Here is a 112,034-nt window from a genome sequence, read left to right on the forward strand (position 1 = left end):
CACGAGCGGCCTGATCGACCGTCAAGGCCGCTTCCTCGGCGGTGCCGGCGGCCTCGACCGCATCGGTGGCGGGGGCTTCGGCCTTTTCTTCAGGCGCCTTGCTGCAGGCGGCCATGACCAGGACCGCAGCCGATGCGGCGACGAGGGCTTTGATACGCATGAGGACTTCTCCGAAGGCTTGCGCGAGGCTGCGCGCCTCGCGCCGAAACGATAGGACCGCCTGACGCGCCAGGGCAAGTTACGATCCGGCAAGGCGCGATCAGGGCGGCGTCACGCCGCAGCAGCCTGGCATGCCTCTTGGCGGAATCAGTCGGCGGTGATGTTGTTCAGCGCCTCTTCCATCTCGCCGAACGAAGGCTGGGCGGACGAGGGGATGTCGCCACGCCCGATCTCGACCGAGATCTGGGCGGCGTTGCCGTGCAGGTGGGCCACCAGCACCGACTGGATGATCTTGTAGTAGGCCGCTTCCTCATTGATGATCGCGGTCAGGCGAGAGGCGAACGGGCCGACCAGGCCATAGGCCAGGAACACGCCCATGAAGGTGCCGACCAGGGCGCCGCCGATCATGCCGCCCAGGACCTCCGGCGGTTCGGTGATCGACCCCATGGTCTTGATGACGCCCAGCACGGCGGCGACGATGCCCAGGGCGGGCAGGCCGTCGGCCAGGTTCTGAAGCGCATGGGCGTTTTCCAGATGCTCGTGGTGGTGTTTTTCGAGCTGCTTTTCCATCGCATCCTCGACCTGGTGCGGATCTTCCAGGTTCATGGTCATCATCCGCAGGGTGTCGCAGATGAAGTCGACGGCGAAATGGTCCTTCAGCACCTTGGGGTACTTCTGGAAGATGGCCGATTCCTTGGGCTTTTCGATATGGCTTTCCAGGGCGACCACGCCCTTGGACTTCATCGTCTTGGTCAGTTGGAACAGCAGGGACAACAGGTCCTTGTAGTCCTGCTTCTTCCATTTCGGCCCGGCGAAGGTCTTGCCCAGACCCGCCAAGGAGCCCTTGATGACCGGCAGGGAGTTGGAAATCAGATAGGCCGCGATGCCGGCGCCGCCGATCGCCATCAGCTCGTGGGGCGCGGCGTGCAGGATCACTTCGAACTTGCCGCCAGAGATGGCGTAGCTGCCGAAGACGAGGCCGAACAGCAGCACGATGCCGATGATCTGGAACATGAAAGCGAACGATCCTGACGCGAGAGATCGGGATCATCGCCGTTAATCATTAAGACGGCGTTTCGCGAACGCCGTCTCCTGACCTCAGATGCGACCTTCGCCGTTCAGGATCGCGGTGCGCGCCGCCGCCGTCAGCTTCTGATACCCGGCCTTGCCGCCGCGCACGTAAAGCGCCGTCCCGGTCTTTTCAGGATCGAATCCGTCTGCGACCAGATCGGCCTTCCTGTATTTGAACGTGCCGGTCGTTTCCGCCGATTTGATCAATCGCAGGAAAACGGGCTGGGCATAGGCCGGCAGCTTGGCCTCGACATGGTCGGAGAAGGCCTGGGCGTCGAACTTGCCCTCGACCACCAGCGCCGCCATCCCCGCCTTGCCGTCCTGGGCCGGCACGGGCACGCCATAGACGATGGCCTCGGCGACGCCGGGCGCATCCATAAGCACCTGTTCGACCTCGGAGGTCGAGACGTTCTCGCCCTTCCAGCGGAAGGTGTCGCCCATCCGGTCCACGAAGTAGAAATAGCCCTCGGCGTCCTGTTTCATCAGGTCGCCGGTGCGGAACCAGCGGTCGCCCTTCTTGAACACGTCGGTCAGGATCTTCTTCTGCGAGGCGGCCTTGTCGGCATAGCCCGAGAAGTCGTGGCGGATGTCGTTGCCGATCAGGCCGATGGCCTCGCCCACCTCGCCGATACGGGCCAGACGGCACAGACCTTCGGGTCCGCGGACGGGCTGTTCCGTGTCGACGTCGAACTGCACCAGCCGGATGTTGATCTGCTTCTTCAGATAGCTGGGCACCCGGCCGATGGCGCCTTGTTTGCCGTCGAAGTTGAACAGCGAGACATTGCCCTCGGTCGAGCCGTAGAATTCCAGGATCTCGGGGATGCGGAACCGGCTCTGGAAATCGGGCCAGACATCGGCCCGCAGGCCGTTGCCGAACGCCAGCCGCAGCTTGTGCTTGGTCTGGTCCTCGTGCGGCGGACAGTTGACCAGATAGCGGCACAGCTCGCCGATATAGACGAACATCGTCGCCCCCGACGACCGCACGTCGGGCCAGAAGGTGGTGGCCGAAAACTTCTTGCGGATCACCAGCCGCGCGCCGTTCAGCAGCGCCGCCCCCACTCCGACCAGGCCGCCGGTCGAGTGATACAGCGGCAGGACGTTGAAGATCCGGTCCTCGGGCGTCGACCGCGTCGCCCCGGCGAAGGCGCGCATATAGGTGCGGGCGCGCGAATGCGGGATGCGCGCCGCCTTGGGCAGGCCCGTCGTGCCGGAGGTGTAGATATAGAGCGCCGTGTCGCGGTTGGTCAGACCTCCGCGCGCGGCCTTGGACGGCCGCACCGACGACCCGCCGCGCACCGGCTTGTCCAGGCCGCGACGATCGCTGGTCTCCAGATCGTCGGGCAGGCCCAGCACCCAGAGCGCCAGATTGTGATCGACCAGAGGCCGCGCCTCCTCGATCTGACGCCAGCAGTCCTCGTCAGCGACGACGTTGAAGGCGTTCGAGATGGCCAGGCAGTGCGCCAGCCCCTGCCCGCCCAGATTGGTGTTGATAAGGGCCGTGGCGATGCCGACCTTGGAAAAGCCGATCCAGGCCGCCAGATATTCGATCCGGTTCGTCATCATCAGGGCGATGGTGTCGCTGCGGCGCAGGCCCCGGTTCTTGGCCCAGTGGCCGAACCGGTTGGCCATGGCGTCCAGGTCGCGATAGGTCAGGGTGCGCTGGCCGTCGTCGATGGCGATGTTGTCGGGGAACTTGTCCACGGCCTCTTCGAAGTCGTCGCAAAGAAGGACGTCGCTGTCCAGCTGGATCGGCTTGATGCGTTTGAGCAGGCGGAACAGGCCGCGAGCGAAACGCACGTCCCGGCGGATATTCGCTACAAAACCCATGCGCGCCGTCACTCCGGTCAATGCGTGTTCCACCCTGTCCGGTGATGGACGAAGGCGGGCCGTCGGGTCAACCACGCGGTCGCGCTCCGGGCGCGTCCCTTGCGGATTGGCGTGGGCCGTGACCCATTTGTTCTGTTGACGCGGGGGAAATCCAGAGGCGGCCCGTTCTTTTTATCGCCGCATTACGCCGCATCCACGCTGAAAAAGGCGCGGTCTTCGCCGCATTGCGGGCGGGAAAGGTGTTTCTTCGGGGCTTTTGCGGCGGGGGCGGAACGGCGGCGCTGCGGGGCGGTTGGTTGATCAACGTTATGGAGGACAGATCATGTCGATGACCTACGCTGACACCGAGACCCAAGCCCGCACGGGCGACGTCGCCTTCGTGCCCCGCTACGCCCGCGCCACCAAGGCCCGCAAGCCGGTGAAGACCTGGATGATCCTGGCCCCGATCGGAGCCGTGGTCGTGCTGGGCGGTGCGGCGGCCCTGATGATGGGCGGCGGCGAACAGGCCGCTCCGGCCCAGACGGCCGCACCGGTCGCCCCGGCGATGCAGCCCGCCCCGTCGGCCATGACCGCCGTCGAGACGCCGGTCGCCGCCCCGGCGCCCGTCGAGGCGACTTCGACTGCACCGGCGCAATCGACTCCGGCCCCTGTGGCCCGTCGCGCCGAACCTGCGCCCCGCCGTGCGGAGCCCGCGGTTGAACGCCCGGCCGCCCGCGTCGAAACCCCGGCCGCGCCGACCGGACCCCAGCCCTACGCGGCCCCCGCCGCTTCCAGCACTAGCCAGCTGAACACGGCGCCGGCGACGACCCCGGCCCCGGTCATGACGACACCCGCTCAACCGACCGCGCCGACGATCTCGGTTCAACCGCTGAACTAACCGATCGCCAGAACGAGAAAGCCCCGGCCTTGGCCGGGGCTTTTTGTCTTCCGGATTAATCCGCCGTCGTCACCCGCCAGATCACGTCGCCCACGTCATCGGCGACCAGCAAACCGCCCGACCCGTCGATCAGAACCCCGACAGGTCGGCCCTGGGCACGACCTTCGGCGTCCAGGAATCCCGTCAGCACATCCTGCGGCGGACCGGCTGGCCAGCCCCCGGCGAAGGGCACGAAGATGACCTTGTAGCCGCTGCGGACGCTGCGGTTCCATGATCCATGCTGGCCGATGAAGGCGCCGTTGCGCCAAGCCGAGGGCAGCAGGGCCGCCCCGTCGCTGAACGTCAATCCCAGCGAGGCGGTATGGGCGCCCAGGGCGTAATCCGGCCGGATCGCGCGTGCGACCATGGCGGGGTTGGCCGGCGGACGGGTATCGACGTGCTGACCGTAATAGCTCCACGGCCATCCATAGAAGGCGTTTGGCGTCACCGACGTCATATAGTCGGGCACGAGGTCGTCGCCGATCTCGTCGCGCTCGTTGACCGCGACCCACAGCCGGCCGCTCTCGGGATTCCAGGCCAGACCCACAGGATTGCGCAGGCCCGAGGCGTAGATGCGCCTCGTCCCCGTCGCGGGATCGATCTCGAGGATCGCCGCGCGATCAACCTCTTCATCCAGTCCGTATTCGCCGACGTTGGAGTTGGACCCGACCCCGACATAGAGCCGGGCGCCGTCCGCGCTGGCGACCAGGCTCTTGGTCCAGTGGTGATTGCGGCCGGCCGGCAGGTCCGCGACCTTCGTCGCCGCCGCCGTGATCCGCGTCTGTCCCGTCTGATAGGGGAAGGCCACCACCGCATCGGCGTTGGCCACATAGAGCCGATCCCCGACCAGGGCCATGCCGAACGGCGAATGCAGGCCGGTCAGGAAGTCCGCCCGGGTCTCGGCGACGCCGTCCCCGTCAGCGTCGCGCAGCAGGACGATCTTGTCGGGGCTGGGCACGCCCGCTCCGGCCTTGGCCATCACCTTGCCCATCACCCATTCGCGCAGGCCGCCCTTCTTGTCTTGCGGCGGCGGCGGCGCATTGGACTCGGCGACCAGAACGTCGCCGTTGGGCAGGCGGTAGAGCCAGCGCGGATGATCGAGACCGCCGGCGTAGGCCTGGACCCGCAGGCCCGGCGCCGCAATGGGCGTCGCCCCTTGAGGCCATCCCACGGCTGGGGCGATCTTCACCAAGGGAATCAAAGCGCCGTGAGGCGGCGGCAGTTCAGGATTTGCGCCGAAGCCGGCCTCGGACGGCAGTGCGGTCTGCCCGGCGCAGGCCGCCAGCCCCAACGTCCCGATCAGCACCGCCGAAAGGAAAAAGGATTGCGACATCGGCGACATGATCTCAGAACCTCAGCGCGCGGGTTGAGCGGGGAACTCCAGCCGGCTGACATCATACCCCAGGGCGCGCGCCCGTTCTGTCAGGTCCCGCACCTGCGCCTGATCGGGCAGGTCGCGCGTGTAGATGAACAGGCGCTCGAACGTTGGGTCCGCCGAGATGAACCAGCTGTAGTCTTCCGCCCGGTCCAGAACCCAGTAATCCCAGGTCACGAAGCCCGCCAGATACTTGACCCTCAGCTTGGCATTGGTTCCAGGATCGAGGATTTCTCCGCGTCCGCCGATGGCCTTTTCCTTGCCCTGCGGCGTGCCGACCTGACAGGTGTCGCGCACGTCGACGCGTGTACCCTCGACCGGCGTATAGATGGACGCCCCCGCCACGCAGCCGTCCGTCAACCGATCCGGCAGACGCGCAATCTCGTGCCAGCGCCCGGACCACAGGCGCTGGACATCCACCGGTTTCGCCGGCTGTGGCGCGCGATATTCGGACGGGGACGGGGCCGTCACGCAGGCCGACAGGGCGGCGGCGGCGGCGACCGAGGCGGCGAGGGATTTCATGATGGACATGAGCGTTTCCGTTTGAAGACCTAAGCCGCGCTCGGCGACCCTGGTTCCTTTACGTCCCAGCGCCCGGTTCGGACGCGGGGGTGCGACACGGGGGAAATCTCTCAGGCCGTGGCAGTATCCATCGCTTGTCTTACGTCGCACATTGGCGTTGTCACGTCGGGGTTCGACGGAGACCCGCTGGTGGACACTGCCATTCTGACCGAAAGCCGAAACGCCCTGCCCGCCCATCGCCTGACCCATCTTCAGCGCCTGGAGGCAGAGAGCATCCACATCATGCGCGAGGTGGCGGCCGAGGCCGAGCGACCCGTCATGCTGTATTCGATCGGCAAGGATTCGGCCGTGATGCTGCACCTGGCGAAGAAGGCCTTCTACCCATCCAAGCCGCCCTTCCCCCTGTTGCATGTCGATACGACGTGGAAGTTCCGCGCCATGTACGAGATGCGCGAACAGGCCGCCGCCGATCTGGGCGTCGAACTGCTGGTCCACCAGAACCCTGACGCCGTCGCGCGCGGCATCAATCCCTTCGACCACGGCTCGGCCCTGCACACCGACCTGTGGAAGACCGAGGGGCTGAAACAGGCCCTGTCGCACTATGGCTTCGACGCGGCATTCGGCGGCGCTCGCCGTGACGAGGAAAAGTCCCGCGCCAAGGAGCGCATCTTCTCCTTCCGCACGGCCGAGCAGCGCTGGGATCCCAAGAACCAGCGCCCTGAACTCTGGCGGCTCTACAACACGCGTAAGCGTCCGGGCGAGAGCATCCGCGTCTTCCCCATCTCCAACTGGACCGAGTTGGACGTCTGGCAATACATTCACCTTGAGCAGATCCCCATCGTGCCCCTGTATCTGGCCGCTGAACGGCCGGTGGTCGAGCGCGACGGCGCCCTGATCATGGTCGATGACGACCGCTTCCGGCTGCGCCCCGGCGAGACGCCCCAGATGAAGTCGGTCCGGTTCCGCACCCTGGGCTGCTACCCCCTGACCGGGGCGGTCGAGAGCACGGCCGCGACCCTGCCCGAGGTCATTCAGGAAATGCTGCTGACCACCACGTCGGAGCGTCAGGGCCGGATGATCGACCACGACCAGTCCGCCTCGATGGAGAAGAAGAAGCAGGAGGGCTATTTCTGATGGCTCACCAATCCGACCTCATCGCCCGCGACATCGACGCCTATCTGGACGCTCACCAGCACAAGAGCCTGCTGCGCTTCATCACCTGCGGCAGCGTGGACGACGGCAAGTCCACCCTGATCGGCCGGCTGCTCTACGACTCCAAGATGATCTTCGAGGATCAGATGGCGGCGCTGGAGGCCGACAGCCGCCGCGTCGGCACGCAAGGGGGCGACATCGACTTCGCTCTGCTGGTCGATGGTCTCGCCGCCGAGCGCGAACAGGGCATCACCATCGACGTGGCCTATCGCTTCTTCTCGACCGAAAAGCGCAAATTCATCGTCGCCGACACGCCCGGCCACGAACAATACACCCGCAACATGGTCACCGGCGCCTCGACTGCGGACGCCGCCGTCATCCTGATCGACGCCCGTCGCGGCGTCCTGACCCAGACGCGGCGTCACGCCTATCTGGTCAGCCTGCTGGGCATTCGCCACGTCATCCTGGCGGTCAACAAGATGGACCTGATGGGCTGGTCCCAGGATGTGTTCGACGCCATCGTCGCCGACTTCTCGGTCTTCGCCGGCCAGATCGGGCTTAAGACCTTCGACGCCATTCCGATGTCCGCCCTGCGCGGCGACAACATCACTGAGGCCAGCGCCCATTCGCCCTGGTACGCCGGCCCGCCGCTGATGAGCCTGCTGGAGACGCTGGAGGTCGGGGACGACCTGCAGGCCGATCCGTTCCGCCTGCCGGTGCAGTGGGTCAACCGGCCCAACCTCGACTTCCGCGGTTTCTCCGGCCAGATCGCCGCCGGGACCGTGCGCCGCGGCGATCAAGTCCGCGTCCTGCCGTCGGGCAAGACCTCGACCGTCGCCCGCATCGTCACCGCCGACGGCGACCTGGATCAAGCCGTCGCCGGCCAGTCGATCACCCTGACCCTGGCCGACGAGATCGATGTCTCGCGCGGCGACGTCCTGGCCTCAGCCGACGCCCCGCCCGAGGCCGCCGACCAGTTCGAGGCCACCGTGGTCTGGATGGACGACGAACCCCTGCTGCCGGGCCGCCCCTATCTGCTCAAGATCGGCGCCAAACTCGTCGGGGCGACCATCACCGAGCCCAAGCACAAGGTGAACGTCAACACCCTGGAGCAGCAGCCGGCCAAGCGGCTGGAGCTGAACGAAATCGGCGTCTGCAACCTCTCGCTGGACGCCCCGGTCGCCTTCGCCCCCTATGTCGAGAACAAGGATCTGGGCGGCTTCATCCTGATCGACCGGATCTCGAACCGCACGGTCGGGGCGGGCCTGCTGAACTTCGCCCTGCGCCGCGCCCACAACATCCACTGGCAGGTGCTATCGGTGGACAAGGATGCGCGCGCCACGATCAAGAACCAGAGGGGCCGCGTCGTCTGGCTGACCGGCCTGTCCGGCGCGGGCAAATCCACCATCGCCGATCTGGTCGAAAAACGTCTCTACGCCGACGGCCGCCACACCTATCTGCTGGACGGCGACAATGTCCGCCACGGCCTGAACCGCGATCTGGGCTTCACCGAGGAGGACCGGGTCGAGAACATCCGCCGTGTCGCCGAGGTGTCGAAACTGATGGTGGACGCCGGCCTGATCGTTCTGGTCAGCTTCATCTCCCCCTTCCGCGCCGAGCGCCGCCTGGCCCGCGACCTGCTGGGACCCGGCGAGTTCGTCGAAGTCCACGTCGACACCCCCCTGGCCGTCGCCGAACAACGCGACGTCAAAGGCCTCTACAAAAAGGCCCGCGCCGGCGAACTGAAGAATTTCACCGGCATCGACAGCCCCTACGAAGCGCCCGAAGCCCCGGAAATCGTCGTGGACACCACCACCATGTCTCCCGAGGACGCGGCGGAACGCATCGTCGCCTGGCTGGACGGCCGGTTCTCGACCGAGGATTTCAGCATCTGACCCCTCGACGTTCGGCCGGTTCGGGCGCGAGGGTGGAACCTTGACCGTTCGCCAAGCGCTCTGGAGCCAATGACCAATCCGATCAAACAATTGGACCTCGCGGCCATCGAACAGTCGCAGGTCGTGCGGATCGCCGGGGCCAATCTGACGATCGGCGGCCTGACCAGCGCCGGGGTGATCCTGCTGGTCGCCTTCGCCGCCCACTGGCTGGTGACGCGGTCCCTGCGCCGACTGCGCGAACGGGCGGATCGCAGCCGCCAGGCCGTCTATCTGCTGGAACGGCTGGCGGGTTACGCCATCATCGTCGTGGGCGTCATGTCGGCGCTGTCGGCGGCGGGCCTGAACCTGTCGTCCCTGACGGTGTTCGCGGGCGCCCTGGGCATCGGCGTGGGTCTGGGCCTGCAGGGCGTGGTCAAGGAGTTCGTCTCCGGCCTGTTCCTGATCTTCGACCGGATGGTGTCGGTTGGCGACTATATCGAGATCGAGGACATCGGCATTCGCGGCGCCATCATGGAGATCGGCCCGCGCGCCACCCGCGTCCGCACCAACGACAACGTCAATGTCCTGGTGCCCAATTCGCGCTTCATCGAACAGCCGGTCACCAACTGGACGCTGAAAGGCGACACGCGCCGCATCCACGTGCCCTTCTCGGTCGCCTATGGCTCGGATCGCGGCAAGGTGCGCGATGCGGTGCTGGCGGCGGCGCGGGCCAGCCCCTTCACCCTGCCCGAGACCGAAGCCCGCAAGAGCCAGGTCTGGCTGGTGGCCTTCGGCGACAAGGGCCTGTCGTTCGAACTGCTGGTCTGGCCGACGCGCGAGGCGGTCAAGCGGCCCGCCGCCATGCACGCCGCCTATACGTGGCTGATCGCCGACGCCCTGGACGCCGCCGGCATGGAGGTGCCCTTCCCCCAGAGTGACCTGCGCATCCGCAGCGCCTTCGGCCTGGAAGGCGACGAGGCCCTGAAGCGGCTCGGCTATGGCGTGGGCTCCGCGCCGCGACCCGTCACCCCCCACCGCCGCGCCCAGACCGCCAACGACGCCGCCGACGACGTCATGGCCGACGACGAGGAAGGCCCGCTGGAACCTGCGCCCGGTCCTCCGTCGGGACGGACAAGGAGCTGACCCTCTAAACTCCCGTCACCCTCGGGCTTGTCCCGAGGGCCCACCCATCCGTCGCACGGTAAGGGCATGGATCGTCGATCTCGATCCGCCTCCAAAGCCCGCGTCTGCATCAGCCGTAGGCCCTCGGGACAAGCCCGAGGGTGACGGATTTTGCTCAGCGGGCCTTCGCCTTCAACCGCCAGGCATGAAGCAGCGGCTCGGTATAGCCGTTCGGCTGGACCACTCCCTCGAACACCAGCGCCCGCGCCGCCTGATAAGCCAAGCTGGCCTCGGGGTTCGCCGCCATAGGCCGATACAGCGGATCGCCCGCGTTCTGGCCATCGACCTTAGCGGCCATGCGCAGGAAGGCGGCCTCCACCTGATCGGCCGTGCAGACCCCGTGCAGCAACCAGTTGGCGATATGCTGCGAACTGATCCGCAGCGTCGCCCGGTCTTCCATCAGACCGATGTCGTGGATGTCCGGCACCTTGGAACAGCCCACCCCCTGATCGATCCAGCGCACCACATAGCCGAGGATGCCCTGGGCGTTGTTGTCCAGCTCGGCCGCCACCTCGTCCTCGGACCAGTTGACGCCATTAGCCAGATCGGGGGCCAAGGGCGGGGTCAGCAGGGCCTCCAGCCCCGGCGTCGGCTGCTCCGCCACCGCCTTCTGCACCGCGAACACATCGACGGCGTGATAGTGCAGCGTGTGCAGCGTCGCCGCCGTCGGCGAAGGCGTCCAGGCGGTGTTGGCGCCCGTCCTGGGGTGGGCGATCTTCTGCTCCAGCATGTCGGCCATCCGATCCGGCGCCGCCCACATGCCCTTGCCGATCTGGGCCTTGCCCGACAGGCCGCATTTCAGGCCGATGGCGACGTTGCGCGCCTCATAGGCCGCGATCCAGGCGCTGGACTTGATGTCGGCCTTTCGCACCACCGGCCCGGCCTGCATGGCGGTGTGGATCTCGTCGCCGGTGCGATCCAGGAAGCCGGTGTTGATGAAGACGATCCGGTCCTTCACCGCCTGGATACAGGCCGCCAGATTGGCGGAGGTCCGCCGCTCCTCGTCCATCACCCCGACCTTGATCGCATGGCGCGGCAGGGCCAGAAGGTCCTCGACCGCATCGAACAGCCGGTCGGTGAAGGCGGCTTCTTCCGGCCCATGCATCTTGGGTTTGACGATATAGACCGAGCCCGTCGCGCTGTTGCCGAACCCACCCAGCCCCTTGATGTCATAGAGGGCGATCAGGCTGGTCACGATCGCATCCATGATCCCCTCGGGCGCATCCGACCTGTCGGCCAGACGAATGGCCGGGGTCGTCATCAGATGCCCGACGTTGCGCACGAACAGCAGGCTGCGCCCCTTCAGGATCACCGACGATCCGTCCGGCGCCGTCCACTGGCGATCCGGCTCCATCGCGCGGGTCAGGGTCTCGCCGCCCTTCTTGAACGTCGCCGACAGGTCGCCCCGCATCAGGCCCAGCCAGTTGCGATAGGCCTCGGCCTTGTCCGCTGCATCCACGGCGGCGACGGAATCCTCCAGATCGACGATGGTCGTCAGGGCCGTTTCCAGCACCACGTCCGCCAGCCCCGCCGCATCGCCCCGCCCGACCGGATGGCTGCGGTCGATGACCAGTTCGATATGCAGACCGTTGTGGGCCAACAGGATCGACGCCGGCGCCGCCGGATCGCCCGTAAAGCCGACGAACTGCCCCGCATCCTTCAGCGCCGGCGACAGGACGCCGTTCACCACCGACCATCCGACGACATCCGCGTGCGACCCTTCCGCCAACGGCGCCGCTTCGTCCAGGAAGGCCTTGGCCCGCGCCACCACCCGCGCCCCGCGCGCCGCATCATAGCCGCCGCCGGCCGGCAGATCGCCCAGGGCGTCGGTGCCATACAGAGCGTCATAGAGACTGCCCCAGCGCGCATTGGCGGCGTTGAGCAGGAAGCGCGCGTTCAGCACCGGCACGACCAACTGCGGCCCGGCCATCTGCGCGATCTCGGCGTCCACGCCTTCGGTGCCGATGGAAAACGCCGCCGGTTCCTGAACCAGATAGCCGATCTCTCTCAGGAAGGCCTCCGACGCCCCCACGTCATAGGGCTGGCCTCGCCGCGCCCGATGCCAGTCGTCGATCTGCGCCTGCAAGGCGTCGCGTCGCTCCAGCAGCGCCCGGTTCTCCGGCGCGAACCGCTCGAAGATCGCGGCAGTCCCGGCCCAGAAGGTCGCCGCATCCAGGCCCAAGCCCGGCAGCACGTCCTGCTCGATCAGGGCGATCAACTCGCCCGCGACCTTCAGCCCGGCGCGATCTTCATGGGTCGTCATGACGGTCTTTCCCCGGCGCGACGCCGGACCTGTAACAATGCGTGATCAGGTAAGCCAAGCCCGCGCCGCTCCGCAAGGGTCACCTTGCGTCATCGCCCATGCTTTTGGTCGCGGGGAAGCGGCCGAGCGTCTGCCGCTGGTCAGAAACTCTTAACCGCGTCCGTGAACGGGACCGCAAGCGGCGGCGTCTATTGTGGGGCTACGGACGACTTCGCGTCCGGCCAGTCGAGCGTATCGCCCATGCTGTTTCTTATGAACGATGTCGTGTTCGACCTGGACGAGGCCTGCCCGGTCACGCCTGCCGACACGCGCCGGTTCGAGAAGCTGGGTCTCGACTATCTGCTGGAGCTGGGTTGCGAGCTGTTCGCCGAGGATCCGCTGCTTCATCGCAACGATCCCGAACGCGCGCGCCGTCTTGCCTGGCTGATCGCCGAGCGCAGCCCTGACGTGAATGCGGCCCTGTTCGCCGCCCCGGCCGTCGCCTGCGATCCCGACCTGGTCGAGCCGCGCTTCTGCGCCCTGCCCGAGGCGGTCATGCGCCAGCTACAAGCCAAGGGCCGTCGTCTCGACGCCGTCGCCGCCGACCGCGCCGTCTGGAACCGTCTGGCCGCCTGATTTACGGCGCAGACCTGAAGCGCGGAGGTTCAGACCACCGCGTTGAAGAGCACATGCACCAGCGTGGCCACCGCCACGATGAACCCGAACCCGACCGCCAGGCCGACGGCCGGATGAAGCGGAGCCCGCTCGCGCGGGGCGCGGGTGAACACGCGGTCTTGAGGATGGATCACTGCCATCGTCGTTTCCTTTCCCTATGATCCCGGATCGAACCGGGAGGGGAGCGTCTGGCTCTGACGGCCTGATCATCTCCTCCAGACGGGAGCATGACTCCAATATCCCCTGATGGCGAGGGGTTATTTGATAGGGCATGGACGCTGGACGAAAGCGCGTCGAAGTTGCATCGTCTCGCCACGGGACTTTCGGGAACAAGTTTATGCGTATGAGGCTTCTGGCCTGCGCCGCCGCTGCGGCGGGGATTTTCACCGTGGCGGCGACGGCTCAACCCGCCCGCGCCGATTGGTTGAAGGCCGAAAGCGAACATTTCATCGTTTACAGCGAAGGCAGCGAGAGAGCGCTGAAGGACTATGTCCAGAAGCTGGAGATGTTCGATCGCGTCATGCTGTTTCGATCAGGGCTGGACGGCGCTGCAACACCTCCCCGAAAGCTGCCCATCTATCTGGTCAGCAACAGGCGTGGGCTGCTTCGCGTTCACCCGCAAAGCGGCGAGCACGTCGCCGGAACCTATTTCCCTACCGAGGAGGATGTCTTCGCAGTCGCCATACGCGGCGACGCCGGCGGCCTGTCCGGCGACGACATTCTGATGCACGAATATGTCCACCACTTTATGCTCGGAAACTTCCCTGGCGCCTATCCCGCCTGGTTCGTGGAGGGTTTCGCCGAATACTACATGACCGCTGAGATCGACGTGCGCGATCGTGAGGTCGTTCTCGGCAACTTCAACGAGAATCGCGCTTACTGGATTGGAGCGGAGAGTTGGATTCCGCTTGAGGTTCTGCTGCGCAAACGTCCGGGCGAGGTCCAATCGACGAGCCAACGCGCGACCTATTATCCGATCGCCTGGCTGCTGACCCACTGGTTCATCAACGATCCTGAAAGATCCAAGCAACTTCAGACCTATTTGAATGAGGTCAGCCAGGGACGAGATCCCGTCGAAGCGATGCAAACCGCGACAGACATGAGCCTGACCCAACTGCGCGACAGCCTGCGCCGTTACACCCGGACCCGACTGACGGCGACGAAGATCAGCGGACAATTTCCCGCAGCCGAGATCGCTGTCACCCGCCTCTCGCCGGCGGCGAACGACCTGCTGCTGATCAACCAGCGGCTCAAGGTCGGCGTTCCGGACGAGGATCGTCAATCGCTCGGGCAGGAAGTCGCGCGTTTGGCGGCGCGGTATCCAGACGATCCGCTGGCGCTTATGGCCGCCGGTCATGCAGGGCTGCACTTCGGCGACCGTGAGGCAGGCGAGCGCGCCCTTCAACAACTGATCACCATCGACCCCAACCACGTGGAAGCGCTTCAGTATCTGGCGCAGGAACGCCTGCGTCAGGCGCGCGAAACAGACGACGACGCCGAGGCCACGATGTTGCGAAACCAGGCTCGCGCCTATCTGGCGCGCGCTTATGCTGCGGGCGACAACGATTACCAGACGCTGATGCTGCTGTCCGAACTACGTCAAGGTGAGATCGGCTACCCAAATGACAACGACCTGCTGACGATGGGGCTGGCGCTGGATCGCGCGCCTCAACTGGCGGCGGTGCGCTTCCGCTTCGCCTCCGCCCTGGCGATGACGGGGGAACAGGAAGAGGCGGTCGCCGTGCTTCGCCCTCTGGCCAACAATCCGCACGGCAGTGAAGCATCGGCCTTTGCAACAAGGATGATCGCGTCATTGGAAGCCGGCGACGCTCTGCCTGAGATGACCGACGACGCTGACGCGCCGCAGATCGACGAACCTGAGCCGCAGGAACAGCCTCCTCAAGGCACACCTGGATCAATCCTCGAACCCGCCAGCGAGTGACTTTCATCGCGCGGCGCGCTAGTCGCGCGCCATGTCCTCCTTGACCCTGCCTGAAGAAGCCGCTCGCCGCCGGACCTTCGCCATCATCGCCCACCCGGATGCGGGCAAGACGACCCTGACCGAGCATATCCTGCTGGCGGGCGGCGCCATTCGTGCCGCCGGGGCCGTGCGGGCGCGCGGCGAGAACCGGCGTACGCGTTCGGACTGGATGAAGATCGAGAAGGAGCGCGGGATTTCCGTCAGCGCCTCGGTCATGACGTTCGAGCACGACGGCAAGATGTTCAACCTGCTCGATACGCCGGGGCACGAGGACTTTTCCGAAGACACCTATCGCACCCTGACCGCCGCCGACTGCGCCATCATGGTGCTGGACGCCGCCAAGGGCATCGAGCCGCAGACGCTGAAACTGTTCGAGGTCTGCCGCCTGCGCGACATCCCGATCATCACCTTCATCAACAAGCTGGACCGCGAAGCCCAGGACCCGATGACCCTGCTGGACGACATCGCGTCGCGCCTTCAGCTGGACCCGGCCCCGATCTGGTGGCCGGCCGAGAGCGGCAATCGCCTGCGCGGCATGGTCGAGGTCGGCACCGGCCGGTTCCAACCCTATACCCGCAAGATCGCCGGCTCCGCCGAAGACCCGGATCATCCGCAGGCCCTGCCGCTGGACCAGGCGGCGCAGTATTTCGAGGCCGGCGAGCAGAACAATCTCGCCGAGGCCGTCGAACTGGTCGAGGGCGGCTATCCGGCCTTCGACCGGCAGGCCTTCCTGGAGGGCCATATGACGCCCGTGTTGTGGGGTTCGGCCCTGCGCCACTTCGGCATCGACGAACTGCTGAAGGCCATCGGCGACTGGGCCCCCGCGCCCAAGGTGATGAAGGCCAGGAAGGAATCTCCGCCCGAGACCCGCAACGCCCCCGCCCCGGTCGAGACCGTGGTCGAGCCGGGCGCGAACGAGGTCACCGGCTTCGTCTTCAAGGTCCAGGCGAACATGGACCCCAACCACCGCGACCGGATCGCCATGTTCCGCATGGCCTCAGGCGCCTTCAAGCGCGGGATGAAGCTGAAGGTTCAGAACACGGGCAAGTCGCTGTCGGTCAATGCGCCGATCATGTTCTTCGCCAGCGACCGTGAACTCGCCGACGACGCCTTCGCCGGCGACGTGATCGGAATCCCGAATCACGGGGTGCTGCGGGTGGGCGACAGCCTGTCGGAAAGCGGCGTGGTCCGCTTCGCCGGCCTGCCGAACTTCGCGCCGGAAATCCTGCAACGGGTGCGGGTCAAGGATCCGCTGAAGGCCAAACACCTGAAGAAGGCGCTGGAAGGTCTGGCCGAAGAGGGCGTGACCCAGTTGTTCCGGCCCGAGATCGGCTCGGACTTCATCGTCGGCGCCGTGGGCCAGCTTCAGTTCGAGGTCATGGCCGACCGCTTGGGCGAGGAGTACGGCCTGGATGTCATCTTCGAACCGTCCCCCTACGCCGAAGCCCGCTGGGTCACTCCAGCCTCGGGGGGAACCGACGCCGACATCGAGGACTTCAGCGGCAAATATCGCCCCCAGATGGCCCGCGACATCGACCAGGCCCCCGTCTTCCTGGCCAAGTCCAGCTGGGAGACCGGCTACGTTGGCGAACGCTTCCCCAAGATCGCCTTCACCAAGACGAAGGAACGCGGCTGACCTCCCTCATCTGACGCCTTTCCTTGGTCACGCGACTGCGCCATGGTCGCCCGATGTCGTCGCTCCTCGCCTTCTCCAGCATCGCCTTCATGCTGCAGGCCGCCCCCTCGGTCGGACTGATCCCCTATGAGGAGGCGGTGCGCTGCGCCGGCCTGACCCAGGCCGCGTCCGAGCTGGAAGGCGGCGAGAGCGCAGAGGGGCGTCGCCTGTATGACGCCGCCCTCTATTGGTCGCTGGCGGCGATGCAGGCGGGCACAGCCGCCGGAAAGCCGTCCCAGGCCGCCGAATCCGACCAGACCCGCGCGCGCATCACGGCGGTGCGTCAGCTGAACGCCGACGCCGCTGCCGCGCGAGCCGCCCTTCAACGCTGCCAGCAGAGGACGCCCAACCTGGGCTGAAGCCTGAATCTCGGGCGCATAAGGCCAAGTCGAACCGCTTTTGCGGCGCTGCGTTTGCATTGCACGCCGAGAGAGACGCACCATGCGTCCCGAAGCGGGATTACAGAGGTCCAGCGCATGTTCGAGTTCGGTCGTGATCTTCGCAAGCTGTTCGCCCAGGCGCGGGAGAGCGAAGACCTGGGCTGGGTCGAGCTGATCGGCGTGGACCTGCTGCAGACCGAGGCCCGGCGCGAAACCACGGACGCCGGACGCGTCTCCTGCGCCCGTCCCTTCGAAACCGAACACCGTGCGGCGGCCCTGTGGCGCGAGCATGCGCGTCGCGGCGGCGCGGCCGACAGCCTGGACCGGGCCGACCGCTGCGCCGACAGCCTTGTGCGGACCGCCCAGGGCGAGGATCAGATCACGCTGGCGGCGATAGACAAGGCCCTGGGCCTGATGCTGCGTTTCGACCTGTGCGGCGACCCTGTTCGACTGGACCGCGCCCTGTCCGCGCTGGAGGGCGCCCATCCGCGCAGCCGCCGCATCGCCGCCGGCCTGGCTTCGGTCCAGGCGCGGCTGAAGGTCCGCACGGCGCGCCTCAGCGGCGACGTCGAGGCTCTGAAACAGGCCGCCGCCCTGATGGACGCCGCCGTCCAGGCCGACGCGACCAACGACATGGACCTGCGCATGGACCGCGCGTCCCTGCTGCTCGAGATGGGGGTGATCCAGCGCGACGCCCGTCTGCTGGACCAGGCCGGCCGCGACCTGGGCGCCCTGGTGGAGACCGCCTCGCCCGACCATCGCCCACTGACGCGCGCCCGCGCCCTGGCCCTGTGCGGCGCCGGCCTGTCGGCCCTGGCCGCTATCGCCGGCCATGCCGAGGCTCACGCCCAGGGCCGGATCATGTTCGATGCCGCCGCCGATCAGTTCACCCCCGACCACAGCCCGCTGGACTGGGCCGCCATCCAGGTGCTGCGCGCCGGCGACGACACACCGCCGCTGATGCTGCTGACCCAGGCCGAGAGCCTGACCCAGGGGTCCGACCTGGTCATCGGCGCCTTGGCGCGCGAGCGGCGGATGGCGCGCGAGATCGCCCTGGCCGAGGCCGTCATGGATCACGCTGGCCTGACGATGCTCGAGGCCCGGCTGCGCGCCCGCATGGGCGCAGCGACGCCGCTGGACTGGGCCGCCGATCAGATCGGCATGGCCGAGGTGCAACTGGCGCGCCGCCGCATGGGCGTGGCCGGATACGCCGAACTGGGCATGATCCTGGTCGAAGCCGCCATGACCGCGCGTGAACTGGGCGTGCCGGCCCTGGCCGATCGGGCCGAGGACCTGCTGCGAAAGACGAACGCCTAAGGCGGCGGGCTCAGCCGCCCATGGCGACGAAGGCGCCGTTCAGGAACCGCGACTTGCCATAGGACAGCCGCTGACCGTCGTCGGCCAGCACACGCCCCCCTGCGGCTTCCAGCACGGCCTGTCCCGCCGCCGTGTCCCATTCCGAGGTCGGGCCGGTGCGCGGATAGGCGTCGAACCGACCCTCGGCGATCAGGCAGAATTTCAACGAGGAGTCCGTTCCCTGCCAGCGGCTGCAGCCGTGGCGGGCGGCCAGGCGCGTCGCCTCCTCGTCGGTGACGCTGTGGCTCAGCAGGGCCATGCCCTCCTGCGGACGGTCGCGCACCCGGATGGGCCGCCAGTCCTCGCCGGCGTGGGCCTCGCCGGCCTGAAGGGCGCCGAACTGACGACGGAAGGCGCCGCCCTCCGGCTTGTCGGTGCGCCAGGTCGTCGCCGTCGCCGGGGCCGTCACCACGCCGGCGACCGGGCGGTCACCGTGGATCAGGGCGATATTGACGGTGAAGGCCTCGCCGCCGCGCACGAACCCGCGCGTGCCGTCCAGCGGGTCGATCAGCCAGAACCACTCTTCGGCGCTGGCGGGCGCGCCGTTCGCCGAGACCGCTTCTTCAGCGACCGTCTGGACGCCGGGATAAAGGGCCGCCAGCCGTTCCAGGATCAGGGCCTCCGCGGCGCGGTCGGCCTGGGTCACCGGGCTGTCGTCCGCCTTGGTCTCGACGGCCGTTCCGGCGCGCCAATAGGGCAGGATCAAGTGTGCGGCTTCCTCGGCGATCTCGGCGATGGCCAGGGAAAGGGCGCCGGACTTGAGGTCGCGCGCGAGCTTGGTCGTGGAAGAGGTCGTCATCGACGGCTCGATAGACCATCCCGACGGTTCCATGAACCGCCAAATCACGTCAACTTCGCGCGCGACACGAACTGTGACCCGAGTGCTCCAGACGCCATGACCCCGACCGACGACGCAGACGCCGCTCCGCTCGACCTTCCCGTCGATGGGACCGAACTGGCCACCTATGTCGCGGCCAAGCTGTGCCATGACTTCATCAGCCCGTCCGGCGCCATTGTTTCGGGCCTGGATCTGATGCGCGATCCGACCGCCCAGGACATGCGCGAGGACGCCCTGGCCCTGATCGAACAGAGCGCCAGAAAGATGGTCGCCCTGGTGCATTTCGCCCGCGTCGCCTTCGGCGCCGCCACCACCAGCGAACGGTTCACCACGCGCGAGATCGAGGCCCTGGTCGTCGGCATGACCCAGGGTGGTCGCGCCTCGCTGGACTGGCGGATCGCGGAGGGTGAGTTTTCAAAGCCCCAGGCCCGCGCCCTGGCCAACCTGGCCTATCTGACCGTCGGTGCCCTGCCGATGGGCGGCGTCGCCGTGATCCAGTCCCGCACCGAAAACGGCGCGGTCTATCTGGAAGGCTTCGCCGAGGGGGCCCGCGCCCGTCTGAAGCCCGAGGCCGTCGTCGGCCTGGCGGGCGAGCGCCTGACCGAGGGCCTGGTCGGCCAGTGGATTCAGCCCTACTGGCTGTGGCTGACGGTCACCGAGGCGGGCGGGGCCTTGCACGTAAAGGTTGAAGACGGCAAAGTCGCCCTGGTCGCCCGAATGCCCAGCTGACGGATTTCCAAACGACTCATTAACTGGGATCTGGGATACAAGGCCCCTGCGCCTCGGGCGAAAGCCGCCGCGTCTATGAGGAGTCGACCTTGGATTTCCAAACCTGCCTGATCGTCGACGACAGCCGCATCATCCGCAAGGTCGCGCGCCGCATCGTCGAAGGTCTGGGCTATGAGGTCGATGAGGCCGCCGACGGCGCCGAGGCCCTGGCCTATTGCACCGGCGTGATGCCGGACGTGCTTCTGGTCGACTGGAACATGCCGGTGATGGACGGGATCAGCTTCCTGCGGCGCCTGCGCGCCCTGCCGGGGGGCCAGACGCCCAAGGTGCTGTTCTGCACCATCGAGACCCGCCCCGAACGCATCGCCGAGGCCCTGGCCGCCGGCGCCGACGACTATGTGATGAAGCCGTTCGACGGCGAAATCCTGCAGTCCAAGCTGACGGAGGTCGGAGCGATCGCCGCATGACGCCGGAGGACTTCGACAAGCTGCAGTCTCTTCTCGCCACCCGCGCCGGCTACCGGCTGTCGCGGGATCGCATCCACCTGGCCGAACACCGGCTGGGTCCGATCGCACGTCGCGAAGGCTACGCCAATGTCGAGGCCCTGTTGTCGAACCTGTGGTCCAATCCCGTCGCCTCCCTGGGCTGGGCCGTGATCGAGGCCCTGCTGAACGCCGAGACCTGGTTCCGCCGCGACCGCGCCCCCTTCCGCATCCTGGAAAACGAACTGCTGCCCGCCCTGTCGAAGGCGCGTCCGGACGGACGGATCAAGGTCTGGTCCGCAGGCTGTTCGACCGGCCAGGAGGCCTGGTCCATCGCCATGGCCGGCCTGGAGGTCGGCGCCACGGTCGAACTGGTCGCCACCGACCTGTCGGCGCGCGCCATCGATAAGGCGCGTTCGGGCCTCTACACCGGTTTCGAAATCCAGCGCGGCCTGACGGCCAGGACCATGCTGCGCTGGTTCGAGCCGATGGAGGACCAGTGGATCGTCAAGGCGGAGCTGGCCGACGCCGTGCGCTTCGGCCGCGCCAACCTGCTGGACGAGCCGGCGGACGACGCCCGGTTCGACGTCATCTTCTGCCGCAACGTGCTGTCGGACATGGAGCCGTCGCGGCGCGCCCGCCTGCTAGATGGGCTGGAACGCCGGCTGGTCGACGACGGCTGCCTGTTCCTGGGCGCCGACGAAAATCTTGAGGGCGAGACCGTCGCCTTCCGCGCCGTCAACGGCCGCCGGGGCCTGTATGTGAAGGCGCCGTCCGCCCTGCGCCGGGCCGCCTGACACGGCCTTTGCGCGGCGGCCTTGTCAGGCCGCGTGCAGTTCCTGCTTCACCCGTTCCGCCAGGGTCTTGATGTCCAGCGGCTTGGGCAGGAAGGACACGCCGACCTCGTCCTGCAACAGGTCCGAGAAGTCGCTCTCGGCATAGCCCGAGATGAACATCACCGGCGCATCGCCCAGATACTGCCGCGCCTTCTTCAGCAACGACGGCCCGTCCAGCCCCGGCATGATGACGTCGGAGATCATCATGTCGATCTGGCCCGCATGCTCCTCGGCCAGCAACAGGGCCTCCTCGCCGTCGGCGGCCTCGATCACCTCATAGCCGCGCTGGCGCAGCAGGCGGGCGGCGATGCCGCGCACGGCGTCCTCGTCCTCGACGAACAGGATGCGGCCGGCGCCCGAAAGGTCGCGCGGCGCCTTGACCTTGACCTCGACCGGCTGAACCTCGGCCAGCTCCGCCTCGCCTGCGGCCGGCAGGAAGATGCGGAAGGCGGCGCCCATTGTCTTGGAGTCGGGCCCCTCGATATTGCTGACGGTGATATGGCCGCCCGCCTGCTGGGCGATGCCATAGACGGTGGCCAGGCCCATGCCGGTCCCCTCATTCACCGCCTTGGTGGTGAAGAAGGGTTCGAAGATCTTGTCCAGCAGCTCGGGCGGCACGCCAGGGCCGGTGTCCGACACCTCGATCAGGGCGACCTCCTCGGTCGGCGCATCGACCCAGCCCAGCGCCCGCGCCTCGTCGCCCGTCAGGCGGCGGGTGGCGATGGTGACGATGGCGTCGCCCGGCTCGACCACCCCGCGCATGGCGTCGCGGGCGTTGACGGCCAGGTTCATCACCGCCGTCTCAAGCTGCGACTTGTCGGCCAGCACCACCGGCAGGTCGCGGCCGTAGTCGGTCTCCAGCCGCACGTCCTCGCGTAGCAGGCGTCGCAGCAGTATGGCGAACTCCCCGACCAGCTCGCCCAGGTCCAGCCGCTCGCGCCGCACCGTCGACTTGCGCGAGAAGGCCAGCAGCTTCCTGACCAGATCGGCGGCGCGAATGGCCGTCTGGCGGATTTCGTTCAGCCCCTCATATGACGGATCGCCGACGGGATGCCGCTCCAGCAGACCCGACAGCTGAAGCTGGATCGCGGTCAGCAGATTGTTGAAGTCGTGCGCCACGCCGCCCGCCAGCTGGCCCACGGCCTGCATCTTCTGGGCCTGGCTGAGCTGAAGCTCCATCGACTTCTGCGACGAGACGTCGAACAGCCACACCCGCCGCCGCTCGCCCTCTGGCGCGACATACAGGTGCAGCATCTTGTCGGGGAAGGCGCGGGCGACCAGTTCGATCGGCCCCGACGACCCGGCGTCCAGCTTCAGCTGCGCCTCGGCCACGCCGGCGGGATCGAACAGATGGCCGAAGGCGGCGTCGCGTGCGGCGGCCGGGCCGGTCAGTACGGCGAGGGCCGGATTGGCGTCCTCAGCCCGACCGGCGAACAGGTCGTCGCCCCCGATGACGGCCGAGCCGAACGGCGCGCCGGCGGCCATGGCGCGCGCCTCGCCGGTCGCGGCGGCGGGGACATGGACCGGGGCGGCGGCGAGGGGCAGGACCGCGTCGGGCGCCGCGCGCATCAGGAACCGGCCCTCCCCGACCTGGCCGATCACCACCTCGACCTCGCGTGCGCCGATCATGACGATGGCGTGGCCCTGCTCGCCCTTCCGCGCCTGGGCGAAGGCCATGTACAGGGCCTGGGCCGACTTGCCCCGCGGCAGGGCGGTGACCGAACCGTTGGCCTCGGCCCAGGCGCCGTTGAAGGCCAGGATCTGGCCGGAGTCCCACACCAGGGCGGCCGGCTCGGCCATGGCGTCCAGCACCTCGACCACCGCGTCGCCCCCGGAGGTGGCGTTCGCCGCGCGGCGGAAGCCAAACAGACCGATCAGCGCGATCGCCCCCACCGTCAGGATCAGCATCAGCCCCGGCGCCGAGGTCGGGTTGGCGCGAAACGCCGGATAGGCCAGGGCGGCGATCGCCGCCACCACGCCGAACGCCATCACGGCCGACAGAAGATCGAACGAAGGGCGTCGTGTGGGCGTCATGCAGCCTCGCGAATCAGTGGTCTGATCATACGCTCAAATCCTGACGCACTCTTACCGGCGCTTGCGCGACTGGAAGACGAAGCCGATGATCTTGGCGGCGGCGTCGAAATGCTCGCGCGGAATGACCTCGTCCACCTCGACGGTGGCGTACAGGGCGCGCGCCAGCGGCACGTTCTCGATGATCGGCACCCCGTGTTCGGTCGCCACCTCCCGGATGCGCAGCGCCAGCGCATCAACCCCCTTGGCCACGCAGATCGGCGCTCCGTCGCCCTGATCGGGCTCATAGCGAAGCGCGACCGAATAGTGGGTCGGGTTGGTGACGATCACGGTCGCATTGGGCACGTTCGCCATCATCCGCTGGCGGCTGCGCTGCATGCGGATCTGCTTCAGCTTGGCCTTGACGTGCGGGTCGCCCTCGGACTGTTTGTAGTCTTCCTTCAGCTCTTCCTTCGTCATCCGCATCCGCTTGGCGAAGCGCATCTTCTGCCAGATGAAGTCGGCCCCGGCCGTGGCCCCCAGCAGGATGATCGAGGCGGCGAACAGCGCGATCGCCATGTCGCGCGCCAGCGGCAGGATCGCCAGCGGGCTGATCGCCACCATGTTCTCGAACTCGCGCACATGCGGCTTCAGCACCATCCAGCAGACCACGCAGACGGCGACCAGCTTCAGCAGCGTCTTGACGAACTGTGCCAGGCCGTCGGGGCCGAAGATGCGCTTGAACCCCTGAAGCGGGCTGACCGCCGACCATTTCGGCTTCAGCTTCTCGCCCGTGAAGATCAGGCCGGACTGGATCAGATTGCCCCCCGCCCCGCCCAGGATGGTCGCCAGCATCACCGCCCCCAGGAAGGGGGCGATGGCCCAGACCGCGCGGGCCATGATCTGGTTGCCGGCGCCGGAGTTCAGCACCCCCAGCATCTCGTGCGGGGCGGCGATGAAGGGCAGCATCTGTTCGGCGATGGACGAGGCGAACCAGCCGCCGGTCGTCAGGATCACCGCCGCCGCCCCCGCCAGCGACAACACCTGGGCGACGTCCGGCGACTTGGCGACGTCGCCCTTCTTTCGGGCGTCCTCAAGCTTTCGCGGAGTCGCCTCTTCGGTTTTCGACTCGGGATCCGCGCCTTCAGCCATTCGGGCCTCCGAACACGAAATACTCCGCCAGGCGGCGGTAGCGGTCGATGAAGATGGTCCCCAGCGCACCCAGGCTGAGCGCGAAGATCGACAGACCCAGGATGACGCTCAACGGCGCGGCGGCGAAATAGACCTGGAAGGACGGCATGACCCGCGCCACCAGTCCCGAGGCCAGGTTGAAGATCAGGGCGAAGACCAGCACCGGCGCGGACAACTGCACCCCCAGCATGAAGCTGTCGCCCAGGGTCCGCACCGCCATCTGGCTGAAGTCGGCCATCATCAGCGGCTGGGCCGGCGCGATCAGCTTGTAGGACCCCACCATGCCGGCGATGAACAGGTGGTGGGTGTCGGTGGCGAACAGCAACGTCACCCCCAGCAACGTCAGGAAGGCGGCGATCGTCGTGCCCGGCTGGGCCTGCATCGGGTTGGCGGTCTGGGCGAAGCTGAGCGTCGTCTGCAGCGAGACGATCTCGCCGGCCGTCGACAGGGCCGTCATGAACATCCGCAGCAACAGGCCGATCATCAGGCCGACCACCACCTCGCGGATGATCCATCCCACCATCAGCCCCAGGCTGTCGGGCAGGGCCGGCAGGGCGGCACGCACCACGGGCCACAGCGCCAGGCTGATGACCAGGGCCAGCGACAGCCGCACGCGCGGCGGCACATAGGCCTCGCCGAAGCCGGGGATCAGCATCAGGATCGCCGCGATCCGGGCGAAGATCAGCCCCCCGGCCCAGACCTGATCGGCGGTGGCGTAAGCCTCCACCTACATTCCCGCGATGCGGGCCGCGATCTGACGCATGAAGCCGCCCAGCAGAGACCCCATCAGCGGCAGGAACAGCAGCAGGGACACGAAGATGGCGATGATCTTGGGCGCATAGATCAGGGTCTGTTCCTGGATCTGCGTCAGGGCCTGAAACAGGCCGATCACCACGCCGACCACCAGCCCCACCAGCAGCACCGGCAGGCACAGCTGGATCGTCAGCCAGATGGCGTCGCGCCCTATATCCAGAACTTCCGCGCCGTTCATCGGCCCACGCTCCCGCAAATCACTGGGCAGAAAATGCCGGGAGGATGGTTAACAGGCCGCTAACCACCGGCACCGAAGCGAATCAGGCGGCCGCCAGGGTCCGCGACAGCTTGCGCGCCAGTTCGGCCTGGGTGAACGGCTTGCGCACGATCAGGTCCTCGCCCACGTCCGTTAGCGCCTCGGCGTCGGCGTATCCGGTGGCGAACAGAATCGGCGCGTCGGGACGGCGCACCTTCAGTTCGCGCGCCAGTTCGCCGCCGTTCATGCCCGGCATGGCGAAGTCCAGCACCACGGCGTCGATCTTGGCGTGCCGCTCCAGCGTCTCCAGCGCCGCGCCGCCGCTGTCCGCCTCGATGACGTCATAGCCCAGGTCGCTCAGAAAGCCCGCCGTGACGTTGCGCACCGCCTCGTCGTCATCGACGACCAGCACGACCAGACCCGCGTCGCGCGCCGCGAACAGTTCGCCGCTGGGCTCGCGCTCCAGCGTCGGCGTCGCCTTAGCGCGCGGCAGGAAGATGCGGATCGTGGTGCCTCGACCCACCTGGGTGTCGATGCTGACGCCGCCGCCCGACTGTTTGGCCAGGCCGAACACCTGGCTCAGACCCAGGCCCGACCCCTTGCCGACCTCCTTGGTGGTGAAGAAGGGCTCGAACGCCCGCGACAACACCTCCTCGGTCATGCCCGAGCCCGTGTCGCTGACCGACACCACCACATAGTCGCCGGCCGGAAGATCCTCGCGCTGCCGGGGCGCCCGGATCGAGGCGTTCTCCGTGCTGATGGTCAGCGACCCGCCGACGTCCATGGCGTCGCGCGCATTGATGGCCAGGTTCAGGATCACCAGTTCGATCTGGGTCGGGTCGATCATGGCCGGCCACAGGTCGGACGCCAGGTGCGGGGGTTCGATTTGCACGCTGCCGCCGATGGCGCTCTGCAACATGTCGCCCATGCTTCGCACCGTCTCGTTCAGATCCACGGCGCGCGGCTCCAGCTTCTGCCGACGCGAGAAGGCCAGCATCTGGGCCGTCAGCCGCGCCCCCCTTTGCGAGGCCTCACGCATCATGTCCAACCGCCTAAGGACCTTCGGGTCGCTCTCGTTCTTCCTCAACTGATCGACATTGCCCAGCACCACGGTCAGCAGATTGTTGAAGTCGTGGGCCACCCCGCTGGTCAGCTGACCGACGGCCTCCAGCCGCTGCGCCTGCCTCAGGGCGATTTCGGCCTTCTCTCGCTCGGCGATCTGCGCGGCCAGCTCGCGATTGGCCGCTTCCAGCTGGGCGGTGCGTTCGACGACCCGGCGTTCCAGCAGGCTTTCCGCGCGCTGGATCTCCGCGATCCGCTCTCGCGCCTCATACTGGCGCTTGCGGCCTCTCAGCGCCGTATCGACCGCGCTGACCAGGGTGGTCGGATGAAAGGGCCGCTCCAGAAAGCTGACGTTGCCCAGGGTGACCGACAGCCGGCGCGCCATCGGGTTGCGTTCGACGCTGCCGCCGCGCCGGTTCAGCACCAGGAACGGAAAGTCCGACCACGACGGCTGGGCCTCGATCCAGGCCGACAGGGGGGCGAGGTCGCCATAGGTCAACGCCTCCTCCACGATCACCGCCAGTCCCGCCCCCTCGGCCAGGCGTTCGAGCAGGCTGTCCAGGGCGTCGCACACCAGGGCGGCTGTTCCCGCCTCCTTCAGGATGGCGGCGGCCACGGCGGCGTCGCGCCCCGCAGGCGCCAGGATCAAGGCGCGTTCCGATAACTCTCCACCGCGGCTCATGCAGAGGGGTCGCCCATCAGGCCCGCGCCATGACCGACGAAGTTGGGCACTCCGCGCAGCACGCCCTGAAAGCCGACAAGCGGATCGCCGAAGACGAGGCCGTCAGGACCCACGTCAAACTCGCGGATGGTCTTCTCATGGCCGCCGGCGCGCTTTTTGATGACGGACACGGCCCGGCGGACATTCCCTGCCGCCTCGAAATAGCGCAGCAGGATCACCGTATCGGCCAGATAGGTGACATCGACCGGCGCCTTCATGTCGCCGACCAGTCCATGCTGGGCCACCGTCAGATAGGTCGAGGCGCCCTGGCGGTTCAGATACTGCAGCAGCTCATGGATGTGCAGCACCAGGAACTGCTCCTGCGGCATGGCCGCCTGATAGCCGTTCAGACTGTCGATCACGACGGTCTTAATGTCCTGTTCCGAAACGCAGTGACGAACGCGGGCCGCGAACTCGCCAGGCGACAGCTCTGCGGCGTCCACCTGTTCGACGATCAGGGCGCCGTCGTCCTGCATGGCCTCCAGATCGATGCCGATCTGGCGCATCCGGTCGAACAGCAACCCCAGCTCCTCGTCGAAGATGAACAGGGCGGCCTTCTCGCCGCGCCGGATCGCCGCCACCGCGAAGTTGACCGCGAACAACGACTTGCCCGTGCCCGCCGGCCCCAGGATCAGGGCGCTGGACCCGCGCGCGATGCCGCCGCCCAACAGGGCGTCCAGCGCTGGAACTCCGCTCGACATCGGCTCGCGCTTGAACCGGGTGCGATGTTCGGACGCGACGATGCGGGGATAGACCTCCAGCCCGCCGGTCTTGATGGTGAAGTCGTGGTATCCGCCGCGGAATCGACGCCCGCGATATTTCATCACCCGCACGCGCCGGCGTTCGGCCCCGTATTCGGGCGCCAGCTCCTGCAATTGGATGACGCCGTGCGTCACGCTGTGGACTGTCTTGTCGTTGGCGTCGGTGGTCAGATCGTCCAGCAGCAGCACCGTCACGCCGCGCTTGGCGAAATAGTGCTTTAGCGCCAGCACCTGACGGCGATAGCGCAGCGACCCCTGGGCCAGCAGGCGGATTTCCGAAAGGCTGTCGATCACCACCCGCTGCGGCTGCAGGCGTTCGACCGCCTCCAGGATCATCCGGCTAGTCTCGCCCAGCTCCAGATCCGACGAATAGAGCAGGCTCTGCTGCTGCTGTTCGTCCAGCAGGCTCTCCGGCGGCACCAGTTCGAAAAGGTTGATGCCTTCAAGCGACCAACCGTGCGATCTCGCCGTCGCCCGCAGCTCTTCCTCGGTTTCGGACAAGGTGATGTACAGCGTCGTCTCGCCGGCCGCCGCGCCCGTCATCAGAAAGCGCATCGCGGCCGTCGTCTTGCCGGTGCCCGGATTGCCTTCCAGCAGGAACAGGCGATCGCGCTCCAACCCTCCGGCCAGGATGTTGTCCAGCCCGGCAATCCCGAACGCGGCCTCATTGTCCTTGGTCTCGACGTCCGTCATAAGGCCCTCTCTGCCCTTCCAGCTGAGCCGTAACGCGCGGAAATGGATAAGGTTACAGGCCCGACGCGGCGCAGATTCTTTTCACGGACCGCGGGTCGAATGCTCCGACCCGCCCTCGCCGTCTTGCATTCCACCGCCTGCGTCCCAATCTCCGATCCGGTCCAGAGGGGGCGTGTGGATCGGCCGATTTCAGACGATCTGCACTATTCAGACTCTCTTTTTCGCCGACAGGGTCTGAATACGGCGCCGCTTCGTAAATGGCGGGAGAAGCCCTCCCATTCCTTGAACCGCCCCGCTATGTAGGCCGCCATGACCGACGCCCCCGCATCCAAGATTTCCCAGGCCGACGCCGAAGCCGCCGTCCGCACCCTGATCGAATGGGCGGGGGACAACCCCGACCGCGAAGGTCTGCTGGAGACGCCGGCCCGGGTCGCGCGCAGCTATCGCGAACTGTTCTCCGGCTATGAGGTCGATCCCCTCTCCTATCTGGAGAAGACCTTCGAGGAGACGGGCGGCTACGACCAGCTGGTGGTGCTCAAGGACATCCGTTTCGTCAGCTTCTGCGAGCACCACATGCTGCCGGTCGTGGGCAAGGCCCACGTCGCCTATCTGCCGACTGACCGCGTCGTCGGCATCTCCAAACTGGCCCGCGTGGTGCGCGGCTTCGCGCGGCGCCTGCAGATCCAGGAGAAGATGACCTCCGAGATCGCCGAGGCCATCCAGACCGTGCTGCGCCCCCACGGCGTCGGCGTGGTCATCGAGGCCGAGCACAGCTGCATGACCCTGCGCGGCGTCAATGCGCCGGGCGCCAGCCTGTCGACCAGCCACCTGATCGGCGTGGTCCGTGACGACCCCCGCACCCGCGAGGAATTCCTGCGCCTCGTCCGGGGCTGATTTCGCCGCATTCCCGGCCCGCCTCTTGCGACCCGAAGGTCATAGGAGGCGTTTTCGATGCCGTGGAGCCTGTTTTCGACCCGGAATGAGACAGCCCAGATCGCGCGAGGCGGCTGGCTGGATGCGCTGCGTTTCATCGTGGCCTTCCTCATCATCCTGCATCACTTCCAGGCGGCGGGCCCTGCGCCGCTGGCGGACGTGCTCAATCCGATCTTCGAGCGCGGCGGCTTCCTGCTGACCAACTTCTTCCTGATCGACAGCGGCTATGTGCTGATGCGGGTTTATGGCGCGGCGGTGGACAAGGGCCGGATGTCGCCAGGCGACTTCTTCCTGAAGCGGTTCCTGCGCGTCGTCCCCGCCCACCTGATCATGGGCCTGTCGCTGGTGGGCCTGGTCCTGCTGGCCACCGCCGCCGGCGCCCCGCCCCGCAATCCCGAATGGTTCGCCTGGGACCAACTGCCGGCGCAGCTGCTGCTGTTGCAATCCTATGGCGTTCACGGCGGCCTGGGCTGGAACGCCCCGACCTGGTCGATCTCGGCCCTGATCGGCTGCTATCTGGCCTTCCCCTGGATCATTCGCGGCCTGATGCGGCTGGGCCCCTGGTCCGCCCTGGCGCTGGGCGTGGGCGTCTATCTGGCCGCCAACCAGCTGTGCTGGTGGATCGTCGACTATCCCGTCTATCAGATGCCGATGGGCTTCGGCATCGTGCGCGCCCTGCCGCTGTTCTTCCTGGGCATGTGCCTGGCCTGGTTCGCCCAGAAGGTCTGGATCGCCCCGCGTCTGGCCGGCTGGGCCGGCGTGATCGCCGCCGCCGGCTTCTTCGCCCTCGAGCTTCACGACAAGCATGCTCTGATCGCCCTGACATTGATCTCCGTCGTCATCCTGGCCGCCGGCGCCGTGCCCGTTCGCAAGCCCTCCAAACTGGTGGAGACGGCGGCCATGGTCTCCTTCTCCATGTTCATCACCAATGAGGTGGTCCGCATCGCCTGGTTCGGCGTGGTCAATGTGCTGGCCGCCAAGTTCGCCCTGTCGACAGCCGCCCAGTGGAGCCTGTGGGGTATGGGCGTGATGGCGGCCGTCGCCTTCGCCTTCGCCTTCCACTTCGCCATCGACAATCCGATGCAGACACGGATCCGCGCCTGGCTGAAGCGTCGTAGCGCGCGGCGCGGCGTCGGCCAGCCCGCGCTGGGCCCCGTCATTTCCATCGACGGCTGAACCCATGATGGACAAGGCCGAGATGTTCGACAGCCTGCCCCGTCCCTACCTCCCGCGCGCGCCGGGACTGTGGCCGATGATGGACGGATCGGCCCGCGCCTGGTCACCAGCGTTTCGCCGCGGACGCGGCTCGGCGGCCTGCAAGCGCGCGGCGGACCTGCTCCTCGCCGGCGCGGCCCTGGTGCTGCTGGCGCCGGTCCTGGTCCTGATCGCCCTGGCGATCGTGATCGAGAGCCCGGGCCCCGTGCTGTTCCGGCAGCGCCGCACCGGCCGCAGCGGTCAGGTCTTCACCATCCTGAAGTTCCGCAGCATGACGGTGGCCGAAGACGGCGACGCCGTCGTTCACGCCGTCCTGGGCGACCGCCGCGTGACCCGCGTCGGCGCCGTCATTCGGGCCGCCAGCCTAGACGAACTGCCGCAGCTGATGAACGTGATCCGGGGCGACATGTCTTTGGTCGGCCCCCGGCCGCACGCCCTGGTCCACGACCTGCATTATGGCGCGCTTCTGCCCCGCTATGTCGAGCGGTTCGCCGTGAGGCCAGGCCTCACCGGCGTGGCCCAGACGCTGGGTTTGCGCGGCGAGATCCGGCGCCTGGACTGCATGGCGCGACGTGTCGAGGCCGACCTGGCCTACGCCGCCGGCTGGTCCTTCCGCGACGACCTGAAGATCATGTGGCGCACCGTGCCGGTGCTGCTGAGCCGCATCAACGCCTACTGATCCGCGCTCTGCGCGGCCTTGAGGACCGCCGATCCTCGACCCCAAGGCCGCCTTGGCGACCGACGATCCTCGACCAAAGTCGCTCTCTCCAGCCGCGCCTCCCTGCGCCAATGTCGCCGTCCACGTGTCCGATAGGGACGCGCAGAACGGCCGACAACGGCGACTTGGGAGGAAATGAATATGGCGAGCGACGCACCAATTGCGTCCGGGGGGAAGGAACACACCGTCGATCGCAGCGATCGTCTGGTCATCCTCGCCTCATCGGTCGGCACCGTCATCGAGTGGTACGACTTCTATCTTTACGGATCGCTGGCGGCGATCATCACGGTCCAGTTCTTCTCGGGCGTGAACGAGACCACGGGCTACATCTTCGCCCTGATGGCGTTCGCGGCCGGCTTTGCTGTGCGGCCCTTCGGCGCCATCGTCTTCGGTCGGCTGGGCGACCTTTGGGGACGCAAGAACACCTTCCTGGTGACCATGCTTCTGATGGGGCTTTCGACCTTCGTCGTCGGCCTGCTGCCGCCCTATGCGGTCATCGGCATCGCAGCGCCGATCATCCTGGTGCTGATGCGCCTGATCCAGGGCCTGGCCCTGGGCGGCGAATACGGCGGCGCCGCCACCTACGTCGCCGAGCACGCCCCGCAGGGCAAGCGCGGCTTCTACACCTCCTTCATCCAGATCACGGCCACGGCCGGCCTGGTCCTCAGCCTTGCGGTCATCCTGGGCGTCCGCTTCGCGGTCGGCGAGGAAGCCTTCGCCGCCTGGGGCTGGCGCATTCCGTTCCTAGTCTCGATCCTGCTGCTGGGCGTGTCCCTCTGGATCCGCCTGAAGCTGGCCGAAAGCCCGTCGTTCAACCGCATGAAGGCCGAGGGCAAGGGCTCCAAGACCCCGCTGAAGGACAGCTTCGGCAAATGGCCGAACCTGAAACTGGTCCTGATCGCCCTGGTCGGCCTGACCGCTGGCCAGGCCGTCATCTGGTACACCGGCCAGTTCTACGCCCTGTTCTTCCTGGAGCGGGTGCTGCGGGTGGATGCGACCCTGGTCTATGTCCTTCTGGCCATCGCCCTTCTGGCGGCCTCGCCCTTCTTCGTCTTCTGGGGCTGGCTGTCGGACAAGGTGGGCAGAAAACCGATCATCCTGGCCGGCTGCCTGATCGCCGCCCTGACCTATTTCCCGCTGTTCAACGCCCTGACGCAGGCCGCCAATCCGCGCCTGGCCGCCGCCGCCGCCTCGGCGCCGGTCGTGGTCTACGCCGATCCGGCGGACTGCAACCTTCAGTTCGATCCGGTCGGCAAGACGGTGTTCAACCACTCCTGCGACCTGGCCAAGTCCTATCTGGCCAAGGCGGGCGTGACCTACACCAACGTCGCGGCGCCTGCCGGGACGGTGGCCGAGGTTCGTATCGGCGACCAGTCGGTGATCCACAGCTTCCGAGGCGAGGCCATGGTCCCGGCCGACTTCGCCGCCCAGAAGAAGACCTGGGACGCCGGTCTGGGCGAAGCCCTGGCCGCCGCCGGCTATCCCGCCAAGGCGGACAGCGCCCTGGTCAACAAGCCGATGGTGGTGCTGATCCTGTTCATCCTCGGGTTCTATGTGACTATGGTCTACGGGCCGATCGCCGCCGCCCTGGTGGAGATGTTCCCGACCAATATCCGCTACACCTCCATGTCGCTGCCCTATCACATCGGCAACGGCTGGTTCGGCGGCTTCCTGCCCACCACGGCCTTCGCCATGGTGGCGGCGACCGGCAACATCTACTTCGGCCTCTGGTATCCGATCGTCGTGGCGCTGGCGACGGTCGTGCTGGGCTTCCTGCTGGTCAAGGAAGGCAAGGACGTCGATCTGAACGCCTGATCCTGCTTTCAGGCGTGAATGAGGGGGCGGGCCGTTTTCGAACGGCCCGCCCTTTCGCTTGTGAAACCTTCACCGTCCGGGTCTGATGCGGCCATGTTCATCCTGCTGATCTTCGGCCTGGTCGTCGCCTATATGGCGGTGCTGTTCGCCGTGGCCTGGCATCAGGAACGGCCTTCGGTACGCAGCCGGGGCGGCGGCCTGGGACCGTCGATCTACGCCCTGTCCCTGGCGATCTACTGCACGTCCTGGACCTACTACGGCGCGGTCGGCACGGCCGCGCGCGACGGCTGGGAATATCTGCCCATCTATATCGGGCCGGTCATCGGCCTGACGGTCATGTTCCCCCTGTGGCGGCGCATCGCCGCCGCCGCCCGGCGCGAGAACGTCGGCTCCATCGCCGACTTCGTGGCCTCTCGCTACGGCAAGAGCCAGACGCTGGGCGCGGCGGTGACGATCCTGGCCATCCTGGGATCGCTGCCCTACATCGCCCTTCAGCTGAAATCCCTGTCCATGGCCGGCGAACTGCTGACCCGGGGGACGGTGGCGGCGGGGTCGGAGCGCCTGACGGTCCTGGCCCTGGCGGCGGTGCTGGCGGGCTTCGCCATTCTGTTCGGCGCCCGCCGTCCCGATCTGACCGAGCACAATCGCGGCCTGATCCAGGCCATCGGTCTGGAATCCATCGTCAAGCTGGGCGCGCTGGTCTTCGTGGCCGTCTTCGCCCTGTTTCTTCTGTTCGACGACGGCGCGCCGACCCGGATCGTCGACGGGCTCGGCGCCCTGGCCGCGCCGCCGCAGATCACCTCGCGCTTCACCGCCATCACCCTGGTGGCGACCCTGGCGATCTTCTGCCTGCCGCGGCAGTTCCACGTCGCCTTCGTCGAGGGCGCGGCCCCGTCGGACGTGAAGCGGGCGCGCTGGATCTTTCCCCTCTATCTGCTGCTGACCAGTCTGGCGATCGTGCCGCTAGTGGCGGCCGGCGCCCTGTTCGCCCCGGCGGTGAACCCGGACCTGCTGGTCCTGGCCCTGCCCTTTGGAAGAGGCGAGGCGACCCTGACCGCCATCGTCTTCGTCGGCGGCTTCTCGGCCGCCACCGCGATGGTCATCGTCGAGGCCGTGGCCCTGTCGGCCATGGTGTCCAACAGCCTGATCCTGCCGTTCCTGGCGCGGGATCGCTGGCGTGCGCGCGGCGACGCCTCGAACATGGCGGGGACCATCCTGCAGGTGCGGCGCGTCGCCATCGTCGCCATCCTGCTGCTGGCCTGGCTATATTACCAGGCGATGGACCAGTCGCGGGGGCTGGCGGCCATGGGGCTGGTGTCCTTCGCGGCCATGGCCCAGCTGGCCCCGGCGCTGTTCGGCGCCGTGCTGTGGCGAGGCGGGCACGCTCATGGCGCGCTGGCCGGGCTGCTGGTCGGCGGCGGCGTCTGGGTCGTCATGCTGGCCCTGCCCCAGCTGGTGCCGGACGCGCCCTGGCATCTTCACGTCATGATGGGCATCCGCGATCCGTTGGCGCTGGGCGTCTTCGTCAGCCTGTCGCTGAACCTGGCCGCCTATGTGGGTGTGTCGCGCTTCGCCCAGCCGCGCCTGATCGACCGGGTCCAGGCGCGCGCCTTCGTGGACCGGCTGGGGCCGGACTGGCTGGAGATCGGCTCGCCGCCGTCCGGCGCCTCGGTCGGAGACCTGCGCGCCCTGGTCGCCCGCTTCATCGGCGACGAGCGCGCCGAGCGCGCCTTCGCCGCTTGGTCCCGAGAGGCCGATCGCCGACTGCGCGACGCCGACCCGGCGGACGCGGCCCTGGCCCGGGCGGCGGAGCGGATGCTGGCGGGCGCCATCGGCGCGGCCTCGGCCCGGCGAGTCATCGCGGCAGCCCTGGCCGGCGTCGGTCGCGCGCCGGAGGATGTCGTGCGGATGCTGGACGAGGCGTCCCAGGCCGTCCAGTTCAACCGCGACCTGCTGCAGACCACGCTGGACAACATCGACCAGGGCGTGATCGTGGTCGACGACGACCTGCGCGTCACGGCCTGGAACCGGCGCTATGTCGCCATGTTCGACCTGCCCGTCGGTTTCGTCCACGTCGGCCTGCCCATCGCCAACATCTATCGCCTGAACGCCGAACGCGGCGAAAGCCCCGACGACATCGAGGCCTGGGTCGAGCGGCGGCTGGAGGCGCTGAGCCGCCGCATCCCGCACGATCACGAACGCCAGCAGCCTGACGGCCGGGTGCTGCGCTCATCCGGCGCGCCCATTCCCGGCGGCGGCTATGCGACCAGCTATACCGACATCACCGCCTTGCGACGCGCCGCGCGCGAGCTGGAGGAGGCCAACGAACGGCTGGAGGCCCGTGTCGCGGACCGCACCGCCCGACTGGACGAGGCCCGCCGCGTCGCCGAGGAAGCCACCGCCTCCAAGAGCCGCTTTCTGGCCGCCGCCAGCCACGACCTGCTGCAACCCCTGCACGCGGCGCGGCTGTTCATCGCCGCCCTGAAGGAGGAGCCCGCCGTTTCCGGCCCCGACGCCGACCCGACCAGCCGCACCCTGGCCGTCAACGCCGACCGGGCCATCGACAGCGCCCACCGCCTGCTGACCGCCCTGCTGAACCTGTCGAAGCTGGAGGCGGGCGGGGTGCGGACCAATGTGACGCGACTGTCGCTGGGCGGCCTGTTCGACGAGCTTCGGCGCGAGTTCGGGCCGGTGGCCCAGGCCAAGGGCCTGCGGTTGAAGATCGCGCCGACGCGACTGTGGGCGGCGTCGGACCGGGACCTGCTGCGCTCGATGCTACAGAACCTTCTGGCCAACGCCATTCGCTACACCGACACGGGCCGTGTCGTGGTGGGCGCCCGGCCGCATGGCGACACCGTGCGTCTGTTCGTCAGCGACACCGGGCGAGGCATAGCCGACGCCGACCACGAGACCGTCTTCGGCGAGTTCGTGCGCCTGCCGGGCGCGCCGGTGGACGAGCCGGGCGCGGGTCTGGGCTTGGCCATCGTTCGCCGACTGTCGGCCCTGCTGGATCATCCGCTCGAACTCAGCTCGCGCGTCGGACGCGGCGCGACCTTCCGCATCATCGCGCCCCGGACCGCGCCCGAGCCGGTGATCGAGGTCGCGCCGGTGCGCGAGCCGCGTCTGCCGCTGGCCGGTCTGCGCGTCCTGTGCGTGGACAATGAGCCGGTGATACTGGACGCGCTGAACGCCTTGCTGACCCGCTGGGGCGCCAGGCCGACCCTGGCGGCCGGGGTCGAAGCCGCCAAGGCGGCGGAGGGTCCGTTTGACGCCGCCGTGGTCGATCTTCACCTGGGCGATGGGCCCGAAGGCTTCGACGTCATCGACTGGTTGAGGCCGCGCGGCGTGCGCCGCATCGCCCTGGTGACGGCCGACACCCGCGACGGCCTGAAGGAACAGGCCTCTGCGGCGGGCGCCGTGCTGCTGCCCAAACCTCTGAAGCCGGCGACGCTGAAGGCCTTCCTGTCGAGCTAGGCGGGGTCCATCTGCGTGGCCAGGATCACCGCCTGGGTTCGGTTCTGAACGCCCAGCTTGCGAAAGACGCTGGTCAGGTGCGCCTTGATGGTCGCCTCCGACACGCCCAACTCGAAGGCAATCTGCTTGTTCAGCCGACCGGCTTTCAGCCCCTCCAGGATCCGCAGTTGCGACGGCGTCAGACTGGCGACGCGACCGGCCACGTCGTCGTCCTCGTCCGCGTCCGGCACGTCCGGCGCCCAGCCGTCCCCGGCCAGGATGGCGGCGATGGCCTCGATCATCTGCGGCAGGGACGAGGACTTGGGAATGAAACCGGCCGCGCCCAGGCCCAGCGCATGGCGCACCACCGCCGCCTCCTCGCTGGCCGAGACGACGGCGACCGGCACGGTCGGCTGTTCGGCGCGCACGGCGGCCAGGCCGGCCAGGCCTTCGACGTCCGACAGCTTCAGGTCCAGCAGCAAGAGGTCCGTCGATCCCGCCTGCATCGCGGAGCGGGCCTCGGCCAGGCTGGCGCATTCCACGACGGCCGCGCCCGGCGCCGCCTTGGCGACGGCGGACCGCAGCGCGGCCCGAAACAGCGGATGGTCGTCGGCGATGACGATGCGATCCATGGCGTCCTTCCCGTGCGTGGCGTCTGTTTCGGCCACGTCACGCGACATCATGGCCCGGTTCGACTTTGGTCGAAATTAGACCAATGGCCAATGGCCAGCGTCGGTGGGAGGCGGAAAGGTTTTCGAAGGGACGCTCGCGTTAGACGGGCGCGGGAGGATTCATCATGATCAAGACAAGTCTAATGGCGGGAGCCGCCGCCGTCGCGCTGCTGGCGTCGCCCAGCATCGCCTCGGCCCAGGACCAGGCCGCGCTCGAGGCGCGCATCGCCCAGCTCGAAGCTCAGCTGAACGCGCTGAAGTCCGAGGTCGTCGCGGCCCGGACCCAGCAGGCCGCGCAGCAGGACATCATCCGCCTGGAAACCCGCCCGGCCGCCCCGGCGCCGGTCCAGCAGGCCGCCGCCCCCGTGCCCAGCGACGGCTTCCGCATCGGCGACCACACGGTCAAGTTCGGCGGCTTCGTCAAGGTGGACGCCTCGGTCTCGAACTATTCCGGCGGCGATCCCGCGAACGGCGACGCCCTGCGTGAATTCCACATCCCCGGCTCCATCCCCATCGGCGGCGCCGACGAGGATACGGCGACCGACTTCAACGCCCGTCAGACCCGGTTCTGGCTGACCACCGACGGCGTGGTCGGCGGCCACAAGATCGGCACCCGGCTGGAAATGGATTTCCAGACCCTGCCCGGCGCCGGCGATCAGCGCACGACCAGCCCGGCCAATCCGGCCCTGCGCCGCGCCTTCGTCACCATCGACAACTGGCTGATCGGCCAGGAATGGACGAACTTCCAGAACACCGCCGTCCTGCCCGAATCCGCCGACTTCATCGGCGCGGCGGAAGGCACCGTCTTCGTCCGCCAGGCCCAGGTCCGCTACACGCGCGGCCCCCTTTCGATCTCGGTCGAGAACCCCGAGACGACCGTCAGCCCGTTCGGCGGCGGCGCTCGCGTGATCGCCGACGACAACAGCCTGCCCGACGTCACCGCCCGCTACGCCATGACGCGGCCGTGGGGCGACCTGCAGTTCGCCGGCCTGCTGCGTCAGCTGAAATACCAGAACCCGGCGACCGACATCGATTCCACCGCGACCGGCTGGGGCTTGTCGGCCTCGACCAAGATCAAGGTCGGGTCCAAGGACGACATCCGCCTGATGCTGACCGGCGGCGAGGGCATCGGCCGCTACGTCGGGCTGAACTTCTCCAACGACGCGGTGCTGGACGCCTCGGGAGAGCTGGACTCGATCGGCCTGGTCGCCGGCTTCGCCGCCTATCGCCACGTCTGGGCGCCCGGCTGGCGCTCCAGCCTGATCTGGTCGGCCCAGAAGGTGGACAACGACACCGGTTTCACCGGCCTGACGGTCAACCGTTCCGCCCAGAGCATCCATGCGAATTTGATCTGGTCGCCGGTTACTGCGTTTGATGTGGGGGCCGAGCTTATGTTCGCTGATCGCGAGATCGAGACCGGCGCCAGCGGCGACATGACCCGTCTGATCCTGTTCGCCAAATACGGATTCTGATTTCCCCAGGAGATGTCTCGCGTGCCTGATCCCGACCTCTATCCCGTCCCTGCCGACTGGTCCGCCAAGGCCCATATGAACCGGGAGACCTATGAGGCGGCGCGGATCGCGGCGCGCGAGACGCCCGACGCCTTCTGGGCCGAACAGGCCAGGCGTCTGGACTGGATCACCCCGCCGACCAGGATCAAGGACGTCTCGTTCGACAAGGAAGACTTCCGCATTCGCTGGTTCGAGGACGGCGTTCTGAACGTCTCCGTCGAGTGCATCGACCGCCACCTGCCCCACCGCAAGGACGAGGTCGCCATCATCTGGGAAGGCGACGATCCCGCCGACAGCCGCCACATCACCTTCGGCGAACTGCATGCCGAGGTCTGCCGCATGGCCAATGTGCTGAAGGCGCATGGGGCCAAGAAGGGCGACCGGATCACGCTCTATCTGCCCATGATCCCCGAGGCGGCCTACGCCATGCTGGCCTGCGCCCGCATCGGGGCCATCCACTCCGTCGTCTTCGGCGGCTTCTCGCCCGACAGCCTGTGCGGCCGGATCGAGGACTGCGGGTCCAACTTGGTCATCACCGCAGACGAAGGTCTGCGCGGCGGCAAACATGTGCCGCTGAAGGCCAATGTGGACGAGGCCCTGACCAAGGTGGAGGTCGACACCGTCCTGGTCGTGCGCCGCACCGACCGCGATGTGCCGATGATCGAGGGCCGCGACTTCGACTATGGGCTGGAGGCCGTGAAGGTCGGCGCCGACTGCCCGCCCGAGCCGATGAACGCCGAGGATCCGCTGTTCATCCTCTACACCTCGGGTTCGACCGGAAAGCCCAAGGGCGTGCTGCACACCACGGGCGGCTATCTGTTCTGGGCCGCCTGGACGCACGAGATCGTCTTCGACTATCGCCCCGGCGAGGTCTTCTGGTGCACCGCCGACGTGGGTTGGGTCACTGGCCATTCGTACATGGTCTATGGGCCGCTCGCGAATGCGGCGACGACCCTGATGTTCGAGGGGGTGCCCAACTATCCCGACGCCGGCCGGTTCTGGCAGGTGGTGGACAAGCACAAGGTGGAGATCTTCTACACGGCCCCCACGGCCCTGCGCGCCCTGATGCGCGAAGGCGATGCGCCGGTCAAAGCCTCATCGCGGGCCTCACTGCGTCTCTTGGGCACGGTGGGCGAGCCGATCAATCCCGAGGCCTGGCGCTGGTATCACGAGGTGGTCGGCGACGGTCGTTGCCCCATCGTGGACACCTGGTGGCAGACCGAAACGGGCGGCCATCTGATCACCCCCCTGCCCGGCGCCACGGACCTGAAGCCCGGATCGGCGACCCTGCCCCTGCCGGGCGTCGAGCTTGAGATCGTGGACGCCGAGGGTCAGCCCCTGGAGGGCGCCGCGTCCGGCAATCTGTGCATCACCGACAGTTGGCCGGGCCAGATGCGCACCGTCTATGGCGACGACCAGCGGTTCTTCGACACCTATTTCTCGACCTATCCGGGCCGTTACTTCACTGGCGACGGCTGCCGCCGCGACGCGGACGGCTACTACTGGATCACCGGCCGGGTGGACGACGTCATCAATGTGTCGGGCCACCGGATGGGCACGGCCGAAGTCGAGAGCGCCCTGGTCCTGCATGACGACGTCGCCGAGGCGGCGGTCGTCGGTTACCCCCACGACATCAAGGGCCAGGGCATCTACGCCTATGTCACCCTGAACAAGGGGGTCGAGGCGACCGAGGAGCTGCGCAAGGCCCTGGTCGCCCACGTCCGCCACGAGATCGGCCCCATCGCCGCGCCCGACGTGATCCAGTGGGCGCCGGGCCTGCCCAAGACCCGCTCGGGCAAGATCATGCGTCGCATCCTGCGCAAGATCGCCGAGAACGAGATCGGCGCCCTGGGCGACACCTCGACCCTGGCCGATCCCTCCGTCGTGGACGACTTGGTCGAGAACCGCGCCGGGGCCTGACCACCCGAGGGTTTGAAGCGAAGCGGCGAACGCGTATCTGTGCGCGATGCGTCGCCTCCTGTCCCGCCTGCCGATCGACGGCTATCTTCTGGCCCTGATCGGCATGGTGGTGCTGGCGGCGCTGCTGCCCGCCAGCGGACAGGCCGCCGTGGTCATGGACTGGGTGGTCAAGGCGGCCATCGCCCTGCTGTTCTTCCTGTATGGCGCGCGGATGTCGCCGGCGGCCATCGGCGCGGGCCTGCTGCACTGGCGGCTTCAGGGCACGGTCTTCCTGTCGACCTTCCTGCTGTTTCCGCTGCTGGGGCTTTGCCTCGTCTTCCTGATGCGCGGCTCGCTTCAGCCCGATCTGCTGACCGGGATGCTCTATCTGTGCCTGTTGCCGTCCACGGTGCAGTCCTCCATCGCCTTCACCTCCATCGCCGGAGGCAATGTCGCGGGCGCCCTGACCAGCGCCAGCCTGTCGAATCTGCTGGGCGTGATCGTGACGCCGCTTCTGGTCGCCCTGACGATCGGCGGCGCAAATGGCGGCATCCATCTGCAATCCATCCTCGACATCGGCCTGCAGATCCTGGCCCCGTTCGCCGTGGGCCAGCTGTGTCGCCCGCTGCTCAAGGGCTGGCTCGCCCGCCACGCCAAACTGACCGGCCTGGTGGACCGCGGCTCCATCCTGCTGATCGTCTACGCCGCCTTCAGCGAGGGCGTCGTCGCCGGCGTCTGGTCCCAGGTCGCGCCGGCGGACCTGGCCAAGGTCATCGGCCTGAACATCGTCCTGCTGGCCATAGTGCTGAGCCTGACCCTGGCTGCGGGTCGTCTGCTCCGGTTCGACCGCCCCGACCGGATCGTCATCCTGTTCTGCGGCTCCAAGAAGAGCATGGCCACCGGCATCCCCATGGCCGGCATCCTGTTCGCCGGTCACGGGGTGCCGCTGATCGTCCTGCCGATCATGCTGTTCCACCAGATCCAGCTGTTCGCCTGCACCGTGATCGCCCAGCGCTACGCCCGAGAGAATGCAGCGCGTCCGGTCGAGCCGCCGACCTGAGCGCCGACCGCGCCTCCGGTAAGAAAACGCTCATTATGCTTTAGGCCGCGTTAGGCCTGTTCGCTCGCCGGACCTTAACAGGCGCGGGCCTAGGGTTCCTCTGCAATGTGCAGATCGGAACCGCTATGACCCAAGGTATCCTACGCGCTCTCGCCGCCGCCACGCTCGGCCTCGGCCTGTTCGCCGCCGCGCCGGCCATGGCCGGATCGACCGCGGGCGGCACCTATCGCCTGCGCGCCACCGTTCCCGTCGCCTGCTGGGTGAAGCCGACCTCGACCGTGATGGCTGAAAGCGGCCGCTCCGGCGAGGTGGTCGAGGCCTGCAACAGCCCCGGCGGCTTCACCGTCTCGGCCCAGTACCGCCCCCTGTCGCCGACCGAAAAGGCGACGATGTTCTATGGCGACCGGACGTTCGATCTGGACAAGTCCGGCGGCCAGGTGCTGCGACGCTCCAGCATCGCCACCATCCGCTCGGTTTCTTACCGCTTCAACGAAGTCGAACTGGAGCAGCCGCTGATCCTGGCGCTGACGATCCAGCCGATCTGACGGCGGCGACCACAACTCAGGTTCAATAGAGGCGGGGGCGCGCAGCGTCCCCGCCTCTATCAATTCCGCTTCAGAGTGCGGCGACCGTGAAGGTCAGGATGTCCGAATAGTCGCCCGCGCGTTTGCCCGTCGTGCTGCCGACGCTGATCGTCAACGGATAGTCGTCCAGCCGGGCGCGGCGCGACACCACGTCCAGCCGTCCGCCGCGCGTCAGGTCCATGTCGCGATCGCCCAGCGCCAGACCATAGGGCACATACCAGTCGCTGGCGCCCTGGCGCAGACGGCCACGGTTTTGCGAGGCGACCGAGACGCTATAGCCGGCGGTGCTCAGCACATAGAGGGTGGTGCGCAGTTGGCGAACGCCCTGCTTCAACTCGCCCAGATCGATGGTGGGCGTCCCCCCGCTGCGACGAAACTCGCCCTTCAGGCCCATGACCGCTGCGGACGGCACCTCGATGCTGAGCGTGACCGGCTTTTCCGCCAGCGGTCGGCCGTCCGTGGTTTCCAGATTGATGAAGGCGTTCTGCGAATACAGGCCCGCCGACAGCGTCTCGGAGGGTGCGGCGGTGAAGGAAAAGCGCATCAGGCCGCGCTCGCCCGGCGCCAGGTTCAGCGGCCGCACACCGATCCGGCGCGCGCTCTGGCCCGCCCGAGGTGTGACATCCGCCCCGCCGCGTTCATCGACCAGGGCATAGGGCATGCGCTGGGCGCCAGCCTCATGCGACAGGCCGAACTGTTCACCGCGCAACTCGACACGGCTGACGGCGGCGCAAGGCGCGTCGCCTTGGTTGACCACGGCGACATCGAACTCCTGAAGCGCGACATCCTGATCGAACGGGTCGTAGCGCATCAGCCATTGATCGGCGCCGGACTCGACCACCAGACGGCAACCGCTGGTCTGGGCCTGGGTCGGAGCGGCGCCCAGAAAAGTGGCGGTCGCGGCGGCGGCCATGAGCAGCGCGGAAGTACGGATACGGGACATTTCAGCCTCCTTGGCTTCAGTCTTCGGGGCTTCAGGCTTCGGGCACGTCGAGAGGCACGACCACGACCTGAAGGTCTAGCAGACCTTCGTTGTCTGCAGGCACGGTGAATTCGAAGCCAAGGGCGGGCTCAGAGAACAGCTCGACGCGATAGCGCTTGCCAGGCTCCAGATTCTGCACGGCGAACCGGCCGACCGAGTTGGTGAAGAACAGCTCGGGTTCTGCGTTCGGATCGTCGACGGGACGGACGCGACCGGACATCAGGGAGACCGGCCGGTTGGCGTTGCCCACCAGGCGGCCCAAGGCGCTGACGAACTTGGCGCTGCCGACCTGGATGGCGTAGCCGCTCTTGTAGGTAGGGCGAACACGCGCGATGCCGTCGCCGATATTGTAGCCCAGCGGGGCGTTCAGCACGTCGTATCGGACGGACTGATTGACGTAGGCCGTAAGGTTGTTGGCGACCGCGCCGCCCAAGAGTCCGCTGCGGCCGGTGTAACGGCCGCCCTGGAAGCTGTCGCCGACGATGACCGGATGGTCGTCGATGGACTTGTGCGGATAGACGATGGCGAAGCTGTCGTAGATGTTGCGGCCCACGGCGACCTTGCCGCCGGTGGTCGAGATCGACGAACCGACCCGCAAGGTGGTGACCTGCTCCTGGGTGATGTCGGAGAAGTCGTTGCCGAAGGCCGTGTGGCTCAGGCTCGCGTCGAACCGGTTGGCGATATAGTCGAGCTGGCCCGACAGGGTCGAGGGCCCGTCGTCATAGGTTGAAGCCACCGAATAGCCGTAGGAACCCACGCGGTTCTCCGTCGATTGCTGGAAGCGCACGCTGCCGCTATTGCGCGCCGAACTGTAGCGCGCCTCGGCCCGGCGGTCGTAACGGGGCTGCCAGATCAATGCGAAGGTGGCGCCGAAGCCGGCGGACTCGAAGCCGCCGAAGCTGGCGCCGAAGTCCGAATATTCCAGCCCGACCTGGGCGCTCCAGTCGCGGGCGAAGCGGTAGGTGCTGGTGGCGTTGACCGAATAGGAATCGTCGATCACCTCGCTGCGGCTCATCCGGTACGAAGCGCTGACGTTGGCCAGCCAGTCCTGCGAGAATTGGTGCGAATAGCCGCCGGAAAAGATCCAGGACGTCGGGTTCTGCGCTGTGGGATTGCCTATCGTGGCGAAGTCCTCGGAGGTGTAGTCCGCGACCACCGTCCAGCTGTCATAGGTGTCGCCCAGATCGACGATGTGGTCATAGCCGAGCGCGAAGGCGTAGCCGGCGCCGGGATCGCCGTTGCTGGCCGCCGCATCGAGACGAACGCGCGCGCCGTTTCGCAGGATGATCTGGCTCTGGCCCGAGAGGGTCTGGGCGTCTTCCGACGCCTGCAGACCGACGCCAATCGCCGGACGGTTCTCGAACGCCTTGCGCCAGAAGCCGGTGAAGGCGACACGGCCGTCGGAATAGTCGGGCGAGCCGAAGATGCCGTTGTTGATCGCGCCGATGTAGGCCCCGTATTCGTAGTCGCCCGGCTCCAGCTCGATCGCGTCTAGATAGGCGCTGTAGGAGACCGTCTGGGCCCGGCCGGAGTCGTTCTGGATCTCCAGCTGGATGTCGTTCGAGCCGGTTTCGAGCGGCAGGTTGGTCAGGTCGTACTGGCCAGGGTCCAGGCGGAATTCGCGGACGAAGACGCCGTTCCTGAGCACGCGCACAGTGGAGGCTTCCTGCAGCACCAGTTGCCGGCCGCCGGCCAGAACATTGTTGCGGAAAGAATCGAAACGCATGCGCTGGCGCGACACGCCAACGCCGCCAAGCTCGGAAAAGCCCTGGCGACCACGGATCTCGGGTTCCAGGTCGCCCAGGTACCAGCGACGGAAATCCTCGGGCTGATCATAGACGAAGCGGGCGTAGCGCCGCTCGACATTGTATTCGCCGGTGAACAGGTCCTCGCGCCCCTGCACGTCAGCCTCGAACACCAGGCTCTTGTAACGGATGGCGCCGTTCAGGAACACGCTGGGCGTATCCACGTCGCCTGTCGATTCCCGACGCTGGACCGCGATGTTGGCGTTCAGATAGGCGCTGAACGGCTCCGGAGCCTGGCCCGGCTCTTCCGGACTGCCGCCGCGGAACAGCGACTCCACAGACCGTTTGGTCGGGTCGATCCGCAGCACCAGCACAGCCAACTGCTCAGGATCGTAGTCGAGCTGGATCCCGGTGTCGTTGATCTCCTCAGGCGCGAAGGAGCTGACACCTTGCAGATGGGCCGTCAGTTCGGCTTGGGCCTCCGGGGTCAGCAGAGGGTCGATCAACGTCTTGAAGCCGGCGCTGTCGACGATGAAGCGGTCGTCGCGCGTCAGCACGACCGGCAGTTCGCCCAGGACGCGACTGTTGAAGTTCAGCGGCACCGTCATGGGGATGTCGCGGTCGTAGGGATTGATGTCGCGGCGACCGGGTGCGGCCGGCGGCGGCGCAGCAGCCGTTGTCGTCGGCGGGGATGTCGAAGGGGGCGCTGCGGGCGTTGCGGCTGCGGCTTGCACGGTTTCTTGGGCGGCTTGAACCGCGGTGACGGCGGCTTCGGCGGCTTGCAGGCTGGCCCGGTTCAGGGCCGCCGTGACGTCTTCGGCAGTTTGCGCGGCTTCGGCATAGGCTTGGTTCGCGGCCCGCACCGCCGCGATCGCCGCCGAATCCGGCACGCACGCCAGCCCCCAGGCCAATGCGACCGCCGAAACGCCTCCCCCCAGCGTTCTCATCGTCCGAACCGCAACGTCACAGGCTTGGCGGGATCGAGGGCGACGCCGGTCGGCAGTTTGAAGGTCCGCTTGCCCCCACCGGGCGCCAGATATCCGACCCCGACGGTCTTGGAGACCTCGCCGCTTTCATATTCGCGCCGGAAAGGCTGGCCAGACGCATCGGTGCCTTCCAGGATCCAGGTCGCGCCGCTCATCAGGGCGTAACGCTTGCCGGTGTTGGAGACGACGATCTCGACGCCCGGCTCTTCGGGGGGCGGAGGCGCCGCCTGACCGTTCGACAGGCTGGGATCGATCTCGGGCGCCGGCGGACTGACCATGGCCGGAGTGACCGAAACCACCTCGACCTTGGGCTCCGCTCCGGGCGGCGCCACCACGATCAGCGCTTTCATGGTGTAGAGCACCTGCACCGAAACGGCGCCGCCGCTCTCCGGCGTGGCGTTGGGATCGGTGACGACCGGCAACTGCCGGACCCACAGATAGTAGGCGCGCGACGTGTCTATGTTCGGCTCGCCGACCCACTGGACCCGCACGACCTGGCGGCCATTGACCGGCACCAGGCCTTGCGGCGGGAAGACCAGGAAGTCCTCGTCCGCGTCGGTCTCGGTCATATTGCCGTCGGCGTCGATCTCCATCCGGGTGATGCGCGTCTCGAACGGCAGGGCGGCGGAGCCGACGTTGCCGACCTCGATCCGGGCGGCGGAGCCGGCGCCGGTTGTCGTCAGTTCGGACACCATGGGCGACACCCGCATGGCCCATGCCGCGCCAGCGATGGCCAGGACGAGGACCGCGGCGAACAGAACACCGATCGCCATGGCGATAGGCCGTCCCGCGCGGACGCTCAGTGATGACAACATGGTCGTATTTCCCCCGAAGACCGATCTGGCGTCGGCTTGAGAATCCCGTCGCGAGCCGTCGCGCCGGAACCTCTGCAAGCGTCGCGCCAGCTTTCGACAGCATGGCGTAACAATGGTGACCGAAACGAAAACAGGAGGGCGCGAAGCCCCCCTGTCCTCGTCTCTCAAGTCGTTCTGAAGATCAGAAGGCTTGGATGGCGACGGTCAGTTGACCTTCGTAGGCGCCGGCGAGCAGCGACTTCGAGGGGACCGGGATGGCGACGTCGAGCGACATGGCCGACTTCCAGGCGCCGTGGCTGGCGCTGGTGGAGTTGGCGGTGGTCGCCAGGCTGATGTAGTTGCCCTGGCTGGCCGGAGCGGCCGAACCGACGGCGCCGGCGGTGTAGGAGCCGGTGACCGAGTAAGGCAGGTTGGCCTGGAAGACGTTGGAGTCGTAGCCGGCGCCCGAGTTGTTCACCAGGCCGCGGATGTCGTTCTTGGACACGGTGACGGTGTTGGAGGTGTTGCAGCCGGCCAGATTGGTGTCGATCGACACGTTCGCCGGGGCGGTCATGTCAAAAGCGTTGGCCGGGCCGGTGTTGTCCGAGGCGTAGATGCCGATGGTGCCGAAGTCGATCGTGGTCGAGGCGTTGCCCGTGTAATAGGCGCAGTCCGTCGAAACAGCGCCCTTCAGGGTGAAGGTCGCGCCGTCGCTCGTCGAAGCCGTGCCGTTGTTGCCGGCCGAACCGCCTTGGACGGCGAAGGCCGAGAAGCTGTGCCCGGCGTTGGTCGCAGCGCTGTAGTCGGTCGCCTTGATCGAGGCGTAATCGACGCCTGCGTCATTCGTGCGGCTGCCGAACTTGATGGTGTCCGCTTGGGCGGCGGAGGCGATGGCCAGAGCGGCGACGCCGACGAGGAGAGCGTTAAGCTTCACAGTGATGTTTCCTAGGAAGAGAAACGGGCGCCGACAGGATGCCGGCGCCCTTTGGTCTCAAGTCGTTCTGAAGATCAGAAGGCTTGGATGGCGACGGTCAGTTGACCTTCGTAGGCGCCGGCGAGCAGCGACTTCGAGGGGACCGGGATGGCGACGTCGAGCGACATGGCCGACTTCCAGGCGCCGTGGCTGGCGCTGGTGGAGTTGGCGGTGGTCGCCAGGCTGATGTAGTTGCCCTGGCTGGCCGGAGCGGCCGAACCGACGGCGCCGGCGGTGTAGGAGCCGGTGACCGAGTAAGGCAGGTTGGCCTGGAAGACGTTGGAGTCGTAGCCGGCGCCCGAGTTGTTCACCAGGCCGCGGATGTCGTTCTTGGACACGGTGACGGTGTTGGAGGTGTTGCAGCCGGCCAGGTTGGTGTCGATCGACACGTTCGCCGGAGCGGTCATGTCAAAGGCGTTGGCCGGGCCGGTGTTGTCCGAGGCGTAGATGCCGATGGTGCCGAAGTCGATCGTGGTCGAGGCGTTGCCCGTGTAATAGGCGCAGTCCGTCGAAACAGCGCCCTTCAGGGTGAAGGTCGCGCCGTCGTTCGTCGAAGCCGTGCCGTTGTCGCCGGCCGAACCGCCCGAGATCACGATCAGCGAGGTGTTGCTGTTGAGGCCGGGATTCAGCAGGTCAGCAACCAGCACCGCAGCCGTGTTGTTGGTAGTGTTCTGGATAGTCACAGGGCCGATAAACGGCAGATTGATGGTCGTGTTGGTCGTTACCGCGCCTTGATAGACGCTGTCAGCCATGGCCGGAGCGGCGGTCAGAGCCAGCGCAGCAGCGCCGGCCATCAGGGAAGCGAACTTTTTCATTTCAGTCTCTCCAAGCGAATGATTTCGCAAATAAAACTCGATCGAGGCGGCAGTCCCTCCCCGTCCGATCGGTGAGGAGTTAACGCCAGCTTAACAAGAACGTCAACAGTAAAAAACGCCGTTAGGTATGATTTGCATCGGATTCACCTTACGGGCGAGTACTATAGTTTTACTCAATCCAAGCAAAACCGATCCGTCTTCCCCTGACGATTAGTAATACATCCTCAGTGGGGAGATCGAATTCTGTTAAAACCAGTCAGACGCGCGGCGTGACCGTCACCGTCAGGGTTTCCGTATATTGTCCGGCCAAGAGACCTGCGCCGGAAGGCTGTCGCGTGCGGAACTCGATCTTGCCGCCGCCCGCTGCGATGCCGTCGCCGCTGCTGAGCAGTCCGGTATGGTCGCTGCTGCTGAAACTGGCGCGCACCACGCGCGGCTCCGGACGCAGGGTCGGCACAGTCAGGGTCACGTCGTAGGGCAGCACGCCCGAGAACGGCCCCTCGCCCTGCGGCTTGCTGACGTGGGCCAGACCGCCCCGCGCCGAACTGACACCCAGATCGAACGGGACGTTGCAGTCGAGACCGAACAGGGCTGTGGCGTGCTCGCCGCCCGTCAGTTCGCCGAAGTCGATGTCGCCGCCGCCCTGGATTTCGCAGCGCGGAACGATCCGGCCGGTGACGGCGACGGTGAGGGTCTTGCCGACATCAAGATTATTGTCGATCGGCTTGGCCATCGCCGGCGACGCCGCGGCGGCCGCCAGCACAGAGACCGCACCCAGCACGACGCTCAGGCGCCGTGAAACAGGGCCGAAGCCCCCGAACGTGCTTTTCATTTCCCCGACCCCGTTTCCGTCCCTCGACGGTCCGCCGCGTTCGACGGATCGCCCCCTCCTTCCAAGACCCGTGCCATCCCGAATCGAGACGTTCGGGCGCAAGGCAGGTTTTGGTTAACAAAAGGTTAACGACGTCGCTCTACGCCCAAGATTGGAAATAGGCAATGATTTCTGTGAAATCCGGCTGCCTGCCCGTAGGCGAACAGGCCGGAGCGCCCGCCTTTCAGGCCAAGCTTGGAATAGCTTGGCGACTTCGGCGCATAGGAAATCAGCTGCTCGGCTGTGGCCGGACATCCGCGACGCAGACCGTCAGGGAGCAAGCGATACAGCAGCCTGTATCATATTGATACAGTCATGATCTGTAGCGTGTTCCAAGGGCTGAACCGCAGGCAGGGTGGGCGTGCTTATGGCGACGCTGCCGAAACCGGGGCGTAGCCGACGTCCTCAGACCGTCAGTCTGATCGCCAACGCCGCCAGGGTCACGGCCAGCACGGGGATCGTCAGCACCACGCCAACCTTGAAATAATAGCCCCATCCGATGCGGACGCCCTTGCGGGCCAGGACGTGCAGCCACAGCAGGGTGGCCAGTGAGCCGATGGGGGTCATCTTGGGGCCCAGGTCGCTGCCGATGACGTTGGCGTAGATCATCGCCTCCCTGACCACGCCCGTCGCCGAGGAGGCCTCGATGGACAGGGCGCCGACCAGCACCGTGGGCAGGTTGTTGGCCAGGGAGGACAGGATGGCGGTCAGGAAGCCGGTTCCAAACGCCGCGTCCCACACCCCGCCTTGGGCGAACCGGTCAAGCAGTCCAGCGATATGATCGGCCAGCCCCGCGTTTCGCAGCCCATAGACCACCAGATACATGCCGATGGAGAAGATCACGATCTGCCAGGGCGCCTCGCGCAGCACCCTGGTCGTGCTGATCACCGAGCCTCGCCCCGCCACCACCAGCAGGACGACCGCCCCGACGGCGGCGACCGCCGAGACCGGCACGCCCATGGGCTCCAGGGCGAAGAAACCGACCAGCAGCAGGCCCAGCACGATCCAGCCTGCAACGAAGGTGGCCCGGTCCCGGATCGCGCTGGCCGGATGCGCCAGCCGCTCGACCTCATAGGCCGGGGGAATGTCGCGCCAGAAGAAGATCAGCAGCGCCGCCAGGGTCGCCGCGATGGCCGCCAGATCGACCGGGATCATGACTGACGCATAGTCGGCGAAACCGATGTCGAAGAAGTCGGCCGAAACGATGTTGACCAGGTTCGACACCACCAGCGGCAGGCTGGCCGTATCGGCGATGAACCCCGCCGCCATAACGAAGGCCAGGGTCGCCCTGGGGCCGTAACCCAGGGCCAGCAGCATGGCGATGACGATGGGCGTCAGGATCAGGGCCGCGCCGTCGTTGGCGAACAGGGTCGACACCGCCGCCCCCAACAGGACGAACAGCACGAACAGCCGCCGCCCCTGACCGCCGCCCCACCGCCCCACATGCAGCGCCGCCCATTCGAAGAAGCCCGCCTCGTCCAGAAGCAGGCTGGTGATGATGATGGCGACGAAGGTCGCCGTCGCGTTCCACACGATGTTCCAGACCACCGGAATGTCGCCCAGCGACACGACGCCCAGCAGCAGGGCCGCGCCTGCACCGCCCATCGCGCTCCAGCCGATCTGAAGCCCTCGAGGCTGCCAGATCACCAGGGTGATGGTGACGGCGAAGATCAGAAGGGCGAGGATCACGCAGGCGGCTCCGGCGCGGACCGGCGCCCGCATCCGGTCCTGTAGCTTGCGTCGATCCTTATTTCCAGTATCTTGGAATAATGGAATCCGAACCCGCCATCCTGGCGCTCGCCGCCCTGGCGCAGACAACGCGGCTCGACGCCTTTCGCCTGTTGGTGCGGCATGAACCCGAGGGTCTTCCCGCCGGCGAGATCGCCGACCGGCTGGCCATCCCGACCAATACGATGTCGGCGCATCTGGGCGTGCTGTCCCGCGCCGGGCTGATCACCTCCATTCGGCGTAGCCGTTCGATCATCTACCGCGCCGATCTGGATCGGCTGCGTGCGCTGGTGCTGTTCCTGCTCAAGGACTGCTGCGAAGGCCGCGCGGACCTGTGCCGACCCCTGCTGGCCGAACTGGCCCCCTGCTGCGATTGAGGCCCCCATGGACGTCGTCATCTACCACAACCCCGCCTGCGGGACGTCCCGCAACGCGCTTGAGCTGATCCGCCGCCTTGGCGTCGAGCCCCACGTCATCGAATATCTGAAGACCCCGCCCAGCCGGACCCTGGTCGCCCAGTTGGTCGAACGGATGGGCGTTTCGGTGCGCGACATCTTGCGCGAGAGGGGCACGCCCTATGCCGAGTTGGGCCTGGGCGATCCGGCCCTGTCGGACGACAAGCTGCTGGACGCCATCGAGGCGCATCCCATACTGATGAACCGTCCCATCGTGGTCTCGCCCAAGGGGGTGAGGCTGTGCCGCCCATCCGAGGCGGTGCTGGACCTGCTGCCCGACGCGGGGCTGAAGCCCTTCACCAAGGCGGACGGCGAGGTCGTCATCGACGCCGACGGTCGCCGCGTGCGCGGATGAGCCGCCTGCGTCCCCTGCCCGATCCCGACGCCCTGCTCGCGCTGGACCCCGCCTATCTTTCGACCACCCCGGCGCTGGGCCTCGGCCCCGGCGATCCGCCGCCCCGTATCCTCCTGCTCTACGGCTCGCTGCGTGAGCGGTCATTCTCGCGTCTGTGCGTCGAGGAGGCGGCCCGTCTGCTCCGGCGGATGGGGTGCGAGATCCGCATCTTCGATCCGTCGGACCTGCCGCTGACCGACCAGGTAGCGGGCGACGATCATCGCGCGGTGCATGAGCTGCGCGAGCACGCCCTGTGGTCCGAGGGCATGGTCTGGTGCAGCCCGGAACGGCATGGCCAGATCTCCGGGATCATGAAGCTGCAAATCGACCACCTGCCCCTGAACATGGGCGGCATGCGCCCGACCCAGGGCCGCACCCTGGCGGTCATGCAGGTCTCCGGCGGTTCGCAGAGCTTCAACGCCGTCAACACCCTGCGCCTGCTCGGCCGCTGGATGCGGATGATCACCATCCCGAACCAGTCCAGCGTCGCAAAGGCCTTCACCGAGTTCGACGACGCCGGACGCATGAAGCCATCCGCCTACTATGACCGCATCGTCGATGTGATGGAGGAGTTGGTCCGGTTCACCATTCTGACCCGGCCGCATGCACAGCAGCTGGTGGACCGGTATTCCGAACGCAAGGCGGCCGGAACCCCGATCGACCCAGCCGCCGACCTCTCGGCCATCGCGGGCCGCTGAGAAACACAGGGATCTGGAGCGGGTGAGGGGAATCGAACCCCTGACATTCAGCTTGGGAAGCTGACGTTCTACCTCTGAACTACACCCGCGCCGGGCTGCAGGGCGTCGTCTGGCGACGCCCTGCTCAGGGTTCCTTAGCCGCAGGGGCGGCTGGGCTCAAGGCGGAGCGTTATTCGGCGGCTTGGACGGTTACGCCGCGCGACTTCAGGATGGCCTGGACGCTGTCGTCGCCAGTCAGGTGGCCGGCGCCCACGGCGATGAAGGTCGTGCCGGAGCCCGCCAGCAGGGTCTGGATCTGGTCGGCCCAGTTGGTGTTCCGGTCCACCAGCAGCGCCTTGTAAAGCGCAGGCGAGGCGTCCTTGATCTCCTCGACCATGATGCGGTCCAGGGTGTCCACGTCGCCGACGGCCCAGGCCTCGACCATGGTGTCCAGCATCGTCACGGCGTTTTCGTAATCCTTCAGCGTCTCGCGCAGGAAGGCCATCTGCACATCATCGGGCAGGCCGGCCAGGATGCCGATCTGCTTGTCCAGGGTCTCGAAGCCGTGGATCGGCTTCCCGGCCGCCTCGGCCCGCGCCTTCAGCACCAGCTCCACGCCGGACTGCGGATCGTAACCGGCCTTGGTCAGGGGCGCGACCGACAGGGTCAGGGCCGCCAGCCAGGGCTTCATCGGCTCCATCTGGGCGGCGGAGGCGCCCATGGTGCGGGCCGCCGCATCCAGTTCGGCCATCTCCTCGGCCGTCAGGCGGCTGGACAGGGGCGTCTGCGGCGACAGGCCGTATTGCTGGATCAGGGGCACGATGGCCGCCTGGTCATCGGGATTGCTGATCTCGAACCAGATGTCCGAGGCGCTGTCGAAGGCGGCCTCGACGCGAGGGCTGGCCCAGCCGGTCGTGGGGCGCAGCACATGGACCGAGCCGAACAGATAAAGCGTCGAATCCGCATCCTTGACGACCCACAGGGCGGGGCCTTCGCCCTGGATCGCAGGCGCAGCGGAGGCTGGCGCAGTCTGGGCCGGGGCGGCCTGCGCCAGGGCGTCGCCCGGGACGCCGGCGATGGCGACGAACAGGGCCAGGCCGCCGGCGACGCCGACCGCGCCGCGCGCAAGGGTGGAGGCCGAGGTCTTGAGAATTCTGGAGAAGGTCATTGTGCGATCCCTTTTGAAAACGGGTGAGGTCAGGCCAGCCCGCGACGCGCGGAGGCGATGGCGGAAACGAAGAGGTAGAGGGTCATCAGCACGGCGTAGACGTCCCAGGCGGTCAGCGTGAAGACCAGCCCCAGCCGCTCGGCCGCCGCCCAAAGGAACAACAGGCCCTGCCCCAGGAAGAAGGTCGCGAATGCGGCCTCCATCGTGGCGCGCCGCATCAATTCGTCGACGCTGCGCCAGACCTTGAGGTTCAGCGCCGTGTGGGCGACGAACAGCATGATGATCAGGCCCAGCGCCACGCCGCCGGGCAGTCCGACGAGGACGAAGATCAGCGGCAGAAGCAGGATCACGCCCGAAAAACCCAGGACCGACGCCTGCAGGCGCGCCTGACCGACCTCTTCGGCCGAGGCGGCTTCGTCCAGACGGTACATCCGGCCAAGACGGCGAGGATCCAGGCTGGCGATGAGCACCGCGCCGGCGCCCATCATCAGGGCCACCCCGGTCAGGGCCGCCAGGGCGTCGGACCAGCGCAGGTCCACCCCGTCCAGCCTGTCCGGTCCGATCAGGCCCGGCAGGACCATTCGGCCGAACAGATAGCCGGCGACGCCCATGGCCAGGCCGACGCCGAAGGCGACCAGCAGGCGGCGCGGCAGGGTGGGACGGCGTTGGGATGCAGCGGTCATCCTTGGTTCTCCTCGTCGGAAAAGATGGATTCGATGGGCTGGCCGAAGACGCGGGCGATCTTGAAGGCCAGCGGCAGGGAGGGGTCGTAGCGGCCGGTCTCCAGCGCGTTCACGGTCTGGCGCGACACGCCCAGGTGTTCGGCCAGTTGCGCCTGGCTCCAGTTGCGCTCGGCGCGCAGGACCTTGAGACGATTGTTCATGGCTCAGCCCCGCATCCGCGCCAGCCACCACCAGGCCCAGGCCAGGGTGTATCCGGCCAGTTGGAACAGCAGGATGCTCATCATGCCGGTCACGATCAGGTCGCCAGCGTTGGTGTCGGCGGGCAGGAACCGTTCGATCTCGACGTCGCGTGTCGCCAAGGTCAGCACAGCCGCCATGCCCAGGACCATTCCGGTGCAGCCGCCCCAATACCAAGCCCATTTGTGCGCCTCACGCGCCGCCTCATCGAGGCGACGCCACCACCAGGCGCTGATCACAAGCGTCCCAGCCATCACCAGAAGCAGAAACACGCCCGATCCGACCAGTCCGCCGACACCCGGCACATCCGACAGAAAGCCAGCGCCAATACCGCCGACCAAGCCCAGCACAAGGACAAAGAGGGCAATGCCGATAAGGCCACGCGCGCCGAGCGGTTTGACTGTTTTCATCTGAAGGGCCTCGTCGGACTGCTCAATGTTCAGACAAGCGTCTTTTACATCAACGATCAGCGATGTCAAATACCCTTTCCACCCACGCGAGCGGACCTAGTCGGTCGGTTGAGAGGCGATCAACTCAGGCCGAGCGATGACGCGTGGCGTGGTTTCCACGGGCGCGAGGTCCGGCAAGGCCTTGCCTTCGTGGTCCACCTGCAGGTCTTCGAACCGGCGGGCCGAGACCATGACCTGGCTCTCCAGCGAGCCGACGAACTGATTGTACTTGCCGACCGCCTGGTCCAGCGCCCGCCCGACCGCCGAGGCGTGGCCGCCCATGACCGACAGCCGCTTGTAGAGTTCGCGCCCCAGGGCGGCGACCTTGTCGGCGTTGGCCGCCTGTTCTTCCGCCCGCCAGCCGTAGGCGACGGCCTTGCACAGCGCGAACAGGGTGGACGGTGTGGCGATGACGACGCGCGATTCCATCGCGTTCGACAACAGGTCCGGATCGTGGTCCAGCGCCACCGCCAGGAAGGAGTCGCCCGGCACGAACAGGACGACGAAATCAGGGCTGGGCCGGAACTGGTCCTGATAGGCCTTGGTCGACAGCTGACGCACATGAGTCTTCAGGCTGGCGGCGGTGCGCAGACCGACCGAACGGGCGCGCGCCTCCTCGTCCCCCTCCCCTTCGTCGAAGGCCAGGGGCACCTTGGCGTCGATCACGAACATGCCGCCGCCGGGCAGGCGCACGATGAAGTCGGGCCGGTTCTGGCGGCCCTCGTCGTCGGCGCTGGAGGTCTGTTCGGTGAAGTCGAACCGGCCGGCCATGCCGGCGGCCTCAAGCACATTGCGGCAGGTCTGTTCGCCCCAGCGGCCGCGCCGGCCGGTGTTGCCTCGCAGGGCCTCGGTCAGCTTGCGGGCTTCGTCCCGTGTCGCCGAGGAGGCTACCATCAGCGCCGCCAGTTGTTCGCGCAGGCCGCCCGTCTCTTCGGCGCGGGTCTTCTCCAGGGCCGCGACATGTTCCTGGAACTTGGTCAGGGTGTCGGCGACGGGCTTGAGCTGAGCCGCCATCCGCTCGCGCGCCAGCTGGTCCTGGGCGCGGAAGGTCTCGGTCGCGCGGCTGACCATCTGGTCCGCCACCACCTGGGCCGACTGGGCCGCCTGGGCCTTGAGCAGCTCGCCCATGGTGACCCGGCTTTCCTCGACCAGATCGATGCGCGCCTCGGCCGCCGCCAGCGCGCCTTGCGTCTTCTGCCAGCCCATGAAGGCCCACAGGAAACCGCCCGCGAAGGCGGCGGCGAGAAGGGCGAGGATGGGCGCGAGCATGTTCATGCTCCGTTCCTAGCGGGAGTCGCCGCCCATGAGAAGCACGCCAAGCCTCGCAGGAACGTCGTCGTTCCGGTGACGTTGGTTTGTCTGAAACCGTCCCGGAGAAGACACCCCATGATCCCGCAAGAGCCCGAACGCCACGACAAGGCCGCCGACGCCGTCCATGAAGGCCGTCCTGTGGACGCCGAACTGGTGCGCAGCGGACGCAACGGTCCGCGCATCCTGGTGCTGCTGGTGGTGTCCACGCTGGCGGCGGCCGTGCTGCTGCTGGGGATCTGGATGGTGTCGAACGGCGGCTTCAATGCTCAGAACGACGAAACAGGCCCGACCGCAGCGGACACGCAGGACTTCGTGGGCGACAGCCAGACCCCGCCTGCCGCAGACGCCCCGACGGACGCGACAGGCCGAGCTGAGCCGGTTCCGACCGGCGAGGCGCCGAACGTCAACGCGCCGACGACGCCGTCGAACTGATCGGCGTCAGGCGGGACGGCGGGCTCGCAAGGCCTGGACGATGGTGCCGTCGTCCAGCCAGTCCAGGTCCCCGCCGACCGGCACGCCCCGCGCCAGGGAGGTGACCTCGACCTCCGGCCCGCCTATCCGTTCGGCGACATAGTGGGCGGTGGTCTGGCCGTCGACGGTGGCGGGCAGCGCCAGTACGACCTCGCGCACCCCGCCGCCCCGCACGCGTCCGACCAGTTCCGTAATGCGCAGATGCTCGGGCCCGACCCCGTCCAGGGCGGACAGCAGCCCGCCCAGCACATGATATTTGCCCCGGAAGGCGCCGGACCGCTCCATCGCCCAAAGGGCGCCGGCCTCCTCAACGACGCAGATCAGGCCGTTGTCACGCGCGCCGTCCGAACAGATGGCGCAGGGGTCGCGGGTGTCGGGCGTGCCGCACACCGAACAGGACACGACCTTTTCCGCCGTCTCGGTCAGGGACGCCGCCAGCGGCACCAGCAGTTGCTCGCGCCGCTTCAGCAGGGCCAGCGCCGCGCGCCGGGCGGAGCGTGGACCCAGGCCCGGCAGTTTGGCGAGAAGGGAGATCAGCCGTTCGATCTCCGGCCCGGCGGAGGCGGCCATCAGAACAGTTTCGGCATTCCGGGAATGTTCATCCCGGCCATCGGCCCGGCGGCTTCGCGCATCAGGGCGTTGTTCTGTTCGTCCAGCTTGCGCTTGGCGTCGGCGTGGGCGGCGACGATCAGGTCGGCCAGAATCTCACCCTCGCCGGGCGTCAGCAGGCTGTCGTCGATCTTGATCGCCGTAATCTCGCCCGGCCCTTTCAGGGACACCGAGACAAGCCCGCCGCCCGAGGAGCCCTCTGCGGTGGTGTCGGCCATCTTCGCCTGGGCGTCCTGCAGCTTTTGCTGCATCGCCTGGGCCTGCTGCATCAGTTGGGTCAGGTCTTTCATGCCCCCTAGATAGGGCGAACACAGGCTTTGCGACAGAGGGGTTTTGAACTGGTCTCGAAATCGGAAACCTTGCGTCGCCAGATTTGCACTTGCAGCTGTTGCGGAAGCGCCTAATTAGCACCTGCACTCGTTGCTATTGTAATCAGGAAGGCATCCCATGGCCTATGACGCCATCACTCAACGCGACGCCCCGCTGTCGGACGCCGCCCTGTCGCAACTGTTCACCGAAGCGCGCACGCGCAACGCCTGGACCGACCGCCCCGTCGCGCCCGAACTGCTGCACAAGCTCTATGATCTGACCAAGTTCGGCCCCACAGCGGTCAACGCCAGTCCGGCGCGTTTCGTCTTCGTCACCTCGCCCGAGGCCAAGGCGCGCCTGATCCCGCTGATGAGCGAGGGCAATCGGGCCAAGACGTTGCAGGCGCCGGTGAACCTGATCATTGGCCAGGACATCGACTTCCACGAGCACCTGGACGCCCTGTTCCCGCATGCGCCGGGCGCCAAGGCCTGGTTCGCCGACGAGGCCGGGCGGCGCGAGAGCGCCTTCCGCAACGCCTCGCTGCAGGGCGGCTATCTGACCATCGCCGCGCGGGCGCTGGGCCTGGACGTCGGGCCGATGTCCGGGTTCGATGCGGCGGGCGTGAAGGCCGAGTTCTTCCCCGACAGCCGTGTCGAGCCGAACTACATCCTCAACCTTGGTTACGGCACGGACGAGAACCTGTTCCCCCGCTCGCCGCGCCTGTCGTTCGACGAGGCGGCGCAGATTCTCTGAGAACGGCTGCACCGCTCACAACGAAGGGGCGGCCTTCGCAGGCCGCCCCTTTTTCATTTCGAACCCTCGAACCCGTCATCCTCGCCGCAAGCCCTAGGATGACGACCGTAGAGCGGCTTAGTGATTCGGCGGAGCCATGCTGGTCGAGGCCGGCGGCGCCGCCGGCGTTTCCTCGACGACAGCAGGCGTGCCGTCGGCCGGCGTCTGGCCGGTGGCTTCCGTCGCCGCCGCGCCTTCGGTCACGGGCGCGTCTCCAGTGGCGGGGGCGCCTTCGGCCGGGGCTGCGCCGGGTTGGCGGGCCGGGTCCGGGGCCGGGATGGCGAAGCCGGTCGAGCCCTGGGTCCGCAGCCAGGCGATCAGATTGATGCGCGTCTGGGTGTCGCGGATGCCGGCGAAGGACATCTTGGTGCCGGGCACATAGCGGGCCGGCGCCGTGATGAAGGTGTTCAGCGCATCATAGCCCCAGGTCGGAACCTCGGCCTTGTGCTTGGTCATGGCGTCCGAATAGGCGAAGCCCGGACGGTGCTCCACCGGACCGCCGACGACGCCGTACAGGTTCGGACCGATCTTGTCGGCGCCGCCCTGGTGGCCGTCATGGCAGGCCTGGCAGCGCGCGAAGGCGGCCTCCCCGGCGGCCAGGTCGGCGGCCGGCAGGACCGTGCCCCAATCCGGCGGCAGCTCGACTTCTTCCGCTCCGGCGGCCTCATCGGGCGCATCGACGAAATAGCCCATCTTTTCGGGGGGCTCGGAGTGATAGATCAGGCCCGAGGCCTGTTGCACGACCAGGATGACGAACGCCGTCCCCAGAGCCGCGCCGAAAATCTTGTTCCACTTAAGATCGCCGCTCATGCGCCTGGTCGAATCCCTCTGTCGCGCCGGGCCCCTCGAAAACACGCCCCGGACATATTCTTGCGTTGGCGTCTCTGGCACGGTAGCGCCGCCTTCGCAACCGGCCCGGCGCGCGATGGGCGCGACAGCCACAGGGAAGTCGATGAATCCGCTGATAATGATACCCGCTCGCATGGCGGCGACCCGTCTGCCGAACAAGCCGCTGGCCCTGATCGGCGAGGTCCCGATGATCGTGCGGGCCTATCGACAGGCCGAGGCCTCGGGCCTGCCGGTCGTGGTCGCCGCCGGCGATCCCGAGATCGTCGAGGCGGTCGAGGCGGCCGGCGGACGCGCCGTCCTGACCGACCCGAACCTGCCCTCGGGCTCGGACCGCATCCGCGCCGCAGTGGACGCCATCGACCCAGAGGGTGATTTCGACGCGGTGATCAACGTCCAGGGGGACATGCCCTTCGCCAGCCCTGGGCTGGCCGTCGCCTGCGCCGCCGTGCTGCACGGCGAGCCGACTTGCGACATCGCCACCCTGGTCGCCGCAGAGGCCGACGCCTCGGACCGGACCAATCCCGACGTGGTCAAGGCGGTGCTGGCGTTGGGCGAGAACGAGCGTCAGGGCCGCGCCCTCTATTTCACCCGCTCGACCCTGTACGGCGATGGCCCCATCTGGCGCCACATCGGCGTCTATGGCTATCGCCGCGAGGCCCTGAACCGTTTCTGCGACGCCCCGCAGTCGCCGCTGGAGCGGCGCGAGAAGCTGGAACAGTTGCGCGCCCTGGAGATGGGCATGCAGATCTGGGCCGCCGTCATCGACGAAGCCCCCCTGTCGGTCGACAATCCGGGGGACCTGGAGGCGGCGCGGCGGTTGGCGTGATCGGCGGCGAAGTTGCACCCTCGGAAAATGGTGCAACAAAGTGCAACTTGGTCGGAAGTGTCCGATTTCGCTTGAGAAAACATTCCGCCGGAATTGCACGGGTGCAACTTCGCTTTGCGGACTGCGGTTGCGCGACGATGTCAAAGACCCGACGGCGATTATAAGCCCTGTCGGACCCTGTATGGTGGAATGGCGAGATAAAGCTGTAAGCCTTTGAAACGGCGCGAGTTCATCTTCCGAAATAGGATGGATGACACGTTCTCCCTCCCCTTCATGGAGAGGGACGGCGAAGCAAAGCGGAGCCGGGGTGGGGCCGTTAAGACCTCCAGCACGCCTTTTCTGACCCCACCCCGATCGCTGCGCGATCGCCCCTCCCCATGAAGGGGAGGGAGATTAGGCGTCCTCGACCCAGGCCTTGATCAAACTGTGGGCGATGGCGAAGGGCGGGGGGGCCTGGATGGTGGGGTGTTCGCCGGCCAGCACCGCGCCGGCTTCGGCCCGCGTCAGCCAGGCGACCGATTCCAGCTCGGTCTGGTCCGGCCGGGCCTGGTCGTCCGACACCTCGGCGATCAGGCCGATCATCAGTTGCGAAGGGAAAGGCCAGGGCTGGCTGGAGTGGTAGGCCGTGGCGATCACGGTCAGGCCGGCCTCTTCCTGGACCTCGCGGGCGCAGGCCTCCTCGATGGATTCGCCGGGCTCCAGGAAACCGGCCAGGGCCGACATCCGCCCCTCGGGCCAAGCCGCCTGGCGGCCGAGCAGACAGATCGGCTCAGCCCCGCCCTTGTAGACCGGCAGCATGATGGTGACCGGATCGACGCGCGGGAAATGCTCGGTCCCGCAGGCGGGGCAGCGGCGCTTCCATCCGCCCGACGTCGTCTCGCTCAGCGTGCCGCAGTTGGCGCAGAAGCCGTGCTTGCGCCGCCAGTCGAACAGGCTCTTGGCCCCGCCTGCCATGGCCGCGTCCGCGCCGGGCAAAAGGGCGGCAGCGCCACGCATCTCATGAAAGGCGCTCAGCCCCTTCACCGGTCCGTCGGTGGGGTCGATCGACCCCTCGAACTCGATGGCGAAGACCGGCGCCTGCTTCCACAGGCCCAGGAAGACATCCCGGTCCGGAACCATGTCGCGGGCGTGCTTCAGCGACAGCCAAGCCAGGCGCGGCCCCTGCGCCGTCTCCTCGATCAACGGCCGCCCCTCCCACAGGACCATGGCCGTCGCCTCGGGATTGGCCTCCTGTGCGGCCAGCCATTCGGGATCGTTGCGCAGGTCGCCGGCGCGATCGAGCGGATTGCCGGCGAAGATGTTCTGATGAGCCATGCGCATTCTGTAGCTCTTGATTCCGATGGCCGCACCCGTCATATCTCCGCTCGGAGATCGCGGGCGAAGGTTTCGCCAACTTGGTCAGGGCCGGAAGGCAGCAGCCACAACGAATTCCCCTTCGGGTCGCGGTCTCTACTTCTCTCTTTTTTTGGGCGCTACGCTCGCGACGCGGTCGCTCGCTGCTTGAGCGCGTTTGCGTGTGCCTTCTCCCCTCGGGGGAGAAGGTGGCTCGCGGAGCGAGACGGATGAGGGGGCTGCCGGATGCAGGCTCGCTTTCGCCGTCAGTGGGGCGGATAGAGCCCCCTCATCCGAGCCCTGCGGGCCCACCTTCTCCCCCGAGGGGAGAAGGGAGATGGAATCCCTTCGCGTAGCCCCGGACCCGCTGTAAGACTTCGCCCATGACGTACAGCGACACGAATCTCGACGGCCCGCCCTGGGAAGAGGACGACGTCGTCCAGCGCGACGAGAACACCGACGACATGTTCGGCGCGCCCGCAGCGGCGCCTGAGCCGGTCGTGGCCCCCATTGCTGCGCCCGTCGTCGCCAAGCCCGCCCCCGCCCATGCCGACGTCGAGGCCCATGTCGATGACGGCGCCGCCTATCAGGTACTGGCGCGCAAATACCGGCCGCGCACATTCGAGGATCTGATCGGGCAGGAGGCGATGGTGCGCACCCTGACCAACGCCTTCTCGACCGGCCGGATCGCCCACGCCTTCATGCTGACTGGGGTTCGCGGGGTCGGCAAGACGACCACCGCGCGTCTGCTGGCCCGCGCCCTGAACAACGAGACCGACGCCATCGACCGGCCGTCCCTGACCCTGACCGCCCACGGCCGGCACGACGCCGCCATCATGGCCGGCCAGCATATGGACGTGATGGAGATGGACGCGGCGTCGCACACCGGCGTCAACGACATCCGCGACATCCTGGAGAGCGTTCGCTACGCCCCCGTCGAGGCGCGCTACAAGGTCTATGTGCTGGACGAGGTCCACATGCTGTCGACGCAGGCGTTCAACGCCCTGCTGAAGACGCTGGAAGAGCCGCCGCCCCACGCCAAGTTCATCTTCGCCACCACCGAGATCCGCAAGGTGCCGGTGACGATCCTGAGCCGGTGCCAGCGGTTCGACCTGCGCCGGGTCGAGCCCGAGATCCTGGTCGAACACCTGGGCCGGATCGCCGACCGCGAAGGCATGAAAATCGAGACCGACGCCCTGGCCCTGATCTCGCGCGCGGCCGAGGGATCGGTGCGCGACGGGCTGTCGTTGCTGGATCAGGCCCTGGTCCAGGCCGAGCGCGGCGAGACGGTCAAGACCGAGACCGTGCGCGACATGCTGGGGCTGGCCGACCGCAGCCAGACCATCGCCCTGTTCGAGAGCGTCATGGCCGGCCGCACGCCCGAGGCGCTGGAGAGTTTCCGCACCCTGTACGGCTTCGGCGCCGATCCGGTGCAGGTGACCAACGACCTGCTGGAACATTGCCACGCGGCGTCGGTCGCCAAGATGCTGGGGCCGAACGCGACCCGCCTGCCCAATGATCAGGCCCAGAAGCTGGCTGCCCTGGGCGCCGCCATCCCGGCGGCGACCCTGTCGCGGACGTGGCAGATGCTGCTGAAGGCGCTGGACGAGGTGCGGCGCGCGCCCAATCCGGCCGATGCGGTCGAGATGGCCATTGTCCGCCTGGCCTACGCCGCCGACCTGCCCGGGCCGGAGGAGGCGCTGAAGCGGTTGCAGTCGGGCGAACCGCTGGGCGGCGGTTCGGCGCCTCGGGGTAGTGGGGGCGGCGGTGGAGGCGGCGGCGGCGCTTCGGCGCAGTTGGCCGCACGTCCCGTCCTGGCCCCCGCCCTGCCCGACCCGCAGAGCTTCGAACAGGTCGTGGCCCTGATCGGCGAAAAGCGCGAGGTCGGGCTTCAGATGGACGTGGAACGGTATGTGAAGCCGGTCTCGTTCAAGCCCGGCGCCATCGTCTATGAAAGCGTCCAGGGGGCGCCCGTGGAACTGGCGCGCAAGCTGGCCTCGCGGCTGAAGGACTGGACCGGCCGCACCTGGCTGATCGCCGCCAACGGCCAGGGCGGCGGCGAGACCCTGATCGAGCGTCAGAAGAAGGATCGCGCCGCCGAACGCGAGAAGGTCGAGGCCGACCCCTTCATCAAGGCCGTCATGCTGGCCTTCCCCGGCGCCAAGCTGGGCGAGATCAAGACCATCGCCCCTGCCGTCGTCACCCCGGAAATCCCCGATGTGGGCGAGGACGACGACGAGGATTGAAACGCCTCAGCGCGGCGCGCGCTTGGCGAGGATGCGTTGCAGGGTGCGGCGGTGCATGCCCAGGCGGCGGGCGGTTTCCGAGACATTGTGGTCGCACAATTCATAGACGCGCTGGATATGCTCCCAGCGGACCCGGTCGGCGCTCATGGGATTTTCAGGCGGCTCGGGCGAGTCGCCGGTGGCCAGCAGGGCCTTGACCACGTCGTCGGCGTCGGCGGGCTTGGACAGATAGTCGACGGCGCCGGCCTTGACCGCCGCGACCGCCGTGGCGATGGCGCCGTAGCCGGTCAGCATGACGATGCGGGCGTCCTCGCGCTTTTCGCGCACGGCCTCGACGACCTTGAGGCCGTTGCCGTCCTCCAGCCGCATGTCCAGCACGGCGAAGGCCGGGGCCTTGTCGCGCAGCAGCAGCGTCGCCTCGGCGACGGATTCGGCGGTCGTGACGTCGAAGCCGCGCGCCTCCAACGCGCGCCCCATCCGGGTGCGCAGGGCCTGGTCGTCATCCAGCAGCAGCAGGGACTTGTCGGGCAGGGCGGCGATGCGGGCTTCTAGTTCGGACATACGTTTCTCTCCTGCCGCTTCAAGTCGGGACCGGTAGCGTGTGGGTCAAGGCCAAGGTTCCGCCTGCGACGCTAAGCCCCAAGCCCGTCATGTCGCCACTTCCAGCGCCGGACGCGCCCAGCGCACGGCCACGCGGGCCCCGCGCGACGCCCCTTTGGCCTCGGACTGCGCCAGGCCCTGGCCCACGCTGACCGAGCCGCCGGTGCGTTCCAGCAGGGTGCGGGCGATGAAGAAGCCCAGCCCCATGCCGCCCTGGCTGGGGGCGATGGGCGGCTCGACCGTGGGGCGACGTTTCGACGGGCGGGCGGCGGCGGCGATCTGGGCGGCCAGGGCCTGGCGCGCCTTGCCTTGGGGGCGGCTGGTCACATAGGGCTCGCCCAGACGGGGCAGGATGTCGCCGGCGAAGCCCGGCCCGTCGTCCAGGATCTCGATCTCGATCCAGCCGGCGTCCACCAGGGCCTGGACCCGCACCGTGGTATTGGCGAAGTCGGCGGCGTTCTCGACCAGGGTGGACAGGCCGTGCACCACCTCCGGCATCCGGCGCACGCGCGGCGCGGGCTGGCCCGGCGGCGTCTTGACCAGGACCTCGAACGCCAGGTCGAAGCCCCGGTGCGGCTCGACCACCTCTTCCAGCAGGGCCTTCAGGGAGACGTCGGCATAGAGGGCGTCATCGCCCTCGGGCTGTTGAGACAACTGGGTCAATATGCCCCGGCAGCGTTCGGCTTGTTGTAGGATCAGGGCGGCGTCCTCGGCCGCGTCGCTGTCGGGGGCCGAGGCGCGCTGAAGCTCCTTGGCCACGACCTGGATCGTGGCCAGCGGCGTGCCCAGCTCATGCGCCGCCGCCGCCGCCAATCCGCCCAGGGCCGCCAGCCGCTGCTCGCGTTGCAGCACGTCCTGGGTCGTGGCCAGGGCCAGTTCCAGCTTCTCGGCGTCGGCGGCGACGCGCCAGGCGTAGCCGGCGGTGAAGACCACCCCCGTCACCAGGGCCATGGCCATGCCCAGCCGATACAGCAGCGGCAGGGCGAAATGCTCATAGGGGCGCCAGGGCAAAGGTTCGGACCAGAAGAACAGCACCCCGACCGCGATCAGGGCCAGGCCGCCCAGCAGCAGGGCCTGGCGCGCCGGCAGGGCGGCCGCCGCGATCGTCACCGGGGCGACCAGCAGCAGGCAGAAGGGATTCTCCAGCCCGCCCGTCAGCCCCAGCAGCACGCCCAGCTGGAAGATGTCGAAGCCCAGGTGGATGGCCGTCTGGCGCCCGTCGGGCAGGCTGGCCTCCAGCCGCCGCACCCGCGCCATGGCGCCGACGTTGACCCCCGCGCTGACGGCGATGACGATCAGGCAGGACCAGAGCGGCAGGGGAAAATGCAGACCCTGCGACGCCGTCAGCACCGCGGCGCTCTGGCCCAGGATGGTCAACCAGCGCAGCACGATCAGGGTGCGCAGCGAGAACCCCCGGCCCCGGCGCGGCGCGTCGCCCCAGCCGTCCAGGGGCTCGGAAGACGAGACGCCTTGCGGCGCGATGCGGGCTTCTGTCGAGGTCACAGCCCCTCTATAGACCGCTCAAGTCCGTTTCGTGAGAGGTCGTCATGCCGCGTCGTTCCATCCTGCTGTTCGCCGGCGCCTGCATCGCCGTCGCCGCCGCCCTGGCCATCGTCACCGTGGTGGTGGTCGGCGGCCGCAGCCCGACGGGCGGCGAGATCGCCTCGACCGGCCAGCCGCTGGTGGGCGGCGACTTCACCCTGGTCAATCAGGACGGGCAGACCGTCGATCAGACCATGCTGAACGGCAAGTGGAGCCTGGTCTTCTTCGGCTTCACCTACTGCCCCGAGTTCTGCCCCACGACCCTGGCCGAACTGGCGGTGGTGCAACAGCGGCTGGGCGACAAGGCGGAGGATCTTCAGATCGTCTTCGTCAGCGTCGATCCCCAACGCGACACCCCCCAGGCGCTGAAGGACTATCTGTCGTCCGACGGCTTTCCCAAGGGGACCATCGGCCTGACGGGCACGCCGGAACAGGTGGCCACGGCCGCCAAGGCCTATCGCGCCTTCTACGAGAAGGTGGGCGAAGGCGAGAACTACACCATGAACCACTCCCTGACCGTCTATCTGATGGGGCCGGACGGGAAGTTCAGGACCGCCGTCGCCTATGGCATGGGGCCGGACAAGACGACCAAGATCATCGAACAGGCGATGGCGCGGGGCTGAAACCGCGCGATAATGCTTTTGCAGGGGTGACGCATTATATGTTGCCCTGCACAAACGGCGATGGGCCGTAACGGATCGTCATGCTCTACGCATTTCATGAACTCGCCTACCAGTCGGCCTTGCCGTTCCGGATCGGCGCCCAGATGGCCCGCCAGTTCTGGACCTCCCCCTTCAATCCGGCGGCGGACACCGCGATCGGGCGCACGGCCTACGCCTCGGCCGAACTGTTCGAAAGCGTCACGCGGCGTTACGGCAAGCCGGACTGGAAGCTGGAAACGGTCGATGTCGGCGGCAAGACCGTGCGCACCACCGAACAGGTGATCTGGCAGAGCCCCTGGTGCCGCCTGGTCCGGTTCGCCCGCAACATCGGCGACCTGAAGCGCGCGGGCAAACCCGTCGCCGCGCCCGCCGTCCTGATCGTGGCCCCGCTGTCGGGCCACTACGCCACCCTGCTGCGCGGCACGGTCGAGGCCTTCCTTCAGGACCACGACGTCTATGTCACGGACTGGATCAACGCCCGCCAGGTTCCGGTGCTGGAGGGTCGGTTCGACTTCTTCGACTATATCGACCACGTCCGCATGATGCTGGCCGAGATCGGCGGCCGCGCCCATGTCGTCGGCGTGTGCCAGCCCGGCCCGCCTGTGTTGGCCGCCGGCGCGATCATGGCCGAGGACGGCGACGAGAACCGGCCCCTGTCCATGACCTTCATGGGTTCGCCCATCGACGCGCGCCTTTCGCCGACGGTGACCAATCAACTGGCGGAGGAAAAGCCCTTCACCTGGTTCCGATCGAACATGATCCACACCGTCCCCCTGCCCTATGCGGGCTTCGGAAGGCAGGTCTATCCGGGCTTCGTCCAGCTCTACAGCTTCATGTCGATGAACGAGGCGCGCCACCGCGACGCCCACTGGGACTATTTCAACAGCCTGATCGACGGCGACGGCGACGGGGTCGAAAAGCACGAGGAATTCTACGACGAGTATCTGTCGGTGCTGGACCTGACCGAGGAGTTCTATCTCCAGACCATCGACATCGTCTTCCAGCAGCATCTGCTGCCGCGCGGCCTGCTGGAGCACCGGGGCCGCAAGGTCGATCTGTCCAGGATCACCGACATCGGCCTGATGACGGTCGAGGGCGAGAAGGACGACATCTCCGGCGTGGGCCAGACGCAAGCCGCGCACGGCCTGTGCCCCAATATTCCCGACGACCGGCGAGTGCTCTACGTCCAGCCCAGCGTCGGCCACTACGGCGTCTTCAACGGCCGTCGTTTCCGCGAGGAAATCTATCCGCGCGTGCGCGACTTCATCGCCCAGAACGAGGCCCTCGGTGGCGTATCGCAACGGTCAGCGGCTGCCGCTTGACGAAAGCGGGGCCAGCTCCGGCCCCACGCTCAGACTGTCCGTCAATCCGCGCGCCCGGCGGCTGTCGGTGCGGATCGACGCGCGCGCGGGCGAGGCCGTGGTCATTGCGCCCAGCGAGCGCGGCCTGGCCCAGGCCGTCGCCTTCGCCCGCTCCAAGTCCGTCTGGATCTCCGAACGGCTGGCGGTGCGGCCCAAGGGGCGCCCGCTGGAACCGGGACAGGTCATCTCGCTGCGCGGCAGGCCTGTGCGGCTGGAGGCGGTGTCCGGCGCGGGCGCCGCGCGCCTGGTCGAGGATGGGACCGTCATCCGCTCGGGCGGCGAGGGCGAGGCCTACGCCCGCAGGATCGAGAACCTGCTGAAGCGCGAGGCGCGCGACACCCTGCTGGAACGCACCGACATCCACCTGCGGACGCTGGGACAGCCCCCGGTGAAGATGTCGATCGCCGACACCCGGTCGCGCTGGGGCTCATGCAGCCCGCACAACCGCACCATCCGCTATTCCTGGCGCGTCATCATGGCCCCGCCGCCGGTCATCGACTATCTGGCCGCCCACGAGGTCGCCCACCTGGTCCACGCCGACCACAGCCCCGCCTACTGGTCCGTCGTCGAGCGGCTGGTGGGGGATCACAAGCCGTGGCGCAAATGGCTGAAGGACTACGGCGGGGCGCTGCACGCCGTGGGGCGGTGATCCGTGACGGCTTCCTCCCCACGCTGTGGGGAGGAGACGGGTATGATCAGAAGAACAGCGGATCAGATCGGCGTTCCGGCGGCGCCCGACCTTCCGGCTGCTGGTCCGGGGTGTCGCGCGGCGCGGGCTGGGGCGACATGGGCCGGACGATCTGCGGTCTCGGCGACGGCTGCGGCGCCGCCACGCCCGGCTGTTCCACATAGGGTTCGCCCAGCAGAGGATCGACGGGTTCGACCGGCAGGCCGTCCTGGCCCAGACCCGACATCAGGTCGCCGACAGGGTCGGGCGCGGTCCAGCCTTCGGGCATCGGCGGGCCGTTGGGGATGTCGGGGGCGTTCAGTCGCGGAAGGGCGGCGGACATGAAGCCCTTCCAGATGGCGGCGGGCGACGAGCTTCCGGTGACGCCGCGCATGGCGGTGTTGTCGTCCTTGCCCACCCAGACGGCGGTGACGAAGCCGCCGGTGTAGCCGACGAACCAAGCGTCCTTGTAGTCCGAGGTCGTGCCCGACTTGCCCGCCAGATCGCGCCCGGAAATGGCCGCGCCGCGCCCCGTGCCCGAGGTCATCACGCCCCGCAGCACCTGATTCATGTAATAGAGCGGCGGATTGTTGATCGCCTGGCCGCTCTGGCCGCTCTGGCGCTGATAGATCACCCGGCCCTGCGGGGTGCGGATGCGGCTGATGCCATAGGCGTCCACCCGGCGCCCGCCGTTGGCGAAGGCGTCATAGGCGGTGGCCATCTCCAGCGGCGACACCTCGACGGCGCCCAGGGCCATGGCCGGCTCCAGCCCTATCCGGCTCTCGATCCCCAGCCGCCGCGCCGCGCGCGCCACGCTGTCGCGCCCGATCTGGTCGGCGATCGAGACGGCGACGGTGTTCGTCGACTGGGCCACCGCCTGGGCGACGGTCATATTGCCTCTGAAGGTCCCGGAATAGTTCCGGGGCGACCAGTTGCCGATGGTGATCGGTTGATCGACCACCGGCGTCTGGGGCGTATAGCCCGCCTCCATGGCCGCCAGATAGACGAAGGGCTTGAACGCCGAACCCGCCTGGCGACGCGCATCGACGGCGCGGTTGAACTGGCTGTCGGCGTAAGAGCCGCCGCCGATCATGGCGCGCACCCGGCCGTCGCCGTCCAGCGCCACCAGGGCGGCCTGTTGCACGCCCTTGGAGCCGTCGCGGTCCAGAATACGGCGCACGGCGCGCTCGGCGTCGGTCTGGATCGTCAGGTCCAGGGTGGTCTCGACCACCATGTCCTCGGTCGGTTCGCCGACCAGGCCGCGGATCGACTTGTCCAGCCAGTCGATGAAATACTGGGCGTGCTGGGTCGCCAGGGTGCGCGAGACGATGACCGGCTGGGTCACGGCCTGTTCGCGCTGGGCGGCGGTGATGACGCCGGCCTCTTCCATCTCGTTCAGGACGACGGTGGCGCGGGCGGCGGCGCGTTCGCTCTCGGACACGGGCGAATAGCGCGACGGGGCCTTCAGCAGGCCCGCCAGAAGCGCGGCCTCGCCCACGGTCAGGTTCTTGGCCGACTTGTCGAAATAGCGTTGCGACGCCGCCTCGATCCCATAGGCGCCGGCGCCGAAATAGACCCGGTTCAGGTACAGGGCCAGGATTTCCTGCTTGGAGAATTTCATCTCCAGCCAGACCGCCAGCATCAGCTCCTGCACCTTGCGGCGCATGTTCTGGTCGGGCGTCAGGAACAGGTTCTTGGCCAGCTGCTGCGTCAGGGTCGAGCCGCCCTGCACCACCCGTCCGGCGCGCATGTTGGTCATCATGGCGCGGGCCATGCCGATGGGGTCGAAGCCGGGGTGGTGATAGAATCGCCGGTCCTCGATGGCGATGAAGGCCGCCGGAACATAGTCCGGCAGGGTGGCCAGATCGGCGGGCGGCGCCATCTGCGTCCCCCGCGTCGCGATCAGCGCCCCGCTGCGATCCAGATAGGTGATCGAGGGCTGGCGATCGACCTGATACAGGCTGGAGGTGTCCGGCAAGCCGCGCGCGAACACGGCGAAGAAGACGACCAGGAAGATCACCCCCCACACCGCCAGAACGGCGCTCCAGTAGAGCAGCCTTTGCCAGGCCGACCGGCGAGGCCTGCCCTGCGCCTGTTGTCCGCCCCCGTTGCCTGGACCCGCCATGACTATCCTTCAGATGCCGCGCTCAGGCGGGTGTTAGCGCCACGGGTATGTATCCCGTATGAACCGCCGCCGAAACGGCTCCGCCAGCATCACGCCAGCGTGATCGGCTATTTCGCCGAAAGAAAGGCGTCCAGCTCGCCGTAGAAGGCCTGGGGCTGGTCGAACATGATGAAGTGGGCGCTGTCGTCGATCTGCTTCAGCGTCACCCCCGGCAGTGTGGCGAACGAGGCCTGGTAGATCGCGTCAGTGATCTGGGGCGTCATGCGCGCATCGTTGAACTTGACGTACAGCACCTCGGTCGGGGCGGTGATCTTCGACAGTTCGGGCCGCAGGTCCGTGGTGATCAGTTCGCGGAAGGCGGCGGCCGAGACCTTCTGGTCGCTGCCGCGCATGTCCTCCAGCGCCTCGGCGCGGCGGCTTTCGGTGTTGATCATGCCGTTGATGGCGGTCGTGGCCTGGGCGACATAGGCGTCGCGAACGCTGCCTGACTGGGCGGCCCAGATCTGGTCGGCGACGGGGGTCACGCTTTCGGCGGTGGCGCCCGGCGCGCCGAACATCGCCCCCATGAAGGGCACCATGTCCACGACCATCAACTTGCCGACGCTGTCGGGATGGCGCGCCGCCAGCATCATGCCGATGGTCCCGCCCATCGAATGGCCGACCACGACCGGCTTGTTCAGCCCCTGCTCGCGGATATAGCGGGCGATCTCCTCGGCGACCGGCGCCGCGACCGGGCTGGGCGTCGCGCCCTGGGCGTTGCCCTCGGCAGGCGCTCCGGCGAACCCCTGAACATGGATGCGGTGGACGCGGTACCCGGCGCCTAGATGATCCACCGTCCCCTGCCAGATTTCGGGCGAGGAGCTGAGGCCGGGAATCAGGATGACGTCGCGCCCCTCTCCGTCCACCCGCACGTGCAGCCGGTCAGAGACGAAATCGGCGTGGTGATGGCCATGGTCCGCATGACCGTCCTGGGCCCGCGCCTCGCCGAAGCCGGCCAGATTGGCGAACAGACCGAGGGCGGCGATTACGCCGGTCAGGATTTGCGCGTTCATCAATGTCTCATCCCATAGGTTTTCACGATCGGTAGCGCGCCCGCGCTCGTGGGCCAAGACTTCCCGAAAAGCCTTGGCTAAACTGGGGCCATGACGCCGCCCGACGCAGCCGCCTCCGCAAGCCCCCTAGACGCGCCACAGGCCAAGGCGCCGCCGACCGCCTCCGGCCCCGCCAAGTTCGGGAGTGGGTTCGTCGCCGACGCCTGGTATTTCGCCGCCCTGGGCCGCGACGTCGCCGTCGCCAGCCTGAAACGCTACGAGATCATGGGCGAGCCCATCCTGATCGGCCGGACCCGCGCGGGCGTCGTCTATGCAATGCGCGACATCTGTCCCCACCGCGCCGCGCCCCTGTCGGCGGGCAAGCTGGTGGAGAAGCCCGGCGAGGGCGAGACGGTCGAATGCCCCTATCATGGCTGGCGTTTCCGCACCGACGGGGTCTGCGCCGCCATTCCGTCCCTGGTCGAGGATCAGGCGTTCGAGGCCGACCGCATCCGCGTGCGGTCCTATCCGGTGCGCGAGAGCCAGGGGATGGTCTTCATCTGGATGGCGTCGGACGCCCGCAATCCGATGGCGCCGGACCATGAACCGCCGGTCTTTCCCGGCGTCGTGGGGGGGCAGGCCAAACTGGTCGAGACGATGGATTTCGACAGCCATATCGACCACGCCGTCGTCGGCCTGATGGACCCCGCCCACGGCCCCTATGTCCACCAGCAATGGTGGTGGCGGTCCGAACATTCGATGCACGAAAAGGCCAAGGCCTTCGCCCCCGTGGACTTCGGCTGGGCTATGGTGCGGCATGCGCCGTCGTCCAACAGCCGCCTCTACAAGATCCTGGGCGGCGCGCCGGCGACCGAAATCACCTTCCGCCTGCCCGGCTTCCGCTGGGAGCATATCCAGGTCGGCGAGAAGCAGGTGTTGGCCCTGACCTGTTTGACGCCGATCACCGACACCAAGACGCGGATCACCCAGATCTTCTGGTCCGACCACTGGGTCTTCGACCTGGCCAAACCCTTCCTGCGCATGGGGGTGGTCGCCTTCCTGAAACAGGACGGCGGCATGGTGAATCTGCAGAACGAGGGCCTGCGGTACGACCCCGCCCTGATCTGGATCGACGACGCCGATAGGCAGGCGAAATGGTATCAGCAACTGAAGCGCGAGTGGGCCAAGAGCCGCGCCGAGGGACGGCCGTTCGTCAACCCGATCCAGCCGACGACGCTGAGGTGGAAGAGCTGAAGCCTCTCCCTTCTCCCCTTGGGGGAGAAGGTGGCCGAGCGTAGCGAGGTCGGATGAGGGGGCTGGTTCCGCAGCCCGGCTCTCACCATCACGAGGCGGATAGATACCTCATCCGAGGCCTTCGGCTCCACCTCCTCCCCCAAGGGGAGAAGGTGTTAAATATTCAACCCGTGCTCCCCGGCCAGATCGACCAGCTTGACCATCGGGCGCGGGCCCCAGTGGGCGATGACTTCGGAGGCGGCCAGCGAGCCCAGCTTGCCGGCCTCTTCCAGGGTCAGGCCACGCGCGACGCCCAGCAGGAAGCCGGCGGCGTACTGGTCGCCGGCGCCGGTGGTGTCGACCACCTTGGCGACCGGATAGGCGGCGACGACGACGCGCTGTTCGCCCTTGATCACGACCGAGCCGTGTTCGCCGCGCGTGACGGCGGCGATCTCGACGATGGCGGCCAGTTTGGCGGCGGCGGCGTCGAAGTCGTCGGTTTCGAACAGGGCGCCCAGTTCGGCCTCGTTGGCCAGGACGATGTCTGCGGACTGGGTGATGAAGTCCAGCAGCTCGGCGCGCCAGCGGGCGACGACGAAGGTGTCCGACAGGGTGATGGCGACCTTGCGTCCCGCCTTGTGCGCGGCGGCGGCGGCGCGCTCGAAGGCGGCCCGGGCGGGCGCGGGGTCGAACAGATAGCCTTCCAGATAGACGATCTCGCTGGAGGCGATCAGGGCCTCGTCGATGTCGTCGGCGTACAGCTGGTTGGCGGCGCCCAGGAAGGTGGCCATGGTGCGCGCCCCGTCCGAGAGGACGTTGATCAAGCAGCGGCCGGTGCCGAAGCCGCGCTCGGCGCCGCCCGTCAGGACCGGGGTGTCGAAGTGGACGCCGGCGGCGCGAATGTCGTGGCTGAACACCTCGCCCAGCGTATCGTCGGCGACCTTGCCGATATAGGCCGCGCGACCGCCGAACGAGCCGATGCCCGCCACGGTGTTGCCGGCCGATCCGCCCGAGGCCTCGACCCCCGGCGCCATGGCGTCATACAGGGCGGCGCTGCGTTCGGCGTCGACCAACTGCATGGAGTTGGGGGCCAGGTCCTGGGCCGTCAGGAAGGTGGCGTCGCAGGGGCTGAGCACGTCGACGATGGCGTTGCCGACAGCGCAGACGTCGTATTGGGCGGTGTTCTGGGTCATGGTCGCGCCTTAGCGGTTGCAGGCCCGGACGTCACCCGAAAACATATAAGGAAGCCCTTATATGCGTCGGCGGGTTGCGATAGGCAGGCGTCATGACCCAGATCGCCGTCCTGACCCCCGATCCCGCCGACAAAACCTATGTCAGCCGCTGGCCCAGCGTGCTGGAGCGGCTGAAGGCGACGCTGGAAAGCGTCGGCGCGACCGTCGTCCCGACGCCCTGGACCGATCATGTCGAGGACGCCTTGGGCCTTGCGGGCCACGACCTGATCCTGCCGGTCATCACCTGGGGCTATCATCGCGACCATGCCCGCTGGCTGAAAGCCTGCGCGACTTGGACTGCCGCCGGGCTGCCGGTCGCCAATCCGGCCTCCGTGCTGGGCTGGAACTCGGACAAGACCTATCTGGCCCGCCTGGCGAACAAGGGCGTGCCCATCCCCCCGACCCGCTGGAGCGACGGCGTGACCCAGGCTCAGGTGGCCGCCGCCTTCGCCGAGACCGGCACGCCGGTTCTGATCGTCAAGCCGACCGTCTCGGCCGGGGCGTTTCGCACCCTGCGCCTGACGCCGGGCGAAGTTCTGACCGATGCGCCGGAGGGCGCGGCGATGATCCAGCCTTATCTGAAATCCATCGAGACCGAGGGCGAGACCTCGTTACTGTTCTTCGGCGGCCGGTTCAGCCATGCGGTCAACAAACGGCCCGTGCCCGGCGACTTCCGCATCCAGATGCAGTTCGGCGGCCTCTATACGACCTTGACGCCGGACGACGACGCCATGGCCCTGGCGCAGCAGGTGCTGGCCGCCATCGACGAGCCGCTGCTGTACGCCCGCATCGACCTGGCGCGCGACGACGCCGGGGCCTGGGTGCTGATGGAGGCCGAACTGATCGAGCCCGACTTCTATCTGGACCACGACCCGGCGAACGGCGCCGGCTTCGCCCGCGCCGTTCAGGACCGGATCTAGAAGCTTTCCCAGTCGCCGCCTGCGCCGCCGACGACCAGGCGCGGTTTGGCGGGCGCGGTCCTGGCGAAGGCCTCGATACGGGTTTGGGCCTGGCGGATCGGCGCCGGCGCCGCGCCCTCGCTGACCTGGAACCGGCCCACGAGCTGCGCCATGTCGGCCGCCTCGCGGTTCAGGTTCAGACTGGCGGCGGTCGATTCCTCGACCATCGCCGCATTCTGCTGGGTGACCTGGTCCATCTCGTTGACGGCCGTATTGACCTCGGCCAGGGCCAGGGCCTGCTCCTGGGCCGAGGCGCGGATTTCGCCCGTCAGATGGGTGATCTCATTGACCCGCTCGGCGATGGCCGCCAGGGCCTCGCCGGATTCGCGCACCAGGGTGACGCCCGCCTTGACCTGGCCGCCGCTGGTGGAGATCAGAGCCTTGATCTCGCGCGCCGAGTCCGCGGACCGCTGGGCCAGGGCCCGGACCTCGGAGGCCACCACCGCAAAGCCGCGACCGGCGTCGCCGGCTCGGGCCGCCTCCACGCCGGCGTTCAGCGCAAGGAGATTGGTCTGGAAGGCGATCTCATCGATGACGCCGATGATCTGGCTGATCTGGTCCGACGATTTTTCGATCTCGCCCATTGCCATGACCGCGCGTTGCACGACGCCGCCGCCGGCCTCGGCCTGACGTCGGGTCTGGCTGACGACGGCGTCGGCGGCCTGGGCGTTCTCGGCCGACTTGCGGACCGTGGCGGTGATCTGGTCCAGGGCGGCGGCGGTCTCCTCCAGGGTGGCGGCCTGCCGTTCGGTGCGGCGCGACAGGTCCTCGGCCGCGCTGCTGATCTCGCCAGCGCCGGACTGGATCGCCCCCGCATTGTTGCGAATGACGCCGACGGCCTCATCAAGAGCGGTCATGGCGCGGTTGAAGTCCTCGCGCAGGATCGCATAGTCGCCGGGGAAGGCCTCGGTAATGCGATAGGCGAGATCCCCGGCGGCGAGCGCCGACAGTCCCTGACCCGTGGCCCTGACGACGAGGGCCTGAACGGCGGCGGAGGCCTGATCCGCCTCGATGCGGCGCTCCCGCTCGGCCTCGACCTCGGTCACGTCCGTGGCGAACTTGATCACCTTGTAGGGCTTTCCGTCGGCGCCGAAGATCGGATTGTAGCTGGCCTCGATCACCGCCCGGGCGCCGCCCTTGCCGTAGCGGACGAACTTGCCGGCGATGAACTCGCCGCTGTTCAGCCGGCGCCACAGATCGGCGTAGTCGGGCAAAGCCGCTTCGGCGGGATCCATGAAGATGCGGTGGTGGCGCCCTTGAACCTCTTCCAGTTCGTACCCCACGACAGCCAGGAAATTCGCATTGGCGGTGATGACGGTCCCATCCAGCTCGAACTCGATCACCGCCTGGACGCGCCGAAGGGCGACGGCCATTTCACGCAGTTCCTGAAGTTCTTCCCGCTCGCGGCGTCTTTGGCTGCTGCCGAACATCTACACGTCCTTCTGAACAAGATCGTCGGCAGTAGGGGTATGTACCTAACAAATGATTATATCATTGTTTCTATATTTTTTCCGTTCGACGGAACCAATTGCTGCGGCTGTTTTTGACCAGAACGCAGCCTGGTTTAAAGAGACCCATGGATCCGAACTCATCAGCTGCGGAACGTATTCCCGATCTCGAGATCGACGCGCAGCTGTGTCTGGCGCTGCAGACGACCAGCAGTCTGGTGACGCGTCTGTATCGGCGACTGCTGGACCCCCTGGGTCTGACCCACCCTCAGTATCTCATCCTTCTCGCCCTGTGGGAGACCGAGGGCCCCGCCACCATGGGCGAGATCGGCCGACGCACCCATATGGAGACGGGCGCCCTGACCCCTCAGGTCAAGAAAATGGAGGCGGCCGGACTGCTGGAACGTCAGCGGGACGAAAGGGACGAACGCAAGGTCTGGGTCCAGCCTACCGCTGCGGCCTGGGGCCTGCGGGGACAGGTTCGGGACGTCCGCCGCGAGGTGGTGAATCGCCTGCCGATTTCCGAGCCGCAGATCGGCCAGTTGCGCGATCTGCTTCAGAAGATGATCGCCGATCTGGAAGCCAGCGAGAGCTGAGCGAGGCGACGACGGCTTGCCGCCGCTCACGGTCCTTAGCGCGCCTCGCCCAAAGCCATCAGCCCCGCCCGCGAGGGACACAGGTCGGCGATGACGCAGGCGAGGCATTTGGGCTTTCGCGCCGTGCAGGTGTAGCGGCCGTGCAAGATCAGCCAGTGGTGCGCCTTGGGCAGCCACTGCTCCGGCACGACCTTGAACAGTTGGGCCTCCACCTTGTCCGGCGTCGCGGCGTTGGCCAGGCCCAGCCGGTGCGAGACGCGAAAGACATGGGTGTCCACGGCGATGGCGGCCTCGATCCCCAGTTCGTTCAGCACCACCGAGGCCGTCTTTCGCCCGACGCCGGGCAGGGCCTGAAGATCGGCGCGGTTCAGCGGAACCTCGCCCCCATGTTGCTCTAGCACGATCCGGCTGAGCGCGATCACATTGCGCGCCTTGCCTCGATAAAGGCCGATGGAGGCGATGTATGGGACCAACCCCTCCTCGCCCAGGGCCAGCATCTTCTGCGGCGTGTCCGCGACCTGGAACAGCCGATCGGTCGCCTTGTTGACCGACACGTCCGTCGCCTGGGCCGACAGGGCGACCGCCACGACCAGGGTGAAGGGGTTGGAGAAGTTCAGCTCGGTCTTCGGCTCGGGCATGACACCGGACAGACGCTCGAAGATGGTCTCGACCCGATCCTCGTCGGGCGGCCAGCGCAGCACGGGAACAGACGCGCCGGTCATGACCGCCGGGCGTTTCGGACCGGGTGTCTTCGCCTTGGCGGCGGGTTTTCGGGCCTTGGTCGGCTTCATGCCTCGCTGTCGCCGTCGCCGCGACGGGCGTCAAGACCCAGGGCCGTCAGCGCCGCATCCGCCGCCCGCTCGCCCTCCATCCACGCCCCGTGCGCCGTGCCGTAATAGACGGGCGCGGTCGCCTCGCCCGCCAGGAAGATGCGGTCCTCGACCGAGATCCGCAGCTTCGCCCGATCCGCCCCATGCCCCGGCAGCGCGTGCGAATAGGCGCCCCGCGACCAGGGATCGACACCCCAGCTCGTCACCGCCACGGCCTCCAGCCGCCGACGCAGCCCCGATCCTAGCGCGGCGACCAGTTCGGACAGGGCGAAGTCGAACAGGGCGGCCGGGCCTTGCGCCTCCAGCCCCCAGGCCAGGTCGGCGCCGAAATAGGCCTCGATCATCGGCCGCCCGAACGGCCGCAGATGATAGCCGCCGGTGTCGGCCGTGTCGGTGCGGGTCCACAGCTGGGTATCGGGCTGGAAGTCGCCGGCGCCGCGCACCGTCATATGCACCTTGGACGCCAGGCCGAGCGGCACGCCCGCCGTCGCCTCCAGCAGGGCCGGAACGGGCGGGTCTATGCGGACCGCTTCGCTGGAGATCAAGCTGTTGGGCACGGTCAGGATCACGATCCGTGCTGTCAGTTCGCCCCTGCTGGTTTCCAGCCGCAGCAGAGGGCCGGAGCGGTCGATCTTGAGAACGGCGCAGTCCAGCACCGTGATCGGCGACACGGCTTCCGACAGACGGGCGATCAACCGGCCATAGCCCTGTCGCACCCGCCAGTTCACCCCCGTGTCGCCGTAGGCGTCGTAATCCAGGCTGGAGACCTCGGCGAACCGGGCGCCGTTCAGGGCGCCCGAGATGGCGTCCATGCGCGGGTTCCAGCGGCAGTCGGGATCGAAGAAGTCGGAGGCCGGCCGGTCTTCCCCCCGCCCCGCCGCCTCGGTGACGCGCTGGTCGAAGGTGGCGAAAGCCTCGCCGAAGTCGGCCTGGTCGGCGGGCGTCATCTCGTGATCGAAGGCCTGAGTCCGCCATGGGGGCGGGGTCTGGTCCAGCGTCAGCCCCTCGGCCTCGACCCGTTCCGCCAGCACATTGTCGTCGGCCGAGTGCAGCCAGCCGCAGCCCATGTCCAGACCTTCGCCCTCGGCCCTGACCGTCCACGCCCGGCCGCCGACCCGCTCACGCGCCTCCAAAATCAGGACGGACAGGCCGGGCCGCATCAGACGCCGCGCCGCCGCGATCCCTGCGGCGCCTGCGCCGATCACGACGATATCGACCTGGGACAGGAGCGGATTCGAGGCCTTGGCGCGGGCGTTCATGCGGCGAGGACATACACGAAAACGAGTCGTGATCGGCATTCGCACGATTGGTCATTGATTTTTGGACGCGCGTGTCCATTTTAGCGCCGCTTCAAAACGCCGCACCCTCCCCCGGATGTCCCATGTCGCCTGAACTGAAGAAACGTCTGCCGCTGTTCGCCGCAGTCATCGTCGGCCTCCTGCTTATCGCAGGCGGCGTCGTCTGGTGGATCAACGGCCAGCGGTGGGAGAGCACCGACAACGCCTTTGTCCAGGCCGACACCACCCTGGTCAGTCCCCAGCTGTCGGGGCGCGTGACCGAGGTTCTGGTCGGCGACAACCAGCGGGTCGAGGCTGGTCAGATCCTGGTCAAGCTGGACGATTCCGACCAGAAGGCGGAACTGGCGCGGGCCGAGGCCAATCTGCAGGCCGCCGTCGCCGCCGTCGGCAATGTCGACGCCCAGGCCAATCAGGAGCAGGCCGCCATCGCCGCCCGCGCCGCCGCCGTGACCCAGGCCCACGCACAGGCGGGCCTGGCCAAGGCCGAAGTCGATCGTTACGGCAAGCTGGCCGAACAGGGCTGGGTTTCGCAACAGCGCATCCAGACCGAACGCGCCTCGGCCGCCACCGCCAACGCCAGCGTGCAACAGGCCCAGGCCGCCCTGGTCGCCGAACAGCGCACCGCCGGCGTGCTGGGCTCCACCCGCGAACAGAGCGTCGCCGCCGTCGAACAGGCCCGCGCCCTGGTGGACACCGCCCGCATCGCGCTGGAGCGCACCGTCATCCGCGCGCCCGTCGCCGGCGTCGTCGGGGCCCGCAGCGTGCGCGCCGGACAGTACGTCAACGCCGGGACCCAGCTGCTGTCGATCGTGCCGCTGACCAACACCTATGTCGTCGCCAACTTCAAGGAGACGCAGCTGGACAAGATGCGCCTGGGCCAGACGGTCGAGATTTCGGCCGACGCCTTCCCCGGCCGCAAGATCCAGGGCCGCATCGACAGTTTCGCCCCCGCCACCGGATCCGAGTTCGCCCTGATCCCGGTCGAGAACGCCACCGGCAACTTCACCAAGATCACCCAGCGGGTGCCGGTTCGGATCGTGGTCGACGGCGACGACGGCGGTCTGATGCTGCGTCCCGGACTGTCGGTCGACGTCAAGGTCGATCTGAAAAGCGACGGCGGCCAGAGCTTCGCCGACGCCGCCATCGGCGCGCAGACGGCTTCGAACGTGGCGTCACGTCCGTGACCACCGCCAACCCCGCCGCAGACGGCGGGGTCCCTTCGGCCTCGAAGGGGCCCGTCGCCGGCCATCCCGAAATCAACTGGACCATGCTGCTGCTCGGTTTCGCCGGGATGGTGGTGGGACAGTTCATGGCCATTCTGGACATCCAGATCGTGGCCGCCTCGCTGCCCCAGATCCAGGCCGGAGTCGGCGCCTCGGCCGACGAGATCAGCTGGATCCAGACCGCCTATCTGATTCCCGAGGTGGTGATGATCCCGCTGTCGGGCTTCCTGTCGCGGCTGTGGGGCACCCAGCGGCTGTTCCTGGCCTCGTGCGCCGGCTTCGTGCTGATGAGCATCGCCACGGGCCTGTCGTCCTCGATCGAGACCATGATCCTGTTCCGCGCCATCCAGGGCTTCGTCGGCGGGGCCATGATCCCGACCGTCTTCGCCGTGGCCTTCACGGCCTTCCCGCCGGACAAGCGGGTCACGGCCAGCGTGGTCATGGGCCTGATCGTCACCCTGGCGCCCACGGTCGGCCCGACCCTGGGCGGACACCTGACCGAGTGGCTGAGCTGGCGCTGGCTGTTCTTCATCAACGTCGCGCCGGGCCTGCTGGTGCTGTTCCTGGTCGGTCGATACGGCAATTTCGACAAGGGCGATCCGTCCTTGGCCAAGGGTTTCGACTGGTGGGGTCTGGGTCTGATGGCCGCCTTCCTGATGAGCATGCAGTTCGTGCTGGAGGAAGGAGCCAAGAACGACTGGTTCGACGACGCCCACATCCTGCTGCTGACGGTGGTGGCGGCCGTCACCGGCCCGATCTTCGTCTGGCGTTCGCTGAGCTATCGCCAGCCGATCGTGGAGCTGAGAGCCTTCACCAACCGCAACTTCCTGGTCGGGGTCGTCATGACCTTCACCGTCGGTTTCGCCCTGTTCGGCGGCACCTTCCTGCTGCCGCTGTTCCTGGGCCGGGTCCGGGAGTATTCGGCGGCCGAGGTCGGCACCACCATGGTCGTCTCCGGCCTGGCCATGTTCGCCACCGCCCCCTTCGCCGGGCGGTTGGTGCGCAAGATCGACGCCCGCATCCTGATGTTCGGCGGCTTCATGCTGTGCGCCTGGGGCATGTGGGAGGCACGGCTGGTCACGGACGACTGGGGCTTTTGGCAATTCGCCTCGGTCCAGGCCTTCCGCGGGGTCGGCGTCATGATGGCCATGATCGCCTCGCAGCAGGTGACGATGGCCACCCTGCCGCCGCACATGGTCAAGAACGCCTCGGGCCTGGTGAACCTGTCGAGAAACGTGGGCGGCGCCTTCGGCCTGGCGATCCTGAACACGGGCCTCACCACCAACACGGCCGTCCACATGGGCGAACTGACCAGCGGCATCAACCAGGGCGATCAGGCCATGCGGCAGATGATGGGCGGCATGGCCCAGCGGTTCGCGGGCTCCATCGACCCGGCGGCCTCGGCTATGAAGGCGATCTACGGCCTGCTGCAGAAACAGGCCACGACCATGGCCTTCGGCGACGCCTTCGCCCTGCTGGGCATCATGTGCGCGCTGGCGGCCTTCGTGACCCTGCTGGCCCAGCCGGTGAAGACGCCGGCCAATGCGCCGCCTTCGGACGCCCACTGATGGCGCGCCGTCGCGGACAGGTGGACGAGAAGAAGAGCGAGGCGATCCTCGACGCCGCCGCCACCCTGTTCGCCGACAAGGGGTTGCAAGCCAAGATGGACGAGATCGCCCGGCTGGCGGGCGTGTCGAAACAGACGGTCTACAACCGCTTCGCCTCCAAGCTGGAGATCGCCCAGGCCCTGGCCAACAAGCGGGTGGACGACATCGTCGCTCCCCTGCGCGGCGAGGGCGAGCCCCAGGCGGTGCTGGAATCCCTGGCCCGGACCCTGCTGGACAAGGTGTGCGGCGTCGACAAGGTCGGTTCCCTGCGCGGCGTCGCCCTGGTCTCGGTCGAGGCGCCCGAGATCGCCCGCGCGATCTACGAGGCCGGCCCCCGCCGAAGCCTGAAGGCGGTATCCGCCTGGCTGGCCGACCAGACGCGGCAGGGACGGCTGGACGTCGCCGATCCGGATGAGGCGGCCGAAATGTTCGCCGGTCTGGTGCTGGGCCACAGCCACCTGCGCGCCATGCTGGACGTGCCGCAACTGGCGCCCGAGGTCCGCGCCGTGCGGGCGCGCGAGGCCGCCCGCATCTTCGTCGCCGCCCACGCCCCGAAGACTTCCTGATTACACCGGCGTTCAAGGCGCGCTAGAAGCAGCCTACGTTCCGTAGCCTGAAAGTTCCGCCATGCTGATCCACCTGTCGTCCTGGCCCGAGATCGACGCCCGGCTGAACGACGGCGGTCCGCTGTCGAAGACCGTTGTGGTCCCCATCGGCTCCAACGAGCAGCACGGGCCGACGGGTCTTCTGGGCACCGACTGGCTATGTCCCGAGATCATCGCCCATGCGGCCGAGAAGACCGACGGCGGACTGATCGTGGCCCCCACCTTCAACATCGGCATGGCCCAGCACCATCTGGCCTTCGCCGGCACCATCAGCTTGCGGCCCTCGACCTTCATGGCCGCCATCACCGACTGGGTGTCGTCGCTGAGCCGACACGGCTTCGAGCGGATCTATTTCCTGAACGGCCACGGCGGCAATGTCGCCACCATCGAGGCGACCATCTCCGAAATCTATGCGGAGTGGAGCTTCGTCGAGGAGCAGCCGCCGTTCGTCCTGAAGCTGAAGAACTGGTGGGACCTGGCCGGAGTGCATGGCCTGTGCAATCGGCTGTTCCCCACGGGGCACGGCATGCACGCCACACCCTCCGAGATCGCCGTGACCCAGGCCGCATATCCCGACAGGATCAAGACGGCCGACTATTCGCCGCAGATCGCGCCCAGCGGGCCGATCCGCGACGCCCTGGACTATCGCGCCCGCTTCCCCGACGGCCGCATCGGATCGGACCCGGCCCAGGCCAGCCCCGAGAAGGGCCAGCAGATCATCGACGCGGCGATCCCCGCCCTGTTGAGCGACGTCGAAGCCTTCGCGGCCGAGACGCACGCCGGAGATAGTCACTGACCCGCAAGACCCCCACGGCCGCCAGCGCGGCCCGCGTCGGCGCCGAGCTTCTGGCCGCCTCCGCCGAGGTGATCGCCGCCCGCACCAGCCTGATGGCCCATGGCCTGACCAGCGCCAAGGGCCAGGACATGGCGGAGCTGTCGCTTATGAGTTCGGAGAAGACCGCAGCCATGGCCGCATCGGCCGACGCGGTGGCCCTGAACGCCGGGGCCATCGGCCAGCGGATGGGACGCGCGGCGATGGACGAAGGGGCGCGGGCGCTGAAGGCCGCCGCCGCAATGAGCCAGGCCCAAACCCCGGCCCAGGCGGTCGAAGCCCAGTTCAGCTATGCGATGGGCTGGTGGAGCCGGGCGGCGACGCAGGCGATGACGCTGAACGGCGAACTGCTGAAGGCCCAGGCCGAGGCCATGGCCCCCATCCACAAGACCGCGACGGCCAATGCGAAACGGCTACGAAAGACGCGGTAGCCTTCGTTTGTCTTCGTCATCCTAGCCCTTGTGGCTAGGATCCAGACCCCCGGTATTTCCGCAGTTTTTCCTCGGCTCCCGACCACCGGGAGTCTGGATCCCAGGGACAAGCCCTGGGATGACGATAGGAACTCCGGTCCTAAGCCGTTTCGACGACCTTCAGTTTGGGCCGTTTGGCCTTGGCGGGCTTGAGCGGGCGCACCGACTTGCGGGCGGCCTTCTCGGCCTTCTTGGCTTCCTTCTCGGCCATCTTCAGCGCTTTCTTGGCGGCCTTGGCCTGGGCCTTGGCGGCGTCGGGCGCGGCGTCGGCGGCGGCGGCCAGTTCGGCCAGCTGCGTCAGGAAGGTCTCGCGCTGGCCCTTGGGCAGCAGGCCCATGATCCGCTTGTCCGCCGCCTCGACCAGCGGACGGGCGGCCTCAAGCCGGGCAGCCCCCTCGGACGACAAACGCACCGCCTTGGCCCGCGCATCCAGGGTCGAGCGTTCGCGCTCCAGCAAGCCCTTGGCGGTCATGCGGGTGACAAGGTCGGCCAGGGTCGAGCGGTCGATGCCGGTCATGCGGACCAGTTCGGTCTGGGTCAGCCCCGCCTTCATCGAAGCGGCCTCCAGCACGGCGAACTGGCGTTGGGTCAGGCCGTTGGGGCCGGTCTCCTCGGCGTAGATGTCCAGCGACAGCTGAAGCGCCCGGTGCATCAGGTGGCTGGGCGACGTCGCCAGCGGCCCGACCTTCTTCGCCGCTTTTCCGGCCTTCACCATCGACCCGCTCCCCTTTGGTTTCGTCCGAACACGTATCAGCTCTGCTTTACGGTTTGACGGGAAAAGCACGTCGGTTCCGTGACAGTTCCGTCTGCGGACGCCCTACAGGCCGGGATCGGGCGAGATCGGGCCCGGCTCCTCGTCCTTGATCATGTTCTTCATGATCAGCGGCACCTGCGACAGGCCGAAGATCGAGGCGGCGATCCACAGAACGCCCCGGAAGCCGGTCCAGACGTCGTTCGGATTGGGCGTTCCCCGACCCAGGGCGTGCCAGATCGCGGTCACGGCCTCGGGGCTGCGGAACACCTCGTTCAGGAGGGCGACGGCGAGGAAATACAGGCCGTAGCGCAGGGTCAGGGTCCGCCAGGCGGCGTCGTTGACCCGGATCGCCGAGCCCAGCAGCGCCTTGAACGGATATTTCTTCAGCGGGATCGACCCCAGCAGGACCACGGCCAGCAGGCCGTTCTGCACCGTCAGCTTCAGTTTGATGAACAGGTCGTCGTGGGTGAAGATGGTCAGCAGGCCGAACACCAGGGCGAACAGGCCGGTGATCAGCGGCAGGGGCGCGAACCGCCGCTCGACCGCGAACCCGACCGCCAGGGCCACGGCAGAGGCGCCCACCAGCACCCAGGTGGCCAGGATCATGTCGCGGGTGGTGAAATAGGTGATCATGAAGGCGGCCAGGGCGCCGAAGTCGACGACCTGGCGGATCCACTGGCGGTTCTTCGTGGGTTCCTGCGGCGCGGATACGGGTTCGGGGGTCATGTCAGTCTTCCAGTCCCACCAGAGAGCGGGAGAAGGCGCGGGCGTCGAACGGTTGCAGGTCCTCGACGCTCTCGCCCACGCCGATCAGCATCAGGGGGGCGTCGGACGCCTGGGCCACAGGCACCAGCACCCCGCCGCGCGCGGTGCCGTCCAGCTTGGTCATGACGATGCCGGTGACGAAGGCGGTGCGGCCGAAGATCTGTTCCTGGGCCAGGGCGTTGCGACCCACGGTGGCGTCCAGCACCAGAAGCGTGTCGTGCGGGGCGTCCGGGTCGATCTTCTTCAGCACCCGCACGATCTTGAGCAGTTCGTCCATCAGGGCGGACTTGTTCTGAAGCCGGCCGGCGGTGTCGATCAGCACGACGTCGAACCCTTCGGCCTTGGCCTTGGTATAGGCGTCGAAGGCCAGGCCGGCGGCGTCGGCGCCGTCGCGGCGGCTCTCGAAATGGGCGCCGGCGCGTTCGGACCAGACCTTGAGCTGTTCGCGGGCGGCGGCGCGGAAGGTGTCGCCGGCGACGATCATCACCTTGGCGCCCTTGCCCGTCAGGTCAGCGGCGATCTTGCCCAGGGTCGTGGTCTTGCCCGAACCGTTCACCCCGACGAACAGGACGACATAGGGTTTGGGCCCGGACAAAGGATCGAAGGTCGCCTGGCGCGGCGACAGTTCGGCGGCGACGGCCTCGGCCAGCGCCTCCTTGACCTCATGCTCCTGGGCGTCCTTGCCGAACTTCAGCGAACGGAAGCGTTCGACGATGCGGGCGGAGGCGGCAGGGCCGAGGTCGCTTTCGAGCAGATGCTCTTCCAGCTGCTCCAGCGACGCCTCGGACAGGGGTTCCTTGACGAAGGTTGCGACGACCTGGTCGGTCATCTGTTTGGAGGAGCGCGAGAGCCCCGCGGACAGGCGCTGGAACCAGCCCTTTTTCGGCGTGTCGGTCATGGGATGGCTTTAGCCGGGGCGAAGGCGGACGTCATCCGCATTCGCGGATCGGTCGGTTGGACCGCGCGGGAGATTTCAGACTCCGGCGGCGAAAAATGAGTCTCAATCGTCTGAAATCCGCCCCTTGCGTTCGACCGCTGCTGAATCGCCGCATTGTAAGGCGCCGGAGATCGAGGAGGGCGGATGGGGCCGATAAAACGACAGGGCGTTGAAATTCTTGCAGTTCAACCAGCGTCATTGCGCTGGATGGAGCGACATCGTCCCTTTCGTCGCTCTCCAGCACGTCGCGCCCTGGGACACAGACCTCGGCCAAAGCCATCTGCCGCACCACGCGCGTCATACGCGACCATCGACATGTGAAAGTCCGCGTCCACTCGCTGAACTTCGCGGCTTCGATTTAAGGGGCGCCCCACCAAGGTCCGGTTTCGGCAATGACGCCAACTTCGCAAGGCGACCCATTGCGGACCTTCGATCCATTGCCGACAGTGCTACTGAAACGGAGGCGTGTGATGGATGATCGAGAGCGTGCGCGCTGGGGCGGGCCTTTAAAAAGAGCAGGTTTCTACGCTGCTTTGCTTGCTATGCTTGTCGTGGCTGTCGTGGGGCTTCTCAGAGGCATCGGATGACGACGCCCGCCTGCTTTCCAACCTTGGCGGACTATTGCGACGACCACTTTTCGGCCTGGAAGCCAACGTCCGATTTCGGCGGCAAAGCCCAAGCCTGAAATCGGACCATAGCGGACGGCGAAGAGCGAGCTTAGGATTCGGCTATGCGATCCCGTAGCGACATGCAGACCTACCGAATCCTTCTCCGTGGCGAAGGTATTGATAGGCTGGGGGGATGGGTCGGCTTCTTCACCACCCGTCAGGTCACCGCGCGTTCCAAAGCGGCGGCGGAAACAGAAGCTGTCGAAACCGTTTTATCTCGCTGGTTGCATGAGGGGACGGACGTGCTGACAGATGTGCACTATGTCTCGTCAATCGCTACCCAACAGGTGCGTCTGTCATGGTTCAGACGTCCTCGCGGGGGCTTCGCCTTCTTCAACAATGATTGTGATGCTGAGGCGGCCGCTGAACGGATCGAGCGCCGAGCGGCGGGACTCCTTTCGTAAAAGCGAAGGCCCGCCTTCCACCCTCAGCAGACACCACGCTGCTGAGGGCCGGAACGCCCCTTACCGATGCGCGGCCGCCCATTCGGCGTAGGCGTCCAGGGCCTTCTGGGGGGTGGCGTTCCACCAGGAATAGCCGTTGCGGCGCCCGACGGAGATGCCGTTGACGTCGTCGTGGATGGTCAGGTTCTTGTCGCCGAAGATCGGGCGGCCGGTGACGAGGTCGTAGTTGCGCGACCAGATCGGCCCGGCGCCCGGCTTGTCGATCAGCTTGCGGCCGTCGTCGGTCATCTCGAACGACTTGTCATAGACGCGGGTCGCCTCCAGCCAGGCGGCGCCGCCGCGGATCGCGGCCTGGACCTCGGGCGAGGGGTCGGGCGTCTGCATCAGGAACAGCAGGATGTCGGTGGTTTCGCCGCTGGCGACCGAACGGGGCTCGTAGTTGCGGGCGCTGGCGGGGACCAGGCGCATCGGCTCGACCTGCTGGGGCCAGCCCAGCAGCCGGTCGCCGTCGCGCACCTGGGCGGCCAGGATGACGTCGACGGCCTTGCGCGTCGCTTCGGCCGCGCGGCCTTCCAGCTCGGCCGGGACGAAGTCAAAGCCGTTTTCGCCGTTGGCGACGTCGCGCAGCACCATGGCGGCGTTGGCCACGGCGTTGTCGTTGAAGGTGATGGAGTCGTGGAAACCGCCTTCCAGCGGCCAGACCTGCGGCCAGCCGCCGTTGGGATACTGGGCGTTCAGCAGATAGTGGACGCCCTTGATCACGCTGGCGCGCCAGGCGTCGCCCTGGGCGCCGGGGGCCTGGGCCGCGACCTTGGCCAGGAAGCGCATCTCGGTCCAGGTGGCGTCATTGTCCAGCGTGCCCACGAAGGTCCAGAAACGGTCGGCGGGCGCGTCGAAATTGGCCGGGTTCTGCTCCATCGTCTCGGCGTCGTTGGAGAAGCGCTGTCCCGGCAGGCGGGCGATGCGGCGGTCCTGGTTCTTGCTCCAGCCGCCGGCCGGGGTCTGGAAGCTGACGATGGCGTCGGCGATGGCCCGCGCCTCGGCGGTGGCGTACCATTCGGCCGGACGATCCAGCGGCATGTGATGTTGATCGCCGCCGACGGCCTGGGGCGGGGGTGGCGGCGTGGCGCCGGCGGGCAGTTCGGCGGCCAGGGCGTCGTGATCGGCCTTCATCTGCGCCTGCGAGCGGGCCAGATAATCCAGCCAGGCCCCGCGCTCCGCATCCGGCAAGGCCCCGATCCGGTCCGGCGTAAGGCTGACGGCGGGATTGTTGCGCGCGATGACGTCGGCCCGCGCGGCGCCGCCGTCCAGGTTCGAAACGACAAGCGTCCCGCCGGCCATAACGGCCAGCGTCAGCAGGGGAGCGGCGAGGATATGTCTCATGTGAAGCGGTTCCTGGGTCCGGCATGGCTTGGAAGCCATTCTCATTATGTCGAGCATCATTTTACATAATGATACGCGACCTGCAAGACTGGGCCGTAAGGGCGTCTGCGGGGTCGGCGCGAGCAAGAGGTCTCCCCCTCGGCCCCGGCGGACTATATGAGAGACGAAGACCGGCGCGGCCGGGATGAGGCACGATCGATGGCAGACACCCGTTCTTTCCACTCGCCAAAGACCCATGGCTTCGTGCGGGTGGCGGCGGCGACGCCGGTCAGCCATGTCGGCGACCCCAAGGCCAATGCCGACGAACACGTCGCCCTGATCCGTCAGGCCGGCGATCAGGGCGTGGACCTGATGGTGTTTCCGGAGCTGTCGCTGTCGGCCTATGCGATCGACGACCTGCACATGCAGGCCGCGTTGCTGGAGGAGGTCGAGCGGCAGATCGCTGTCGTGGCCCAGGCGACGGCGCAGAGCGACTTGGTCGCCGTGGTCGGGGCGCCGATCAGGAACGGCGACGCCCTGTATAACTGCGCGGTGGTGATCGGGGACGGCGAGGTTCTGGGCGTCGTGCCCAAGACCTATCTGCCCAACTACCGGGAATATTACGAGAAGCGTTGGTTTGCGCCTGCGACGGCCCGCGCCGAGGACGTGATCCGGCTGAACGGCGAGACGGTGGATTTCGCGCCGGGCCTGGTGTTCGAGGCGGTCAACCGACCGGGCTTCGTCTTCGCCGTCGAGATCTGCGAGGACTATTGGGCGCCCTTGCCCCCCTCTACCCGCGCGGCCCTGGCGGGCGCGCGCATCCTGCTGAACCTGTCGGCGTCCAATATCGTCATCGGCAAGGCGGACGAGCGGGCCATGTTGAGCGCCAGCCATTCGGCGCGGACCCTGTCGGCCTATGTCTTCACCGCCTCGGGCTGGGGCGAGAGCACCACCGACCTGGCCTGGGACGGCCAAGCGACAATCCATGAACTGGGGTCCAAGCTGGCCGAGGGCGAGCGGTTTGCCCTGGAGAGCCATCTCACGCTTGCTGACGTCGACGTGGACCGGATCGGGCTGGACCGGCTGCGCAACGGCACCTTCGCCGAATGCGCCCGCGTCGAGGGCGAACCGGCGACCGTCGTGCCCTTCATGGCGCGCGAGGATGCGGTCGAGAGCGAGCTGATCCGCCCGCTGGACCGTTTCCCCTTCGTGCCGGACGATGCAGGGCGGCTGGACCAGGACTGCTACGAGGCCTTCAACATCCAGGTCCAGGGGCTGATGCGCCGGATGACGGCGACCAAGGCCGAACGACTGGTGATCGGTGTCTCGGGCGGGCTGGATTCGACCCAGGCCCTGCTGGTCGCCTGTCGCGCCTTCGACCGGCTGAACCTGCCCCGGACGAACATCCTGGCCTATACGATGCCCGGTTTCGCCACCTCGGACGGGACCAAGTCCAACGCCTGGGCCCTGATGAAGGCCCTGGGCGTCACGGGGGCAGAGATCGACATTCGCCCCGCCGCCGAACAGATGTTCAAGGACATCGGCCACCCCTATGCCGAGGGTCGCCCGGTCCACGACATCACTTTCGAGAACGTGCAGGCAGGCGTGCGGACCGACTATCTGTTCCGGCTGGCGAACCAGAACCGAGCGTTTGTCCTGGGCACCGGCGATCTGTCGGAGCTCGCGCTGGGCTGGGCCACCTATGGCGTTGGCGACCATATGAGCCACTACAACGTCAACGGCGGGGTTGCGAAGACCCTGATCCGGCACCTGATCCGCTGGGTGGCGGCCGGCGACCTGATCGGGAACGGGGCGCGCGAGACCCTGCACGCCATTCTGGATACCGAGATTTCGCCCGAACTGGTGCCGGCGAAAGATGGCGTGATCCAGTCGACCGAGGGGACGGTCGGCCCCTATGCGTTGAATGACTTCTTCCTGTTCTACATCAGCCGGTTCGGCCTGAAGCCGTCCAAGGTCGCCTTCCTGGCGCACCAGGCCTGGGGCGACGCGGGCGCCGGACATTGGCCCGCGAACACGCCCGAGGACGAAAAGGTCGAATACGATCTGGCGACCATCAAGGCCTGGCTGAGGAAATTCCTGATCCGTTTCTTCCAGACCGCCCAGTTCAAACGCTCGGCTCTGCCCAACGGGCCCAAGGTCGTCACCGGCGGCTCCCTGTCCCCGCGCGGCGACTGGCGCGCGCCGTCAGACGGCAATGCGCGGGTCTGGCTGGACGAACTGGACGCGAACGTCCCGGACTAACCGCCACCTCCCCGCTTTGCGGGGAGGTGGCGCGGCGCCTCTTCGCGCCGTGACGGAGGGGCTGTGTCCGCATCGCTGATGTCCGTGGGGCGTCAGGCAGCCCCTCCACCGCTTCGCGGTCCCCCTCCCCATTTCATGGGGAGGAGACATGGGCGAAATCCGCACGTCGAGTGTGGATATTTGTCGGCCCGGTCGCTAGAAGCTTCGCCATGACCGAAGACGTGACCAAAGACTCCAACGGCAACATCCTGGCCGACGGCGACAGCGTGACCCTGATCAAGGATCTGAAGGTCAAGGGTTCGGGCGGCGTGACGCTGAAGCGCGGGACCCTGGTCAAGAACATCCGCCTGACCGGCGACACCGACGAGATCGAGGCCAATGTCGACAAGGTGCGCGGCCTGGTCCTGCGCGTCGAGTTCGTGAAGAAGGCTTAGCGCCCCCTCTTCCCAAGTGAGGCGCCAGCCGCCATCTAGCGGCCTATGACCGACACCCTCGCCGCCCCCGTTTCGACCGCCGCCGTCAGCGGCAAAATCCCCGTCACCGTCCTGACCGGCTATCTCGGCGCGGGCAAGACGACGCTGCTGAACCGGATCCTGACCGAGGATCACGGCAAGCGTTACGCCGTCATCGTCAACGAGTTCGGCGAGATCGGCATCGACAACGACCTGGTCGTCGGCGCCGACGAGGACGTGTTCGAGATGAACAACGGTTGCGTCTGCTGCACGGTGCGCGGCGACCTGATCCGCGTGGTCGCCGGCCTGATGAAGCGCCAGCGCCCCGGCAAGCCCGCCTTCGACGCCATCATCGTCGAAACGACAGGCTTGGCCGACCCCGGGCCGGTGGCCCAGACCTTCTTCGTCGACGAGGACGTCAAGGCCAAGACCCAGTTGGACAGCGTCACCACCCTGGTCGACGCCAAGCACGTGATGGCGCGGCTGGACGATTCAAAGGAGGCCCGCGAACAGGTGGCCTTCGCCGACCGCATCATCCTGAACAAGGTGGATCTGGCGACGCCGGAAGAGCTGGACGCGGTCGAGGCGCGGCTGCGGGCGCTGAACCCGCTGGCGCCCATCGTGCGCGCCGAGCGGTCCAACGTGCCGCTGGATCAGGTGCTGGGTCTGCATGCGTTCGACCTGGACCGAATCCTGGAGGTCCGGCCGGACTTCGTGAACCCGCCGCACGGTGCGGACGGCCATGTGCATGACGAGGCCTGCGGTCACGATCACCACGATCATGATCACGGACACGACCATCATCACCATGATCACCATGATCACTCACACGGCGCGCGCGGCCATGCGCACCAGGATGACATCAAGGGCATCTCCCTGTCGCTGGACCGCCCCCTGGACGGCGCCAAGTTCACGGCCTGGCTGGACAAGCTGCTGGGCGAGCAGGGTCAGAACATCCTGCGCGCCAAGGGCATCATCGACGTTCAGGGCGAGAACCGCCGCCTGGTCTTCCAGGCCGTGCACATGATTCTGGAAGGCGACCTGCAGCGCGAATGGGGCGTCGCCGAACGCCGCTGGAGCCGCGCGGTCTTCATCGGCCGCGATCTGGACGAGGTCGAACTGCGCAAGGGTTTTGAAGGGTGCGCCGCCGCCTGAGTTGACCCTTCTCCCCTCGGGGGAGAAGGAAACCAACGCCTGATTTATTTGCCGAACAGCTTGTTCCAGTGGCGCTTGTCGCGGTTCTTCCACGACCCGCGGTGGTAGGCGTCGGAGCCGATCAGGGGCACGACCGTGGTGGCTTCGGCGAAGACCATCTGTTCGTGGGTGGTCTGGACCTTGCCCCACGAAGCCGCTTCTTTCAGCGTCGAGGACGAACAGGCCCCGTCGCGGACGTCGGCGACCGTGATCTGGACCGCATAGCGGTGCATCTCGGCCTCGACGCCCAGGATTTCGGCGCAGACCACGGTGTCCTGGGCGAAGTTCTTGGGCACGCCGCCGCCGACCATGAACAGGCCGGTGACGCCCGCTGCGATCTTGATGTCGGTCAGTTCGCGGAAGTCGGCGATGGCGTCCAGCATCAGATAGGGCTGGCCGGCGGCGGCGCGTTCCTTCTGGTGCTTGACCAGGCCAAAGCCAGCCGAGCTATCGACGAAGGCCGGGCAGAAGATCGGCACGCCCTCTTCATAGGCGGTCTGGATCAGCGAGCCGGGCTTCTTGGCGTTGCCCTCGCTCAGCCACTTGCCCATTTCCCAGATGAACTCACGGCTGGAATAGCCGCGCGGCTCCAGCCGGTTGGCGATCTCCAGGATGGTGTGGTCGCAGGCCTGGAGCTCTTCCTCGTCGATATAGGTGTCGTAGATCCGGTCGATGTAGTTGTCGCGCAGGACGTTGTCGTCCACCTCGCCGGCGGCCTGATAGTGTTTGAAGCCCAGGGCCTCAAAGAAATCCATGTCCACGATGGAGGCGCCGGTGGCGACGACCGCGTCCACCATGCCGAACTTCACCATGTCGCGGTAGACGTGCATGCAGCCGCCGGCCGAGGTCGAACCCGCCAGGATCAGCCAGGGCGAGCAGTCCTTGTCCTCGATGGCCATCGAGAAGATGTCGGCGGCGCGGGCGGTGTCGCGCGACGAGAAGGACATCTTGCGCATGCTGTCGATAATCGGGCGCGCGTCGAAGGACGTGATGTCCACATGCTCGACCACATTCTGCAGCAGTTGGGCCTTGGTGTTGGCCTGGACGGGTGCGTTCATTTCGGCGGTTTCCCTGTGATTTGAGCGCCCGTCGAACAAGCAGACATGCCGGGACGGAGCGACCGACAGGACCGATAGACTTACAGCCTCAGCCCGTCACCCTCGGACTTGATCCGAGGGTCGGACGCGCCGCCGCGAACGTCCCGCAAGGGAGTCGCGGACGGCCCGATCCTCGGGTCGAGCCCGAGGATGACGCATAGGGTTGGAGAGACCTACTTCCGGCGCGACTTGCGCTGACCGGCCTTACCCTTGGGACGTGACAGACGCACGACCTTGCGGGCGTTCTCCTCGGCCGTGGTGCGCACGGTCGGGATGGAGCGCGGGGCCAGGCCGTAGAGGGAGGCCATCGGGGCGTCCTCGACCATGGCGATGTCGTGTTCGCCATAGCCGTTGAAGCCTGTCGACATGGCGACGCCGTAAGCGCCGAGCATGCCAATCTCGATGAAGTCACCTTCGCGGATGTCGGCCGGCAGCCAGAACGGGCCGGGCATGTGGTCGATGGAATCGCAGGTCGGGCCGTAGAACTGGAAGGCCTTCAACTCGCCTGCGCTTTCACCGTCCCGGACCAGCTTGGTCGGGAAGGGCCAGCGTGAGTGGGTCGCGTCGAACAGCGAGCCGTAAGACCCGTCGTTCAGATACAGGGCGTCGCCCTTGCGCAGATCGACGCGGGCCAGGATCGACGAGGATTCGGCGACCAGGGCCCGGCCGGGCTCGCACCACAGCTCGGTCGTTTCCGACACCGGCATCTCGTTGAAGCCGCGATGGATGGCGTCGGCGTATTCGCTCATGTCCGGCGGGACCATTCCCGGATAGACCGAGGGGAAACCGCCGCCGACATCGACGATGTCCACGATGACGCCGGCGCGGCTGATCGACCGGCCGACCTGGGCCATGGCGGCCTGGTAGGCGGTCGGACGCATGCACTGGCTGCCGACGTGGAAGGAAACGCCCATCAGGCCTTCCTTGACCGCCTGGCGCGTGGCCATCAGCAGGGCCGGAGCCTGATCCGCCGAAACGCCGAACTTGCCCGAAAGCGTATAGGCCGCGCCATCGGCCGAGACGGCCATGCGCACGATCAGGTTCAGGTCGTCCGCGCCGCCGGTGGCGTCGAGGATCTTGTTCAGCTCATCGACGCAGTCGAGCGAGAAGGTCCGCACGCCGTGGTCGAAATAGGCCTTGGTGATCGCAGACCGGCTCTTGACCGGGTGCATGAAGGCCAGGCGAACGTCATGGCTGACCGAGCGAACAAGCTCGATCTCGGCGATGGACGCCACGTCGAAGCCGCGAACACCGGCCTCGATCAGGGTTTCGACGACCCAGCGTGAAGGGTTGGCCTTCACAGCATAGAAGACGTCGGCCTTTAGATTATCCTGGAACCAGCGCGCCGCTACGGAAACCGAACGCGGCCGCACGAGGGCGACGGGACGTTCAGGGGACCGCTCACGGACCAGGTCCAGGGGAAGCTGATACGTGCGCAATTCACGTAACCCCCTGCTAATTGTTAAACCCAGACCGGCGTTAGCGGCGCAGACAGGACCTACGGGGTCCGCCGGAAGCCGCGATATGGGGACTTCGAACTGTCATGTAAAGGGGTTTTTTCGTGGCGGGGCCTGGGTTTGACTGTCACAAACCGCCTGAAACGCCGCTGAGCCGCGCCGAAAGGGCAACCTTGGCCGTTTTGCGCCGTTCCGAAGCCTGGAGGCGTGCATGAATCGGTGGCTGTTCTTCTGGCGCAAGTTGCGGCGCCAGCTCTGGGTGCGGGCGACCGCCTATGCCGGAGTGGGGGTGGCGGCTGCGCTGCTGGCCGCGAGCCTGGCGCCCTGGGTGCCGAAAGACATGGCCGAAAGGCTGGGCGGGGGATCGGTCGAAGCCATACTGACGATCCTGGCCTCAAGCCTTCTGGGGGTCGCCACCTTTTCGGTCGGCGCCATGGTGACGGCCTATACGTCGGTGTCGTCCGCAGCCAGCCCGCGCGTCGCGGCCCTGGTGACCAGCGACGAGGAGACGCAGAAGTCGCTGGCGACCTTCGTCGGCGCCTTTCTCTACGCCATCGTCTCGGTGACGGCGATCAACGCCCACTATTACGGCCAGGAAGGCCGGGCGATCCTGTTTCTGGTCAGCCTGGCGATGGTGGGGCTGGTGGCGTTCCGGCTGCTGGCCTGGATCAACCGCCTGTCCAGCCTGGCGCGGGTCGGGCACATGATCGACCTGGTGGAGCGCTATGCGCTGGAGGCGCTGACGCAGCGCCGCGACACACCGCTGATAGGCGGACGCCGGGGGCGGCTGGCGCACGGCGCGGCGGTCACGGCCCACGCCACCGGCTATATCCAGAACGTCGATCCCGAACGCCTTCAGTCGATGGCCGAGGCGCGCGACTGCGAGGTGGAGGTGGTCGCCGCACCCGGCGCCTTCGTGCGGCGCGGCGGGGTTCTGGCGCGCATCAGCCTGCCCGATTGCGACGCGGATGCGCAGGAGGATTTCCGCTCGGCCTTCGCCGTCGGGGACTCGCGGTCCTACGACCAGGACCCGCGCTTCGGCCTGATCGTGCTGGGCGAGATCGCCGCCAAGGCCCTGTCGCCCGGCGTCAACGATCCGGGTACGGCGATCCAGATCATCTCGTCCGGCGTGCGCCTGATCGACGCCTGGGTCGGGGACGGGCCGGAGGACGAAAAAGGGACGAAACGCGACCGGCTGTTCATGCCCGGCATCGTCGATGCGGATCTGCTGGACGACGTGTTCGGCCCGGTGGCCCGCTACGGCGCAGGCGACGTGGCCGTGGCGGTGCGGCTGCAGAAGGGGCTCAGGACCCTGGCGACCACGCCGTCGCTGGCCCCTGCGGTCCAGGCGCTGGCGCGCGAGGCGCTGGAACGCAGCCGCGTCGCCCTGCCGATCGCGGCCGACGTCGCACGGGTCGAGGCCGCGGCCGAAGGCCGCTGAACCGGTCGGGTCTGGACGAGGTCGCACGCCGTGTGCGATTAACACTTGCTCAAGCGCCCGTGACGCGTCATGCGGCGCCCCTTCGTCACAGCCTCCCAGCGAGTTCATGAGTTCATCCGCAGCCGCCGTCGCCTCCGGGTTAGTCCTGGCGCGTGACGTGTCGAAGACCTTCGGATCGCGAAAGGCGCTGGACGGCGTCTCGATTTCCGTCGCCTCGGGCGAGATGGTCGCCCTGATCGGTCCGTCCGGCTCGGGCAAGTCCACCCTGCTGCGCTCGATCACCGGCCTGCAGTCGATCGACGCGGGCGCGGGCGTCATCCAGGTCTTCGGCGAGACGGTTCAGAAGGACGGGCGGGTCACGGGTTCGGTGCGCAAGGCGCGCGGCAAGCTGGGCATGATCTTCCAGCAGTTCAACCTGGTCGGCCGCCTGAGCCTGTTCTCCAACGTCATGCTGGGCGCGCTGGGGCGTCTGCCGTCGTGGCAGGGGCTGTTGGGCATTTGGCCGCAAGCCGACAAGGACAAGGCCATGGCGGCCCTGCACCGCGTCGGCGTGAGCGACTACGCCGCCCAACGCGCCAACACCCTGTCGGGCGGCCAGCAGCAGCGCGGCGCCATCGCCCGCGCCATCGTGCAGGGGGCCAAGGCCATCCTGGCCGATGAACCCGTCGCCTCGCTGGACCCGGTGTCCGCGCGCAAGGTGATGGAACTGCTGGTCGAGTTGAACCGGCGCGACGGCATGGGGGTGATCGTCACGCTTCACCAGGTCGACTACGCCATCCGCTATTGCGACCGCGTCATCGCCCTGCAAGGCGGCAAGATCGTCTATGACGGTCCGTCAACGGGGCTGGACCAACAGCGCCTGATCGAAATCTACGGTCCCGAATTCGAGGACGCGTTCTGGGAGACCAAGGCATGAGCCTGTCCCGTATTTCCGCCACTCGCCGCCTTTTCGCCGCCGGCGCGGCCGTCATGGTCATGGGCCTAGCTGCTTGCGGCGGCGGCGACGACGCCAAGACCACGGGCGGCGCGCCGAGCGAGATCACCTTCTCCATCCTGTCGGCCGAAGGTCAGGCCTCGGCCGGGCCGCTGTGGCAGCCGCTGCTGGACGACATGTCCAAGGCGATCGGCGTGCCGGTGAAACCCTATTTCGGCTCGAACTATACGGTCCTGGTCGAGGCCATGCGCGGCAATCACACCCAGGTGGGCTGGTTCTCGGCCAAGCCCGAGGTCGAGGCCATCGATCGGGCCAACGCCGAGGTCATCGCCCGCACCGTCAACCGCGAGGGGCTGGACAGCTATCAGTCCACCCTGATCGTCAAGAAGGGCTCGGGCATAACGCTGGACAAGGTCCTGGCGTGCGACAAGCAGTACAATTTCGGCATCGGCGACGCCCAATCGACGTCGGGCACGCTGGCGCCCCTGACCTTCCTGTTCAATCCGCGCGGGATCACTCCGGCCCAGTGCTTCAAGACGGTGCGCTCGGCCAACCACCAGGCCAACGCTTTCGGCGTCGCCACCGGCGTGATCGAGGTGGCCACCTCCAACAGCGTGAACACCCTGTTCATGCGCAAGGAAAACCCGCAGCTGGCCGGTCAGATCGAGGACATCTGGACCTCGCCGCCCATCCCCGAGAGCGGCATCGTCGTGCGCGAGGACCTGGACCCGGCGCTCAAGGAAAAGATCCGCAGCTTCTTCCTGACCTACGGCCAGGGCGAAGGCGCCGAGGCCGAGCGCCAGCGCAAGATTCTGGCGGATCTAGAATATTCCCGCTTCGCCGCCGCCGACGACAGCTATCTGGACCCCATCCGCGAAATGATCGCCGACCAGAAGCTGGGTGAAGCGCGCGCCAAGGGCGACACAACGGGCGTCGCCGCCGCCGAACGCGAGCTGCAGCGCCTGCGCAGCCTGCGCGAGGTGCGCCCTTGACCGCAGCCGCCATCCCTGCGGCCGCGATCCCGGCTGCGCCCAAGAAATCGACCCTGGCCTGGGTCGCCGACATCCTGGTGTGGGGCGGCGTCGCGGCCGTGCTGCTGTACAGCATCGACGCGGTGGACCTGGGCAACCTGTCGCGGCTGTTCGCGGGCAACGACAGCACCCAGCTGTTCGTCCACGACCTGCTGCGTCCCGACTTCAGCGACTGGAAGATGTTCGTCGCCAAGATGTGGGAGACGGTCCAGATCGCCCTGTGGGGCACCTTCCTGGCCGTGCTGCTAGGGATTCCGCTGGGTCTGGCGGCGGCGCGCAACATCGCGCCCGCGTGGGTGGTGACGCCGGTGCGCTGGATCATGAACCTGCTGCGTTCGGTGCCCGACCTTGTGATCGGCCTGCTGTTCGTGACCGCCGTTGGCCTGGGGCCTCTCGCAGGCGTCCTGGCCATCACGCTGAACACGGCCGGGGTTCTGGCCAAGCTGTTTTCCGAGGCCGTCGAGTCGATCGACAAGGGGCCCGTTGAGGGCGTGCGCGCCACCGGCGCGGGCAAGCTGCACGAGATCGTCTGGGGCGTGCTGCCGCAGGTGGCGCCGCTGTGGACCTCGTTCGCCCTGTATCGCTTCGAATCCAACAGCCGGTCCGCGACCGTTCTGGGTCTGATCGGCGCGGGCGGCATCGGTCAGGTGCTGTTCGACAGCATGAACGCCTTCAACTTCCAGGCCGTGTCGGCGATCGTCATCGTCGTGGTCGTGGCCGTGACCCTGATCGACACCCTGTCGCAGGTCATGCGTCGCCGCCTGCTGTAACGGCGTTCTGACCCTACGCGGGAAATCGTCACAGACCTGTTCGTCGGACTGTCACAATCCTCTGGTCTAAGCGTCGCGAAACGTATGCTCAGGGAGAGCTCAGGATGATCCGCACACTGAAACTGGCGGCTTCGGCCGCCGCCCTTCTGGCCCTGGCGGCCTGTGGCGACAATGGCGGGTCGGCTTCCGGCACGCGCTCGGGCATCTGGGCGGCCGGGTCGTCGACCGTCTTCCCCTTCGCCACCCGCGTGGCCGAGACCTACGCCCGCGCCTCCAGCGGGGCGGCCCCCCGCGTCGAGAGCCTGGGCACCGGCGGCGGCATCCAAGCCTTCTGCCAAGGCGTCGGTCCGACCACGCCGGACATCGCCAACGCCTCGCGCCCGATGAAGGCGTCCGAGTTCGACATGTGCCAGAAGAACGGCGTCACCGATATCGTCGAGCTGAAGATCGGCTTCGACGGCATCGTCATCGCCACGGCGCGCAACGGCAACGGCTTCAACTTCGAACTGAACGACCTCTATGAGGGCCTGGCCAAGGAAGTTCCCGGCGCGAACGGCCAGTTCGTCGCCAACCCGGCCACGACCTGGAATCAGGTCAACGCGAGCCTGCCGAACCAGCGCATCCAGGTCTATGGCCCGCCGCCCACCTCGGGCACGCGCGACGCCTTCCTGGAGCTGGGCATGACGCCGGGCGCCAAGCTGGTTCCGGCCGCCGCCGCCGTCGAAGCTTCCGACGCGGATCGTTTCGAAGCCCTGGCCCACACCCTCCGCGAGGACGGCGCCTGGATCGACTCAGGCGAGAACGACAACGCCATCGTCCAGACCCTGAGCCGCACCCCCGGTTCGTTGGGCGTGTTCGGCTATTCCTTCCTCGAGCAGAACCTGGACACGGTGAAGGCCGAGACCATCGACGGCGTGACGCCCAATGCTGAGACCATCGCCGACGGCTCCTATCCGCTGTCGCGCAGCCTCTACATCTATGTGAAGAAGGCCCACATCGGTGTGATCCCGGGCCTGCAGCAGTTCGTGCAGGAGTTCCTGTCGGAAGGTTCGGCCGGCAAGGGCGGCTATCTGGCCGACCGCGGGCTGATCCCGCTGCCGGAAGATCAACTGGTCGCCCAGCGCGCCGCCGCCTCGGCCATGACCCCGATGCAACGTCCCGCCAAATAAGGGCGGAACCCGACCGCCGCCCCGCCCCTTCTTTCGCCGGTCCGCACCGGCTAGAAGGGGCGGGATAGCTGTCAGGATTTTTTGATGACCACCACGCCCGCGCGCCTGCGCAAGGCCGTACTGCCCGTCGCGGGCCTCGGCACCCGCGTTCTTCCCGGCACCAAGACGACGCCCAAGGAACTGCTGAACGTCGTCGACCGGCCGATCCTGTCCTACATCGTCGAAGAGGCGCGCGAGGCGGGGATCGAGCACATCGTCTTCGTCACCGGCCGCTCTAAGGGCGCGATCGAGGACTATTTCGACCACCAGATCGAGCTCGAGGCCCAGCTGCTGGCCAAGGGCAAGACCGAAATCCTCGAGATGATGAACGCCGAGTTGGCCACCGCCGGCGAGATGAGCTTCACACGCCAGATGCAGCCCAAGGGCCTGGGCCACGCCGTCTGGTGCGCCCGCGACATCATCGGCGACGAGCCCTTCGCCGTCATCCTGCCCGACGTGATCGTGGACTCGCAGCCGGGGGCTCTTAAGCAGCTGGCCGAGGTCTATGCCGAGACCGGCGGCAACATCATAGGCGTGGAATCCGTCCCCCAGGACCAGACCCACAAATACGGCATCGTCGATCCCGTGAGCCGCGACGGCGCCCGCATCGTCATGAAGGGGATGGTCGAAAAGCCCGCCGCCGGGACCGCCCCGTCCAATCTGTCGATCTCGGGCCGCTATATCCTGCAGCCGGAAATCTTCGACCTGCTGGCGACGCAGGAGCGCGGCGCCGGCAACGAAATCCAGCTGACCGACGCCATGGCCCGGCTGATGAGCCGCCAGAGCTTCACCGCCGTGGAATACGAAGGCGTCACCCACGATTGCGGCGACAAGATCGGCCTGCTGAGAGCCAATGTCGCCCTGGCTCTGAAACGTCCGGACCTGGGCCAAGCCGCTCGGGCTGCGATTTCGGCGCTGCTTTAAAGGCGAGCATGCCTCTTCCTCCCCTGCGGGGGAGGGTCGTCGCGCAGCGACGGTGTGGGGGCGGCCAAGCGAGGCCGCACCGATCTGAGTGTGAGTGACGTGTCGCCCTGCCCTCTCCACCCGGTCTCACCTTCGGCTCGACCACCCTCCCCCGCAGGGAGAGGGAGAAGGCGTTGAGCCAACCTCTCCACCCTGCTAACCCTCCGCGCAAATCATCAGGAGACGAACCATGGCCGCTTCCGAAGGCTGGAACATGCCGACCGGCGAACTCATGAAGGGCAAGAAGGGCCTGATCATGGGGGTGGCGAACGCGAATTCGATCGCCTGGGGCATTGCCTCGCAGCTGGCGGCGCAAGGCGCGGAGCTGGCCTTCACCTATCTGGGCGAGGGGCTGGAGCGTCGCGTGCGGCCGCTGGCCGAGAGCGTGGGCGCCAAGCTGCTGATCCAGGCCGACGTCACCGACGACGCCTCGATGGACGCCGCCTTCGCCGAGTTGGAGAAGGAGTTCGGCACGATCGACTTCGTCGTCCACTCGGTCGCCTTCGCCAACAAGGACGAGCTGAAGGGCTCGTTCGTCGAGAACACCAGCCGCGACAGCTTCCTCTTGGCCATGAACATCTCGGCCTTCAGCTTCGTGGATGTGGCCAAGCGCGCGTCGAAACTGATGCCGAACGGCGGGTCGATGGTCACCATGACCTACCTCGGCTCGGAACGCGCCATCCCGAACTACAACACCATGGGCGTGGCCAAGGCGGCGCTGGAGGCGGCGACCCGCTATATCGCCCGCGACCTGGGACCCAAGGGCATTCGCGTCAACGCCATCTCGGCCGGCGCCATGCGCACCCTGTCGCTGGCGGGTATCTCGGGCGGTCGCGGCATGATCAGCCAGGGTCGCGCCATGTCGGCGATGAAGGAAGACACCTCGATGGAGGGCGTCGCCGGCGCCGCCCTGTGGCTGTGCTCGGACCTGGGCCTGTCGACCACGGGTGAGGTCGTCCATGTCGACGCCGGCTTCCACATGATGGGTCTGGCGGGCGACGAGGAATAGGGCCTAGCCGCCTCGCGGATGGCGTTCGAAGGCGAAGCGGTCGCGGATTCGGTCGCCGAAGAACCGCCCCTTGGACGGGGCGGTCTCCAGACCTTGCGCAATGTCCGGCGGCACGGACTGATAGTCGTAGCGGTCGCCTGAGGTGAAGGTCACGCTCAGGCGACGCCGCGCCGGGTCATAGTCGAACCGCCGAATGACGGTCGAGGGCATGACGCCCGCCGTCAGTCGCGCAGCGAGGCCGGAACCTGGCCGCCGTTTTCGGCCAGCTTCTTCCAGACGGCCTTGGACAGGGCGATATTCTGCTCGGCCGAGCCGTGCTCGCCGGCGTGGACGTTCAGCTCCTCGGCCAGCTCCTTGCGGGCGGCCAGGCTGGAATCCAGATCCAGCAGCTTCAGCAGATCGACGATGGAGGTGCGCCAGTTGCCGCCGCCGCCCTTGGACTGCGCCAGATCGCTGAGCACCGCCTCGACATCGACGGGCGGCAGGGCCGGCGCCGTCATCGGAACGGGACCGGCGCTCGGCGTGGGCGGCGCGCCGGTGGCGGTCGGCGATGGCGCGGGGGACGGCGCCGTTTTCGGCTTGTGGCCGGTGATCTTGTTCCAGATCGAAGAGAAGATGCCCATCGGTCGCGCTCCTGTTGGTGTGTCCAGACAACGCGACCGATAGGCGAGGGTTCAGCCGCGCGCCGGAATCTCCAGACCGCGCCGCACCGCCGGGCGGGCCAGGCCGCGTTCCAGCCAGGCGGCGACGTGGGGGAAGTCGTTGAAGCCGACGATCTCGCCCGCCTCATAGAAGCCGATCAGATTGCGGACCCAGCCCAGGGTCGCGACGTCGGCGATGGAATAGTCGTCCACGATCCAGTCGCGGGGCGCGCCGCCGTCATTGGCCAGTCGCGTCTCCAGCACGCCCAGCAGGCGGCGGCTTTCGGCGACGTAGCGATCGCGGGGACGCTTGTCCTCATAGTCCTTGCCGGCGAAGCGGTGGAAGAAGCCCAGCTGGCCGAACATCGGGCCGATGGCGCCCATCTGGAACATGACCCACTGGATCGTCTCGTAGCGGGTCGCGGGATCAACCGAGAGCAGCTTGCCGGTCTTTTCGGCCAGGTAGATCAGGATGGCGCCGGATTCGAACAGGGCCAGGGGCTTTCCGCCCGGCCCGTTCGGATCGAGGATGGCGGGGATCTTGCCGTTGGGGTTCAGCGACAGAAACTCCGGCCCCCAGGTCTCGTTGTTGGTGATGTCGATCAGGTGCGGCTCATAGGCCAGGCCGACCTCTTCCAGCATAATCGACGCCTTCACGCCGTTGGGCGTCGGCAGGGAATAGAGTTGGATGCGGTCGGGATGCTGGGCCGGCCAGCGTTGGGTGATCGGAAAGGCGGACAGGTCGGTCATGGCGGGCCTCGCGTGTTGAGGCCTCTATTTCGGGACCGTCTCGCGGTTTCGCAACAGCGGCCGGCGCCATTTGATCGCGGGCTTGTGTCTGGAACCGTACCCCGGACGGCGCCAGCTTGACCGTGAACGATCCTCCGGTCGTAGCAGGGAGACGCCCCATGGCGCACAAGTTCGAAGTCTATCAGGACAAGGCCGGCGAATACCGCGTCCGCTTCAAGTTCAACTCCGAAGTCATTTTCTCGACCGAGGGCTATTCCGACAAGTCGGGCGCCAAGCGCGCGATCGAGTCGATCAAGAAGCACGTGGTCGACGCCCCGGTTGAAGACGCCTAGTCGGGCTCGCGCTCGCCCACCTCGGTCGGCGGCGCGGCCAGCAGCCAGCCGTCGGCTAAGTGCAGTTCGGGTGTCGCTTCCTTGGTGAAGGGCAGATACCAGGTCGGGCCGCCGGTCGCGGGGGCGATCTCCAGCATGTCGTCGGCGCCGAAGTTCTGGACCGACTTGACTGTGCCCAAGACCGCGCCTGCCGTGTCGCGGACCTCGATCCCCAGCAGGTCGGCGAGGTAGAATTCGTCCTCTTCCGGTTCCGGGAAGCGGTCGCGGGGGACGTGCAGTTTGAGCCCACGCAGGGCGTCAGCCTCTTCCTTGGTGGCGATCTCCTTGGCCCGGCCGACGACGCCGGCCTTGTCGGGCCGCGTCGCGGTCAGGGTCAGGGCGACCGTGCCGTCCGCGCGAAGCAGCGGGCCATAGGCGGTCAGGGCGAGAGGATCGGCGGTGAAGGCGGTCACCCGCACTTCGCCCCGCACCCCGAAACCGCCGCCGATCTGGCCGACGAGGATCAATCTGCTGTCCGTGGTCATGGGTCGTCCTTAGCGCATGAAAAAGGCGGCGTCGAAAGACGCCGCCTCGATCATCGTCAAAGCGAAAGGCTTAGCCTTCGGCCTTTTCTTCGGTTGCTTCTTCGGCAGCCGGAGCCTCTTCGGCGGCGGCTTCAGCAGCAGGCGCTTCTTCGGCCGGAGCTTCTTCAGCCGGGGCTTCTTGGACCGCCGGGGCAGCAGCGGCGGCGGCGGCTTCTTCCTTGGCGCGGGCGGCGGCTTCAGCGGCCTCGACCTTGGCGGCGGCTTCGGCTTCCAGGCGGTCGGCTTCGCGCTGGGCGCGTTCGGCGGCGCGCTCTTGCGCCTTCTTGCCGGGCTGGGCCTTGTTCGGGTTGTTCGACTGGGTCCACTTGACCTTCTGGCCCAGGGTCTCGTCCTGCGACAGGAAGCGGGCGACGCGGTCGGTCGGCTGAGCGCCCTTGCCGAGCCATTCGGCGATACGCTCGACCTTCAGGGCGACGCGCGGGGTGGCGCCGTCCTTGGGCAGCATCGGGTTGTAGCTGCCGACCTTCTCGATGAACTTGCCGTCACGGGGCGAGTGCGAGTCGGCGATGACGATGTGGTAGTAGGGGCGCTTCTTGGCGCCGCCGCGGGCCAGACGAATCTTCAGCATTTCAGGTCTCTTTCTAGGACGTCGTTATTTCTTGGGAGGGAAGCCCGGAAGGCCGGGCAGGCCTCCCGGAAGTTGTCCGCCACCCAGCCCGGCGAGCCGGTCCTGGATGGCTTTCAGGTCGTCGGCGCTGGGTTCGGGCGTCTTGCCGCCGCCCATCGCCTTCAATCGGTTCAGATCGGGGCCGCCCCCCATGCCGGGGATGCCGCCGCCGAGGCCGCCCAGCATGGCGGCCATCTGCTGCATCTTCTTGGGTCCGCCGCGCGCCATCGACTTGACCACGTCGGCCATCTGACGGTGCTGTTTGAGGACCCGGTTCACGTCCTGCACATCCACGCCGGCGCCGGCGGCGATGCGCTTCTTGCGGCTGGCGTTCAGCAGGTCCGGCTTCTTGCGCTCGGTCTTGGTCATCGAGGAGATGATGGCTTCCTGGCGCAGGATCATGCGGTCGTCGATGCCGCTCTCGGCCATCTGGCCCTTCATCTTGGCCACGCCGGGCAGCATGCCCATGATGCCCTGAAGCCCGCCCATCCGCTTCATCTGCTGAAGCTGACCGGCTAGGTCGTCCAGGTCGAACTGACCCTTGGCCAGCTTGCGGGCCATCTTCTCGGCCTTGGCCTGGTCCAGGTCCTGGCTGGCCTTTTCGACCAGGGCGACGATATCGCCCTGGCCCAGGATGCGGCCGGCGACGCGGCGGGCGTCGAACACGTCCAGCGCATCGACTTTTTCGCCGGCGCCCAGATATTTGATCGGCAGGCCGGTGACGGCCCGCATCGACAGCATGGCGCCGCCGCGACCGTCGCCGTCGGCGCGGGTCAGGACCAGGCCCGTCAGGGGCAGGCGGGCGTGGAAGGCGGCGGCGGTGCGAACCGCATCCTGGCCGGTCAGGCTGTCAGCGACCAGCAGGGTCTCGACGGGCTTGGCGATGTCGGCGACCTCGGCCACCTCGTTCATCAGCCCTTCGTCCAAGGTGATGCGACCGGCGGTGTCGAGGATCAGGACGTCGAAGCCCTGGAGCTTGGCCGACTGCAGCGCCCGGCGCGTGATCTGGACGGCGCTCTCGCCCGCCACGATGGGCAGGACGGCGACGTCGATCTGTTTGCCCAGCTGCGCCAGCTGTTCCATCGCGGCCGGACGACGCGTGTCCAGCGAGGCCATCATGACCTTCTTGCGATCGAACTTGGTCAGGCGCAGCGCCAGCTTGGCCGAGGTCGTGGTCTTGCCCGAGCCCTGCAGGCCGGCCATCAGCACCACGGCGGGCGGACTGGTGTTGGTGTTGAGGGGAACCGGCTCTTCGCCGCCCAGCATCTCGATCAGGCCGTCATAGACGATCTTGACCACCTGGTCGGCGGGGCGGACCGAACGGATGACCTCTTCGCCCGTCGCGCGCTCTGTGGCGAAGGCGATGAATTCCTTGACGACGGGCAGGGCGACGTCGGCCTCGAGCAGGGCTACGCGCACTTCGCGCATCGCCTCGGCGACATCCTTTTCGGACAGGGCGCCGCGCCCGGTGATCCGGTCGAAGACGCCTGTCAGCCGCTCGTTCAGAGCCTCGAACATTCACTACCTCGTGTGGCGCAAGTGAAACGGCTCCATACGACAACGGCCCCCGGCGACGATCACGTCGGCGGAGGGTTCTCGCCGGGCTCGTCCATCAAAGATGGGGTCGTCCCGGTGGAGACGCGAGGTTCACTTGCGTCGGAAGCGGCGGCTTATGAAGGAAAACAAGGCGGAAGGCAACCGAAGCGAGTCGATCACGCTTTAAACCCGATGTTCGCCAACGCATTTAGCGGATTGTCATCATCGTGCTAAGAGCCCCGCCCTTTATAGGGGCGGCGATGTCGCCAACGTTTTTGACTTCAGGAGAAGCACGCATGAGCAAGGTGCTGGTTATCGGCGCGGGCGGCGTCAGTTCGGTCGCGGTCCACAAGATGGCGATGAATGCGGACATCTTCTCGAATATCACCCTGGCGAGCCGCACGAAGTCGAAGTGCGACGCCATCGCCGCCTCCGTGAAGTCGCGCTTTGGCGTCACCATCGAAACGGCCGCCATCGACGCCGACGATGTCGCGGCGACCACCGCCCTGATCAAACAGGTGCAGCCGGCCCTGGTCGTGAACCTAGCCCTGCCCTACCAGGACCTGGCCATCATGGACGCCTGTCTGGCGGCCGGCGTGAACTATCTCGACACCGCCAACTACGAGCCGCGCGACGAGGCCAAGTTCGAATACAAGTGGCAGTGGGCCTATCAGGAGCGGTTCGAGAAAGCCGGCCTGATGGCGCTGCTGGGCTCGGGGTTCGACCCCGGCGTGACCTCGGTCTTCACCACCTACACCAAGAAGCACCTGCTGGATTCGATCGAGACGCTCGACATCCTGGACTGCAACGGCGGCGACACCGGCCTGCCGTTCGCGACCAACTTCAACCCCGAGATCAACCTGCGCGAAGTGACCGCTCCGTCGCGTCACTGGGAAGACGGCCAGTGGGTCGAGGGCCCGGCGCTGAGCCACAAACAGGCCTTCGATTTCGAGGGCGTGGGTCAGAAGAACATGTACCTCATGTATCATGAGGAGCTGGAATCGCTGGCGAAATTCTACCCCGAGATCAAGCGCATCCGCTTCTGGATGACCTTCGGCGACAGCTATCTGAAGCACCTCGAAGTGCTGGAAAACATCGGCATGACCTCGATCGAGCCGATGATGTTCCAGGGCCGCGAGATCATCCCGATCGAGTTCCTGAAGGCCCTGCTGCCGGAACCCTCGTCGCTGGGTCCGATCACCAAGGGCAAGACCAATATCGGCACCATCGCCACCGGCCAGAAGGACGGCGAGGCCAAGACGGTCTACGTCAACAACATCTGCGATCACCAGGAAGCCTATGCCGAGACCGGCAACCAGGCCGTCAGCTACACCACCGGCGTGCCGGCCATGATCGGTGCGGCCCTGATGCTGACCGGCCAATGGAAGGGCGCGGGCGTGTTCAACATGGAACAGCTGGATCCCGATCCCTTCATGGACATGCTGAACAAGCACGGCCTGCCGTGGAAGGTTCAGGACCTGGACGCCCCTCTCGACTTCTAAGGCTCAGACCATGGCCATGCAGACCCAAGCCGGCGGACCGGGCGCCTTCGCCCGGTTCGATCTGAACCGCGTTCCGTCGCCCGCCTTCGTGGTCGACGAGGCGGCGGTGCGTCGCAACCTGTCGGTCCTGAAGGACGTGGGGCAACGCGGAAACGCGCGGGTTCTGTTAGCCCTGAAGGCCTTTTCCATGTGGTCGCTGGCCGACGTCGTCGGGGAATACCTCGACGGCGTCTGCGCCTCAGGCCTGTGGGAGGCGCGGCTGGCGCGGGAGTTCTACAAAGGACACCTGACCACCTATTCGCCAGCCTACAAGCCCGCCGACCTGCCCGAGATCCTGCGTCTGTCGGACACGGTCATCTTCAACGCCCCCGACCAGATCGCCCGGTTCGCCGACATGATCGCGACGGCGCGGGGCGAGGGCGAGACGTTTGACATCGGCCTGCGCCTGAACCCCGAGCATTCCGAGGCCGAGGTCGCCAAATACGACCCGTGCCAGTTCGGCTCGCGCCTGGGGTTTCCGGTGTCGCAGCTGAAGCCGGAACATCTGGACGGCGTCGACGGCCTGCACATCCATGCCTTGTGCGAACAGGGCTTCGAGCCGCTGGAGCGGATCTGGGCGGCGGTGGAGCTGACGTTGGCGCCGCTGTTGGCCGATCTGAAATGGATCAACCTGGGCGGCGGGCACCATGTGACGCGGGCCGATTACAGGCGTGACGATCTGGCGGCCTTCCTGCGCCGTCTGGGAGAGACGCATGGGCTTGAAGTCTATATCGAGCCGGGCGAGGCCGTGGCGCTGGACGCCGGCATACTGATCGGCGAGGTGCTGGACACCTTCGACAACGGCATCGCGGTCGCCATCACAGACATTTCCGCGACCTGCCACATGCCCGATGTGATCGAGGCGCCCTATCGTCCGGCCATGCTGAACGAGGGCGAGGCGGGCGTGACCTATCGCCTGGGCGGGCCGTCGTGCCTGGCGGGCGACATCATCGGAGATTACGTCTTCGAGACGGCGCCAACGGCGGGGACGCGAATCGCGTTTCTGGACCAGGCCCACTATTCGATGGTGAAGACCAACACCTTCAACGGGGTGCCGCTTCCGGCCATCGCCCTGTGGAACAGCGAGACGGACGCGCTGAAGTTGGTGCGCGAATTCGACTATTCGGAGTTCCGCGACCGACTGTCCTGATCGCAAAAAGGGCGGCTCGCGCCGCCCTTCCCGTCCTATTCTTCCTTCGGTTCGTCCGCCGCCGGCTCGGCGTCAGGCTTGGGCGTCGAGCCCGGCTCGGTGACGACGATGCCTTCGGGCGCGGCCGGCAGTTTCGACAGGTCGCCGCCGGCGCGCAGCACATCCAACGCCCGCTGAAGCTGATAGTCCTTTTCCTTGTCGAAGGCCTCGCCGGGGGCTTCACGCGGCGTGTGCGGGCCCTTGCGCTCGGCGCCGATAGAGGCGTCCAGCGCCGTGGCGTAGGCGGCTTCGGAATAGATGAAGCTGGAGCGCGAGACGATACGGGCCTCGGCTTCCGAACGTGCGACCTCCAGGTCCGGCTCGATGCCGATCTTCTGGATCGAGGCGCCCGACGGGGTGTAGTAGCGCGCGGTCGTGATCGACAGGGCGCCGTCCTGGCCCTGACGCAGCGGAATCACCGTCTGAACCGATCCCTTGCCGAAGCTGGTCAGGCCGACGACCGTCGCGCGCTGATGATCCTTCAGGGCGCCGGCCACGATCTCGGACGCCGAGGCCGAGCCGTAGTTGACCAGCACCACCAGCGGCAGGCCGCCGGTCATGTCGCCGGGCTTGGCGGAATAGCGCTGGATCTGCTCGGGCTTGCGGCCGCGCTGGCTGACGATCTCGCCGCGCTCCAGGAAGGCGTCCGACACGTCGATGGCGGCGTTCAGCAGGCCGCCGCCGTTGTTGCGCAGATCGAGCACATAGCCCTTCACGCCCGGCTTCTCGGCCTTGATCTTGGCGATGGCCTCGTTCAACTCGCGGCCGGTGTTCTCGTTGAAGGTCGAGACGCGCAGATAGCCGAAGTCGCCCTCGACCCGGCCGGTGACCGACTGGACCTTGATGACCTCGCGGGTCAGGACGACCTCCAGCGGATCGGAGCCGTCGCGCAGGAAGGTGACCTTGACGCTGGTCCCGACCTCGCCGCGCAGCTTTTCCGACACCTGGCTGACCGTCAGGCCGGCCGCGTTCTGGCCCTCGATCGACGAGATGACGTCGCCCGCCTGGACCCCGGCCTTGGCGGCGGGGCTGTCGTCCATCGGCGAGATGACCTTCACCATGCCGCCGTCGGCGCTGATGGTCAGGCCGACGCCCGAATACTGGCCCTCGGTGCGCTCGCGCAGCTCGTCGTAGTTGGAGGGCGGCAGATAGTTGGAGTGCGGGTCCAGCGCCGTCATCATTCCGGCCAGCGCGGCCTCGATCAGCTTCTTGTTGTCGACTGGGACCACATAGGCCTGCTCGACGATGCCGACTACGTCGCCGAACAGCTCCAGCATGCGGAAGGTTTCGTTGCGGGGAGTCTGGCTAGAAACGGCGGCGGCGGATCCGCCGAGCACCAGTGCGGCGCAGCCGACGAGGAGCAGTTTACGCATTCGGTCTCTTTCGGTCGGGCCGATCATCAGAGGCGCCCGTGGGAGGGTAAGGCCCCGCAGTCACGACCAAATCGTGGCGACGCGGCGTCGGGCCGATAAAATCAGCGTCCGAGCAGAATGCAAAGCTCTATTGCAGGTTCATCTCAGCCAAGGCCCCGGATCGATGGGCCGT

At 67.3% G+C, this 112,034-nt stretch carries 106 protein-coding genes, 1 tRNA gene and 1 other RNA gene (2 of these 108 running past the window's edge); 54 read left to right on the plus strand and 54 right to left on the minus strand.

What is annotated here, in order from left to right:
- From ACODSC_RS12065 to ACODSC_RS12075, 3 genes are all read right to left on the minus strand, one after another.
- Positions 1-160, minus strand: partial view of a hypothetical protein gene (locus tag ACODSC_RS12065; protein ID WP_488814184.1) — the 5' portion only. 149 nt of this gene lie to the left of the window's left edge; the window shows 160 of its 309 coding nt (coding positions 1-160); its start codon is at positions 158-160; the stop codon falls past the left edge of the window.
- 146 nt (positions 161-306) lie between these two features.
- Positions 307-1,173: a flagellar motor stator protein MotA gene (motA, locus tag ACODSC_RS12070; RefSeq protein ID WP_488814186.1), complete on the minus strand. Its 867-nt coding sequence runs from the start codon at positions 1,171-1,173 to the stop codon at positions 307-309.
- An 84-nt stretch (positions 1,174-1,257) separates the two neighbouring features.
- The gene (locus ACODSC_RS12075) at positions 1,258-3,057 is read right to left on the minus strand and encodes a long-chain-acyl-CoA synthetase (RefSeq protein WP_488814188.1); all 1,800 of its coding nucleotides are present in this window, start codon (positions 3,055-3,057) and stop codon (positions 1,258-1,260) included.
- Positions 3,058-3,385: 328 nt separating this feature from the next.
- On the opposite strand from ACODSC_RS12075, the gene ACODSC_RS12080 reads away from it, so the two are divergent.
- Positions 3,386-3,934 (plus strand): hypothetical protein, encoded by a 549-nt coding sequence (locus tag ACODSC_RS12080; protein ID WP_488814190.1) that lies wholly within the window; start codon positions 3,386-3,388, stop codon positions 3,932-3,934.
- Positions 3,935-3,989: 55 nt separating this feature from the next.
- Here the strand turns inward: ACODSC_RS12080 and ACODSC_RS12085 are convergent, their stop codons facing one another.
- The gene (locus ACODSC_RS12085) at positions 3,990-5,306 is read right to left on the minus strand and encodes a PQQ-dependent sugar dehydrogenase (protein ID WP_488814192.1); all 1,317 of its coding nucleotides are present in this window, start codon (positions 5,304-5,306) and stop codon (positions 3,990-3,992) included.
- A 21-nt stretch (positions 5,307-5,327) separates the two neighbouring features.
- On the minus strand, positions 5,328-5,879 hold the full coding sequence (locus ACODSC_RS12090; RefSeq protein ID WP_488814193.1) for a lipocalin family protein: 552 nt from the start codon (positions 5,877-5,879) through the stop codon (positions 5,328-5,330).
- Between the two features lie 141 nt (positions 5,880-6,020).
- Between ACODSC_RS12090 and cysD the strand changes: the two genes are divergently transcribed.
- The 3 genes from cysD (at position 6,021) to ACODSC_RS12105 (ending at position 10,039) form a co-directional block, all read left to right on the plus strand.
- Complete coding sequence (cysD, locus tag ACODSC_RS12095; protein WP_488814474.1) at positions 6,021-7,004, plus strand: sulfate adenylyltransferase subunit CysD; 984 nt, start codon at positions 6,021-6,023, stop codon at positions 7,002-7,004.
- Positions 7,004-8,917 carry a sulfate adenylyltransferase subunit CysN gene (cysN, locus tag ACODSC_RS12100; protein ID WP_488814195.1) on the plus strand — a complete coding sequence of 638 codons (1,914 nt, stop codon included), beginning with the start codon at positions 7,004-7,006 and terminating at the stop codon, positions 8,915-8,917. The genes cysD and cysN overlap by 1 nt, the downstream gene beginning before the upstream one ends.
- Positions 8,918-8,986: 69 nt before the next feature.
- Positions 8,987-10,039: a mechanosensitive ion channel family protein gene (locus ACODSC_RS12105; protein ID WP_488814197.1), complete on the plus strand. Its 1,053-nt coding sequence runs from the start codon at positions 8,987-8,989 to the stop codon at positions 10,037-10,039.
- 154 nt (positions 10,040-10,193) lie between these two features.
- Here the strand turns inward: ACODSC_RS12105 and ACODSC_RS12110 are convergent, their stop codons facing one another.
- Positions 10,194-12,341, minus strand: coding sequence for a malate synthase G (locus tag ACODSC_RS12110; RefSeq protein WP_488814199.1), 2,148 nt, complete (start codon positions 12,339-12,341; stop codon positions 10,194-10,196).
- Between the two features lie 240 nt (positions 12,342-12,581).
- On the opposite strand from ACODSC_RS12110, the gene ACODSC_RS12115 reads away from it, so the two are divergent.
- Positions 12,582-12,956, plus strand: a complete 375-nt coding sequence (locus ACODSC_RS12115) for a hypothetical protein (protein ID WP_488814200.1) — start codon at positions 12,582-12,584, stop codon at positions 12,954-12,956.
- A 29-nt stretch (positions 12,957-12,985) separates the two neighbouring features.
- Here ACODSC_RS12115 and ACODSC_RS12120 read toward each other — a convergent pair whose 3' ends face one another.
- On the minus strand, positions 12,986-13,135 hold the full coding sequence (locus ACODSC_RS12120) for a hypothetical protein (RefSeq protein WP_488814201.1): 150 nt from the start codon (positions 13,133-13,135) through the stop codon (positions 12,986-12,988).
- Between the two features lie 203 nt (positions 13,136-13,338).
- Here ACODSC_RS12120 and ACODSC_RS12125 point away from each other — a divergent pair, with 203 nt between their 5' ends.
- The 4 genes from ACODSC_RS12125 (at position 13,339) to ACODSC_RS12140 (ending at position 18,348) form a co-directional block, all read left to right on the plus strand.
- Positions 13,339-14,937: a hypothetical protein gene (locus ACODSC_RS12125; RefSeq protein ID WP_488814202.1), complete on the plus strand. Its 1,599-nt coding sequence runs from the start codon at positions 13,339-13,341 to the stop codon at positions 14,935-14,937.
- Positions 14,938-14,968: 31 nt separating this feature from the next.
- Entirely contained in the window at positions 14,969-16,612 is a 1,644-nt protein-coding gene (locus ACODSC_RS12130; protein ID WP_488814203.1) for a peptide chain release factor 3, read from the plus strand.
- Positions 16,613-16,665: 53 nt separating this feature from the next.
- Positions 16,666-17,010, plus strand: coding sequence for a hypothetical protein (locus tag ACODSC_RS12135; RefSeq protein ID WP_488814204.1), 345 nt, complete (start codon positions 16,666-16,668; stop codon positions 17,008-17,010).
- A 117-nt stretch (positions 17,011-17,127) separates the two neighbouring features.
- A complete protein-coding gene (locus ACODSC_RS12140) occupies positions 17,128-18,348 on the plus strand; it encodes a hypothetical protein (RefSeq protein ID WP_488814205.1) in 1,221 nt (406 codons plus the stop codon).
- A 10-nt stretch (positions 18,349-18,358) separates the two neighbouring features.
- Here ACODSC_RS12140 and cysQ read toward each other — a convergent pair whose 3' ends face one another.
- A complete protein-coding gene (cysQ, locus tag ACODSC_RS12145) occupies positions 18,359-19,186 on the minus strand; it encodes a 3'(2'),5'-bisphosphate nucleotidase CysQ (RefSeq protein WP_488814206.1) in 828 nt (275 codons plus the stop codon).
- A gap of 96 nt (positions 19,187-19,282) precedes the next feature.
- Between cysQ and chpT the strand changes: the two genes are divergently transcribed.
- From chpT to ACODSC_RS12160, 3 genes are all read left to right on the plus strand, one after another.
- Positions 19,283-19,954, plus strand: coding sequence for a histidine phosphotransferase ChpT (gene chpT, locus ACODSC_RS12150; RefSeq protein WP_488814207.1), 672 nt, complete (start codon positions 19,283-19,285; stop codon positions 19,952-19,954).
- Between the two features lie 89 nt (positions 19,955-20,043).
- On the plus strand, positions 20,044-20,421 hold the full coding sequence (locus ACODSC_RS12155; protein WP_488814208.1) for a response regulator: 378 nt from the start codon (positions 20,044-20,046) through the stop codon (positions 20,419-20,421).
- Entirely contained in the window at positions 20,418-21,233 is an 816-nt protein-coding gene (locus ACODSC_RS12160; protein WP_488814209.1) for a CheR family methyltransferase, read from the plus strand. Before ACODSC_RS12155 ends, ACODSC_RS12160 begins: the two co-directional genes overlap by 4 nt.
- A 24-nt stretch (positions 21,234-21,257) precedes the next feature.
- Here the strand turns inward: ACODSC_RS12160 and cckA are convergent, their stop codons facing one another.
- The 6 genes from cckA to ACODSC_RS12190 all read right to left on the minus strand — a co-directional run bounded on the left by cckA (position 21,258) and on the right by ACODSC_RS12190 (position 28,719).
- Entirely contained in the window at positions 21,258-23,306 is a 2,049-nt protein-coding gene (gene cckA / locus ACODSC_RS12165; RefSeq protein WP_488814211.1) for a cell cycle histidine kinase CckA, read from the minus strand.
- A gap of 51 nt (positions 23,307-23,357) precedes the next feature.
- Complete coding sequence (gene flhB / locus ACODSC_RS12170; RefSeq protein ID WP_488814212.1) at positions 23,358-24,434, minus strand: flagellar biosynthesis protein FlhB; 1,077 nt, start codon at positions 24,432-24,434, stop codon at positions 23,358-23,360.
- Complete coding sequence (gene fliR / locus ACODSC_RS12175) at positions 24,427-25,200, minus strand: flagellar biosynthetic protein FliR (protein WP_488814213.1); 774 nt, start codon at positions 25,198-25,200, stop codon at positions 24,427-24,429. The genes flhB and fliR overlap by 8 nt, the downstream gene beginning before the upstream one ends.
- Complete coding sequence (fliQ, locus tag ACODSC_RS12180) at positions 25,201-25,464, minus strand: flagellar biosynthesis protein FliQ (RefSeq protein WP_488814214.1); 264 nt, start codon at positions 25,462-25,464, stop codon at positions 25,201-25,203.
- 82 nt (positions 25,465-25,546) lie between these two features.
- Positions 25,547-27,193: a response regulator gene (locus ACODSC_RS12185; RefSeq protein WP_488814215.1), complete on the minus strand. Its 1,647-nt coding sequence runs from the start codon at positions 27,191-27,193 to the stop codon at positions 25,547-25,549.
- Between the two features lie 29 nt (positions 27,194-27,222).
- On the minus strand, positions 27,223-28,719 hold the full coding sequence (locus ACODSC_RS12190) for an ATPase domain-containing protein (protein ID WP_488814216.1): 1,497 nt from the start codon (positions 28,717-28,719) through the stop codon (positions 27,223-27,225).
- A gap of 309 nt (positions 28,720-29,028) precedes the next feature.
- On the opposite strand from ACODSC_RS12190, the gene folE reads away from it, so the two are divergent.
- The 5 genes from folE (at position 29,029) to ACODSC_RS12215 (ending at position 36,874) form a co-directional block, all read left to right on the plus strand.
- Complete coding sequence (folE, locus tag ACODSC_RS12195) at positions 29,029-29,613, plus strand: GTP cyclohydrolase I FolE (protein WP_488814218.1); 585 nt, start codon at positions 29,029-29,031, stop codon at positions 29,611-29,613.
- 57 nt (positions 29,614-29,670) lie between these two features.
- A complete protein-coding gene (locus tag ACODSC_RS12200) occupies positions 29,671-30,828 on the plus strand; it encodes an acyltransferase family protein (RefSeq protein ID WP_488814219.1) in 1,158 nt (385 codons plus the stop codon).
- A 4-nt stretch (positions 30,829-30,832) separates the two neighbouring features.
- Entirely contained in the window at positions 30,833-31,546 is a 714-nt protein-coding gene (locus ACODSC_RS12205; RefSeq protein ID WP_488814220.1) for a sugar transferase, read from the plus strand.
- Positions 31,547-31,726: 180 nt separating this feature from the next.
- Positions 31,727-33,400, plus strand: coding sequence for an MFS transporter (locus ACODSC_RS12210; RefSeq protein WP_488814221.1), 1,674 nt, complete (start codon positions 31,727-31,729; stop codon positions 33,398-33,400).
- Positions 33,401-33,493: 93 nt separating this feature from the next.
- The gene (locus tag ACODSC_RS12215) at positions 33,494-36,874 is read left to right on the plus strand and encodes a PAS-domain containing protein (RefSeq protein WP_488814222.1); all 3,381 of its coding nucleotides are present in this window, start codon (positions 33,494-33,496) and stop codon (positions 36,872-36,874) included.
- Here ACODSC_RS12215 and ACODSC_RS12220 read toward each other — a convergent pair.
- Positions 36,871-37,485: a response regulator transcription factor gene (locus ACODSC_RS12220; protein WP_488814224.1), complete on the minus strand. Its 615-nt coding sequence runs from the start codon at positions 37,483-37,485 to the stop codon at positions 36,871-36,873. The genes ACODSC_RS12215 and ACODSC_RS12220 overlap by 4 nt on opposite strands.
- 164 nt (positions 37,486-37,649) lie before the next feature.
- Between ACODSC_RS12220 and ACODSC_RS12225 the strand changes: the two genes are divergently transcribed.
- The 4 genes from ACODSC_RS12225 to ACODSC_RS12240 all read left to right on the plus strand — a co-directional run bounded on the left by ACODSC_RS12225 (position 37,650) and on the right by ACODSC_RS12240 (position 42,539).
- Positions 37,650-38,996, plus strand: coding sequence for a DcaP family trimeric outer membrane transporter (locus tag ACODSC_RS12225; RefSeq protein ID WP_488814225.1), 1,347 nt, complete (start codon positions 37,650-37,652; stop codon positions 38,994-38,996).
- Positions 38,997-39,008: 12 nt separating this feature from the next.
- Entirely contained in the window at positions 39,009-40,955 is a 1,947-nt protein-coding gene (gene acs, locus ACODSC_RS12230; RefSeq protein ID WP_488814226.1) for an acetate--CoA ligase, read from the plus strand.
- Between the two features lie 46 nt (positions 40,956-41,001).
- On the plus strand, positions 41,002-41,994 hold the full coding sequence (locus tag ACODSC_RS12235) for a bile acid:sodium symporter family protein (protein WP_488814227.1): 993 nt from the start codon (positions 41,002-41,004) through the stop codon (positions 41,992-41,994).
- Between the two features lie 125 nt (positions 41,995-42,119).
- Complete coding sequence (locus ACODSC_RS12240; protein WP_488814228.1) at positions 42,120-42,539, plus strand: hypothetical protein; 420 nt, start codon at positions 42,120-42,122, stop codon at positions 42,537-42,539.
- Positions 42,540-42,609: 70 nt separating this feature from the next.
- Here ACODSC_RS12240 and ACODSC_RS12245 read toward each other — a convergent pair whose 3' ends face one another.
- From ACODSC_RS12245 to ACODSC_RS12275, 7 genes are all read right to left on the minus strand, one after another.
- Complete coding sequence (locus ACODSC_RS12245) at positions 42,610-43,521, minus strand: hypothetical protein (protein ID WP_488814229.1); 912 nt, start codon at positions 43,519-43,521, stop codon at positions 42,610-42,612.
- A gap of 31 nt (positions 43,522-43,552) precedes the next feature.
- Positions 43,553-46,252 carry a fimbria/pilus outer membrane usher protein gene (locus tag ACODSC_RS12250; RefSeq protein ID WP_488814230.1) on the minus strand — a complete coding sequence of 900 codons (2,700 nt, stop codon included), beginning with the start codon at positions 46,250-46,252 and terminating at the stop codon, positions 43,553-43,555.
- On the minus strand, positions 46,249-47,106 hold the full coding sequence (locus ACODSC_RS12255) for a fimbrial biogenesis chaperone (protein WP_488814231.1): 858 nt from the start codon (positions 47,104-47,106) through the stop codon (positions 46,249-46,251). Before ACODSC_RS12255 ends, ACODSC_RS12250 begins: the two co-directional genes overlap by 4 nt.
- A 181-nt stretch (positions 47,107-47,287) precedes the next feature.
- A complete protein-coding gene (locus ACODSC_RS12260; protein ID WP_426024583.1) occupies positions 47,288-48,019 on the minus strand; it encodes a hypothetical protein in 732 nt (243 codons plus the stop codon).
- A 74-nt stretch (positions 48,020-48,093) separates the two neighbouring features.
- Entirely contained in the window at positions 48,094-48,873 is a 780-nt protein-coding gene (locus ACODSC_RS12265; protein WP_488814233.1) for a hypothetical protein, read from the minus strand.
- 256 nt (positions 48,874-49,129) lie between these two features.
- On the minus strand, positions 49,130-49,705 hold the full coding sequence (locus ACODSC_RS12270; protein WP_488814235.1) for a hypothetical protein: 576 nt from the start codon (positions 49,703-49,705) through the stop codon (positions 49,130-49,132).
- Positions 49,706-50,149: 444 nt separating this feature from the next.
- The gene (locus ACODSC_RS12275) at positions 50,150-51,433 is read right to left on the minus strand and encodes an arsenic transporter (RefSeq protein WP_488814236.1); all 1,284 of its coding nucleotides are present in this window, start codon (positions 51,431-51,433) and stop codon (positions 50,150-50,152) included.
- 80 nt (positions 51,434-51,513) lie between these two features.
- Between ACODSC_RS12275 and ACODSC_RS12280 the strand changes: the two genes are divergently transcribed.
- From ACODSC_RS12280 to arsH, 3 genes are read left to right on the plus strand one after another with little or no spacing between them, the layout of a single operon-like run.
- Entirely contained in the window at positions 51,514-51,849 is a 336-nt protein-coding gene (locus tag ACODSC_RS12280) for an ArsR/SmtB family transcription factor (RefSeq protein WP_488814237.1), read from the plus strand.
- Positions 51,850-51,856: 7 nt separating this feature from the next.
- On the plus strand, positions 51,857-52,282 hold the full coding sequence (gene arsC / locus ACODSC_RS12285; protein WP_488814238.1) for an arsenate reductase (glutaredoxin): 426 nt from the start codon (positions 51,857-51,859) through the stop codon (positions 52,280-52,282).
- A complete protein-coding gene (arsH, locus tag ACODSC_RS12290) occupies positions 52,279-53,019 on the plus strand; it encodes an arsenical resistance protein ArsH (RefSeq protein ID WP_488814239.1) in 741 nt (246 codons plus the stop codon). Before arsC ends, arsH begins: the two co-directional genes overlap by 4 nt.
- A 14-nt stretch (positions 53,020-53,033) precedes the next feature.
- Here arsH and ACODSC_RS12295 read toward each other — a convergent pair.
- The 6 genes from ACODSC_RS12295 to ACODSC_RS12320 form a co-directional block, all read right to left on the minus strand.
- Positions 53,034-53,108 (minus strand) — tRNA-Gly (locus ACODSC_RS12295).
- 80 nt (positions 53,109-53,188) lie between these two features.
- On the minus strand, positions 53,189-54,166 hold the full coding sequence (locus ACODSC_RS12300) for a TraB/GumN family protein (protein WP_488814240.1): 978 nt from the start codon (positions 54,164-54,166) through the stop codon (positions 53,189-53,191).
- Positions 54,167-54,195: 29 nt separating this feature from the next.
- Positions 54,196-54,849 carry a hypothetical protein gene (locus tag ACODSC_RS12305; RefSeq protein WP_488814241.1) on the minus strand — a complete coding sequence of 218 codons (654 nt, stop codon included), beginning with the start codon at positions 54,847-54,849 and terminating at the stop codon, positions 54,196-54,198.
- Positions 54,846-55,049, minus strand: a complete 204-nt coding sequence (locus ACODSC_RS12310) for a helix-turn-helix transcriptional regulator (protein ID WP_488814243.1) — start codon at positions 55,047-55,049, stop codon at positions 54,846-54,848. Before ACODSC_RS12310 ends, ACODSC_RS12305 begins: the two co-directional genes overlap by 4 nt.
- Before the next feature lie 3 nt (positions 55,050-55,052).
- Positions 55,053-55,565, minus strand: a complete 513-nt coding sequence (locus ACODSC_RS12315) for a hypothetical protein (protein WP_488814244.1) — start codon at positions 55,563-55,565, stop codon at positions 55,053-55,055.
- A 27-nt stretch (positions 55,566-55,592) separates the two neighbouring features.
- Positions 55,593-56,810 carry a DNA recombination protein RmuC gene (locus ACODSC_RS12320; RefSeq protein ID WP_488814245.1) on the minus strand — a complete coding sequence of 406 codons (1,218 nt, stop codon included), beginning with the start codon at positions 56,808-56,810 and terminating at the stop codon, positions 55,593-55,595.
- 111 nt (positions 56,811-56,921) lie between these two features.
- Between ACODSC_RS12320 and ACODSC_RS12325 the strand changes: the two genes are divergently transcribed.
- On the plus strand, positions 56,922-57,278 hold the full coding sequence (locus tag ACODSC_RS12325; protein WP_488814247.1) for a hypothetical protein: 357 nt from the start codon (positions 56,922-56,924) through the stop codon (positions 57,276-57,278).
- Between the two features lie 6 nt (positions 57,279-57,284).
- Here ACODSC_RS12325 and recR read toward each other — a convergent pair whose 3' ends face one another.
- Together recR and ACODSC_RS12335 are read right to left on the minus strand one after the other, a co-directional pair.
- A complete protein-coding gene (gene recR, locus ACODSC_RS12330; protein WP_488814248.1) occupies positions 57,285-57,887 on the minus strand; it encodes a recombination mediator RecR in 603 nt (200 codons plus the stop codon).
- Positions 57,887-58,216: a YbaB/EbfC family nucleoid-associated protein gene (locus ACODSC_RS12335; RefSeq protein WP_488814249.1), complete on the minus strand. Its 330-nt coding sequence runs from the start codon at positions 58,214-58,216 to the stop codon at positions 57,887-57,889. The genes recR and ACODSC_RS12335 overlap by 1 nt, the downstream gene beginning before the upstream one ends.
- A 157-nt stretch (positions 58,217-58,373) precedes the next feature.
- On the opposite strand from ACODSC_RS12335, the gene ACODSC_RS12340 reads away from it, so the two are divergent.
- A complete protein-coding gene (locus tag ACODSC_RS12340) occupies positions 58,374-58,988 on the plus strand; it encodes a malonic semialdehyde reductase (RefSeq protein WP_488814250.1) in 615 nt (204 codons plus the stop codon).
- Positions 58,989-59,105: 117 nt separating this feature from the next.
- Here ACODSC_RS12340 and ACODSC_RS12345 read toward each other — a convergent pair whose 3' ends face one another.
- On the minus strand, positions 59,106-59,837 hold the full coding sequence (locus ACODSC_RS12345) for a c-type cytochrome (protein WP_488814251.1): 732 nt from the start codon (positions 59,835-59,837) through the stop codon (positions 59,106-59,108).
- A 142-nt stretch (positions 59,838-59,979) separates the two neighbouring features.
- Between ACODSC_RS12345 and ACODSC_RS12350 the strand changes: the two genes are divergently transcribed.
- On the plus strand, positions 59,980-60,702 hold the full coding sequence (locus ACODSC_RS12350; protein ID WP_488814252.1) for a 3-deoxy-manno-octulosonate cytidylyltransferase: 723 nt from the start codon (positions 59,980-59,982) through the stop codon (positions 60,700-60,702).
- Positions 60,703-61,095: 393 nt separating this feature from the next.
- On the opposite strand, the gene nudC is transcribed toward ACODSC_RS12350, so the two are convergent.
- Positions 61,096-62,016, minus strand: a complete 921-nt coding sequence (gene nudC / locus ACODSC_RS12355; RefSeq protein ID WP_488814475.1) for an NAD(+) diphosphatase — start codon at positions 62,014-62,016, stop codon at positions 61,096-61,098.
- A gap of 49 nt (positions 62,017-62,065) precedes the next feature.
- Here nudC and ffs point away from each other — a divergent pair.
- Positions 62,066-62,159: signal recognition particle sRNA small type (ffs, locus tag ACODSC_RS12360), an RNA gene on the plus strand.
- Positions 62,160-62,417: 258 nt separating this feature from the next.
- The gene (locus ACODSC_RS12365) at positions 62,418-64,280 is read left to right on the plus strand and encodes a DNA polymerase III subunit gamma/tau (protein WP_488814253.1); all 1,863 of its coding nucleotides are present in this window, start codon (positions 62,418-62,420) and stop codon (positions 64,278-64,280) included.
- Positions 64,281-64,286: 6 nt separating this feature from the next.
- Here ACODSC_RS12365 and ACODSC_RS12370 read toward each other — a convergent pair whose 3' ends face one another.
- Positions 64,287-64,841 carry an ActR/PrrA/RegA family redox response regulator transcription factor gene (locus ACODSC_RS12370; RefSeq protein WP_488814254.1) on the minus strand — a complete coding sequence of 185 codons (555 nt, stop codon included), beginning with the start codon at positions 64,839-64,841 and terminating at the stop codon, positions 64,287-64,289.
- Between the two features lie 87 nt (positions 64,842-64,928).
- Complete coding sequence (locus tag ACODSC_RS12375; RefSeq protein ID WP_488814255.1) at positions 64,929-66,383, minus strand: ActS/PrrB/RegB family redox-sensitive histidine kinase; 1,455 nt, start codon at positions 66,381-66,383, stop codon at positions 64,929-64,931.
- A 44-nt stretch (positions 66,384-66,427) separates the two neighbouring features.
- Here ACODSC_RS12375 and ACODSC_RS12380 point away from each other — a divergent pair, with 44 nt between their 5' ends.
- From ACODSC_RS12380 to ACODSC_RS12390, 3 genes are all read left to right on the plus strand, one after another.
- Positions 66,428-67,045, plus strand: coding sequence for an SCO family protein (locus tag ACODSC_RS12380; RefSeq protein WP_488814256.1), 618 nt, complete (start codon positions 66,428-66,430; stop codon positions 67,043-67,045).
- An 80-nt stretch (positions 67,046-67,125) separates the two neighbouring features.
- On the plus strand, positions 67,126-68,406 hold the full coding sequence (locus ACODSC_RS12385; RefSeq protein ID WP_488814258.1) for a polyhydroxyalkanoate depolymerase: 1,281 nt from the start codon (positions 67,126-67,128) through the stop codon (positions 68,404-68,406).
- Positions 68,372-69,094: a M48 family metallopeptidase gene (locus tag ACODSC_RS12390; RefSeq protein WP_488814259.1), complete on the plus strand. Its 723-nt coding sequence runs from the start codon at positions 68,372-68,374 to the stop codon at positions 69,092-69,094. The genes ACODSC_RS12385 and ACODSC_RS12390 overlap by 35 nt, the downstream gene beginning before the upstream one ends.
- A gap of 46 nt (positions 69,095-69,140) precedes the next feature.
- Here ACODSC_RS12390 and ACODSC_RS12395 read toward each other — a convergent pair whose 3' ends face one another.
- Both ACODSC_RS12395 and ACODSC_RS12400 read right to left on the minus strand, forming a co-directional pair.
- On the minus strand, positions 69,141-71,237 hold the full coding sequence (locus tag ACODSC_RS12395) for a transglycosylase domain-containing protein (protein ID WP_488814261.1): 2,097 nt from the start codon (positions 71,235-71,237) through the stop codon (positions 69,141-69,143).
- A gap of 107 nt (positions 71,238-71,344) precedes the next feature.
- Complete coding sequence (locus ACODSC_RS12400; protein ID WP_488814262.1) at positions 71,345-72,289, minus strand: alpha/beta fold hydrolase; 945 nt, start codon at positions 72,287-72,289, stop codon at positions 71,345-71,347.
- 90 nt (positions 72,290-72,379) lie between these two features.
- Here ACODSC_RS12400 and ACODSC_RS12405 point away from each other — a divergent pair, with 90 nt between their 5' ends.
- Complete coding sequence (locus tag ACODSC_RS12405; RefSeq protein WP_488814264.1) at positions 72,380-73,522, plus strand: aromatic ring-hydroxylating oxygenase subunit alpha; 1,143 nt, start codon at positions 72,380-72,382, stop codon at positions 73,520-73,522.
- 155 nt (positions 73,523-73,677) lie between these two features.
- Here ACODSC_RS12405 and ACODSC_RS12410 read toward each other — a convergent pair whose 3' ends face one another.
- Entirely contained in the window at positions 73,678-74,694 is a 1,017-nt protein-coding gene (locus tag ACODSC_RS12410; RefSeq protein WP_488814266.1) for an adenosine kinase, read from the minus strand.
- A 92-nt stretch (positions 74,695-74,786) separates the two neighbouring features.
- Between ACODSC_RS12410 and ACODSC_RS12415 the strand changes: the two genes are divergently transcribed.
- A complete protein-coding gene (locus ACODSC_RS12415) occupies positions 74,787-75,653 on the plus strand; it encodes an ATP-grasp domain-containing protein (protein ID WP_488814267.1) in 867 nt (288 codons plus the stop codon).
- Here the strand turns inward: ACODSC_RS12415 and ACODSC_RS12420 are convergent.
- Positions 75,650-77,122 (minus strand): methyl-accepting chemotaxis protein, encoded by a 1,473-nt coding sequence (locus ACODSC_RS12420; protein WP_488814269.1) that lies wholly within the window; start codon positions 77,120-77,122, stop codon positions 75,650-75,652. The two genes, ACODSC_RS12415 and ACODSC_RS12420, sit on opposite strands and share 4 nt — an antisense overlap.
- Before the next feature lie 146 nt (positions 77,123-77,268).
- Here ACODSC_RS12420 and ACODSC_RS12425 point away from each other — a divergent pair, with 146 nt between their 5' ends.
- Positions 77,269-77,736, plus strand: a complete 468-nt coding sequence (locus ACODSC_RS12425; RefSeq protein ID WP_488814270.1) for a MarR family winged helix-turn-helix transcriptional regulator — start codon at positions 77,269-77,271, stop codon at positions 77,734-77,736.
- Positions 77,737-77,771: 35 nt separating this feature from the next.
- On the opposite strand, the gene nth is transcribed toward ACODSC_RS12425, so the two are convergent.
- Together nth and ACODSC_RS12435 are read right to left on the minus strand one after the other, a co-directional pair.
- The gene (nth, locus tag ACODSC_RS12430) at positions 77,772-78,527 is read right to left on the minus strand and encodes an endonuclease III (RefSeq protein WP_488814271.1); all 756 of its coding nucleotides are present in this window, start codon (positions 78,525-78,527) and stop codon (positions 77,772-77,774) included.
- Positions 78,524-79,825: a flavin monoamine oxidase family protein gene (locus tag ACODSC_RS12435; protein WP_488814272.1), complete on the minus strand. Its 1,302-nt coding sequence runs from the start codon at positions 79,823-79,825 to the stop codon at positions 78,524-78,526. The genes nth and ACODSC_RS12435 overlap by 4 nt, the downstream gene beginning before the upstream one ends.
- Positions 79,826-79,947: 122 nt before the next feature.
- Between ACODSC_RS12435 and ACODSC_RS12440 the strand changes: the two genes are divergently transcribed.
- From ACODSC_RS12440 to ACODSC_RS12460, 5 genes are all read left to right on the plus strand, one after another.
- Complete coding sequence (locus tag ACODSC_RS12440; RefSeq protein ID WP_488814273.1) at positions 79,948-81,048, plus strand: HlyD family secretion protein; 1,101 nt, start codon at positions 79,948-79,950, stop codon at positions 81,046-81,048.
- Positions 81,045-82,655, plus strand: a complete 1,611-nt coding sequence (locus tag ACODSC_RS12445) for a DHA2 family efflux MFS transporter permease subunit (RefSeq protein ID WP_488814274.1) — start codon at positions 81,045-81,047, stop codon at positions 82,653-82,655. Before ACODSC_RS12440 ends, ACODSC_RS12445 begins: the two co-directional genes overlap by 4 nt.
- Positions 82,655-83,260, plus strand: coding sequence for a TetR/AcrR family transcriptional regulator (locus ACODSC_RS12450; protein ID WP_488814275.1), 606 nt, complete (start codon positions 82,655-82,657; stop codon positions 83,258-83,260). Before ACODSC_RS12445 ends, ACODSC_RS12450 begins: the two co-directional genes overlap by 1 nt.
- Positions 83,261-83,321: 61 nt before the next feature.
- Entirely contained in the window at positions 83,322-84,095 is a 774-nt protein-coding gene (locus ACODSC_RS12455) for a creatininase family protein (protein WP_488814276.1), read from the plus strand.
- A gap of 68 nt (positions 84,096-84,163) precedes the next feature.
- Complete coding sequence (locus ACODSC_RS12460) at positions 84,164-84,562, plus strand: phasin family protein (RefSeq protein WP_488814277.1); 399 nt, start codon at positions 84,164-84,166, stop codon at positions 84,560-84,562.
- Between the two features lie 139 nt (positions 84,563-84,701).
- Here ACODSC_RS12460 and ACODSC_RS12465 read toward each other — a convergent pair whose 3' ends face one another.
- The 3 genes from ACODSC_RS12465 to ftsY all read right to left on the minus strand — a co-directional run bounded on the left by ACODSC_RS12465 (position 84,702) and on the right by ftsY (position 87,018).
- Positions 84,702-85,316: a MarR family winged helix-turn-helix transcriptional regulator gene (locus ACODSC_RS12465; RefSeq protein ID WP_488814278.1), complete on the minus strand. Its 615-nt coding sequence runs from the start codon at positions 85,314-85,316 to the stop codon at positions 84,702-84,704.
- Between the two features lie 102 nt (positions 85,317-85,418).
- Positions 85,419-86,081: an inner membrane-spanning protein YciB gene (locus tag ACODSC_RS12470; protein ID WP_488814279.1), complete on the minus strand. Its 663-nt coding sequence runs from the start codon at positions 86,079-86,081 to the stop codon at positions 85,419-85,421.
- 1 nt (position 86,082) lies between these two features.
- A complete protein-coding gene (ftsY, locus tag ACODSC_RS12475) occupies positions 86,083-87,018 on the minus strand; it encodes a signal recognition particle-docking protein FtsY (protein WP_488814280.1) in 936 nt (311 codons plus the stop codon).
- A gap of 787 nt (positions 87,019-87,805) precedes the next feature.
- Between ftsY and ACODSC_RS12480 the strand changes: the two genes are divergently transcribed.
- The gene (locus ACODSC_RS12480; RefSeq protein WP_488814281.1) at positions 87,806-88,129 is read left to right on the plus strand and encodes a hypothetical protein; all 324 of its coding nucleotides are present in this window, start codon (positions 87,806-87,808) and stop codon (positions 88,127-88,129) included.
- Positions 88,130-88,189: 60 nt separating this feature from the next.
- Here ACODSC_RS12480 and pelA read toward each other — a convergent pair whose 3' ends face one another.
- The gene (gene pelA, locus ACODSC_RS12485; protein ID WP_488814282.1) at positions 88,190-89,512 is read right to left on the minus strand and encodes a pectate lyase; all 1,323 of its coding nucleotides are present in this window, start codon (positions 89,510-89,512) and stop codon (positions 88,190-88,192) included.
- A 198-nt stretch (positions 89,513-89,710) separates the two neighbouring features.
- Between pelA and ACODSC_RS12490 the strand changes: the two genes are divergently transcribed.
- From ACODSC_RS12490 to ACODSC_RS12500, 3 genes are all read left to right on the plus strand, one after another.
- The gene (locus ACODSC_RS12490; RefSeq protein ID WP_488814284.1) at positions 89,711-91,753 is read left to right on the plus strand and encodes an NAD(+) synthase; all 2,043 of its coding nucleotides are present in this window, start codon (positions 89,711-89,713) and stop codon (positions 91,751-91,753) included.
- Between the two features lie 209 nt (positions 91,754-91,962).
- Positions 91,963-92,187, plus strand: coding sequence for an alkylphosphonate utilization protein (locus tag ACODSC_RS12495; protein WP_008263608.1), 225 nt, complete (start codon positions 91,963-91,965; stop codon positions 92,185-92,187).
- A gap of 45 nt (positions 92,188-92,232) precedes the next feature.
- On the plus strand, positions 92,233-93,360 hold the full coding sequence (locus tag ACODSC_RS12500) for a CobW family GTP-binding protein (RefSeq protein WP_488814285.1): 1,128 nt from the start codon (positions 92,233-92,235) through the stop codon (positions 93,358-93,360).
- Positions 93,361-93,404: 44 nt separating this feature from the next.
- Here the strand turns inward: ACODSC_RS12500 and ACODSC_RS12505 are convergent, their stop codons facing one another.
- On the minus strand, positions 93,405-94,457 hold the full coding sequence (locus tag ACODSC_RS12505; RefSeq protein WP_488814286.1) for a 1,9-bis(guanidino)-5-aza-nonane synthase: 1,053 nt from the start codon (positions 94,455-94,457) through the stop codon (positions 93,405-93,407).
- Positions 94,458-94,669: 212 nt separating this feature from the next.
- A complete protein-coding gene (locus ACODSC_RS12510) occupies positions 94,670-95,935 on the minus strand; it encodes a type III PLP-dependent enzyme (protein WP_488814287.1) in 1,266 nt (421 codons plus the stop codon).
- A gap of 229 nt (positions 95,936-96,164) precedes the next feature.
- Here ACODSC_RS12510 and ACODSC_RS12515 point away from each other — a divergent pair, with 229 nt between their 5' ends.
- The 7 genes from ACODSC_RS12515 to ACODSC_RS12545 all read left to right on the plus strand — a co-directional run bounded on the left by ACODSC_RS12515 (position 96,165) and on the right by ACODSC_RS12545 (position 103,309).
- Positions 96,165-97,394 carry a DUF2254 domain-containing protein gene (locus ACODSC_RS12515; protein WP_488814288.1) on the plus strand — a complete coding sequence of 410 codons (1,230 nt, stop codon included), beginning with the start codon at positions 96,165-96,167 and terminating at the stop codon, positions 97,392-97,394.
- A gap of 106 nt (positions 97,395-97,500) precedes the next feature.
- A complete protein-coding gene (gene phnC / locus ACODSC_RS12520; protein ID WP_488814290.1) occupies positions 97,501-98,310 on the plus strand; it encodes a phosphonate ABC transporter ATP-binding protein in 810 nt (269 codons plus the stop codon).
- A complete protein-coding gene (gene phnD, locus ACODSC_RS12525; RefSeq protein WP_488814291.1) occupies positions 98,307-99,320 on the plus strand; it encodes a phosphate/phosphite/phosphonate ABC transporter substrate-binding protein in 1,014 nt (337 codons plus the stop codon). The genes phnC and phnD overlap by 4 nt, the downstream gene beginning before the upstream one ends.
- Entirely contained in the window at positions 99,317-100,129 is an 813-nt protein-coding gene (gene phnE, locus ACODSC_RS12530; RefSeq protein ID WP_488814292.1) for a phosphonate ABC transporter, permease protein PhnE, read from the plus strand. Before phnD ends, phnE begins: the two co-directional genes overlap by 4 nt.
- A 104-nt stretch (positions 100,130-100,233) precedes the next feature.
- Positions 100,234-101,298 carry a substrate-binding domain-containing protein gene (locus ACODSC_RS12535; RefSeq protein ID WP_488814294.1) on the plus strand — a complete coding sequence of 355 codons (1,065 nt, stop codon included), beginning with the start codon at positions 100,234-100,236 and terminating at the stop codon, positions 101,296-101,298.
- An 84-nt stretch (positions 101,299-101,382) separates the two neighbouring features.
- The gene (galU, locus tag ACODSC_RS12540; protein ID WP_488814295.1) at positions 101,383-102,261 is read left to right on the plus strand and encodes a UTP--glucose-1-phosphate uridylyltransferase GalU; all 879 of its coding nucleotides are present in this window, start codon (positions 101,383-101,385) and stop codon (positions 102,259-102,261) included.
- A gap of 253 nt (positions 102,262-102,514) precedes the next feature.
- Positions 102,515-103,309: an enoyl-ACP reductase FabI gene (locus ACODSC_RS12545; protein WP_488814476.1), complete on the plus strand. Its 795-nt coding sequence runs from the start codon at positions 102,515-102,517 to the stop codon at positions 103,307-103,309.
- 3 nt (positions 103,310-103,312) lie between these two features.
- Here ACODSC_RS12545 and ACODSC_RS12550 read toward each other — a convergent pair whose 3' ends face one another.
- Genes ACODSC_RS12550 through ACODSC_RS12560 form a run of 3 tightly spaced genes read right to left on the minus strand, consistent with a single transcriptional unit; the run spans position 103,313 to position 104,700 of the window.
- The gene (locus tag ACODSC_RS12550; protein WP_488814297.1) at positions 103,313-103,519 is read right to left on the minus strand and encodes a KTSC domain-containing protein; all 207 of its coding nucleotides are present in this window, start codon (positions 103,517-103,519) and stop codon (positions 103,313-103,315) included.
- Between the two features lie 11 nt (positions 103,520-103,530).
- Entirely contained in the window at positions 103,531-103,932 is a 402-nt protein-coding gene (locus tag ACODSC_RS12555) for a DUF3597 domain-containing protein (RefSeq protein WP_488814298.1), read from the minus strand.
- A 51-nt stretch (positions 103,933-103,983) separates the two neighbouring features.
- Complete coding sequence (locus ACODSC_RS12560) at positions 103,984-104,700, minus strand: glutathione S-transferase N-terminal domain-containing protein (protein ID WP_488814300.1); 717 nt, start codon at positions 104,698-104,700, stop codon at positions 103,984-103,986.
- Between the two features lie 158 nt (positions 104,701-104,858).
- Between ACODSC_RS12560 and ACODSC_RS12565 the strand changes: the two genes are divergently transcribed.
- Entirely contained in the window at positions 104,859-105,032 is a 174-nt protein-coding gene (locus ACODSC_RS12565; protein WP_488814301.1) for a YegP family protein, read from the plus strand.
- On the opposite strand, the gene rimM is transcribed toward ACODSC_RS12565, so the two are convergent.
- The 3 genes from rimM to ffh form a co-directional block, all read right to left on the minus strand.
- Complete coding sequence (rimM, locus tag ACODSC_RS12570; protein ID WP_488814302.1) at positions 105,029-105,556, minus strand: ribosome maturation factor RimM; 528 nt, start codon at positions 105,554-105,556, stop codon at positions 105,029-105,031. The genes ACODSC_RS12565 and rimM overlap by 4 nt on opposite strands.
- Before the next feature lie 70 nt (positions 105,557-105,626).
- Positions 105,627-106,184, minus strand: a complete 558-nt coding sequence (rpsP, locus tag ACODSC_RS12575) for a 30S ribosomal protein S16 (RefSeq protein ID WP_488814303.1) — start codon at positions 106,182-106,184, stop codon at positions 105,627-105,629.
- A 24-nt stretch (positions 106,185-106,208) separates the two neighbouring features.
- Positions 106,209-107,741, minus strand: coding sequence for a signal recognition particle protein (ffh, locus tag ACODSC_RS12580; protein ID WP_488814304.1), 1,533 nt, complete (start codon positions 107,739-107,741; stop codon positions 106,209-106,211).
- A gap of 314 nt (positions 107,742-108,055) precedes the next feature.
- Here ffh and ACODSC_RS12585 point away from each other — a divergent pair, with 314 nt between their 5' ends.
- Both ACODSC_RS12585 and ACODSC_RS12590 read left to right on the plus strand, forming a co-directional pair.
- Positions 108,056-109,261 (plus strand): saccharopine dehydrogenase family protein, encoded by a 1,206-nt coding sequence (locus ACODSC_RS12585; protein ID WP_488814305.1) that lies wholly within the window; start codon positions 108,056-108,058, stop codon positions 109,259-109,261.
- Between the two features lie 16 nt (positions 109,262-109,277).
- Entirely contained in the window at positions 109,278-110,450 is a 1,173-nt protein-coding gene (locus ACODSC_RS12590) for a carboxynorspermidine decarboxylase (RefSeq protein ID WP_488814306.1), read from the plus strand.
- A 35-nt stretch (positions 110,451-110,485) separates the two neighbouring features.
- Here ACODSC_RS12590 and ACODSC_RS12595 read toward each other — a convergent pair whose 3' ends face one another.
- Both ACODSC_RS12595 and ACODSC_RS12600 read right to left on the minus strand, forming a co-directional pair.
- Entirely contained in the window at positions 110,486-111,862 is a 1,377-nt protein-coding gene (locus ACODSC_RS12595) for a S41 family peptidase (RefSeq protein ID WP_488814307.1), read from the minus strand.
- A gap of 138 nt (positions 111,863-112,000) precedes the next feature.
- Positions 112,001-112,034, minus strand: partial view of a murein hydrolase activator EnvC family protein gene (locus ACODSC_RS12600; protein WP_488814308.1) — the 3' end only. It continues 1,046 nt past the right edge of the window; the window shows 34 of its 1,080 coding nt (coding positions 1,047-1,080); its start codon lies off the right edge, out of view; its stop codon occupies positions 112,001-112,003.

Source organism: Brevundimonas sp. FG128 (genome assembly GCF_057809775.1).

Excerpts from the sequence above, each read along its gene's own strand:
- motA (WP_488814186.1), bottom strand. The coding sequence starts at position 1,173 with ATGTTCCAGATCATCGGCATCGTGCTGCTGTTCGGCCTCGTCTTCGGC.
- ACODSC_RS12075 (WP_488814188.1), bottom strand. The coding sequence starts at position 3,057 with ATGGGTTTTGTAGCGAATATCCGCCGGGACGTGCGTTTCGCTCGCGGC.
- ACODSC_RS12080 (WP_488814190.1), top strand. The coding sequence starts at position 3,386 with ATGACCTACGCTGACACCGAGACCCAAGCCCGCACGGGCGACGTCGCC.
- ACODSC_RS12085 (WP_488814192.1), bottom strand. The coding sequence starts at position 5,306 with ATGTCGCAATCCTTTTTCCTTTCGGCGGTGCTGATCGGGACGTTGGGG.
- ACODSC_RS12090 (WP_488814193.1), bottom strand. The coding sequence starts at position 5,879 with ATGTCCATCATGAAATCCCTCGCCGCCTCGGTCGCCGCCGCCGCCGCC.
- cysN (WP_488814195.1), top strand. The coding sequence starts at position 7,004 with ATGGCTCACCAATCCGACCTCATCGCCCGCGACATCGACGCCTATCTG.
- ACODSC_RS12105 (WP_488814197.1), top strand. The coding sequence starts at position 8,987 with ATGACCAATCCGATCAAACAATTGGACCTCGCGGCCATCGAACAGTCG.
- ACODSC_RS12110 (WP_488814199.1), bottom strand. The coding sequence starts at position 12,341 with ATGACGACCCATGAAGATCGCGCCGGGCTGAAGGTCGCGGGCGAGTTG.
- ACODSC_RS12115 (WP_488814200.1), top strand. The coding sequence starts at position 12,582 with ATGCTGTTTCTTATGAACGATGTCGTGTTCGACCTGGACGAGGCCTGC.
- ACODSC_RS12120 (WP_488814201.1), bottom strand. The coding sequence starts at position 13,135 with ATGGCAGTGATCCATCCTCAAGACCGCGTGTTCACCCGCGCCCCGCGC.
- ACODSC_RS12125 (WP_488814202.1), top strand. The coding sequence starts at position 13,339 with ATGAGGCTTCTGGCCTGCGCCGCCGCTGCGGCGGGGATTTTCACCGTG.
- ACODSC_RS12130 (WP_488814203.1), top strand. The coding sequence starts at position 14,969 with ATGTCCTCCTTGACCCTGCCTGAAGAAGCCGCTCGCCGCCGGACCTTC.
- ACODSC_RS12135 (WP_488814204.1), top strand. The coding sequence starts at position 16,666 with ATGTCGTCGCTCCTCGCCTTCTCCAGCATCGCCTTCATGCTGCAGGCC.
- ACODSC_RS12140 (WP_488814205.1), top strand. The coding sequence starts at position 17,128 with ATGTTCGAGTTCGGTCGTGATCTTCGCAAGCTGTTCGCCCAGGCGCGG.
- cysQ (WP_488814206.1), bottom strand. The coding sequence starts at position 19,186 with ATGACGACCTCTTCCACGACCAAGCTCGCGCGCGACCTCAAGTCCGGC.
- chpT (WP_488814207.1), top strand. The coding sequence starts at position 19,283 with ATGACCCCGACCGACGACGCAGACGCCGCTCCGCTCGACCTTCCCGTC.
- ACODSC_RS12160 (WP_488814209.1), top strand. The coding sequence starts at position 20,418 with ATGACGCCGGAGGACTTCGACAAGCTGCAGTCTCTTCTCGCCACCCGC.
- cckA (WP_488814211.1), bottom strand. The coding sequence starts at position 23,306 with ATGACGCCCACACGACGCCCTTCGTTCGATCTTCTGTCGGCCGTGATG.
- flhB (WP_488814212.1), bottom strand. The coding sequence starts at position 24,434 with ATGGCTGAAGGCGCGGATCCCGAGTCGAAAACCGAAGAGGCGACTCCG.
- fliQ (WP_488814214.1), bottom strand. The coding sequence starts at position 25,464 with ATGAACGGCGCGGAAGTTCTGGATATAGGGCGCGACGCCATCTGGCTG.
- ACODSC_RS12190 (WP_488814216.1), bottom strand. The coding sequence starts at position 28,719 with ATGACGGACGTCGAGACCAAGGACAATGAGGCCGCGTTCGGGATTGCC.
- folE (WP_488814218.1), top strand. The coding sequence starts at position 29,029 with ATGACCGACGCCCCCGCATCCAAGATTTCCCAGGCCGACGCCGAAGCC.
- ACODSC_RS12200 (WP_488814219.1), top strand. The coding sequence starts at position 29,671 with ATGCCGTGGAGCCTGTTTTCGACCCGGAATGAGACAGCCCAGATCGCG.
- ACODSC_RS12205 (WP_488814220.1), top strand. The coding sequence starts at position 30,833 with ATGATGGACAAGGCCGAGATGTTCGACAGCCTGCCCCGTCCCTACCTC.
- ACODSC_RS12210 (WP_488814221.1), top strand. The coding sequence starts at position 31,727 with ATGGCGAGCGACGCACCAATTGCGTCCGGGGGGAAGGAACACACCGTC.
- ACODSC_RS12215 (WP_488814222.1), top strand. The coding sequence starts at position 33,494 with ATGTTCATCCTGCTGATCTTCGGCCTGGTCGTCGCCTATATGGCGGTG.
- ACODSC_RS12220 (WP_488814224.1), bottom strand. The coding sequence starts at position 37,485 with ATGGATCGCATCGTCATCGCCGACGACCATCCGCTGTTTCGGGCCGCG.
- ACODSC_RS12225 (WP_488814225.1), top strand. The coding sequence starts at position 37,650 with ATGATCAAGACAAGTCTAATGGCGGGAGCCGCCGCCGTCGCGCTGCTG.
- acs (WP_488814226.1), top strand. The coding sequence starts at position 39,009 with ATGTCTCGCGTGCCTGATCCCGACCTCTATCCCGTCCCTGCCGACTGG.
- ACODSC_RS12235 (WP_488814227.1), top strand. The coding sequence starts at position 41,002 with ATGCGTCGCCTCCTGTCCCGCCTGCCGATCGACGGCTATCTTCTGGCC.
- ACODSC_RS12240 (WP_488814228.1), top strand. The coding sequence starts at position 42,120 with ATGACCCAAGGTATCCTACGCGCTCTCGCCGCCGCCACGCTCGGCCTC.
- ACODSC_RS12245 (WP_488814229.1), bottom strand. The coding sequence starts at position 43,521 with ATGTCCCGTATCCGTACTTCCGCGCTGCTCATGGCCGCCGCCGCGACC.
- ACODSC_RS12250 (WP_488814230.1), bottom strand. The coding sequence starts at position 46,252 with ATGAGAACGCTGGGGGGAGGCGTTTCGGCGGTCGCATTGGCCTGGGGG.
- ACODSC_RS12255 (WP_488814231.1), bottom strand. The coding sequence starts at position 47,106 with ATGTTGTCATCACTGAGCGTCCGCGCGGGACGGCCTATCGCCATGGCG.
- ACODSC_RS12265 (WP_488814233.1), bottom strand. The coding sequence starts at position 48,873 with ATGAAAAAGTTCGCTTCCCTGATGGCCGGCGCTGCTGCGCTGGCTCTG.
- ACODSC_RS12270 (WP_488814235.1), bottom strand. The coding sequence starts at position 49,705 with ATGAAAAGCACGTTCGGGGGCTTCGGCCCTGTTTCACGGCGCCTGAGC.
- ACODSC_RS12280 (WP_488814237.1), top strand. The coding sequence starts at position 51,514 with ATGGAATCCGAACCCGCCATCCTGGCGCTCGCCGCCCTGGCGCAGACA.
- arsC (WP_488814238.1), top strand. The coding sequence starts at position 51,857 with ATGGACGTCGTCATCTACCACAACCCCGCCTGCGGGACGTCCCGCAAC.
- arsH (WP_488814239.1), top strand. The coding sequence starts at position 52,279 with ATGAGCCGCCTGCGTCCCCTGCCCGATCCCGACGCCCTGCTCGCGCTG.
- ACODSC_RS12300 (WP_488814240.1), bottom strand. The coding sequence starts at position 54,166 with ATGACCTTCTCCAGAATTCTCAAGACCTCGGCCTCCACCCTTGCGCGC.
- ACODSC_RS12305 (WP_488814241.1), bottom strand. The coding sequence starts at position 54,849 with ATGACCGCTGCATCCCAACGCCGTCCCACCCTGCCGCGCCGCCTGCTG.
- ACODSC_RS12310 (WP_488814243.1), bottom strand. The coding sequence starts at position 55,049 with ATGAACAATCGTCTCAAGGTCCTGCGCGCCGAGCGCAACTGGAGCCAG.
- ACODSC_RS12320 (WP_488814245.1), bottom strand. The coding sequence starts at position 56,810 with ATGAACATGCTCGCGCCCATCCTCGCCCTTCTCGCCGCCGCCTTCGCG.
- ACODSC_RS12325 (WP_488814247.1), top strand. The coding sequence starts at position 56,922 with ATGATCCCGCAAGAGCCCGAACGCCACGACAAGGCCGCCGACGCCGTC.
- recR (WP_488814248.1), bottom strand. The coding sequence starts at position 57,887 with ATGGCCGCCTCCGCCGGGCCGGAGATCGAACGGCTGATCTCCCTTCTC.
- ACODSC_RS12335 (WP_488814249.1), bottom strand. The coding sequence starts at position 58,216 with ATGAAAGACCTGACCCAACTGATGCAGCAGGCCCAGGCGATGCAGCAA.
- ACODSC_RS12340 (WP_488814250.1), top strand. The coding sequence starts at position 58,374 with ATGGCCTATGACGCCATCACTCAACGCGACGCCCCGCTGTCGGACGCC.
- ACODSC_RS12345 (WP_488814251.1), bottom strand. The coding sequence starts at position 59,837 with ATGAGCGGCGATCTTAAGTGGAACAAGATTTTCGGCGCGGCTCTGGGG.
- ACODSC_RS12350 (WP_488814252.1), top strand. The coding sequence starts at position 59,980 with ATGAATCCGCTGATAATGATACCCGCTCGCATGGCGGCGACCCGTCTG.
- nudC (WP_488814475.1), bottom strand. The coding sequence starts at position 62,016 with ATGGCTCATCAGAACATCTTCGCCGGCAATCCGCTCGATCGCGCCGGC.
- ACODSC_RS12365 (WP_488814253.1), top strand. The coding sequence starts at position 62,418 with ATGACGTACAGCGACACGAATCTCGACGGCCCGCCCTGGGAAGAGGAC.
- ACODSC_RS12370 (WP_488814254.1), bottom strand. The coding sequence starts at position 64,841 with ATGTCCGAACTAGAAGCCCGCATCGCCGCCCTGCCCGACAAGTCCCTG.
- ACODSC_RS12380 (WP_488814256.1), top strand. The coding sequence starts at position 66,428 with ATGCCGCGTCGTTCCATCCTGCTGTTCGCCGGCGCCTGCATCGCCGTC.
- ACODSC_RS12385 (WP_488814258.1), top strand. The coding sequence starts at position 67,126 with ATGCTCTACGCATTTCATGAACTCGCCTACCAGTCGGCCTTGCCGTTC.
- ACODSC_RS12395 (WP_488814261.1), bottom strand. The coding sequence starts at position 71,237 with ATGGCGGGTCCAGGCAACGGGGGCGGACAACAGGCGCAGGGCAGGCCT.
- ACODSC_RS12400 (WP_488814262.1), bottom strand. The coding sequence starts at position 72,289 with ATGAACGCGCAAATCCTGACCGGCGTAATCGCCGCCCTCGGTCTGTTC.
- ACODSC_RS12405 (WP_488814264.1), top strand. The coding sequence starts at position 72,380 with ATGACGCCGCCCGACGCAGCCGCCTCCGCAAGCCCCCTAGACGCGCCA.
- ACODSC_RS12410 (WP_488814266.1), bottom strand. The coding sequence starts at position 74,694 with ATGACCCAGAACACCGCCCAATACGACGTCTGCGCTGTCGGCAACGCC.
- ACODSC_RS12415 (WP_488814267.1), top strand. The coding sequence starts at position 74,787 with ATGACCCAGATCGCCGTCCTGACCCCCGATCCCGCCGACAAAACCTAT.
- ACODSC_RS12420 (WP_488814269.1), bottom strand. The coding sequence starts at position 77,122 with ATGTTCGGCAGCAGCCAAAGACGCCGCGAGCGGGAAGAACTTCAGGAA.
- ACODSC_RS12425 (WP_488814270.1), top strand. The coding sequence starts at position 77,269 with ATGGATCCGAACTCATCAGCTGCGGAACGTATTCCCGATCTCGAGATC.
- nth (WP_488814271.1), bottom strand. The coding sequence starts at position 78,527 with ATGAAGCCGACCAAGGCCCGAAAACCCGCCGCCAAGGCGAAGACACCC.
- ACODSC_RS12435 (WP_488814272.1), bottom strand. The coding sequence starts at position 79,825 with ATGAACGCCCGCGCCAAGGCCTCGAATCCGCTCCTGTCCCAGGTCGAT.
- ACODSC_RS12440 (WP_488814273.1), top strand. The coding sequence starts at position 79,948 with ATGTCGCCTGAACTGAAGAAACGTCTGCCGCTGTTCGCCGCAGTCATC.
- ACODSC_RS12450 (WP_488814275.1), top strand. The coding sequence starts at position 82,655 with ATGGCGCGCCGTCGCGGACAGGTGGACGAGAAGAAGAGCGAGGCGATC.
- ACODSC_RS12455 (WP_488814276.1), top strand. The coding sequence starts at position 83,322 with ATGCTGATCCACCTGTCGTCCTGGCCCGAGATCGACGCCCGGCTGAAC.
- ACODSC_RS12465 (WP_488814278.1), bottom strand. The coding sequence starts at position 85,316 with ATGGTGAAGGCCGGAAAAGCGGCGAAGAAGGTCGGGCCGCTGGCGACG.
- ACODSC_RS12470 (WP_488814279.1), bottom strand. The coding sequence starts at position 86,081 with ATGACCCCCGAACCCGTATCCGCGCCGCAGGAACCCACGAAGAACCGC.
- ftsY (WP_488814280.1), bottom strand. The coding sequence starts at position 87,018 with ATGACCGACACGCCGAAAAAGGGCTGGTTCCAGCGCCTGTCCGCGGGG.
- ACODSC_RS12480 (WP_488814281.1), top strand. The coding sequence starts at position 87,806 with ATGCAGACCTACCGAATCCTTCTCCGTGGCGAAGGTATTGATAGGCTG.
- pelA (WP_488814282.1), bottom strand. The coding sequence starts at position 89,512 with ATGAGACATATCCTCGCCGCTCCCCTGCTGACGCTGGCCGTTATGGCC.
- ACODSC_RS12490 (WP_488814284.1), top strand. The coding sequence starts at position 89,711 with ATGGCAGACACCCGTTCTTTCCACTCGCCAAAGACCCATGGCTTCGTG.
- ACODSC_RS12495 (WP_008263608.1), top strand. The coding sequence starts at position 91,963 with ATGACCGAAGACGTGACCAAAGACTCCAACGGCAACATCCTGGCCGAC.
- ACODSC_RS12500 (WP_488814285.1), top strand. The coding sequence starts at position 92,233 with ATGACCGACACCCTCGCCGCCCCCGTTTCGACCGCCGCCGTCAGCGGC.
- ACODSC_RS12505 (WP_488814286.1), bottom strand. The coding sequence starts at position 94,457 with ATGAACGCACCCGTCCAGGCCAACACCAAGGCCCAACTGCTGCAGAAT.
- ACODSC_RS12515 (WP_488814288.1), top strand. The coding sequence starts at position 96,165 with ATGAATCGGTGGCTGTTCTTCTGGCGCAAGTTGCGGCGCCAGCTCTGG.
- phnC (WP_488814290.1), top strand. The coding sequence starts at position 97,501 with ATGAGTTCATCCGCAGCCGCCGTCGCCTCCGGGTTAGTCCTGGCGCGT.
- phnD (WP_488814291.1), top strand. The coding sequence starts at position 98,307 with ATGAGCCTGTCCCGTATTTCCGCCACTCGCCGCCTTTTCGCCGCCGGC.
- ACODSC_RS12535 (WP_488814294.1), top strand. The coding sequence starts at position 100,234 with ATGATCCGCACACTGAAACTGGCGGCTTCGGCCGCCGCCCTTCTGGCC.
- galU (WP_488814295.1), top strand. The coding sequence starts at position 101,383 with ATGACCACCACGCCCGCGCGCCTGCGCAAGGCCGTACTGCCCGTCGCG.
- ACODSC_RS12545 (WP_488814476.1), top strand. The coding sequence starts at position 102,515 with ATGCCGACCGGCGAACTCATGAAGGGCAAGAAGGGCCTGATCATGGGG.
- ACODSC_RS12550 (WP_488814297.1), bottom strand. The coding sequence starts at position 103,519 with ATGCCCTCGACCGTCATTCGGCGGTTCGACTATGACCCGGCGCGGCGT.
- ACODSC_RS12555 (WP_488814298.1), bottom strand. The coding sequence starts at position 103,932 with ATGGGCATCTTCTCTTCGATCTGGAACAAGATCACCGGCCACAAGCCG.
- ACODSC_RS12560 (WP_488814300.1), bottom strand. The coding sequence starts at position 104,700 with ATGACCGACCTGTCCGCCTTTCCGATCACCCAACGCTGGCCGGCCCAG.
- ACODSC_RS12565 (WP_488814301.1), top strand. The coding sequence starts at position 104,859 with ATGGCGCACAAGTTCGAAGTCTATCAGGACAAGGCCGGCGAATACCGC.
- rimM (WP_488814302.1), bottom strand. The coding sequence starts at position 105,556 with ATGACCACGGACAGCAGATTGATCCTCGTCGGCCAGATCGGCGGCGGT.
- rpsP (WP_488814303.1), bottom strand. The coding sequence starts at position 106,184 with ATGCTGAAGATTCGTCTGGCCCGCGGCGGCGCCAAGAAGCGCCCCTAC.
- ffh (WP_488814304.1), bottom strand. The coding sequence starts at position 107,741 with ATGTTCGAGGCTCTGAACGAGCGGCTGACAGGCGTCTTCGACCGGATC.
- ACODSC_RS12585 (WP_488814305.1), top strand. The coding sequence starts at position 108,056 with ATGAGCAAGGTGCTGGTTATCGGCGCGGGCGGCGTCAGTTCGGTCGCG.
- ACODSC_RS12590 (WP_488814306.1), top strand. The coding sequence starts at position 109,278 with ATGCAGACCCAAGCCGGCGGACCGGGCGCCTTCGCCCGGTTCGATCTG.
- ACODSC_RS12595 (WP_488814307.1), bottom strand. The coding sequence starts at position 111,862 with ATGCGTAAACTGCTCCTCGTCGGCTGCGCCGCACTGGTGCTCGGCGGA.